General features: G+C 67.6%; 107 protein-coding genes, 1 tRNA gene and 1 pseudogene (2 of these 109 cut by a window edge). 57 read left to right on the top strand and 52 right to left on the bottom strand.

The window, feature by feature from the left end:
• The 4 genes from tmk to HEB94_RS15490 form a co-directional block, all read left to right on the top strand.
• Positions 1 to 1371, top strand: the 3' portion of a protein-coding gene (tmk, locus tag HEB94_RS15475; protein WP_337917704.1) for a dTMP kinase. It extends 1140 nt beyond the left edge of the window; the window shows 1371 of its 2511 coding nt (coding positions 1141–2511); its start codon lies beyond the left edge, outside the window; the stop codon is at positions 1369 to 1371.
• Positions 1368 to 2609: a DNA polymerase III subunit delta' gene (locus HEB94_RS15480; protein ID WP_192750544.1), complete on the top strand. Its 1242-nt coding sequence runs from the start codon at positions 1368 to 1370 to the stop codon at positions 2607 to 2609. The genes tmk and HEB94_RS15480 overlap by 4 nt, the downstream gene beginning before the upstream one ends.
• Positions 2610 to 2728: 119 nt before the next feature.
• A complete protein-coding gene (locus tag HEB94_RS15485) occupies positions 2729 to 4342 on the top strand; it encodes an alpha/beta hydrolase (RefSeq protein WP_337917706.1) in 1614 nt (537 codons plus the stop codon).
• 53 nt (positions 4343 to 4395) lie between these two features.
• Positions 4396 to 4472 (top strand) — tRNA-Thr (locus HEB94_RS15490).
• Between the two features lie 96 nt (positions 4473 to 4568).
• Here HEB94_RS15490 and HEB94_RS15495 read toward each other — a convergent pair.
• From HEB94_RS15495 to HEB94_RS15550, 12 genes are all read right to left on the bottom strand, one after another.
• Positions 4569 to 5873 carry a site-specific integrase gene (locus HEB94_RS15495; protein ID WP_192750546.1) on the bottom strand — a complete coding sequence of 435 codons (1305 nt, stop codon included), beginning with the start codon at positions 5871 to 5873 and terminating at the stop codon, positions 4569 to 4571.
• 10 nt (positions 5874 to 5883) lie between these two features.
• Positions 5884 to 6096, bottom strand: coding sequence for a helix-turn-helix domain-containing protein (locus HEB94_RS15500; protein ID WP_192750547.1), 213 nt, complete (start codon positions 6094 to 6096; stop codon positions 5884 to 5886).
• A gap of 39 nt (positions 6097 to 6135) precedes the next feature.
• Positions 6136 to 7779, bottom strand: coding sequence for a replication initiator (locus HEB94_RS15505; protein ID WP_202896362.1), 1644 nt, complete (start codon positions 7777 to 7779; stop codon positions 6136 to 6138).
• Entirely contained in the window at positions 7776 to 7997 is a 222-nt protein-coding gene (locus HEB94_RS15510) for a hypothetical protein (protein WP_192750548.1), read from the bottom strand. Before HEB94_RS15510 ends, HEB94_RS15505 begins: the two co-directional genes overlap by 4 nt.
• Positions 7994 to 8284 (bottom strand): hypothetical protein, encoded by a 291-nt coding sequence (locus tag HEB94_RS15515; RefSeq protein WP_192750549.1) that lies wholly within the window; start codon positions 8282 to 8284, stop codon positions 7994 to 7996. The genes HEB94_RS15510 and HEB94_RS15515 overlap by 4 nt, the downstream gene beginning before the upstream one ends.
• Positions 8281 to 8619 (bottom strand): hypothetical protein, encoded by a 339-nt coding sequence (locus HEB94_RS15520; protein ID WP_192750550.1) that lies wholly within the window; start codon positions 8617 to 8619, stop codon positions 8281 to 8283. The genes HEB94_RS15515 and HEB94_RS15520 overlap by 4 nt, the downstream gene beginning before the upstream one ends.
• Positions 8616 to 9086 carry an RRQRL motif-containing zinc-binding protein gene (locus HEB94_RS15525; RefSeq protein WP_202896363.1) on the bottom strand — a complete coding sequence of 157 codons (471 nt, stop codon included), beginning with the start codon at positions 9084 to 9086 and terminating at the stop codon, positions 8616 to 8618. Before HEB94_RS15525 ends, HEB94_RS15520 begins: the two co-directional genes overlap by 4 nt.
• Complete coding sequence (locus HEB94_RS15530; RefSeq protein WP_192750551.1) at positions 9083 to 9961, bottom strand: FtsK/SpoIIIE domain-containing protein; 879 nt, start codon at positions 9959 to 9961, stop codon at positions 9083 to 9085. The genes HEB94_RS15525 and HEB94_RS15530 overlap by 4 nt, the downstream gene beginning before the upstream one ends.
• The gene (locus HEB94_RS15535) at positions 9954 to 10841 is read right to left on the bottom strand and encodes a hypothetical protein (protein ID WP_192750552.1); all 888 of its coding nucleotides are present in this window, start codon (positions 10839 to 10841) and stop codon (positions 9954 to 9956) included. The genes HEB94_RS15530 and HEB94_RS15535 overlap by 8 nt, the downstream gene beginning before the upstream one ends.
• On the bottom strand, positions 10841 to 11299 hold the full coding sequence (locus tag HEB94_RS15540; protein WP_192750553.1) for a hypothetical protein: 459 nt from the start codon (positions 11297 to 11299) through the stop codon (positions 10841 to 10843). The genes HEB94_RS15535 and HEB94_RS15540 overlap by 1 nt, the downstream gene beginning before the upstream one ends.
• 194 nt (positions 11300 to 11493) lie before the next feature.
• A complete protein-coding gene (locus tag HEB94_RS15545; protein WP_192750554.1) occupies positions 11494 to 11703 on the bottom strand; it encodes a hypothetical protein in 210 nt (69 codons plus the stop codon).
• Between the two features lie 222 nt (positions 11704 to 11925).
• Positions 11926 to 12249, bottom strand: coding sequence for a hypothetical protein (locus tag HEB94_RS15550; RefSeq protein ID WP_192750555.1), 324 nt, complete (start codon positions 12247 to 12249; stop codon positions 11926 to 11928).
• Between the two features lie 199 nt (positions 12250 to 12448).
• Here HEB94_RS15550 and HEB94_RS15555 point away from each other — a divergent pair, with 199 nt between their 5' ends.
• The 4 genes from HEB94_RS15555 to HEB94_RS15570 all read left to right on the top strand — a co-directional run bounded on the left by HEB94_RS15555 (position 12449) and on the right by HEB94_RS15570 (position 17673).
• Positions 12449 to 13951: a helix-turn-helix domain-containing protein gene (locus tag HEB94_RS15555; RefSeq protein WP_192750556.1), complete on the top strand. Its 1503-nt coding sequence runs from the start codon at positions 12449 to 12451 to the stop codon at positions 13949 to 13951.
• 12 nt (positions 13952 to 13963) lie between these two features.
• Positions 13964 to 14905, top strand: a complete 942-nt coding sequence (locus HEB94_RS15560; protein WP_192750557.1) for an NAD-dependent epimerase/dehydratase family protein — start codon at positions 13964 to 13966, stop codon at positions 14903 to 14905.
• Positions 14906 to 14978: 73 nt separating this feature from the next.
• Positions 14979 to 16901 (top strand): hypothetical protein, encoded by a 1923-nt coding sequence (locus HEB94_RS15565; RefSeq protein WP_192750558.1) that lies wholly within the window; start codon positions 14979 to 14981, stop codon positions 16899 to 16901.
• Positions 16902 to 17382: 481 nt separating this feature from the next.
• Positions 17383 to 17673 carry a GNAT family N-acetyltransferase gene (locus HEB94_RS15570; RefSeq protein ID WP_238361536.1) on the top strand — a complete coding sequence of 97 codons (291 nt, stop codon included), beginning with the start codon at positions 17383 to 17385 and terminating at the stop codon, positions 17671 to 17673.
• A gap of 907 nt (positions 17674 to 18580) precedes the next feature.
• Here HEB94_RS15570 and HEB94_RS15575 read toward each other — a convergent pair.
• From HEB94_RS15575 to HEB94_RS15595, 5 genes are all read right to left on the bottom strand, one after another.
• Positions 18581 to 21418, bottom strand: a complete 2838-nt coding sequence (locus HEB94_RS15575; RefSeq protein ID WP_192750559.1) for a DNA methyltransferase — start codon at positions 21416 to 21418, stop codon at positions 18581 to 18583.
• 523 nt (positions 21419 to 21941) lie between these two features.
• Complete coding sequence (locus HEB94_RS15580) at positions 21942 to 22361, bottom strand: CHRD domain-containing protein (protein WP_192750479.1); 420 nt, start codon at positions 22359 to 22361, stop codon at positions 21942 to 21944.
• 1446 nt (positions 22362 to 23807) lie between these two features.
• On the bottom strand, positions 23808 to 25466 hold the full coding sequence (locus HEB94_RS15585) for an ISL3 family transposase (protein ID WP_202896364.1): 1659 nt from the start codon (positions 25464 to 25466) through the stop codon (positions 23808 to 23810).
• Between the two features lie 199 nt (positions 25467 to 25665).
• Positions 25666 to 26130, bottom strand: a complete 465-nt coding sequence (locus tag HEB94_RS15590) for a nitroreductase/quinone reductase family protein (protein WP_192750560.1) — start codon at positions 26128 to 26130, stop codon at positions 25666 to 25668.
• 117 nt (positions 26131 to 26247) lie between these two features.
• Positions 26248 to 27231 carry an RNA polymerase subunit sigma-70 gene (locus tag HEB94_RS15595; RefSeq protein WP_202896365.1) on the bottom strand — a complete coding sequence of 328 codons (984 nt, stop codon included), beginning with the start codon at positions 27229 to 27231 and terminating at the stop codon, positions 26248 to 26250.
• 989 nt (positions 27232 to 28220) lie between these two features.
• On the opposite strand from HEB94_RS15595, the gene HEB94_RS15600 reads away from it, so the two are divergent.
• The 4 genes from HEB94_RS15600 to HEB94_RS15615 all read left to right on the top strand — a co-directional run bounded on the left by HEB94_RS15600 (position 28221) and on the right by HEB94_RS15615 (position 32128).
• Positions 28221 to 28916, top strand: coding sequence for an ATP-grasp domain-containing protein (locus HEB94_RS15600; protein WP_192750561.1), 696 nt, complete (start codon positions 28221 to 28223; stop codon positions 28914 to 28916).
• Positions 28913 to 29479 (top strand): hypothetical protein, encoded by a 567-nt coding sequence (locus HEB94_RS15605; protein ID WP_192750562.1) that lies wholly within the window; start codon positions 28913 to 28915, stop codon positions 29477 to 29479. The genes HEB94_RS15600 and HEB94_RS15605 overlap by 4 nt, the downstream gene beginning before the upstream one ends.
• 70 nt (positions 29480 to 29549) lie before the next feature.
• Complete coding sequence (locus tag HEB94_RS15610; protein ID WP_192750563.1) at positions 29550 to 30797, top strand: ATP-grasp domain-containing protein; 1248 nt, start codon at positions 29550 to 29552, stop codon at positions 30795 to 30797.
• On the top strand, positions 30794 to 32128 hold the full coding sequence (locus HEB94_RS15615) for an MFS transporter (protein ID WP_192750564.1): 1335 nt from the start codon (positions 30794 to 30796) through the stop codon (positions 32126 to 32128). The genes HEB94_RS15610 and HEB94_RS15615 overlap by 4 nt, the downstream gene beginning before the upstream one ends.
• An 8-nt stretch (positions 32129 to 32136) precedes the next feature.
• Here the strand turns inward: HEB94_RS15615 and HEB94_RS50605 are convergent, their stop codons facing one another.
• Positions 32137 to 33402 (bottom strand): GNAT family N-acetyltransferase, encoded by a 1266-nt coding sequence (locus tag HEB94_RS50605; RefSeq protein WP_238361537.1) that lies wholly within the window; start codon positions 33400 to 33402, stop codon positions 32137 to 32139.
• 192 nt (positions 33403 to 33594) lie between these two features.
• Entirely contained in the window at positions 33595 to 34410 is an 816-nt protein-coding gene (locus HEB94_RS15630; protein ID WP_192750565.1) for a class I SAM-dependent methyltransferase, read from the bottom strand.
• Positions 34411 to 34499: 89 nt separating this feature from the next.
• Between HEB94_RS15630 and HEB94_RS15635 the strand changes: the two genes are divergently transcribed.
• Complete coding sequence (locus HEB94_RS15635; protein WP_192750566.1) at positions 34500 to 34982, top strand: MarR family transcriptional regulator; 483 nt, start codon at positions 34500 to 34502, stop codon at positions 34980 to 34982.
• A gap of 51 nt (positions 34983 to 35033) precedes the next feature.
• On the opposite strand, the gene HEB94_RS15640 is transcribed toward HEB94_RS15635, so the two are convergent.
• Positions 35034 to 35783, bottom strand: coding sequence for a GAF and ANTAR domain-containing protein (locus HEB94_RS15640; RefSeq protein ID WP_192750567.1), 750 nt, complete (start codon positions 35781 to 35783; stop codon positions 35034 to 35036).
• Positions 35784 to 35830: 47 nt separating this feature from the next.
• Positions 35831 to 36544: an alpha/beta hydrolase gene (locus tag HEB94_RS15645; RefSeq protein ID WP_192750568.1), complete on the bottom strand. Its 714-nt coding sequence runs from the start codon at positions 36542 to 36544 to the stop codon at positions 35831 to 35833.
• 332 nt (positions 36545 to 36876) lie between these two features.
• Between HEB94_RS15645 and HEB94_RS15650 the strand changes: the two genes are divergently transcribed.
• Together HEB94_RS15650 and HEB94_RS15655 are read left to right on the top strand one after the other, a co-directional pair.
• The gene (locus HEB94_RS15650; RefSeq protein ID WP_337917708.1) at positions 36877 to 37488 is read left to right on the top strand and encodes a cadmium resistance transporter; all 612 of its coding nucleotides are present in this window, start codon (positions 36877 to 36879) and stop codon (positions 37486 to 37488) included.
• A 126-nt stretch (positions 37489 to 37614) separates the two neighbouring features.
• Positions 37615 to 38169 (top strand): hypothetical protein, encoded by a 555-nt coding sequence (locus HEB94_RS15655; RefSeq protein WP_192750569.1) that lies wholly within the window; start codon positions 37615 to 37617, stop codon positions 38167 to 38169.
• 63 nt (positions 38170 to 38232) lie between these two features.
• On the opposite strand, the gene HEB94_RS15660 is transcribed toward HEB94_RS15655, so the two are convergent.
• From HEB94_RS15660 to HEB94_RS15680, 5 genes are all read right to left on the bottom strand, one after another.
• Positions 38233 to 39048 carry a nucleotidyltransferase domain-containing protein gene (locus HEB94_RS15660; RefSeq protein ID WP_192750570.1) on the bottom strand — a complete coding sequence of 272 codons (816 nt, stop codon included), beginning with the start codon at positions 39046 to 39048 and terminating at the stop codon, positions 38233 to 38235.
• Positions 39049 to 39166: 118 nt separating this feature from the next.
• The gene (locus HEB94_RS15665; RefSeq protein ID WP_192750571.1) at positions 39167 to 39673 is read right to left on the bottom strand and encodes a ribonuclease FAU-1 family protein; all 507 of its coding nucleotides are present in this window, start codon (positions 39671 to 39673) and stop codon (positions 39167 to 39169) included.
• Positions 39674 to 39869: 196 nt separating this feature from the next.
• Complete coding sequence (locus HEB94_RS15670; RefSeq protein ID WP_192750572.1) at positions 39870 to 40199, bottom strand: nucleoside triphosphate pyrophosphohydrolase family protein; 330 nt, start codon at positions 40197 to 40199, stop codon at positions 39870 to 39872.
• 144 nt (positions 40200 to 40343) lie between these two features.
• Positions 40344 to 41006: a DUF4097 family beta strand repeat-containing protein gene (locus tag HEB94_RS15675; RefSeq protein ID WP_192750573.1), complete on the bottom strand. Its 663-nt coding sequence runs from the start codon at positions 41004 to 41006 to the stop codon at positions 40344 to 40346.
• A gap of 223 nt (positions 41007 to 41229) precedes the next feature.
• On the bottom strand, positions 41230 to 42258 hold the full coding sequence (locus HEB94_RS15680) for a hypothetical protein (RefSeq protein ID WP_202896366.1): 1029 nt from the start codon (positions 42256 to 42258) through the stop codon (positions 41230 to 41232).
• A gap of 186 nt (positions 42259 to 42444) precedes the next feature.
• On the opposite strand from HEB94_RS15680, the gene HEB94_RS15685 reads away from it, so the two are divergent.
• Entirely contained in the window at positions 42445 to 43050 is a 606-nt protein-coding gene (locus HEB94_RS15685; protein ID WP_192750574.1) for a hypothetical protein, read from the top strand.
• 50 nt (positions 43051 to 43100) lie between these two features.
• Here HEB94_RS15685 and HEB94_RS15690 read toward each other — a convergent pair whose 3' ends face one another.
• The 4 genes from HEB94_RS15690 to HEB94_RS15705 form a co-directional block, all read right to left on the bottom strand.
• The gene (locus HEB94_RS15690; RefSeq protein ID WP_192750575.1) at positions 43101 to 43646 is read right to left on the bottom strand and encodes a GNAT family N-acetyltransferase; all 546 of its coding nucleotides are present in this window, start codon (positions 43644 to 43646) and stop codon (positions 43101 to 43103) included.
• 35 nt (positions 43647 to 43681) lie between these two features.
• Positions 43682 to 45052, bottom strand: a complete 1371-nt coding sequence (locus HEB94_RS15695) for a serine hydrolase (RefSeq protein WP_192750576.1) — start codon at positions 45050 to 45052, stop codon at positions 43682 to 43684.
• Positions 45053 to 45188: 136 nt separating this feature from the next.
• Entirely contained in the window at positions 45189 to 45992 is an 804-nt protein-coding gene (locus tag HEB94_RS15700; protein ID WP_192750577.1) for a phosphotransferase enzyme family protein, read from the bottom strand.
• A gap of 167 nt (positions 45993 to 46159) precedes the next feature.
• Complete coding sequence (locus HEB94_RS15705) at positions 46160 to 46795, bottom strand: HD domain-containing protein (RefSeq protein WP_192750578.1); 636 nt, start codon at positions 46793 to 46795, stop codon at positions 46160 to 46162.
• A gap of 190 nt (positions 46796 to 46985) precedes the next feature.
• On the opposite strand from HEB94_RS15705, the gene HEB94_RS15710 reads away from it, so the two are divergent.
• Positions 46986 to 49691, top strand: coding sequence for a purple acid phosphatase family protein (locus tag HEB94_RS15710; RefSeq protein ID WP_192750579.1), 2706 nt, complete (start codon positions 46986 to 46988; stop codon positions 49689 to 49691).
• Positions 49692 to 49824: 133 nt separating this feature from the next.
• Here HEB94_RS15710 and HEB94_RS15715 read toward each other — a convergent pair whose 3' ends face one another.
• Positions 49825 to 50991, bottom strand: coding sequence for a permease (locus tag HEB94_RS15715; protein WP_192750580.1), 1167 nt, complete (start codon positions 50989 to 50991; stop codon positions 49825 to 49827).
• Between the two features lie 94 nt (positions 50992 to 51085).
• Here HEB94_RS15715 and HEB94_RS15720 point away from each other — a divergent pair, with 94 nt between their 5' ends.
• From HEB94_RS15720 to HEB94_RS15740, 5 genes are all read left to right on the top strand, one after another.
• Entirely contained in the window at positions 51086 to 51589 is a 504-nt protein-coding gene (locus HEB94_RS15720; RefSeq protein WP_192750581.1) for a GNAT family N-acetyltransferase, read from the top strand.
• Positions 51590 to 52000: 411 nt separating this feature from the next.
• Complete coding sequence (locus HEB94_RS15725; protein WP_192750582.1) at positions 52001 to 52330, top strand: PadR family transcriptional regulator; 330 nt, start codon at positions 52001 to 52003, stop codon at positions 52328 to 52330.
• Positions 52331 to 52332: 2 nt separating this feature from the next.
• Positions 52333 to 52722 (top strand): DUF1048 domain-containing protein, encoded by a 390-nt coding sequence (locus HEB94_RS15730; RefSeq protein ID WP_192750583.1) that lies wholly within the window; start codon positions 52333 to 52335, stop codon positions 52720 to 52722.
• Positions 52719 to 53540, top strand: a complete 822-nt coding sequence (locus HEB94_RS15735) for an ABC transporter ATP-binding protein (protein WP_192750584.1) — start codon at positions 52719 to 52721, stop codon at positions 53538 to 53540. Before HEB94_RS15730 ends, HEB94_RS15735 begins: the two co-directional genes overlap by 4 nt.
• Positions 53537 to 54298: an ABC transporter permease gene (locus HEB94_RS15740; RefSeq protein ID WP_192750585.1), complete on the top strand. Its 762-nt coding sequence runs from the start codon at positions 53537 to 53539 to the stop codon at positions 54296 to 54298. The genes HEB94_RS15735 and HEB94_RS15740 overlap by 4 nt, the downstream gene beginning before the upstream one ends.
• 167 nt (positions 54299 to 54465) lie before the next feature.
• Here the strand turns inward: HEB94_RS15740 and HEB94_RS15745 are convergent, their stop codons facing one another.
• From HEB94_RS15745 to HEB94_RS15760, 4 genes are all read right to left on the bottom strand, one after another.
• Positions 54466 to 55482, bottom strand: a complete 1017-nt coding sequence (locus HEB94_RS15745) for a hypothetical protein (protein WP_192750586.1) — start codon at positions 55480 to 55482, stop codon at positions 54466 to 54468.
• The gene (locus HEB94_RS15750; RefSeq protein ID WP_238361538.1) at positions 55466 to 55855 is read right to left on the bottom strand and encodes a PadR family transcriptional regulator; all 390 of its coding nucleotides are present in this window, start codon (positions 55853 to 55855) and stop codon (positions 55466 to 55468) included. The genes HEB94_RS15745 and HEB94_RS15750 overlap by 17 nt, the downstream gene beginning before the upstream one ends.
• A gap of 175 nt (positions 55856 to 56030) precedes the next feature.
• Positions 56031 to 56786, bottom strand: coding sequence for a DinB family protein (locus HEB94_RS15755; protein ID WP_192750587.1), 756 nt, complete (start codon positions 56784 to 56786; stop codon positions 56031 to 56033).
• A 329-nt stretch (positions 56787 to 57115) separates the two neighbouring features.
• The gene (locus HEB94_RS15760) at positions 57116 to 57958 is read right to left on the bottom strand and encodes an SDR family NAD(P)-dependent oxidoreductase (protein ID WP_192750588.1); all 843 of its coding nucleotides are present in this window, start codon (positions 57956 to 57958) and stop codon (positions 57116 to 57118) included.
• A 334-nt stretch (positions 57959 to 58292) separates the two neighbouring features.
• On the opposite strand from HEB94_RS15760, the gene HEB94_RS15765 reads away from it, so the two are divergent.
• From HEB94_RS15765 to HEB94_RS15775, 3 genes are read left to right on the top strand one after another with little or no spacing between them, the layout of a single operon-like run.
• Positions 58293 to 59162 carry an alpha/beta fold hydrolase gene (locus HEB94_RS15765; protein ID WP_192750589.1) on the top strand — a complete coding sequence of 290 codons (870 nt, stop codon included), beginning with the start codon at positions 58293 to 58295 and terminating at the stop codon, positions 59160 to 59162.
• Entirely contained in the window at positions 59162 to 59578 is a 417-nt protein-coding gene (locus HEB94_RS15770) for a DUF6220 domain-containing protein (protein WP_192750590.1), read from the top strand. Before HEB94_RS15765 ends, HEB94_RS15770 begins: the two co-directional genes overlap by 1 nt.
• Positions 59575 to 61563, top strand: coding sequence for a multicopper oxidase family protein (locus HEB94_RS15775; RefSeq protein WP_192750591.1), 1989 nt, complete (start codon positions 59575 to 59577; stop codon positions 61561 to 61563). The genes HEB94_RS15770 and HEB94_RS15775 overlap by 4 nt, the downstream gene beginning before the upstream one ends.
• Positions 61564 to 61635: 72 nt before the next feature.
• Here the strand turns inward: HEB94_RS15775 and HEB94_RS49265 are convergent, their stop codons facing one another.
• The 3 genes from HEB94_RS49265 to dapA form a co-directional block, all read right to left on the bottom strand.
• Positions 61636 to 62037: an isochorismatase family protein gene (locus tag HEB94_RS49265; protein ID WP_202897203.1), complete on the bottom strand. Its 402-nt coding sequence runs from the start codon at positions 62035 to 62037 to the stop codon at positions 61636 to 61638.
• Positions 62038 to 62253, bottom strand: a complete 216-nt coding sequence (locus tag HEB94_RS49270; RefSeq protein WP_202896367.1) for a cysteine hydrolase family protein — start codon at positions 62251 to 62253, stop codon at positions 62038 to 62040.
• A 134-nt stretch (positions 62254 to 62387) separates the two neighbouring features.
• Positions 62388 to 63404, bottom strand: a complete 1017-nt coding sequence (gene dapA, locus HEB94_RS15785) for a 4-hydroxy-tetrahydrodipicolinate synthase (RefSeq protein WP_192750592.1) — start codon at positions 63402 to 63404, stop codon at positions 62388 to 62390.
• 73 nt (positions 63405 to 63477) lie between these two features.
• Between dapA and HEB94_RS15790 the strand changes: the two genes are divergently transcribed.
• The 9 genes from HEB94_RS15790 (at position 63478) to HEB94_RS15830 (ending at position 73497) form a co-directional block, all read left to right on the top strand.
• Positions 63478 to 64398 carry a LysR family transcriptional regulator gene (locus HEB94_RS15790; RefSeq protein WP_192750593.1) on the top strand — a complete coding sequence of 307 codons (921 nt, stop codon included), beginning with the start codon at positions 63478 to 63480 and terminating at the stop codon, positions 64396 to 64398.
• 141 nt (positions 64399 to 64539) lie between these two features.
• The gene (locus tag HEB94_RS15795) at positions 64540 to 64809 is read left to right on the top strand and encodes a sigma-70 family RNA polymerase sigma factor (protein WP_238361539.1); all 270 of its coding nucleotides are present in this window, start codon (positions 64540 to 64542) and stop codon (positions 64807 to 64809) included.
• 330 nt (positions 64810 to 65139) lie between these two features.
• Positions 65140 to 65229, top strand: a complete 90-nt coding sequence (locus HEB94_RS15800; protein ID WP_192750594.1) for a potassium-transporting ATPase subunit F — start codon at positions 65140 to 65142, stop codon at positions 65227 to 65229.
• Complete coding sequence (gene kdpA, locus HEB94_RS15805; protein ID WP_192750595.1) at positions 65229 to 66920, top strand: potassium-transporting ATPase subunit KdpA; 1692 nt, start codon at positions 65229 to 65231, stop codon at positions 66918 to 66920. Before HEB94_RS15800 ends, kdpA begins: the two co-directional genes overlap by 1 nt.
• A gap of 76 nt (positions 66921 to 66996) precedes the next feature.
• Entirely contained in the window at positions 66997 to 69090 is a 2094-nt protein-coding gene (gene kdpB / locus HEB94_RS15810; protein WP_192750596.1) for a potassium-transporting ATPase subunit KdpB, read from the top strand.
• Positions 69090 to 69620: a potassium-transporting ATPase subunit C gene (locus HEB94_RS15815; protein ID WP_192750597.1), complete on the top strand. Its 531-nt coding sequence runs from the start codon at positions 69090 to 69092 to the stop codon at positions 69618 to 69620. The genes kdpB and HEB94_RS15815 overlap by 1 nt, the downstream gene beginning before the upstream one ends.
• 10 nt (positions 69621 to 69630) lie before the next feature.
• On the top strand, positions 69631 to 71193 hold the full coding sequence (locus tag HEB94_RS15820) for a hypothetical protein (RefSeq protein WP_192750598.1): 1563 nt from the start codon (positions 69631 to 69633) through the stop codon (positions 71191 to 71193).
• 80 nt (positions 71194 to 71273) lie between these two features.
• Complete coding sequence (locus HEB94_RS15825; protein WP_192750599.1) at positions 71274 to 72809, top strand: sensor histidine kinase; 1536 nt, start codon at positions 71274 to 71276, stop codon at positions 72807 to 72809.
• A 1-nt stretch (position 72810) separates the two neighbouring features.
• A complete protein-coding gene (locus HEB94_RS15830) occupies positions 72811 to 73497 on the top strand; it encodes a response regulator transcription factor (RefSeq protein WP_192750600.1) in 687 nt (228 codons plus the stop codon).
• 32 nt (positions 73498 to 73529) lie between these two features.
• Here the strand turns inward: HEB94_RS15830 and HEB94_RS15835 are convergent, their stop codons facing one another.
• Positions 73530 to 74816: an erythromycin esterase family protein gene (locus tag HEB94_RS15835; RefSeq protein ID WP_202896368.1), complete on the bottom strand. Its 1287-nt coding sequence runs from the start codon at positions 74814 to 74816 to the stop codon at positions 73530 to 73532.
• 65 nt (positions 74817 to 74881) lie between these two features.
• Between HEB94_RS15835 and HEB94_RS15840 the strand changes: the two genes are divergently transcribed.
• A complete protein-coding gene (locus tag HEB94_RS15840) occupies positions 74882 to 75424 on the top strand; it encodes a helix-turn-helix domain-containing protein (RefSeq protein WP_192750602.1) in 543 nt (180 codons plus the stop codon).
• A 28-nt stretch (positions 75425 to 75452) separates the two neighbouring features.
• Here the strand turns inward: HEB94_RS15840 and HEB94_RS15845 are convergent, their stop codons facing one another.
• From HEB94_RS15845 to HEB94_RS52450, 11 genes are all read right to left on the bottom strand, one after another.
• A complete protein-coding gene (locus HEB94_RS15845) occupies positions 75453 to 76532 on the bottom strand; it encodes a hypothetical protein (protein WP_192750603.1) in 1080 nt (359 codons plus the stop codon).
• 113 nt (positions 76533 to 76645) lie between these two features.
• Positions 76646 to 77299 carry a hypothetical protein gene (locus HEB94_RS49275; RefSeq protein WP_202896369.1) on the bottom strand — a complete coding sequence of 218 codons (654 nt, stop codon included), beginning with the start codon at positions 77297 to 77299 and terminating at the stop codon, positions 76646 to 76648.
• A 514-nt stretch (positions 77300 to 77813) separates the two neighbouring features.
• Positions 77814 to 78629: an NAD-dependent epimerase/dehydratase family protein gene (locus tag HEB94_RS15855; protein ID WP_192750604.1), complete on the bottom strand. Its 816-nt coding sequence runs from the start codon at positions 78627 to 78629 to the stop codon at positions 77814 to 77816.
• A 14-nt stretch (positions 78630 to 78643) separates the two neighbouring features.
• Positions 78644 to 79048, bottom strand: a complete 405-nt coding sequence (locus tag HEB94_RS15860) for a cupin domain-containing protein (RefSeq protein WP_192750605.1) — start codon at positions 79046 to 79048, stop codon at positions 78644 to 78646.
• Between the two features lie 41 nt (positions 79049 to 79089).
• Complete coding sequence (gene pdxR / locus HEB94_RS15865; protein ID WP_192750606.1) at positions 79090 to 80487, bottom strand: MocR-like pyridoxine biosynthesis transcription factor PdxR; 1398 nt, start codon at positions 80485 to 80487, stop codon at positions 79090 to 79092.
• Positions 80488 to 80555: 68 nt separating this feature from the next.
• On the bottom strand, positions 80556 to 81476 hold the full coding sequence (locus HEB94_RS15870) for an aminoglycoside phosphotransferase family protein (RefSeq protein WP_192750607.1): 921 nt from the start codon (positions 81474 to 81476) through the stop codon (positions 80556 to 80558).
• A 192-nt stretch (positions 81477 to 81668) separates the two neighbouring features.
• Positions 81669 to 82076: a phenolic acid decarboxylase gene (locus HEB94_RS15875; RefSeq protein ID WP_192750608.1), complete on the bottom strand. Its 408-nt coding sequence runs from the start codon at positions 82074 to 82076 to the stop codon at positions 81669 to 81671.
• Positions 82077 to 82272: 196 nt separating this feature from the next.
• Positions 82273 to 82812, bottom strand: a complete 540-nt coding sequence (locus tag HEB94_RS15880; RefSeq protein WP_192750609.1) for a GNAT family N-acetyltransferase — start codon at positions 82810 to 82812, stop codon at positions 82273 to 82275.
• A gap of 82 nt (positions 82813 to 82894) precedes the next feature.
• Complete coding sequence (locus HEB94_RS15885) at positions 82895 to 83413, bottom strand: HAD domain-containing protein (RefSeq protein ID WP_192750610.1); 519 nt, start codon at positions 83411 to 83413, stop codon at positions 82895 to 82897.
• A gap of 83 nt (positions 83414 to 83496) precedes the next feature.
• A complete protein-coding gene (helR, locus tag HEB94_RS15890) occupies positions 83497 to 85674 on the bottom strand; it encodes an RNA polymerase recycling motor ATPase HelR (RefSeq protein WP_192750611.1) in 2178 nt (725 codons plus the stop codon).
• A gap of 4 nt (positions 85675 to 85678) precedes the next feature.
• Positions 85679 to 85801 carry a hypothetical protein gene (locus tag HEB94_RS52450; protein ID WP_273375667.1) on the bottom strand — a complete coding sequence of 41 codons (123 nt, stop codon included), beginning with the start codon at positions 85799 to 85801 and terminating at the stop codon, positions 85679 to 85681.
• A gap of 436 nt (positions 85802 to 86237) precedes the next feature.
• Here HEB94_RS52450 and HEB94_RS15895 point away from each other — a divergent pair, with 436 nt between their 5' ends.
• Positions 86238 to 87155 carry an NADP-dependent oxidoreductase gene (locus tag HEB94_RS15895; protein WP_192750612.1) on the top strand — a complete coding sequence of 306 codons (918 nt, stop codon included), beginning with the start codon at positions 86238 to 86240 and terminating at the stop codon, positions 87153 to 87155.
• A 53-nt stretch (positions 87156 to 87208) separates the two neighbouring features.
• Here the strand turns inward: HEB94_RS15895 and HEB94_RS15900 are convergent, their stop codons facing one another.
• A complete protein-coding gene (locus HEB94_RS15900; RefSeq protein WP_337917713.1) occupies positions 87209 to 87760 on the bottom strand; it encodes an AAA family ATPase in 552 nt (183 codons plus the stop codon).
• A gap of 679 nt (positions 87761 to 88439) precedes the next feature.
• On the opposite strand from HEB94_RS15900, the gene HEB94_RS52455 reads away from it, so the two are divergent.
• The 20 genes and pseudogenes from HEB94_RS52455 to HEB94_RS16000 form a co-directional block, all read left to right on the top strand.
• Positions 88440 to 89270, top strand: a complete 831-nt coding sequence (locus tag HEB94_RS52455) for a sugar transferase (RefSeq protein ID WP_202896370.1) — start codon at positions 88440 to 88442, stop codon at positions 89268 to 89270.
• Positions 89270 to 90229, top strand: a complete 960-nt coding sequence (locus HEB94_RS15910) for a glycosyltransferase family 2 protein (RefSeq protein WP_192750613.1) — start codon at positions 89270 to 89272, stop codon at positions 90227 to 90229. Before HEB94_RS52455 ends, HEB94_RS15910 begins: the two co-directional genes overlap by 1 nt.
• Positions 90230 to 90243: 14 nt before the next feature.
• The gene (locus HEB94_RS15915) at positions 90244 to 91734 is read left to right on the top strand and encodes a GumC family protein (protein WP_192750614.1); all 1491 of its coding nucleotides are present in this window, start codon (positions 90244 to 90246) and stop codon (positions 91732 to 91734) included.
• Positions 91731 to 93188: an oligosaccharide flippase family protein gene (locus tag HEB94_RS15920; protein WP_192750615.1), complete on the top strand. Its 1458-nt coding sequence runs from the start codon at positions 91731 to 91733 to the stop codon at positions 93186 to 93188. Before HEB94_RS15915 ends, HEB94_RS15920 begins: the two co-directional genes overlap by 4 nt.
• Complete coding sequence (locus tag HEB94_RS15925; RefSeq protein ID WP_192750616.1) at positions 93185 to 94228, top strand: glycosyltransferase family 2 protein; 1044 nt, start codon at positions 93185 to 93187, stop codon at positions 94226 to 94228. The genes HEB94_RS15920 and HEB94_RS15925 overlap by 4 nt, the downstream gene beginning before the upstream one ends.
• Positions 94225 to 98571, top strand: coding sequence for an O-antigen ligase family protein (locus tag HEB94_RS15930; protein ID WP_192750617.1), 4347 nt, complete (start codon positions 94225 to 94227; stop codon positions 98569 to 98571). Before HEB94_RS15925 ends, HEB94_RS15930 begins: the two co-directional genes overlap by 4 nt.
• A gap of 3 nt (positions 98572 to 98574) precedes the next feature.
• Positions 98575 to 99543: a glycosyltransferase gene (locus tag HEB94_RS15935; protein ID WP_192750618.1), complete on the top strand. Its 969-nt coding sequence runs from the start codon at positions 98575 to 98577 to the stop codon at positions 99541 to 99543.
• On the top strand, positions 99536 to 100420 hold the full coding sequence (locus tag HEB94_RS15940) for a class I SAM-dependent methyltransferase (protein ID WP_192750619.1): 885 nt from the start codon (positions 99536 to 99538) through the stop codon (positions 100418 to 100420). The genes HEB94_RS15935 and HEB94_RS15940 overlap by 8 nt, the downstream gene beginning before the upstream one ends.
• Positions 100417 to 101355, top strand: a complete 939-nt coding sequence (locus HEB94_RS15945) for an SDR family oxidoreductase (protein WP_192750620.1) — start codon at positions 100417 to 100419, stop codon at positions 101353 to 101355. The genes HEB94_RS15940 and HEB94_RS15945 overlap by 4 nt, the downstream gene beginning before the upstream one ends.
• 42 nt (positions 101356 to 101397) lie before the next feature.
• A complete protein-coding gene (locus HEB94_RS15950) occupies positions 101398 to 102507 on the top strand; it encodes a hypothetical protein (RefSeq protein ID WP_192750621.1) in 1110 nt (369 codons plus the stop codon).
• Entirely contained in the window at positions 102504 to 103682 is a 1179-nt protein-coding gene (locus tag HEB94_RS15955) for a 3-hydroxyacyl-CoA dehydrogenase NAD-binding domain-containing protein (protein WP_192750622.1), read from the top strand. Before HEB94_RS15950 ends, HEB94_RS15955 begins: the two co-directional genes overlap by 4 nt.
• Positions 103682 to 104749: a 3-oxoacyl-ACP synthase III family protein gene (locus tag HEB94_RS15960; RefSeq protein WP_192750623.1), complete on the top strand. Its 1068-nt coding sequence runs from the start codon at positions 103682 to 103684 to the stop codon at positions 104747 to 104749. Before HEB94_RS15955 ends, HEB94_RS15960 begins: the two co-directional genes overlap by 1 nt.
• Position 104750: 1 nt before the next feature.
• Positions 104751 to 105203, top strand: a complete 453-nt coding sequence (locus tag HEB94_RS15965; protein ID WP_192750624.1) for a MaoC family dehydratase — start codon at positions 104751 to 104753, stop codon at positions 105201 to 105203.
• Positions 105200 to 106480 (top strand): sulfotransferase family protein, encoded by a 1281-nt coding sequence (locus HEB94_RS15970; RefSeq protein WP_192750625.1) that lies wholly within the window; start codon positions 105200 to 105202, stop codon positions 106478 to 106480. Before HEB94_RS15965 ends, HEB94_RS15970 begins: the two co-directional genes overlap by 4 nt.
• 39 nt (positions 106481 to 106519) lie before the next feature.
• Positions 106520 to 107677, top strand: a complete 1158-nt coding sequence (locus tag HEB94_RS15975) for a glycosyltransferase family 4 protein (protein WP_192750626.1) — start codon at positions 106520 to 106522, stop codon at positions 107675 to 107677.
• A gap of 40 nt (positions 107678 to 107717) precedes the next feature.
• On the top strand, positions 107718 to 108374 hold the full coding sequence (locus HEB94_RS15980) for a serine O-acetyltransferase (protein WP_192750627.1): 657 nt from the start codon (positions 107718 to 107720) through the stop codon (positions 108372 to 108374).
• Complete coding sequence (locus HEB94_RS15985; protein WP_192750628.1) at positions 108371 to 109387, top strand: hypothetical protein; 1017 nt, start codon at positions 108371 to 108373, stop codon at positions 109385 to 109387. Before HEB94_RS15980 ends, HEB94_RS15985 begins: the two co-directional genes overlap by 4 nt.
• Before the next feature lie 56 nt (positions 109388 to 109443).
• Positions 109444 to 110415 carry a zinc-binding dehydrogenase gene (locus HEB94_RS15990; RefSeq protein ID WP_192750629.1) on the top strand — a complete coding sequence of 324 codons (972 nt, stop codon included), beginning with the start codon at positions 109444 to 109446 and terminating at the stop codon, positions 110413 to 110415.
• 262 nt (positions 110416 to 110677) lie between these two features.
• Positions 110678 to 111760, top strand: coding sequence for a sensor histidine kinase (locus HEB94_RS15995; RefSeq protein ID WP_192750630.1), 1083 nt, complete (start codon positions 110678 to 110680; stop codon positions 111758 to 111760).
• A gap of 21 nt (positions 111761 to 111781) precedes the next feature.
• Positions 111782 to 112525 (top strand): annotated as a pseudogene (locus HEB94_RS16000) (phosphotransferase); the annotation flags it as partial.
• Positions 112526 to 112567: 42 nt separating this feature from the next.
• Here the strand turns inward: HEB94_RS16000 and HEB94_RS50615 are convergent.
• Positions 112568 to 113530, bottom strand: a complete 963-nt coding sequence (locus HEB94_RS50615; protein WP_238361540.1) for a hypothetical protein — start codon at positions 113528 to 113530, stop codon at positions 112568 to 112570.
• 129 nt (positions 113531 to 113659) lie between these two features.
• Between HEB94_RS50615 and HEB94_RS16010 the strand changes: the two genes are divergently transcribed.
• On the top strand, positions 113660 to 113760 hold the beginning of the coding sequence (locus HEB94_RS16010) for a methyltransferase domain-containing protein (RefSeq protein WP_192750632.1). Its footprint extends 568 nt past the window's final position; only the first 101 of its 669 coding nucleotides appear in the window; it begins with the start codon at positions 113660 to 113662; its stop codon lies beyond the right edge, outside the window.

The following is a 113760-nucleotide window of genomic DNA, read 5'->3' on the forward strand; positions in this document are numbered from 1 at the left end:
TTCGTCCAGTCCCTCACCAAGGTCGCGCTGGCCGCCGTCCTTGCGGCCGCGCCCGCCGTGGCCGGATCGATCGGTGCGCACACGATCTCGCTGCCCGGCAGGGTCACCCTGACCTACAACGGTGCCGCGATCACCTTCCTGATCGCCGGACTCGCGGCGACGATCTTCGGCATCGTGTCGTACCGGCAGATGGACGACCGGCACGGCGTCTCCCTCATGCGCGACGTCCGTGGCGTCTTCACCGGCCACGAACGCGGCGTCTACTCCCGCACCGGCCTCTTCATCGCGCTCGAAGGCGGCGAGGGCGCCGGAAAGTCCACGCAGGCGACCCGGCTGGCCCGCTGGCTGGAGGAGCGCGGGCACGCGGTGACCGTGACCCACGAGCCAGGTGCGACCGCGGTGGGCCAGGAGCTGCGACGGATCCTGCTGCACGGCGGGGACGACCACCACATCTCCCCGCGGACCGAGGCCCTGCTCTACGCCGCGGACAAGGCCGAGCACGTCGAGTCGATGATCGGCCCGACCCTCGCCGAGGGCGGCATCGTGGTCACCGACCGGTACGTCGACTCCACCCTCGCCTACCAGGGTGGCGGACGTGACCTGCGCCAGCAGGACATGGTGCGGCTGTCCCGGTGGGCGACCGGCGGCCTGCGCCCGCATCTCACGCTGCTGCTCGACCTGCCGCCGGAGGTGGGCCTTGGTCGGGTGGGTGCCAAGCGTGACCGGCTCGAACGCGAGCCGCTCGACTTCCACCAGCGCGTTCGCCAACAGTTCCTCGACCTCGCCGAACTAGACCCGGAGCGCTACGCCATCCTCGACGCCACCCAACCCGTCGACGAGCTCGCCCGGCTGATCCGGGAGCGGGTCGAGCCGTTCCTCACCGAGCTCGAGGCACGCGCGCGGGAGGCGGCCGAGGAGCAGGCGGCCGAGGAGCAGGCGGCCGGCAAGAAGGCAGCCGGCACGACGGTCTCCGGCACGACGGTGTCCGGCAAGAAGGCGGCCGATCATAGGACGCCGGCGAGCGGGGCGGCGTCGGGCGATCCGGGGGAGCCAGGCGCCGCGGCGCCCTCGGAGGCCGGACCCGAACCCGATGCCGGGCCGACGACGGGGCGAACGCCACCTGCCGACGCTCCGGACGAGGGCCGGCCCGGTGACGGCAGGAACGGCACCGACCAGGACGCTCCCGACCAGGACGCTCCCGACCAGGACGCTCCCGGCCAGGACGCTCCCGATCAGGACGGCGCCGGCCAGGACGCTCTCGATCACAACGCCACCGTCGGCGGGGCCGGCCAGAGCGACTCCACGCACCACGGGCTGCTCGACCACCACCGCGCGCGCGAGCGTCGGTCCAGCGAGGAGGCGCAGGCATGACCGAGTCCACATCCGTCCACGCCACGACCGGCTCGGTCACCCCGGCCGACGCCGGCGTCTGGGCGGACCTCGTGGGTCAGGAACCCACGGTCGCCGTACTCCGCACCGCGGCCGCCGCGGCCGCGGTCCGACTCGGTGGCGACAAGTCCGCAGCGGCCGGGTCCGGCATGACGCACGCCTGGCTCCTGACCGGACCACCCGGGTCGGGCCGGTCCAACGCCGCCCGTGCGTTCGCGGCCGCCCTGCAGTGCGAGCGGGGCGGGTGCGGCGAGTGCACGGCCTGCCGTTCCGCTCTGGCCGGCACCCATCCCGACGTCACCCTGGTCCGGACCGAACAGCTCTCGCTCCGCGTCGACGAGATCCGCGAACTGGTACGCAAGTCGGCCATGTCGCCGGTCGGCCGGCGCTGGCAGATCCTCGTCGTCGAGGACGCCGACCGGCTCACCGAGCAGGCCGCCGACGCGCTCCTGAAGAGCCTGGAGGAGCCGGCCGAGCGGACCGTCTGGCTGCTCTGCGCGCCGACCGTCGAGGACGCCGTACCCACCATCCGGTCTCGGTGCCGGCTGCTGGTTCTGCGTACGCCACCGACGGCTGCCGTCGCGGAGGTACTCCAGCGCAGGTACGCCGTCGACCCGGCCGTCGCAACCTTCGCCGCACGGGCGTCACAGGGGCATATCGGACGCGCTCGGGCGCTCGCCACCCAGGAGGAAGTGCGGGTGCGGCGTCAGCAGGTGCTGGCCGTTCCCAGTCGCCTTCGTGACCTGGCCAGCTGCCTCGCCGCGGCCGCGAGCCTCGTCGAACTCGCCGCGGAGGAGGCCAAGGCCACCACCACCGAACTCGACGCGGCAGAGAAGGCGGAGCTGGAACGCGCGTTCGGGGTGTCCGGGAGCGGCGGTCGCGGTGGGCGGCCCCGGCAGCTCCAGACGGCGCAGAAGGACCTGGAGGACCAACAGAAGGTACGGGCCAAGCGCCTCCAACGCGATGCGCTCGACCGGGCTCTGCTCGACCTGATCGCCTACTATCGCGACGTTCTGGCGGTCGCGTTGGGCACCCGCGCCGAGCTTGTCAACGAAGAGTTGCGGGAGGACGTCCAACGCCGGGCGGCGAGCAGCCGGCCGGAGGAGATCCTCCGCAACATCGACGCGATCCTCGCCTGCCGTGAGGCGATCGCGGCCAACGTCGCGCCGCTCCTCGCCGCCGAGTCCATGACGATCTCGCTCTGGAACCAGCCGCACTGATCTTCGCGACGGACCCGCAACGGCCTCCCTCCACGTCCACAGCCCTGTGGAAGGCCGACGGCCCCCTCAGCCGTATCTCGTAAGGTGGCGTGGGGAACGACGCCGAAGGGTGGAGACGCGTGCGACAAACGAGCACGAAACGGGTCGTGGCGGCGCTGGTCGTGGTGGCGATCGCCGTCCTGTCCGGCTGTGCCCTCACGCCGAAGGCGGTGGACGTGGTCGAGCGGCCGCTCACCGGCTCGGACGCGCAGTCTCCCGGCGCGAAGGGCGGCGAGTCCGCCCAGTCCGGGTCAGATCCGGCACCCGCGCCCTCCGACGTCCCCGCGGGCCTGCGGCGCTTCTACGACCAGAAGCTGCGCTGGGAGTCGTGCGCGAGTGGCGTCTCGTTCCAGTGCGCGACCCTCGAGGTCCCGCTCGACTACCGCCACCCGGGCGGGCAGACCATCGAGCTCGCCGTCCTCCGGCTTCCCACCAAGGACCGCGACCGGCGGCTGGGGTCGCTCGTCGTCAACCCGGGTGGTCCGGGCGGCTCCGGCGTCGACTACGCCGCGAGCGCGCCCTGGGTGGTGAGCCCCCCGGTCCTCAACCGCTACGACATCGTGGGCTTCGACCCGCGCGGCGTCGCCCGGAGCAACCCGGTCGACTGCCTCACCGACAAGCAGATGGACAGCTACCTCGCGGCCGACGGTTCGCCCGACGACGCGAAGGAGCGGCAGACGCTGCTCAACGAAGCGCGGGAGTTCGCCGCCGGCTGCAGGACCCGCAGCGGCGCCATCCTCGGCCACGTCTCCACCGACGACGCGGCCCGCGACATGGATGTCCTGCGCGGCGCCCTCGGCGACAAGCAGCTGACGTATCTCGGCAAGTCCTACGGCACCTACCTCGGGGCGAAGTACGCCGAGCTGTTCCCCCAGCGGGCTGGGCGCCTGGTGCTCGACGGCGCGCTCGACCCGACCCTGAGTGCCCGCGACCTCGGGCTTGAGCAGGCCAAGGGCTTCGAGGTGGCGCTCCGGGCGTTCCTCACCGACTGCGTCCAACGCACCGACTGCCCGCTCGGCCGCTCGCTGCCGGAGGCCTACCAGAAGCTCGACGCCTTCCTGGCCCAGGTCGACCGGGCCCCGCTGCCCACCGGCCAGTCCCGCGAGCTCACCCAGTCCCTCGCCGTCACCGGCGTGATCATGCCGCTGTACGTCAAGGAGTACTGGCCGCGGCTGCGGGGCGCCCTCCGGTCCGGTCTGGCCGGCGACGGGAGCCGGTTGCTCGCCATGGCCGACGAGTACGTCGAGCGCGACTCCAACGGCACCTACCGCAACAACTCCGGTGAGGCGATCGTCGCCGTCAACTGCCTGGACCGGCCCGACCTCCGCTCGGTGAAGCAGGCCGAGGAGGAGCAGCCCGCCTTCGTGAAGGCATCGCCGCGGTTCGGCGCCTACATCCTCTGGGGCTCGCTGACCTGCGCCGAGTGGCCGTACAAGGCGGTCGACAAGCCGGCGGCCATCCACGCGGCAGGAGCCAAGCCGATCCTGGTCGTCGGCACCACCCGCGACCCGGCGACGCCCTACGACTGGGCGGTCCGCCTGGCCAAGCAGCTCGACTCCGGCGTCCTCCTGACCCGTGAAGGAGACGGACATACCGGCTACATGCAGGGCAACAAGTGCACCGACCGGGCCGTCGAGAACTTCCTGATCAACGGGAAACCACCCCGCGACGGGACCAGATGTGAGGCGGGGTGAGCGGGCCCGCACCGGTGCCCGGTATGCTCATCGCTCGTGTCTTCGAGACACTTGCCGCCTTAGCTCAGTCGGCCAGAGCGACGCACTCGTAATGCGTAGGTCGTGGGTTCGATTCCCACAGGCGGCTCCACTCGAATCCGGCTCTGACCTGCGGAAACGTGGTCGGCGCCGGTTTGCTGTTCGCGGGGGCATGCCCCCGTGGTCTCAGTTGTGGTCTCAATTGGGCTCACTCGCCACCTCCGAACAGAGCCCGGCCAATCCGTGCTGCGGCGTCCTGAGCGAGCACCGATCCGACGTGGGTGTAGCCCTGGGTGACCCTCAAATCGGAGTGCCCGAGGATCTCCTGGACCACCCGAATGTCGACGCCCTGCTCCAGGAGCAGCGTGCCCGCGGTGTGCCGGCCATCGTGGACCCTCGCATCACCGACCCCAGCGATCTTCAGCAGCGTCTTCCACTCCTCCCAGTCGTCCCGGTGGTCGATCGGCCGGCCATTGGCCTGGGCGAACACCAGGTCGTGGTCCTCCCACAGGTTCGCCGCGGTGACCTGCTCCCGCTCCTGCCACGCTCGGTGGGCCTGCAGGACAGGGACGAGCTCGGGCGGTAGCGGAACCATCCGCCGGCTCTTGCCCTTCGGCTCCCGGAACACCAGGCCACCGTTGCGGCGCTGCGGGCAACTCGAGGCATGCCGGACGCACCCCTTCGGGCATGGCGGCGGGCACCCGCGCTTCGCCTTCGCATGCTCGGTGCAGTCGGGCGGGCAGGGCCGGGTCTTGTGGAGCCGTGCACCACAGACGTGCGGGTCGTCGCATCCGTGGCGCCAGGCGGTGCGCTGGAGCTGCCAGAAGACCTTGACCGTTCTCCGCTCCAGATCCAGGTACGACCAGCGCAGACCGAGCACTTCGCCCTGGCGGAGCCCGAGAGCCAGCCCGACCGACCACCGAGCCGCGTTGCGACGCCCCAGCGAGGCACGCAGGATCCGGCGCGCTTCGTCCTCGGTGAACGCCTTCATCGCCGGCGGCCGAGCGGACGGGGCGTCGACGAGCCGCGCCACGTTGCGGCTGACCTTGCCGCGCCGGAGCGCGACCTCCAGGGCCCGCGACAGGATCCGGTGCACCTTCAGCGCATGGCTGGGAGCCTTTCCCGCGTCGATCATCCGTGTGTAGAGCCGATCGAGCTGCTCGGGCTGCAGACGGTCGAGCCGGACGCCGCCCAGGTGGGGGAGGATCCAGGTCCGCGTCTTCGACCAGTAGTCGTAATAGGTCTTGGGAGCCAGCTCCCGGGCCGCGATGTCGTCGAGATAGACCGTCATCCACTCCCGGACAGTCGGTGCGCGACCGGCTTTGCTGATCGTCCCGCGGTCGCGGTCTCGTTCGAGCCGGCGGACCTTCTTGCGTACTTCGGCCTCGGTGCGCGACCGAACATGACGCCGATCGGGTAGCCCGTTGTCGCGGTAGCCGACCCAGACCCGGCCGTGCCACCAGCCGTCGCTCCCGAAGTAGACGGAGGAGTGCAGGTTCGGAGCCCGTCCCATTCCGTCCTCCTCAGGCCGCGGTGGAGTCGGTCAGCCCTGCCACGTACCGCTCGATCGCCGCGACCGGGATCCGACGTCGACGGCCGATACGCACGCTCGCCAGCTGGCCAGTCCGGATCAACTCATAGACAGACGTCCGCGAGATCCGCAGAGCTTGCGCGGTCTCCTCAGCCGTGAGAAGGAACGTGACCGGCACCGTCACCCGGCGGTCCTTGTCTTCCATAAGGCTTATCCCTTTCTGATCGTGCTTGGCACCTTCGTGTCAACCGTTGGTTGCGATCTCCAGGCGGCCGGCCTGTCGTCGCTCCCGTGCCATGGCAGCGGCGGTGTTGGCGAGGAGAGCGTCACCGGTGGTGTGCCAGCCGGTGCCGGTGTAGACGAGTTCGCCCACGACCGCCAGGACCTCGTTTTCCTCGAGGTGATCGCCGGATTCGTGGTGTGCTCTCCGCCAGTCGATGCGGGCTTGGCGGAGTTGGCGGAAGGTGGCGGAGTAGCGGCGGGATTTGGTGAAGAAGTGGCCGCCGTAGCCGAGCATGTGCGCCCACCGCCGCAGCCGGTAGTACTTGCCGTCCTCCCATTCGCTGGTGGTCTGCAGACCTCGTTGGGACAGCCGCCAGCAGGCGGCGATGAGCCGTCCGGGGTGGGTGTCGTTGGCGTAGAAGTCCACCGTCGACGGTGTGATCTTTCGTGAGGTGTGGCCGGTGGCTTCGGTGGCCTTCGTGGCGTACTTGGCGAGGTAGCCGGCGACGGCGTTGCCGGAGAGCATGCGGGCGCGGCCGTGGTGGTCGAGTTCGGCGGCGACGCGTTCGTCGGTGAGCTTGTCGTCCCCGCGCATCCGGACCGGGCGTACGTCGACCTGCTCACCCCAGGCGAGTAGCCATCCGTCTGGCTCGTCGACGAGGAGCCGGCGGCGGTGGTCGGCGACGACCAGGGCGGGGGTGGTGTAGGTGGTGCGTGCCACGGCGTACTGCAGCAGGGAGGAGAGCAGGAAGCTGTTCGCCCACGCCGGCGGCGCCACCACCGTCTCGGGGTTGTCGAAGTCGATGCCGTCGAAGCGGGCGAGGATGTGGAAGTGGACCAGGCCGCGGCGCTGGAACTCCGCGACCTTCCCGAAGCTGATCCGGACCGGGGTCTTCCACCTGGCCTTGCCCGTCTCCGGGTCGACGATCCGTTCCGTGTAGCCGCGGTGGCGGGCCCACTTGTGCAGCATCCGGTTGGCCCTGATGGTGGTGCGTCGCCACAGTTCGCCGGCGAACGCGTTCCACACCGCGTGGTGCTCGTAGTCGTAACACTCGGCGCATAGGGGCTGGCCGAGCTGCTCGTCGCCGTCGCTGTGGCGGCGCATGCACCGCACGTCGACGCCGTGTGGGCACAGGTCCGGGGTGCGTCTGGCCCGGCACGGCGTGGGCTGCCCCTTCTTCGTGGTGCGGGTGGTGTGGACGATGCCGAAGCCGGGGGCGGTCGTGGTGGCGAACACCGCCGGATGCCCGGACACCGACTCTGGGATGCCTTTGCCGCCGCGTAGACCGGCGAGGACGAGCTGGTAGGCATCAGCCCGGTAGACCTCCGCACACGACGGACACACCGCCGCCCGCCGGTTCCCGCAAGCCTTGTAGAGCACCCCGTCCGGCATGTCCGCGGTCGAGACCTCCGGACTTTCCCGGGTGATCTCACCAGAAGTGGTGTCGACGGTGGCCATGCGGAACCTGCCCGCCAGGCGGACGGGTTGGGAGCAGCCGGCCGCGGAGTGCACGTGGCCCAGCCAGCGGCCGTAGTCGTCTCGACCCGCGCGTTGGATCGCGGAGGGGATGGCGAAGTGGGTCTGACCTGCGGGTGTTTCGGCGGCGGCCACCGCCCCCGGCACCGTGGTGGTGTCGGGGGTGATGGTCGACGTCGAGGGGGTCACGCAGGCCGCCTGCTGGTGATGGGTGTGATCTTGCGGTCTTCGGGTCGGGTGCCTTCCCGGGCCGCGCAGGAGGGGCAGAGGGCGTTGTCGCCGTCGATGGCCCAGCCGAAGTCGGTGAGGTCTTCCCGGTCGCAGGGGAGGTCGTTGTGGGTGGTTTCGAAGTCGGCGTCGCAGGAGTCGCAGGTGGCGCCCCACACGGTGTAGGAGCGGACGCTCACAGGGGCTCATCTCCCTTCAACTGGTCGGGGTTGTGGAGGGTGGTGTCGGTGTCGGTGTCGCAGAGCTGGTCGAAGGCGTCGACGATGGCCAGGCCGCGCAGGATCTGTGCGCGCATGTCGTCCAGGCAGGCGGCCTGGATGGCTTCTTCGAGGAGGAAGGCGAGGACGCCGACGGTGTATGCGTTGCGGGCGGCGATGTTGTGTTGGTAGCCGTGTTCGATGAGGCGGGCCTTGAACCGCTCCGCATACGAGGCGTCAGGAACGACGGCAGGAGTGGTGTCGCTCATGCCGCGCCGTCCTCGGCGATGTCGTCAACGGTGTAGATGTGCCAGCCCCGCGAATCGCTCGCGTAGAAGAGGGAGCCTTGGAAGATGTGCTCCTCCGGTGTCGGGTTGCCGCAGATCTGCGCGAGCCGGTCGACCAGGGCCCAGCGCTGTTCGCGGGCACCGGCCATCTTGGTGACCTGGACGTCGACGCGACGGTCATAGCCGGTGACGACGATGTAGAGCGCCTGGGGAGGGATCTCGTGACCGTGCTCTCGGAGGAGTAGCGCGGCTCGGTGCAGACCTTCCACCGTGGTCGCGTGTACCGCGGTCGGGTGATCGATGGTGGTGGCGGTCATGCCGCTAGTCCTTTCTCGATGGGTTGGTGGGTGGGGGCGGAGCAGTCGAGGCAGCAGCCGAGTGAGGTGGGGATGGTGTAGCCGGCGTCGACCTCGCACAGGGGGCAGGTCCGGCGGGCTGCGAGGGCCTTCTCGATGGCATGCAGCTGCGCCAGGGTGGGGATCCGCTTCGGCTTCGCCGCGTCGATGCGGTACAGGTAGGCGACGGCGGGTTGGCCATGGCGCATCCACATGATCTGGGCGGCGATGGGTTGCCCGCCTGGTCGCAGCTCGAGGGCTAGGAGCTGCCGTTTCGTGGCGAGCCCGTCCGGGGCCATGTGCCAGGGGTAGGTGGGCATGCCGCCGTGCCGGGCGCCGGTCGGGTCGTCGAACTCGGCCACCAGGCGCCGGCGGCGAGGACCAGGACGTGGACGTCGGCGAGCTCGTCGGCGGGGCGGCTGGTTGCGGGGGCCGTGGTAGGTGCTCATGCCGCACCCGCCAGCTGTGGCCCGCGGATGGAGAGGGAGCGGGCGACGAGGGTGTCGATCTCGTCGTCTTCCAAGTAGACGGAGCGGAAGCGGAAGGGGCGGCCTTCTTCGGCGAGGCAGTAGCCGACGCCGGGGCGGTTGGTGGGGATTTTGGAGGCGTCGTAGCCGAGGTCGGCCCAGCCGGTGCCGAGGATGATGTCGGAGGAGGCTTGGGTGGAGCATCTGAAGGCGACCCGGTAGGAGAACACGTCCCGCACCCGGGTCGGGACGATCTCTGCGGAGGGGCGCTGGGTTGCGGCGACGACGACGATCCCGGCCGCGGGGCCTCGCTGCACCAAATCCATGAGCAGGGAGAGGAAGCGTTCTTGGGTGTCGCGGGTGCCGTAGACGGTGGTGAACACCGACAGTTCGTCGATCCAGACGGTGATCAGGTCCATGCCGTCGCCCTTGACGACCTTGCGGCGTCGGCGGTGGGTGAGCCATTCGTAGCGGCGGTTCATCTCCTCCTGGAGGGTGAACAGCACGTGGTTGGCCAGGACGGGGTCGGGTCCGACGAAGAAGTCGGCGGTCTCTTTCCACAGGATCAGTTCGACGATCTTCCCGTCGATGAGGATGATGCGGGCATCGGTGCACTGGGACATGTGACCGACACCGTTGGAGATGAACCCGGACTTGCCGGAGCGGGACAGCCCGCCGGCGAGCAGGCTCCTGCTGGCGAGTTCGACCTGGAGGGGCCGGCCGTACTCGTCGATGCCGAAGTGCACCTTGTGGTAGGCCGACAGCCCCGAGACGGAAGTAGCGGGGATGGTGGTGGCGGGGGTGTCCCCGGCCCGCAGGCCGGGGAGCACCAGTCCGCCGAGTTGGCGGCTAGACATAATCGGAGACGTCCTCACCGGAGGCCGACAACACCGCCGCAGCGGTAGTGGGTGCCTCCTTACTCGGCTTCTTCTTCGGGGACTCCTTCTGGTTCTTGTTCTGGGGTGTTGGCGGCTCGATGGCCTTCATGCCGTCCACCAGGCCGTTGGGGTTCTCCTGGCCGTTGACCCGTTCGCTGGGTTCGTTGTTGTGGGTGTCGTGGTTGTTGTTGGTGTGGTTGAGGGGCAGTCCGATCCCGATGGCCCACTGCGATGCGCCGGCCCCGTTCGCAGGGGTGTCGGTGCTGGGTGGGAGGAGTTCGGGTGGGGTGTTTTTGGGGAGGAGCCGTGACCGGACGGGTTTGGTGGAGTCGAGTGGGTCGCGGCGGGTGATGTCGATGCGGATGAGGTGGCTCCACTTGCGGTGAGCGACGACCTGGCCGTCGCGGGCGTAACAGGTGGAGCCGAGGGATTTGAGTCGTTCTTCGACGTCGGTGCAGGAGATCCCTCCCACGAGCACCATCCAGGCGCGTTCACCGACAGCTGTCGGGTAGATCAGGGCCAGCCAGGGGAGGCGGCCGGAGCGGTTGCGGAGCCCGTTCTCCGACATGAAGGTGCGCAGCCGGTGTCGGGTCACATCGACCCAGAACCAGGCCACCAGAACTCGCCCCGTCGGCGGGATGACGAGGAGCAGGGTGACGGGTGCGACGAGTACGGAGCCGGCCGCCCACGGCGGCAGGTCCATCTGCTCGAGCTGGACGTAGGCGACGACCACCACCAGGGCGGCGAACGTTTCGGGGAGCCACCGCCAGCAGGCGAGCAGCAGCTGGGCGAGAAAGCGTTGATGGATGCGCGGCTTCACGTTCTCCACCGCGCGGACCCGGTTACTACGCCCAGGCATCAGGCCTCACCCCCCGAACGGGGGTTGCGAGTGTCGCGGGTGTTGTCGAGCAGGGTCTGGCTGACCTCGTAGAAGGTCTTGTGGACCTTCCCGGTCTTGAAGGCCTTCTCCCCGAAGATCGTGCACACGACCTCGGCGGCCTCATCACGTTCCGCGGTGATCGCGGCGGTCAGATCGATGGTCGCGGCGAGGATCCGCTCGTCGACCCAGGTGTCGGGGTGACACTCCAGCTGGTGGTGTTGGTCCTCGACCTCGGCGGCCATCCAGTCGACCGCTCGGCGTAGGTGCTCATAGACGGCCATCAGTCGGTAGCCGTGCACCATCGCGTCCCGCATCCACACACTCGCCCCAGTGAACGGGGCGCCCAGCGGGCTTTCTGACTGCTGACCAGCGCCTTCGCCGGCCGGGTTCTGCTCGATTGGCTCCTGTGAGTCGTGGTTGTGGGTAGCATCGGACATGAAGAGCCCTCCTCATGAGGGTTGTTGTGGGAGATGGCAGGGAGCCGGGAGGTTTTGGCGACCAAGTTCCGGCTCTCCGCCTGTCTTCTGGGAGCGGCCCCATTCGTGGGGCCGTTTCTGTTTCTGTGATCTCGCGCCGTCAGCGGCGCATCCCTGCTCAGCACGGCAGGGAGCTCATGATTTGTGGCTTGCGGTCAGTCTTCTTTTTCGAGGCTGTAGAAGAGAACTACCGGCGTGGTGGGGATAGCGTTGACCCGCACCACGTGCTGGAGAAGGTCTTGAAAGACCTTGAACCTGTCACCTCCCGGAGCCCGGTCCACGTGGCCACTGTTCGTAATGGACCGAAGCCCGTTTCCCTGCTGCCACTGCACGGACAGCACGTAGTGGTAAAGCGTCCCGGCCATAAGGACCCCTCCTCAATGGGGGTAGAAAAATAGAAGGCAGAGAGCCGGGAGGTCCTCAACCAGCACCGGCTCTCTGCCTGTCTTCTGGGAGCGGCCCCATTCGTGGGGCCGTTTCTCTGTGTCGCGCCGTCAGCGGCGCATCCCTGCCCAGCACGGCAGGGTGCTCATGAAAGTTGCACTCGACTCAGCGTCGTTGTCGCCGTCCACCCGTGACCTTGGGCGTTAGGCGGCTTTGACTGCCTGCTTCGGGGTGTCGAGAGACTTGGCGCGGTAGGCCACGCCGTTACGGCCGTTCGTCGCCCAGGGGATGGCTTCCAGCTCAACCGGGGTCACGATCTGCCCCACGCTCACTTTCGGCAGTTCCCCTGCCACAGTGACCGTGATGACGTCGGCCCCGTCCTCAGCGTTGAGTGCCATCATCTGGGTGACAGTCAGCTTCTCGCCGGTCCTCCGGTCCGTCCTTTGACGTCCCTCCTGATCAGTCTTCGCCTCCGGAGCCTTCGTCACCGTGAACGTGTAACGCGACCCATCCAGATACAGATTCATGAGTGCACTCCCCTTTGGGAACTTGGAGTTGCCCTTTTGCTCGCCCGATCGGGCAGCACCTCCAAGGCAACCAGGAACGACACGCCCACGGAACGACATCAGTTGGCCGCTCTGAAGGCGGCTCCTAGGCGTCTACTAGGCATCGGTTGTCACCCTCAGCGAGGACGCGTACGGTAAGACCCGGACTACGGGAGGTCAGATGCCGAGGCGACCGCGCGAGGCAGTTCCGAACGCGACGCTCTACAACCTGCGAGACGACCGAGGGATGACCCAGCTTGAGGTCGCCGAGGCCTTGAACGACCTCGCGGCGAAGCGGGGAAAGTCAGTCCACGTCGACAACGTGACTGTGAGCCGGTGGGAACGCGGCGTCATCGAGCGCCCCTCACCGCTGTACCGACGTCTGCTGGCCGAACTCTTCGACATCTCCCTCAACGAACTCGGCTTCACCCGTCCAGCAGCGGTCGCCGTACAGCAAGTATCAAGAAACCACGTCGACATCGAGGCGTTCGTGGTAAATCACTCTCCTGTGAGCGTCGAACCGCGTGTGCAGTCCGACCAGGACCGATGGCGAACAGCCAGGAGGTTCCTGAACCAGCACCGTCCCCAGCTTGCCCGCCTGGCTGCCCACCTCTACGAGCAGGACCAGCGTCTGGACGACACCGGCCTCCTCACCCGGCCCAAGTGGATCCCAGCCCAGCCGGTGGAGCTGTCCTCGATCGATCTGACCTACCTCAGCGAAGCCGACCCGCCGGCCATCACGGGTACGGAGCCTGAGGCCCGCGGGGTTCGGCCGCTGGCCACGGTCGCGGGCAGGTACGAGCGTTACAGCCACGCCATGCGGGACGTGGATCACCCCGGGCTGTTCGAGAACCGTTTGAGCTACCGACTCCTGGACGCGGACCTCGCAGCGGGCACGCCTCGTATGTCGTTCGGATACACGACCTACTTCGAAGGCGTCGACGTGAACGAAGGCCTCGGCCACGAGATGGCTGCGGCGGTCGAGCGTCACGACGGCCAGGAGCTCCCGGGCCGGCCACCATCGTGGCGAAGCCTTCCCCTTCGACGGTTCATCGGTGATCCGTTCGACCTGACCCGGCGTCCGGGGCTGGTCTCGATCAACACGCTGACCATCCGTGACGACGGAGATGAGCCGTCCTTCGTCATGCACGACCGTTCTGCAGGCCGGGTGGCGGTCGCCGGCGGCACCATCCACGTGATGCCGGCCGGTATCTTCCAGCCGTCCAGCATCCTCCCCGGCGCCCAGGTGGAGGACTTCGACCTATGGCGCAACGTCATGCGGGAGTACAGCGAGGAGTTCCTCGGCAACCGTGAACACGGCGGCGATGGGGCACCCGTGGACTACACGAGTGAGCCCTTCGCGAGCTTGAATGCCGCCGTTGAGCAGGGCAGGCTCCGCGTCTACTGCCTTGGCGTTGGTATGGATGCCCTCACCTTGTACGGGGAGATCCTGACGGTCGCTGTGCTCGACGCGGACGTATACGACCGGCTCTTCGCGGACATGGTGGCCGCCAACGACGAGGGCACTGTGGTCTCGGTGGGCAGTGCGGCAGGACGAACGACCGCGATCCCCTTCGACCGGTTCACCGTCCCGCGTCTCCTCGAGCACACCTCACTCGCTCCAGCCGCCCGCGGCTGCCTCCAACTCGCCTGGGACCACCGCAAGGCCCTCCTCGGCGGGTGACACACTGGCCAGATGCGCGTACTGGTTACCGGAGGCCTCGGCTTCGTCGGCAACGCCGTCACCCACGTCCTGCACGACGCCGGGCACCAGGTCAGCGTGCTCACCCACACGTCAAGACCCCAGGCGAGCCTGCCCGCCGCCGTGCAGCTGCTCCATGGCGACCTGCGCGACCTCCACGCCCTACGCCGCCAACTCGGCGGACGCGGCATCGAAGCCGTCTGCCACCTAGCCGGACTCGCACGCGTACGTGACTCCTTCGAACGCCCACTCGACTACTTCGAGGTCAACGTCAGCGGAACCGCCAACCTCCTCCGAGCCCTGAGCGAGACCAGCCCGGTAGCCCCCACGATCGTCTTCGCTTCCACCGGCGCCGTATACGGAAGTCATGCCGAAGGGAAGCTGACCGAGGACCTGCCCGCGGTACCCGACACCCCGTATGCAGCCTCCAAGCGGGCCACCGAGCAGCTCCTGGAGTACCACGCCCGTACCGGCGCGATAGGAGCGACCGTCCTCCGCTGTTTCGCCATCAGCGGCGCCTACAAGGGAGTCGGCGACCAGGACACCACGCGCATCATCCCCAAAGCCCTCCAGGTAGCAGCCGGACAGGCTCCCTCGATCGGGATCAACGGCGACGGCACCGCAGTCCGCGAGTTCACACACGTCCTCGACGTCGCCGACGCCTACAGGCGAGCAGTCGAAGCCGCGTCCCCGGGGAAGTTCAGCTGCTACAACGTCGGCACAGGCAGCGGCGTCACCATGAACGACATCGTGACCGCAGTAGCTGCGATTACGGGACGGCAGGTTCCGGTCGAGCGCAACCCGCCACGGCCCGAACCTTGCGTACTGGTCGCTGACAGCTCTCAGCTCAGGCGAGACCTCGGCTGGTCTGCACCACATTCTCACCTAGACAAGATTCTCAGGGACGCATGGGAAACAACTGGCGCAAGTCGCTAGATGGATTCTCCTACCGGGCGATCAAGTGAGTAAAGCCCGCCCAGCAAAACATCAATAATGAACTGGGGGGAGTATGTCGACGGGCCTCACGAGTCTCGCGATCCTTAAGGTCAACTTCGACAATTACGGCAAGGATCTGCTCGATGATTTCTTGCCCTTTGTTGCAGATCAGCTTTACCAATTGGACCAAGCAGTCGTGGCCCTACCGGAACTACAGGAAGCCATTCGTGAGAGCTATGGCCTTCTCATTCCAACAGGGGTCCTCAAAACGATAACCAAACGCTGCGCCAAGAAGGGCATGCTGAAGCGAGATGCAGGGGTTCTGAAACCGAATCGTAGCGAGCTTGCCACGCACAACCTGACGGCTACCCGCGGGGAGGTTCGCCGTCAACACGAGGCCCTTCTGGCAAAGGGTGTCCAGTATGCCACGCAGCACTTCAACGCCACTCTTACAAATGATGAATTTGACCTTGCTCTCTCCGATTTCATCAAGGAAAATGCGGCGCCATTGTTGAAGACGATTGTAGAAGGCCATCCGCTTCTGCACTCGGATGGCACTTCGCCGAGTAACATGCGATACCTTATCGCGTCGTTCGTGTCGACCGCCGTCAAAGAAGAACCTGACACATTCACCTACCTGGTTTCAATTGTCAAGGGTTCAATTTTAGCAAGTGCCCTCTACTTTCAAGATCTGACGGCTATGAACAGGAGACTCGAGAAGTTGGCCGTCTATCTTGACACAACGATTCTGCTAAGAGCTATCGGCGCGTGTGGCCCCGAGCTAGAACTGATAGCTCGTGAAGCAATCGCACTAGCCACCGGGCACGGCGCCACCGTTCGTTACTTCGCGCATACGCTGGTTGAAATGGAGGGGGTACTCGATGCGTGTGAGCGTGCGGTAAAGCGCCAAACAGGCCAATACCACGGCGAAGCCACCGAGTTCATGATCTCAGCGGGATGGCAGGCGAGTGATGTAATCCTCCTGCGTTCAACCATTCAGGAGAAGCTCGCTGTGTTAGGAGTCCACGTCTCTGAGCGGCCAGATCACATTCAATCGCTCACCCTAGACGAGGTGCAGCTCGAAAGAGAGCTGCAGACGCATGTGCACTATCAAAGCCGGTCAGCGCGCTTGAAGGACCTCGACTCTTTGACATCGATATATCGACTTCGCCGCGGTCAAGAGGCTACACATCTAGAAAGAGCGCGAGCCGTCTTCGTCACTCAAAATACCGCGCTAGTTCGCGCCGCAAAGTCATATGCCCGCCTTGAGGATTTCAATCGCTATATGGTTCCCTTGGCGATGCCCGACTATGAGTTCGTTACCCTGCTCTGGCTGAAGCAACCGCTGACGGCTCCTGAGCTCCCAGGTCGGCGGATTATCGCCGACTGTTACGCGGCTATGAGCCCCGAGGACAAAGTCTGGTCGCAGTACGTTGAAAAAATTGAGCGCCTCCGCGCGGACGAGACGGTATCGGAAGATCAGTACATCCTTCTGCGTCAATCGCTCTCAGCCCGCTCGCTTATGCTGTTCACGACCCATGAAGATCCAGCAGAGTTTACCGAGGGCACTGTCCGGACAGTGCTAGAGAAGGCTGAACAGAACATCGCCCGCGCGACTCGTAGTGATCTTGAGGACGAACGTCGAAGGTTAGAGGAAATAAGCGCAGAATTTACTGCACAACGAGCCCGCCTAGATCTGGTCGCACATAAGACCGCTCGTAAGGCAATTCAAATACTAAGTTTCGTCGTAGGGGCAACCGCGATCGTGGGCACGATTATCTCGGCACCTTGGCCGTGGTCGAATAGTCTGGGCGCGAAATGGCCAATCACTATTATCTTCATCTGCCTTATAGTCACGTCGGGACTAAGTATCTATGGAATGCTGTCTGGAGGAAGCATCGCATCACTTACACAGGCCGCCGAGGCCCGTCTGACTAATCACATTCGACGATGGTTGACTCACTCGGAGGGAAAAATCTACGGCGCATCCGACTAGAAGGATCAGAGCTAGACATCCCTCGGGCGACCACTCAATCTTCGTCAGCGTACTTCGGTGAGTCTAGCTCCTTGAGTAAAGGTCACCAATTTCAGACTCCTCAAGTGGTAGCTCACGATGCTCACACCGTTCGCGCGTTTGCCTGGCGCTCGCCATGCCTGCGAACGAGGGAGCCACCACCAGCAGTCCGGGTCGGGGAATGTTCGTGCGTGATCGCGTCATGACCACCTACCACGCCAGCTGGGCCGAGTCCCGCGAGCGGATGTCCAGCCACCAGACCGACGCCTACCGCGCCGAGCTGGTTGGCCAGGGGCGTGAGCCGGAGTACCGGAACCTCGAGATGCGCATTGGTCCGGCAACACCGGCCTGGCCGAGCGCTTGGAGGTGGAGAAGGAGAGTGCGCTGGTTGTGCGTTCCATTCCTCGGGCCGTGGATGGCCGACCCACAGCTGTAGACCACACGCGAACGGACCGGACCCTCGATGTACGTCCACCGCCTCATCGTGCGCCGCGGCTGGGCAGGACTCGGGACCCGCATCCTCAATTGGGCAGCAGCCAAGGCGGGCCAGCAGGGCAACGACTGGATCCACGTCGACGTATGGACATCCAACAAGCCGCTGCACGACTGCTACCTACGCGACGGCTTCGAACACGTCTGCACCCTCCACTCCAACTACCCCTCGTGTGCTCTGTTTCAGCGATGGACCAAGGTCGCTTCCGTTCCAGAAACTTCCACGCTTTCCGAACGGGCGGCTCAGGCCCTGCCGGACTGAGAACTGTCCGATTGTCAGAGCCCACGGCTGGAGACAAAGGTCCACAAGCAGCCGCGGCGATACGGCATGCTTCTACGCACGTTCGGGGCGAGCCACCCTCGTCGCCTGCCGGCCACGCCTAGGTGAAGGTGGGGCGGGCACGTCGGAAGGAACCCCGAGCGCTACACGCAGTGGTGTCAGCGCTCTTCGCCAACGTTCCCGCGTGGGAACGCCGGCCCCACCGATTCGAACGCGACGACCCCCGCTGGGCTCCTCAGCAGAGTGCTACCGGCGCGAGGCTGGCCCACTTTTACGAGCGGTCAGCTCCGGTCGGGGCATGTGGCAGAGTGATGCCATCACGTCTAGACCGCAGGCTTGATTGACTGAAGGTAGGCGGTGACTTCAGTATCGAAGGCACCGCAGGCCTCGTCGACGGCCGCGCGCACAGTCGCGGCGTCTCTGCTGCAGAGGCTGACTAAGGAGCGCCGTAGCCAAATTCCCCAGGTGTCTCCACTAGGAAACGAGTCAAGCATCGGGACAAGAAGCGAAAGCTCAACCCCAGATAAGTAAGGTGCAAGCAGTTGAATATCCAAGCTGCATCCCCTGGTAAAGGTGCGACTCCCTAACTCTATGGCAGGAAGAAGTGGTGTCACTTCGCTCGCTACCGTGGCTCGACCTATCAGCCGTGTCCGGTCCCGAGTCGGGTTATGGAAGCAGCCGCGGGTTGTGAGGAGGAATAGTTCGTCACCAACAGAGAGACGTTCCACCTCCCTCCTCCGCAGCCCTGTGAAGGCCATGCGGCGTTCACGAAGAACCCACGCAAGTGCCTCCCTCTCACCGAGGACGAGGAGAAAGCTGGACGCCATGTTCATAGCCGCGAGCGTAGTCCTAGCTCGCCAGTTATCCACACCGGCGCGAGGCAGAGGTGTCAACCTGTAATCTGTCCGCCTGTTACGGCGGCCTCGTATGCCGGGAATAGGATGCGCATCCGATCGGTGATCGTAGATGGCCGCCCACGGGGCGTGAACGCACGATCGACCGCGAGATCGAGGACACGATGCGCAGCAAGTACATCACTCGGCGTGGACAACGGGTCATAGAGTTCGGCCAGGGAAGCATCCGGATGCTGTGCGCGCGCGGCGATTAGCTTTTCTCCTGCGGCGATAATGCGACCCCGTACCGCATTGCTAACTTCAGGAAGTGGGAACGTGTTATAGACCATCGGCCCAGAGAATCGTAGCCGTGATTCAAGCGCCCCACCGACTGTGCGGAGCCAAGAGATAAACATAGCGGAGGACAAAACCGCGAAGACGAAGCCGTCGGGATCTACAACCGTGAATAATGCATCCCCTGCGATCACGTCCGGCGTGACGTGCGCGACCGTGAACCACTCGCGATTCTCCGATACATGCCTTGGGATCGCAATATACGGTACCGAGGGTTGGGGAATACGAAAGAACCTCCATGGCCGCGTTGCTAGTTTGCGGGTATCAGCCGCACTACTATCTTCACGGAACTGTCGCACTGCGGCGAGTCGCCTCTTGAGGAAGTCGGATGTCCTAACTGCAGCAGGATCCGGTTTCTCCATCCATATGCAATACCGCTCTCCACCATGGAGGAGGTTCTGGGCGCCTAGAAATGGCCGTATGTAGCTACTAGCCGGGTCGCTAGGATCGGGCAAATCCTCCGACGCGACGATGAGATGGCCACCATCGCTTGGCTTATTGCCGTACTGAACCATTGCGAGTTCAGAAGAGATTGGCGTGGTGGATGATTGCACTAACACGTTCGGAGCGGCAAGCAGATATGGATTGATCGTGCCAGCGCGCTCGATTACCGGCTCACCTTTCGGGTCCTGGTAATCGAAGATCATGCACGACGAGGGCCCGGAGCCAACCGAGAAGCCGATGATTACAACATGGACCTGGGCCTTTCCTCGGGCCTCAGAGGTCCAAGCAAATGTCCTGTGCGCGAAGTCGATTTGCATATGCTTCGCAAGCAAAGTGCGCCACACCCGTGCAACCTGCTCGCCTTGGGTGATTGAGTTTGTAGAAACGAAGGCTGCCTTTGTCTCTGACCTGGCGATGTAATCGGCGGCTAGTCGATACCATCCCGACACGTAGTCGAGCCACCTCGCAAAAGAGGTGCCCCATACGCGTCGTAGGTCGGCTGTCTGGTCGGCGGCCCTAGTCTTCTGGCCCGCGAAGGGAGGATTTCCGAATAGATAGTCGCAATCTTCCGCTGCTAGCACCCCGTTCCAATCATCCTGCAGGGCGTTGCCAATGTGGATGTGCGGAGCGGCAGGAATTGGGAAGCGTGCGTAGTGTTCTCCGAACTCGATTGATGCACGCCTGTTCTCGAGGTGGTCCATTAGGTATAGCGCCGTGCGCGCAATCCGGGCCGGGAATTCCTCGATCTCAATCCCGTAAAAGTGGTCGACCCGCACCTTGCACATGAGGTCCAAGCTCATCGCTCGCTGTCCTGGAGTTCTCTCTTTTACGGCTAGTCTGCGCAAGCATTCAGTCTCTAGCCGGCGAATCTCTCGATAAGCAATGACCAGGAAGTTCCCACATCCACAGGCAGGGTCGAAGAATGTAAGGCTCGCCAACCTGTCGTGAAAGGCTCGGAGCTTGGCTTGGCTTCCGGCGCTGTCAAGCTCGGCTTCGAGGTCGTCCAAGAATAGCGGTCTAATCGTCCGCAGGATGTTCTGTTCAGACGTATAGTGAGCGCCTAGCTGACGGCGTTCACGCTTGGTCATTACGTTTTGGAAGAGGGAGCCGAAGATGGCGGGAGAGATCACCGACCAGTCGAATTTGCACGCTGCCAGCAAAGTGTTGCGAACTGCGGAAGTACCGGACACTGGCCACAAATCTCTGGCGAACAAGTCGCCATTGATATAAGTGAACTGCTTGAGATCTTCGTCCAAGTTACGAGGTCGCTGCTCTGGAGACGTATTAAGCACTCGAAAGACCCGACCGATGACATCACCGAGATCATGTCCGTCACGGGCAGTATGGAGTGTTAGGTAGGAGTGGAAAGATCCCCGGTCCCAGACGCCAGCGTCATCAGCAAATAGGCAGAAGAGTACTCTGGTAACCCACTCACGCGCATCTGCAGCTGCAAAACCGGACTCAAGCAGGGCATCGTGTACGTCGGCGAGTAGCCCGGTCGCAGTAAGATTCGCCGCGATCTCATCGCCATAGTCTCGGTGTTCAATCCGATAACCAGCGAGCCACCAGAATAGTTCAAGGTAGTCCGGGAGATCTTCGAGTCTGAAGGAGCCGGCGTCTCCGGTCTCCAAATTCTTCCACTCAAAACGTTCGAAGTCGGAGACGATTAATAGCCACGGATGCTCCGCTGGGGCTAGCGATGGGAGATAGTCGATAAGTTGTGCCATCGCGTTATCCAGCGAGGCGCCTGCCGACTTATGCTCCACGCCCATCTGGCCCGGAAGAAGGAGGTCCAGCCAACCGCGACGTCCGGTCGATGCGCGCTTTGCGATGGCTTCGTAGATTGCGACCTGCCTACGCTGTACGCCGAATACATTGAAGAATGCGTCCCAGAACGACTGCTTGTCGGCCTGCTCGGACCGCGCAGACCCCCAAGCCTTGGCGAACCTCCGGGCCCGCTGGCGAATCTCAGCCTTCTCAATTGTAACGATGGCATCACGGCCAAGGGATCGGTTGCCAGCCAAGACTTCAGAGTCGTGCCCCTCTGACTGCCTCGACTGCTGACCACTGACTCGGTTGCTTCTCGCCTTGGCCATGCTCGTCCCCTCATCCGGATGGCTGCGTCCCGCCCTCACGATATCGGCCTCTGCACATTGTGAGGACTTTCCCTACGTCTTCAAGGGCGGCCCAAACGGGCCGCCGCGCCCGCCTCACAGCGCCGGCCTTCCCTCTGCGCCTTCGGCGCCCGGTCGGCCGACGCGGCTGGGCGCGACAAGAGGGCCGCCAGAAGACTGGCGACCCTCATCACGTCCCGCTCCGCGGGACCAGGTGCGTGGCCGGCGCCGGGCCGGAGGCTTTACCCACCTCGCTTGGCCCGGGACCCTACGAGCGGCGGCCCACGGCGGGCGGTTACGGGCGGGCAGCGAGCTACCCGCCTACGCCGGGACAGGCTACGGGCCACCGCTCTCCCGGACCAAGCCAGGCCACCGGGCAAACCCTCCGCCCCTCCGAGTGCCCCACGCGGGACGGCTATCGGCCGGTCGACAGACCGATCGTCCAGCATGCAACTCTGCCCGCCTCGGCCAGGACAGCTTGGGTCGGGCGAGCCGCTGGCAGTGTCTAGCCGAGTTGGGCCCGGAGGGCGCCGTCGGGGAACTCCTCGCTGTGCATGTCGATGTAGTAGTTCCCCCTGTCCTGCCTGATGTCCCTCGCCTGCTCACGCCCCAGGTCGAGGCAGCCACTGACGTCAGGGTCGGTGGATGGACCATACAGATCCACAACCACCTCACCCACCTGTCCCCGCACTCCGCGGTGCAGGTGCACCGCGGTCAGAGGCGTGGAGATATTGGCAGTGTCGATGAAGAAACAGAAGGTCCCGGTCTTCGTGCCAAGGGCCACGAAGACACCCCCTGCACCGTCGGGGTCCCCAGGACCGGGCACCACCTGGTCACCGGAAAACGGCACCGTGAACTGCTCCGCCGTGCCAGCCAGGGACGAAGGGGCCGACAACACCGTCGCGGCGACCGCCGTAAGGGCCACAGCAAGGACTCGGACGGATCTACTCGCTCTGCATGACATTCCAGTTCTCCTAAGTCAGAGGGCTCAGAGTGGAGTGCCTGTGTGTCTAGCACGGACCGATACCTCAGCTTGTTCACTTCGCGACCTGTCCGGCTTCGGACAAGGGTGCTGGCCGGCCTGTTGGAGGCGGAGGCGGACGCATGCAAGCACATGGCTGACCCGCGCGAGGCGGAGGCCGACGAACGCGAACGTCTGGCGGTCCTGCCGCAGGAGACGGCCGACGCAGCCACTCCCTCGAGGGCGTGCCACGTCACCTGACGAGGAGCCCCTGAACGGCGCCGCTTGGAGTGAGTCGCGGACCTACACTCCGGCCATGCGGAAGCCATCGGCTCTAAGAACGGCCGCGATCCTCGCGCCCATCGCGGGCTTGGCCGTCGCGGGCGTTCTTGTGATGACAGTGTTCGACCATATGTTGGTCGGAGCGCTGCTCTTGGTGCTCGCTGTTCTGGCCCTGTTCCTTGTCCTCGGGGCAGGCGTCCGTGACGAGCCTGAACGCCGCGCCGACCCGGCATGGGATCCAGAGCCGAGACGCGAACGTCCCAGGCCGTAACCCTCGGAGCTGGACCTCCAGAAGAGAGTCCACCGCGTCGGGTCGTGGTCTCAGTTGTGGTCTCAGTTCCCGCTCGTTCAGGCCTGTTCAGCACGGACCCGAACACGGCCACGCACGCCTGAACGAGGCCTGCCAACCACGCCCAGACAGTCTCCGTGCTGCCTCGTAATGCGTAGGTCGTGGGTTCGATTCCCACAGGCGGCTCTGCCAAAAGCCCAGGTCAGAGGCCCTTCCAGAGCCTCCAACCTGGGCTTTCGCTGCGCCTGCCAGCTGTGAGCAGCCAATCGAGCAGCCAAGCGCCGCATCAGGCAACTTCGCTCTGATGTGACGTGACGCACCGCCCAGGTCCTGTCCCGGGCGGCGTGCGGCGGTCAAGCTTCGCCACGGTGAACGTAGGAGCGGATGTCGTCGAACCCGTCGAGGGCTCGTTCGTCGACATCCGAGGGATCCAGCTCAGCCCGGCTCGCCAGAGCTTCGGCCAGTGCCACTGCTGCCTCACTGAGTTGCCCGAACCTGCGGGCCGTATGACCCAGGCACAGGCCAGCCAGTCCGAGCAACTGGCTGCCGGCGGACAGGATGTCGGGGTGGCAGGAGTTCGCCCTTGCGGCGCCCGGTGCGGAGGGCGAGGTGAAAGCAGCGGCTGGCGTAGTTCGGTCGGTCCAGCCACTGCTCGGGCTATCTCACCGTTGAAGGTCCGTGGTCGACAGCAGACGAGCCGTCCGCTGAAGTCGTATGGTGACGCCGCCGGACCGGAGGAGAAGGTTAGGCGGGAGCGGGAACGCCTTCGAGGACGATCACCGGAAATGGCTCTGGCCCAAATTCCGTGATTGGCTACGGTCGGTTATTGTGCTGGAGTGTCATGCGAGGAGTACTCGTTTTCTGAGTAGGTCGAAGTTCGCGCGGCCGAACATTTGCCGTTTGAGGTATTTGATCTTGTTGACGATGCCTTCAACTGGTCCGGAGTTGAAGCGTGTGGTGAGCCCGTTGATGACGGCTTGAACGTCGCGTCGAAGGCCGGTGGTGAAGGAGTGTAGGTGCGGGAGATCGTCGGCGTCGACGCTGCTCATCCAGGCCTCCAGCCGGTCTTTGTCACCGTTGAGATGGGCCATCATCTCGGCGAAAGTCGACACGTGCGTCGCGGTCATCTTCAGCTCGGGGCAGTGCGAGCGTGCTTCGTCGAGTTTGGTGTGGGCGTCGGTGTCGAGATGGTCGGGGTGGGTGAGGATCCAGCGGGTGATCTCGCGGGGTTTCGGTATTGCGGGTGTTGTTGGCGGCGCGACGGCGAGGTGGCGGAACGGCCGGAAGTAGCGGCGGACGGCCTGCACGCTGCCCGACCAGCCTTGGGCTTGCAATTCCGCGTGCAGGGTGGGGATGTCGGTGCAGCCTTGGTTCCACCGCTGGTGCAGGTAGGGCTTGAACGGATCGAGCTTGCTGGCACGGGCGGTCGCCTTCACCAGAAGCTCGTCGAGGCTGGTAGCACGAGCGAACCGTTGCACGGTTTTGCGGTCCAGGCCCAGGGTGCGGCCGATCCCTGCCAGGGACTCGCCTTTGGCCAGCAGGTCGCAGACAGCGGCGTAGCGTTCCCGTGTGCGGGTCACAAGGCGCCGCTCACGCCCACACACGTCAAGCGTTGCGTCGAATGCTCGGTCCGGAGTGTGGTCGAGTGGCTGTTCGACCGCCATCACCAGCACAGGCGCAGGTTGCCGAACATCCTCCTCGGCCTGTGAGTCGGAGTCGACGGCGGGGAGTGGGGTAAGACAACCGCGATGGGCGGCGACGGTCTTGTCGACGTGCTTGGCGAGGTTGTGCCACAAGTGCCAGCGGTCGGCCACCTGGATCGCCTCGGGCGCACCGGTGCGGCCGCCTTCAGCGTAGGCACCGGCCCGGTCCCGGCAGATCACCTTGGCGCCGGGATGGGCTCGCAGCCAGTCAGCGAAGGCGTCTGCTTCGCGGTCGGGCAGCAGATCGACTGGTCTGTGGCTGTCCATGTCCACCAGGACCGTGCCATACACGTGTCCGCGACGCAGCGCGAAGTCGTCGACGCCGAGCACGGCGACGTCGCCGATCTGTGGGTCGGGTATGGCTCGGATCAAGCGCAGCAGCGTGGACCGGCCGACCACAACACCAAGGCGGGTGGCCAGCCGGGCGCCGGCTCGACCAGCCAGGGCGATCGCGACCGCCTCCAAAAGCTTGCGAAGTAACGGGGTACGCCGCGCGTATCGGGTAGTCAGTCCGGGAATCTGCTCGGCGAACGTTTTTACCGGGCACGCATCCACGCCACAGAAGAAGCGCCGCACCTGCAGCTTGATCACCACCGGCCACCCCGCTACCGCGGTGTCGGCCAGCCGACGCGAGTAGGAGCTGTGCACCCGCACCGCCGCCGTCCCGCACCGCGGGCACTCGGCATGCCCGCTAGCCGATCGTCCATAGATCACCAACCTGGACTCGACCCGTTCGACACCAACATCGACGAGGCCGGCCAAATGCGGCAGCAGTCGGGACAACGAAAGATACACTCGAACTGCCCTTCTTGCGGAGTCCGATTTCTTGGTCGAAACCGAACCTCCACAAGAAGGGCCTTCCTTGTCCTGCCAACACGCTCACGACAAAGTCAAGACTTGGTTATTACAAGAATTCAGCAATACGCCGCAACCGTTCACGCACACCCCGGACACAAAAGTCGCTATATACGGCTGATCACAGCGAGCGGAAGCCTCACCAAAGACGAGCACCTCCCAAAACCATCACCGTCCGTGACCAATCACGGAATTTGGGCCAGAGCCCCGGAAATACCCTGTCGGTGCTCTGCTCATAGGCGGAGGTGCCGTCGGAGACCATGCGGTAGAGGCGGTCGCGTTCCTCGCCTGCAGTCACGGCGGCCCGGGCCCGATAGGAGCTGTCGCCGAGCTCGACCGTCACGGTTGGGTTGGCTCGCAGGTTGTGGAACCAGGCCGGATGCTTGGGGGCGCCTGCCTTGGAGCCGACCACAAACACGCGGCCCTTGTCGTCAACCCTGAAGCCGAGTGGAACGGTCGTCTGCCGTCCTGTGCGCGCCCCGGTCGTGGTCAGCAGCAGAATCGGGAACGGCGGGTGGCTGACCGTGCCGTGATTGGCACGGAATTCGCTGATGATGCCTTGGTTGTAGGTCCGGAACTCCTCGTCAGATGGCACGGTTGGCATTGCTCTCCTTGGCTTCTTGATGACATTCAGTACGCGGCCTGTGGATGTCGGTTCGTTGGGCCCGGGCCGTTAATTGGTCGGTGGTGGTGGAATCACAAGATTGCTCGTTGCCGTGGTCTATGACCGGCGACTCGGGTGGGAGGAGGGAAGGCCGAATCTCGTCACGAGCCCGGGACCGCCTGGAAAGACGGTGATGCGGGAGACCCCGGTGGAGGTGGCGCTGAGAACGGCGACCCCGAGGGCCTGATAGGTTCCGTCGTCGGTGTGGTAATAGGTGGCCGCGGCGGGCTGGCCGTTCGCATGTGTTGGGGTCATCAGCCAGTCGCCAGGAGATCCGATCACGTGCTCGAGGTAGCGCAGGCACGTCACCTTGCCGGAGAACCAGGTGTGGGTACCCACCAGTTCGATGGCGGCGTCGGTGCGCAGCGCCTTTTCCAGGGCTGTGATGTCGGCGTTCTCGAAGCCGGCGATGTACTGGCGCAGCAGGTCCCGGGCGTGCGGTTCGGTCGGCTCGGTGACGGTCTCCGGGGAGGGAGCGACCTCATCGAGCCGGGCGCGGGCTCGCTGCAGCGCGCTCTTGACCGCCGCGGTCGAGACACCGAGCATGCCCGCAACCTCGTTGGCACTGAAACCCAGCACCTCCCGGAGCAGGAGCACGGCTCGTTGCCGGCCGGGGAGGTACTGCAGGGCGGCGACGAGCGCCAGCCGCACGCTGTCACGCGCCGTGAAAATCGTGGCTGGGTCGTGGGTCTCGGGCGTCACCAAAGCGTCCGGAACCGGCTCCAACCAGGTCATCTCGGGCTCGGCTGGGCCCGGCGGCGCATCAGGATCGTCGGCGGGGGGACCGAGGCCAGAGGGCAGTACCCTCCTGGCGCGCTGTTCCAGCGCGGACAGGCACGCGTTGGTGGCGATGCGGTAGAGCCAGGTGCGCAGCGAGGAGCGGCCCTCGAAGGTGCCGTACGAACGCCATGCCCGCAAGTACGTCTCCTGCACCAAGTCCTCGGCCTCATCCACAGCGCCGACCATGCGATAGCAGTGCGCGAGCAACTCGCGCCGGAACGGCTCGGTCTGCTGCACGAATTCCTCTGACAGGTCCGTCATCACCATGTCCTCGCGATTACCTGACACTTCGATCATCGCTGACCCACGGGCTGAGCTTCGGCCCGATCCCGTCAGCCATCCCGTGGATCACGTCGTTGGCCTCCCAGCATCTCCTGATCCTCCGGACTGCTTACTCGACATCGCGGCTTCCCCCAGCTCAGACCACTTGCTCCAGACCCAGGGCAGCCCTCCCACACGCGCTAGATCTCTCGGTCCGGACAGGACCCAGATCCCCAGCGTCCAGAACGCCTTCGGTAATGCAGACCGCCCGCGACCGTGAAAGGAATCGGTCTGACTGCAGGTCTGCCGGCATGAGCGACAGAAGCAGAGACCGTGGCGCGGTGGATGCCATAGATCTTGGGGATCTCCCGGGCCGGTGAGCCCGGTGAGCCCCGTGAGCCCGGTCAGCTCGGCAGCCGTAGGTGAGCCCGAGGTGAGCTCGGGCGCCATCGTGCGACGGCCTCAGCGCCGGCGGTTGCCAGGTGCGGGAGCACCGTGGTGTGGATGTCCGAGGTGACCCCCATCGCGGAGTAACCCAGCTGGTCGGAGACGGTCCTCACCTCGACACCGGCCGCCAGGGCCAGCGTCGCCGCGCCGTGGCGCGGGTCGTGTAACCGCGCGCCGTCCGCTCGAACTGTTCGGACAGGACCCCTGGTCCAGGCGACGGCGCGGGTGCTGGCGTCCAGGCTCGTCTCGTCCCAGCGTCTACGCGGGTGGGTGTCCACACCAGCGCGCGACCCCGTCGACAGCGGTACGGCGCCTTCTGTTGTTAACCAGTGAGTAGCTTAACTTTATTCCGTCCGTCCGTTTGGCGGGTTTAGTATCTGACCCGGAAACGATCAAGCCTCCGAAGAGGGTATCTCGGCGGCCCGTTCGATGGTGGTTGAGGAGCGCTCGCACTGGCCAAGGCGCATTATCGCCTGATAGCCCTGATGCGCCGGCACTTCGCTGGACAATTATATTCGGTAGTTCATGTGTAGGAGAGCGCCATGGCAGTTCTCGTTCTTTCTTCCTTGAATTCGATCGTTGAAGAGGCGTTGGTTCTCAAAGGTGAGGACGTCGATGTCGTAGTTCCGAACAAGCTGATGGACAGTCGTCGACGGCGGAGTCCGGAAGTAAGATTTCACGGCATCGCCAGGTGGAACGACTATACCGAGCTCGAGGCGCTCGCCAATCGGATACCGAATATCGACCGGGTGTTCACCGTCGAAGAGCAGACCGTTCGCGCTGCGGGATTCTTGAGAGATCTTCTTGGGCTGTCCGGACAGTCTCACCGTGATGCGCTGGCCATGACGGACAAGCACCTGATGAAGGAGCGAGTCCGCAGCCACGGTATTCCTGCCGCGGGCCACGTGGTGGCACGATCCATCGAGGACGTTCGTGACGCAGGTGGTGAGCTGGGTTGGCCTCTTGTCGTGAAGCCACGCTCCGGAATGGGGACGATGAACACGTTCAAAGTCAACGATCAGGATGACCTCGAGCGTTTGTATCGCGAAGGAGCATTCACCGCCGGCATTCCCGATCCAACTGGGCGCTTGAGTGCTTCAGAGGGTCTGGTGGACGGACTCTTCTCGTATCAGTTCGGGTTCATGGTCGAACAGTTCATCGATGTCGTGGAGGAGTACTTCTGCGACATGGTATGGCATGACGGTGAGCTGCTCATGGCATACCCTGCAGATATTTGAACCCCCTCATCGGTAATATCGGAAAACTCTATGGGGTAACGGTTCTTCCTGAGGGTGCGGAAGAGTATCGCAGGGTGCGTGAGCTCGCGGTTGCGGTAGCCCGCGCGCTCAACGTGCAGAGCGGTTACGTGCACTGCGAGGTCATGCTGGATTCCTCCGGTGACATGTACTTCGGTGAAGCGGGATACCGCCCTGGCGGCCGAGAGATCCTTGCCCTGAGCTCCAAGGTGCACAACTGGGACCCGATGGAGGTCCTCGGGTGTCTCGCGATGGGAATCCGTCCCGATATCTCGTCCCGGCGTTCTTACGAGATCCTTGCCAGCACGGTGCCACAGGCTCCGGCGGGGCGGATCGTCGCGATGTCCGGCCGGGATGAGCTTTTTTCCATTCCCGGGGTCGTGGACGTTGTGCTGAAGACGGAAGTCGGTGTGGTCCACGGAGGAGCGCACAACTCTGCCGACGGCGTCGCGTACATCTTTTTCACTCCGCAGTCGCTGGAGACGTCGAACAAGGAGATCGAAGAGATAGGTGCAGCGTTTCGTGTCGATGTCGAACCCGCTTAAGACCTGATCGTTCAAATTCTGAGGTAGAGATCAAATGCACACTCGCGTCCTGAGCAGTGGGAACCCCGCGATGGAGGACGCTCTTCTGCAGGCTGGTCACGACGTTGTCGTCGTCATCCAATTTGCCGGCATCGACGAGCACAGAAGGCGGTTTCCCGGCCTGTCGATCCACGGGATCAGCAATTGGAACGACGATGAGGAGATAGCGAAGGTCGCGCAAGATCTGCCGGAGAATATCGAGGCGGTCGCGACCGTAGACGAGCAGGCGGTCCGGACCGCCGGTGTGCTACGCGAGCTCCTGGGTGGCCTTCCGGGCCTGTCCGCGGAGGATGCCACGGCCTACACTGACAAGGCGGTGATGAAGGACCGCTGTAACGCTGCCGGCGTTCCGGTGGCTCGGCACAGGGTGGTTCATCACGCGACGGAGATCAGCGCGGTAGCGCGCGAGATAGGCTGGCCTGTCGTTGTCAAACCGCGTATCAGTGCCGCCACGCTCAACACGTTCGTAGTCCGCGACGATGACGATCTGGAGCGCCACCTGGAGGAAGGCCTGTTCGACAGGCGCTTGGACGACCCGTTCGGCCGCTTCGCTGCCGGGGAAATGCTCAAGAGCCTACACGAAAGGGAGAACGGATTTCTGGTCGAGGAGTTTCTCGATGTGTCCCGCGAATATTTCTGCAACTTCTATCAGTATCGCGGAGAGACTCTCTGGGCGTCGCCGGGACATTACAGCAACCCGCTTATCGACGCTCTGACGGAAGATCTTTATTTCATGGTTCTTCCGCCGGACGGTGCGGAACTCCGTGAAGTGGTGGCACTCTGCGAGCGGGCGACATCAGCGCTGGGCGCACAGACCGGTGCGGTGCACTGCGAGGTGCTTCGTACCAGAGACGGCAAGCTCTGGTTCGGCGAGGCGGGTGCCCGTTTGCCAGGAGCCGGCCTCTGGAACATGGAGAACACCATGTACGGGCTGGACGGTCAGGACATCCTCGCGAAACTGGCCGTGGACGAGCGCCCGGAGATACCGCTCCGACCGCTGTATGAGTCCCTGGTGACAATCAATCTTGATCCGCCGAGCGGCATTGTGCGAAACGTCACCTCCATCGAAGAGATCGAAGCGATCGACGCCGTGGTGGAAGTTGATATGCATCTCGAGATCGGGAAGCCGGTTCCCGGCGCACTCGGCAGTTTGAAGGGCGCCGGGCGCATCGTCTATCAGCCCCGCGACCCCGGTGCGGTCGAATCCGAGGTCAAGGAACTGTACGCGAGACTGAACATCCAGATCGACCAGCCCGAGACTCTGGACGTAGGAGCATGACCGAGCTCGTCGTCTCCATTCCGCAGGACTCCGGTGGCGTTGCCGGGCAGAAGCGCCTGACGCCGGCGCGCGCGTACGTGGTGCGGTCTGCGGACGGCCTGGCCACGGCCGTCCTGCAGGCGGCGGTTCCGTTGATGGTGCTTCAGGGGACCGGTTCGGTGGCCTGGAGCGGCGTGGCGTTCGTCCTGGAGTGGATTCCACGTGTGGTGTCGCTCGGGAGCGTGGGGCCGCTGATCGACCGGGTAGGGGCGCGCGCCGTCATGGTCTGGGCCAGTGCCGGCAGGGTGGTCATGGTGGCGCTCGTCCTGCTCGCCCTACTCGCCGGCGGAGGGGGGCTCGAACTCGTGCTCTTGGGCGCCGTCGCCGGAATCGTGGCCGCGATGGGTTTCGTGTCCGCTGAGACCATCGGCGCGGAGGTCGCACGCAGGAGCGATGCTCCGCACCGGGTTCAGGCGGTTCTGACGAACATCGATCAGGGCGCGCTGCTCGTCGGCCCGCTACTCGCCGGCCTCTTGCTGCTGGTCGGACAGACACCACTGCTCGTCACGGTGTGCGCGATCTCCGCCGCGGGCGTCGCCGTCACGCTGCGGATTCCGCGCCCGGCCACGGTTCGCGGGGACTCGCCGAGCCCGGTGGCCGCCATGGGGCTCGGCGCGCGGGTCATGTGGCGGATTCCAGCCCTGCGCTGGGTGATTCTCGCCGTCGCCGCGCTGAACGCCCTGATGGCGGTCGTCCAGGCCGTCACGCCCGCTCTGGTCACCCGGGCGTTCGACGAGTCCACCGCCGCGGCGGGCATACTCTGGAGCGTCAGCGCAGCCGTCGCGATGCCCGCCGTGGCGTTCGCCGGCCGGGCCGTGGGGCGAATCGGGCTGTGGTTGGTGGGTGCGACCGCTGCCGGTATCGCGTGCCTGGCCGGGCTGGCCGTCGCGGTAGCCCCATCGTTCGTCCTCTACGCCATCGCGATCGCGGTCCTGGCCGCCGCGGAGGGCGGGGCGATCGTCTTCCTGCGCACCGTGCGCACCGCTCTCATCCCCGCGGAGGTCTTTGGCGCGGCGATGAGCGTGATGGCACTCGCCGCGCTCCTGCCTTACCCGGTTGCGGGTGCTCTTCTCGTGCTGGTATCCGAAACACATCTCTTCGCCCTGGTGGGTGTCGTCTCCGCCGTATGCGGCGTCCTGGTGGCACTCTGTTTCGCGGCGCTGCGTGGCCACCGTCTCGACGCCCCAGTCGCTGCCGCCCAGGCTGAGCTGCCGCCCAGGCTGATCCGGCCTGACGCCACCACTCGCCCCTGTCCGACGCGAGCATCTGACATCTGCGCCGAAGCCAGCTGAGAGCGGGATTAGTCCTTCCTCGCTTTGATCACGTAAATCGCGGGCACCCGGTTGGCTGCGTCGGCGAGCCCTTCGTACATCTCAGGTGCCGGGGCTTCGAAGAACTCCTCGACCTGTAGTCCGGCACGCATGAGGCTCATGACCACATCACTAACTGGCCATACGAAGGCGTCGAACTGAGTCTCGGGTGTTGACCCGGTTGGGCGCTTGGCCTGGTCATATGTCTGTTCGGTCGGCTGGCCGCGGCCGAAGTAGTCGACAGTCACCTCCACTCCGTCAGGCCGGACGCCGAGGACCTCCCACATGGGATGGTGTTCGCACAGGAGGAAGGTGCCGCCAGAGCGCAGACGGTCGACGATGATCTGCGCCCATCGGTCGAGATCGGGAAGCCAGCACACAACGCCCCAGCTCGCGTAGATCACATCGAAGTCGCGCAGCTCGGCGGGCATCTCGTACACGTCGGCGGCGACAAATCGCGCGTCCGCAGCAGTCTCACGCGCGAGGGTGCTCGCTGACTCGATCGCGACGTCACTGATGTCGACGCCTGTCACCGATGCGCCTCGAAGGGCCCACGAGATGGAGTCCCCGCCGTTGGCGCAGGCAAGGTGAAGCATCCGCTTGCCGCTCAGCTCGGGTAAGAGGTCAGCCTCGAAGTCGTCGAGCGTGGAGCCGCCTCGGCGGAAGAACTCGGGCGGCTGCGACGGTCGGGCTGGCGCGATCGTGTTCCAACTCCTCCGGTTCGACCGTGTGTAGGCGAGGGTTCGATCCATGGCCGGACGCAGTTGCTTGACGTAGTACACGAGTGTCCAGCGCCACTCTGGGCGGGTCTCGCGGCTCACCTCGATGTAGCCGAGGCCTTCGTAGAAGGACATGGCTACGGGCATGTTCGTGGCCGTGTCGAGCCAGGTTTCCTTGAACCCGCGGCTCGCCGCACCGGTCTCCACGGCCGCCATCAGCTCCCGGCCAATCCCGCGTCGTCGCAGTGCCGGGTGGACACGCACATGCAAGACCTCGACCCGGGCCGGGTGGCTGGTCGGGCGGAAACCTGCCATCCCGACCAGGTGGCCGTCGGCCTCGGCCACGAAGAAGTCTCCACCCACTCCGAGGATGGTGGAGAACGGGTCGGCGAGGTCGGGGAACTGCTCCGGTGCGGAGCAGGAGGTGGGCAGGGGGATCGGGGCTGATGGATCGGCCGTAGCGCCTATGTGAGGCAGCACGGCCATCGCCCACAGGACCGGCAGGTCTTCGGGTTCGACGACCCTGACTGTCACCATCACACCAGCCTCACATCTCTACATCAGGCGGCGCACGCCGATTAACTCCGTCACTCCAAGCGCGTCCCAAGCTGAACGCTCCCCGCGGCGCGAGCGATACAGCATCCCTCGTCCGACCGAGCGGGTCATAGGAGGCCGGGAACGACGCTGGTCGACAACGCGATGAGCGGCGGTAGTACTGACGTCGGCGCGTCAGAACCGGAACCGTACGATGCGGGTGGACCGCTTCATGCCCGGCAGCAGGTTCATGAGGCGGTACATGCGGCGTATGTTCGCGGGCGCCTTGGCCATCAGCACCGGTGAGTCGTACATCGGTGCCTCGTCGACGTACTCGAGCCGCGGGTGCCAATCGGCCAGCGCGGCCGGGTCGTTGAAGCCGCAGTGGAACTGGGCGTCGTACTTGCGGAGCGTGGGGTCCCATTTCGAGGTGTGCCACGCCCAGACCGGCACCGTGTCGAGCTGGATCTGGCCGGTGGGGACGGCGTCGACGACGCTGGTGAGCAGCCGCCGGACGTCGGTCTCGGTCAGGTAGGGCACCAGTCCCTCGGCGACCATCAGCACCGGCCGGCCGCGGGGGATGCGTTCCAGCCAGGTCAGGTCGGTAACGCTGGAGCCGATCAGGGTGTAGTGCTCGCGCGGCGGCAGGAACTGTTGCCGCAGTTCGATGACGGACGGGTAGTCCAGGTCGTACCAGTCGACGGTGGCGGGCGGGTCGATCCGGTACACCCGCGCATCGAGACCGCAGCCCAGGTGCATCACCACCGCGTCGGGGTGGCCAGCGAGGAAGCCTCGGGCCCAGTCATCGTGGGCCTTGGCGCGCACCACGGCGGCGAGGCCCATCTGGCTGGTGCCGAATCTGCGGTTGTCGTAGTCGGGGTCGAGGCGGCGCATCGCCTGCTCGGCGTATGCGTCGCCGAGGATCGGGTCCGGCAGTCGGGTGTCCAGTGCCTTGGCCCTGAGGACAGGGCTGAGGGTCTTCTGCACTCCGACGAGTTCAGTGTCCTTCACGACAGCGACGTTACTCTTACTTCACGAACTTCGTGAAGTCCATGGATAGTCTAAACTGTCGGGGCCACGACGAGGAGGGGAAGGGTTTCGTGACGCGAGCGGACGAGGGCGCCATCGCCGTCTACCGGGAACGATTCGCGCAGATCATGGTCGAGTACGGCATGCCTCGGATGGCCTCGCGCGTGTACGCCGCGCTGCTGGTGACCGACTCCGGCAAGCTGTCGGCGGCAGAGCTCGCCGAGCGACTGGAGGTCGGCGCGTCGGCGATCTCGGGGGCGGTCAAGTACCTGGTGCAGGTGCGGCTGGTCGAACGCGGCCGCGAAGCCGGTTCCCGGCACGACTTCTGGGGGATCCACGAGCACACCTGGAGCCACTTCGTCAGCCAGTCCGACCCGATGCTGGCCCGGGTGCAGGTCGGCGCCGACGAGGGCATCCCGCTGTTGGGTCTCGACTCCCCTGCCGGGCGCCGGCTGGACGAGACCAGCCGGTTCTTCGCGTTCATACGCGAGGAGACCAAGCTGTCGATGGCGAAGTGGCGGCGGCTCCAGGCGGCCGAACGCGAGGCCGGCTAGACGGGCCCGCGGCCAGCTGCAGAAGGCTCGCGCGAACTTCCGGTGGGGTCGTTACCATCTGCGATGTAGTCCGAACGGTGCCTGCAGGACCGGTGGACGTCGCGTTGCTTCCCTGATCACATCGCTTGCCACCTCGTGTAAGCGCCTCGCGTCGTTGCCGGACAGGTGGCGGAGCCAGCCGAACGCCCTGGGAGCGTCCCAGTGGTGCTGAGCCATCAAAATGCCCATGGCCTCCTCGACGAGCGTCCTCGTAATGACAGCTCCCTCCAGCCCTTTACGGACCTCGGCCTCGCCGGCCTTACGCAGCCAATGAGCGACCGTCCTGGTGGCATCGCGAGCGCACCACTCGGCACGCTGTATGTCTGCCCCTGTGAACGCATTCGGCCGCTCGCCGTAGAGATTGAGCGCTCCCACCGAGCGCCGGTCCACACCCTCCAAAGGGATGCTCAGCATCGAGTGGATGCCGGCCTCACGCGCATGGTCGTGGTAACGCCCCCACCACCTCGCCGCTTCGTCATCGTCCACATCGACGACCGCGCCGCTCCACATCGCTTCCAGACACGGTCCTTCACCGGCGTCGTACTGCACTTGGTCGGCCAACCTCGCACGCTCATCGCTGACGCAAACGGTCACCGGCCATCCGCCGTGCAGCGAGGTGATCCCGCACCAAGCCGGCGGATCCACGATCGTGGCCGCCACCCACGCCACTCGGCCGAGATAGGACTGCAGAGCGGGAAAGGTGATGAGTGAGACCTGAAGCGAAGCGACGAGTTCGTTCTCAACATCCATTTCGAACGTCAACCTAGATTGAGGTGCATTGCTTCGCGCAATTCACTTGATGCTCCGCGCTAGCCGGAGGTGCACGCCCCTGGTAGAGCGCGATGCGGGACTGCCGGACGTTGACATGCGATCTCGTCGATGAGGGCGGCCAGAACGCGGGGCTGCGACAGGAACGGGGAATGACCGCTGGGGAGCCGACGAATCTCGGCAGCCTGGGCTGCCATCTTCTGTTGCAGCGCGGGCGAGATGGCCTGGTCGTCTTCGGGGACGACGTAGGTGGAGGGGATGTCCCTCCAGGCGACCGCGCCGACCTTCTCGGCGAACGATCGGACGGTCTGGTCGACCAACGTGCTCATTGCCTGCTCGGCCTCGGCGTCGGGCAGATCGCTGTAGAACGAGGTACGCGCTCCGCTGCTGAGCGGGAGCACGCCGCTCACGTCGTCGGGAGTGGGCCGGCCTTCGATGTCGAACAGCGACTGGCCCTCGTCCGGCATGTACGCGGCAAGGTAGATCAGTCGCTCGACGTTCCGCGCGCCGGCGGCGGCCTCGGTGATCGGCATGCCCCCGTAGGAGTGGCCGAGCAGCACGACCGGGCCCTCGATCGAGGCCAGCTCCTGGGCCACCACAGCGGCGTCGTCGTGCATGCCCGCGGTGGGACGCTCTCCGGCGCTCGGCAATGCGGGTGCGTGGGTGCCATAGCCGAGTGCGTGTAGCTCGGCTTCGAGCTTCTCCCAGGTCTTCGACCGGTGCCACGCTCCGTGGACGAGCATCACGGTGGTCATGAACGGTACTCCAGAATTCTCAGGTGTCGGACTGTGTGGCGTGGCGGCAGGGGCATCTGCCCCCGCGACGCCTCGGCTGGCCGGGAGAAAGTGCTGGCCCGGAAAGCGGCCCGGCTGAGAAGACTGGCGCAGGCGTCGGTGACCCATAAACCGGGGAAAAGCGCGCGCAGGTCGTGTGACCGACTTCCATGCTGCCCACCGATCGGCTGGCGGCGCCCCCTTCGTCCGGCCAGGAACCACTGATATCCGGACAGGGCGAGATGGCCGGACCCTCCGCGGTCGGCTTGCCCCGTGTCCGCCGTTGCCCCGTCGCCTCCGTACCCTGCTGCCTCGTGGATCAGCTGCTCGCGACGATCGGTGCCGGGGTCGGAGTCTTCACCGGTACCAACGTCGACGACCTCATCGTGCTCACGGTGCTGTTCCTGTCCTCCAGAGCATCCAGCAAGCCCAAGCAATGGCAGATCTGGGCAGGCCAGTACTCCGGCATCGCAGTGTTGATCGCTGCCTCGGCGCTCGCAGCTGCAGGGCTGACGATCGTCCCTGACCAGTGGGTCGGGCTGCTGGGCCTGGTGCCGATCGGCCTCGGGCTGCGGGCCCTGGCCAAGACGATCCGCGCCCGCGACGTTGGAGAGGACCCGGCCACACAGGTGGCCGGGAGCGCACTGGCCGTTGCCGGCGTGACGATCGCCAACGGCGCCGACAACATCGCCGTCTACACCCCGCTGTTTCGCACCGTCGGCCCAGGCAGCAGTGCGCTGACCATAGCTGTGTTCGGCGCACTGGTGGCCGTATGGTGCCTCGCGGGCTCCTGGCTCGCGTCGCACAAGAAGGTCATCGCGGTAGTAGAGAGGTACGGGCACTGGATCGTACCTGCGGTCTTCATAGTCATCGGAGCGGCGATCGTTCTGGAGTCCGGGGTCATCGGCCACATCGCAGACCTGTAGTAGCCGAGGACGTCGCACGCCCACCGTGGTCTCACTTCGCAGTCCTTGTGCAGCCCTCCTGAGCTAGCAGTCCGCAACCAACCCACGTTCGTGCTGATGGGCACTCGCCGCCGATAGCCTCGTGCAATGGCCCCCGAGAGTGAGAACGAGCACGCCGAAGCCCGGATGGAGTCCGGCGTCCGGGGCAGGGCGTTGATCGTCGAGGGCTGGTTCGCCAGTCACGCCGACCACGGAACACCGGGTCCCCACATCCACCTCCGGACCAGCCCTGTGGGCGAAATGGTCATACGAACGGACCAGATCCCAGCGCTCATCGAGGCCTTGTCGCTGGTGGCTGAACGGATCGAACGGCTCTGGGAGGCGGACGGTGCGGAGTACACCGAGGAGGTCCTGTCCCACGAGCCCGATCCCTACGACCCCGACGTGATCCGCCAGCGCACGATCAGAGAACTGGACTTCATCGATCGGGTAGCAGCACATGGTCCCGAACTCATCCAACGCCTCACCGACGCCGACTGCACGGACGAGGCCCTCGACGCCGCCATCCTCCTGCTCGACGTGAACGAAGTAGATGCCTTTCGGCTGGCGAGGTTCGACCTGCTCACCCTGACCCGAGCGTCCTCGGAGGCACGCGCCAAGAAACTGGCCGAGCTTCGAGAGCCCAACGCTTCTTCACCGTGACTGCCCTTGTGCAGAAGCCCATGTGTGGACGTGCTGCCCGATCGATGGGAGAGGCGCGTTGGGTCAGACGAGTTCCACGCCGAGGTCGCGAGCCAGTCGGGAGCGTACGGCTTGGACGAGCGCGGTTGGCCACTCGACGTCGTACTGTTGACTGATCTTCGGACCGAACTGGGCGAAGATCTCCCAGCATGCACGGTTGAAGTCGAGGATCGAGGATTCCTCGGCGCAGAGTGCCGGGAGTCCGAGGACGGCCGACGTCGCAGCGGGAGACAGCGACTTTGTTTCGTTCAGCGCTCCACGCATGGTTTGCGCAGGCCCTTCGTACTTCAGCAGCGTGATCAGATGCTCGCGGAGCAGGCCGGACCCGGAGCCGGCGCCAACGAGGTCTCCTCGGTGCATGACGACGGGTAGCAGCCCGAGGACCCGGATGAACTCTGACACGACGAACGAAACCTGTTCGGGTGTCGCCTCGGACTTCGGGGGATCGCCCTCGCCTACGGGGAGGTTCAGGCCGTCCTTGTCGAAGAGTGTCCGCAAACCGCGGAGCTTCGACCGACCGATCGCCTCGGTGGAGAACAGGCTGAGGTCGAAGCGCTTCCAGTCTTCGGTGACGAAGTTCAGCAAGCGAAAGCCTTCATCACCACGGCTTCGTTGAAGGACGAGATCGAATTCGGAGGCCAAGCGTGCCTCGATGCTCGATGCCACCTCAGTCAGTGATGCCCCGGCGATGACTGCCACCAGGTCGATGTCACTGAAGCGATCGGCGTCGCCTCGAGCGAGGCTGCCCGTCAGCCAGAGCGCCCGGACCGAAGGTTCAGCCGAAAGGGTCGCGGAAAGCTGCTCACAGGTCGGGAACTGCCACAAGGCCTCGGTCGTCACGATGGTCCTTCCTTCCTTCCTGCCCTTCCGCCCGGCAAGTGCCCGTAGACGTGTGCGTGCAAGTGAATGCAATCACAAACTCGGTGAAGGGTGTGCCTCCTCGGCCGGACCTGGCCGTTCATGTCCGGCGTGTCTCAGCGCCTTCCTCGGCGAGGGACTGATCCAACCTGAACCACATGTCCATGTACGGTTGCGCCGATCCGTCGAACGGGAACGTGTGGCCCAGAAGGGCCTCTCGAACGTTCGACTCTGACTTGAGTGCGTCACGCACCACACGCACCGGATAGCCTCGCGCCAGCCTGTTGTGCTCGAACTCGTCCTCATCCAGGAGCGCAACTTCGCCATCCCAGGTCTTCACAACATCAAGGTCGAGATCGACGAGTTGGACGTCGGTCTCAGAGACTTCGGGTGGAGTTGTGATGTCGACGTAAGTGCAGTACTTGGATGCACGTCCAACGGTTGCCCGCTCTGAGTACCACCGAGCTGACCATCCGAGCTTGCGAGGAAACAGCGTGATCGAGTCCTGCGACGCTCCGGGCGACGTCGGACTACTGGGACTCTCGATCTGGTTGCCGCGACGTGTCCCCAGCCATATGCCTGCATCGTCTTCTCCAAGCAGGACCATTCGAGTGCGGTAGTGCAGAGCCCGCGGCCACTTCAGATAGGTGACGACCCTGACCGAACCACCGCTACACGTTGGCACCCGCATAGGGTGCCCACGGCAGGGCGACGAGCACAAGTGGCGAGGCGACCCGGGCCACCAGGAGAGGCACACCGCGCGGCATGGCTTAGAGGCTCATGGCGGTGCTGGTCTGGGAGTGCTAGCGGTTGTCGCCGCTGCCACCCAGTACGCCACGGTCCTGGCGGCTGGCCAGCTTGGCTAGGTTGGCCGTCGCGATGTCGTCCAGCGACAGGTCGAGGTAGTCGGCGAGCACCGCTACGTACCAGAGCACGTCACCGAGTTCCTTGGCGATGTGGGCCCGGTCGATCCGAGACTCGTCGCTGTCGAGGTCGCGCACCCACTTCTTGAACTTCTCGGCGACCTCGCCGGACTCGCCGACCAGCCCGAGCACCAGGTGGAGCAGCTCGTTCTTCTTGTCCCGCGGCGCGGCGGTGCGGAGGGCGCCGCGCTGGTACTCGTCCAGGTCCATGGCGGACCAGTATGGTCGACGCCCGGTCAGCAGCACCGGACCCGCCCGCCAGTCCTTCAGCTCGCGTGTCGACGGGAGAAGACTGCAAGGTGGACTTGCACTGAGGACTCGTCACCTGACCAGGCTCTCGTCGCAGGCGGTGGGCTAGAGGCTGTGGGCGGTGATGTCGCCGTGTGAGGTCGTGGCGTGGATGTCGAGTTGGGGGGTGCCGTTGTTTTTGAGGGTGTTGTTGATGCGTCCGTAGGTGGTGCCGGCGTCGAGGGTGGCGGAGACTCCGGTGGCGGTGGTGACGGTGATGTCGCCGTACTGGGTGCGGAGCGCAACCTTGCCGTGGGTGGCTTCGGCGATGGTGATGTCGCCCCTGGCGGTGGTGACTTCGGCGGGGCCGGTGAGGCGGCCGATTTCGATGTCGCCGTCGATGGCGGTGAGGTGGAGGTTGGCGGCTTCGTCGATCTTGGTGTGGCGGTAGGCGCCGGTGAAGGTGAGGTTGCCGAGGCGGCCGACGCCGCGCAGTTCACTGGCGGCGGTTTTGGCGTTGATCTGGGAACCGGTGGGCAGCTGGATGGTGACCTGGATGGAGCCGGAGGGGCCGAGGACCTGGTTCTTGACCGTGGTGTGGATCGTCAGCACGCCGTCGGTGTAGTCGATGCTGGTCTGTTCGGCTGTTTTGACGTCGCGGTTCTTGGCGGGGTTGGTGGGTGTGACCTCGACGGTGGTGTCGGTGCGGTCGGCGGCGATGAGCTGGATGCGTCCGGCGGGGATGTCCAGGACGGCGGTGATGGGGGCGGGGGTGTCGAAGGTGTGCATCGTGGTCTCCGGCGGGTTCGTGTTCCGTTTGTTTCTGACGTCGGAAACGCTACGTTGCATTCCAGATCGATGCAACATGACTGTTGCTCTGGATCGGCATATGTGCAGGTGAGCGTCTCGATATTGTTGCAACGGTCCCGTATCTAACGCAACGAGCATGACCTTCCGTTGCATTGAATTGAGAGTGAACGCTCCGCAGGAGACGCGCGGACCCGAGCTGAGGTCAGCGGTACTGCGCCTGTAGATCTCCGCTGAACAGCCGCCTGTAGAAGCTGCCCGTTCTCGCTGCGGTAGGTGCATGGCGAGTGAGGATCCCGGCGACCGCCGGCGGCAGGCCGTCAGGGATGTGGCCGTCCGCGCACCGACGTACGAACTCGGCGCGGGCGTCGGGGGCACCGGCGGCTGACACCGGTACGCCGCATGTGGCAGTTGCCAGCCAGTGGACCAGTCGCATGGCGACGCAGTCGGCATCGTGGGTGGCGTTGCGTTCTGCGAAGTCGCGCTCTGCTGCCGAGAGGTCGAAACGTGGCGAGGTGGCCAGCCCAAAGTCGGCGAGGTAGATCCGCTCACCGTCGGTGCGCATGTTGCCGAAGTGCCCGTCCAGGTGCAGCAGCTCACGGCCGCGCAGGAATGTCACGATCTCCGATAGCTGCCGTTCGACCAGCTCAGCCTTGCCGGCCGGATCTTCCTGCAGCCAGTCGGCCGCTGGGTACGGGATGTATTCGGAGAACAGCACGAGGCTGTGTGAAGCGATGAGCAGCGCTTCCAGGCGGGCACGCACGGCTGAGGACCCGTCCAGCGCGGCGACAGCCGCCTCGACGTCAGCGGGCCCGGCCGTGATGGGCGGGCCGCCGGGCAACACTCGCCAGTGGTAGAGCAACGGGAACGACTCCGTCTCGCCGGCCAGAACTCCGTCCGTGACGATCATGTTCGCGGCCAACTCGCGCCATCCGTTCAACCCCGGGCCGCCGAAGCCGTACTGGGGGAACGTCGGCAAGCCGAAGCCGTACTGGCAGAACATCGGCAACCCGAACAGATTCGCGGTGGAACGCGGATGAGCCAACTCCCGGTCGGTTAACAGGACGCGCTTCGCGAACACCTGCACGCCGTCGACATCGACAATCACCGAACCGCCGCCCACCCCCACCTCGTCGACCCCGCCGTCACCCACAAGCGCAGCAAGCGCGAGGTCGCTACGTGAGGCGAGGAAGTCCGAGACCCGTGTGTAGCGGGCACGTCTGGCAGTCAGCACCCACGCGATCATGCCAGTGCCCAAGGATCATCACGTTTCTCGGTGCCGGTGAGCGTTCGTTGGAGAACCTCGTTGACCGGCGCCGGCGCGGCGAAGGCCACCGGGCAAACCCGCCGCCCCTCCGACCTCGGCGAACCCGCTCCCGCGAGCACAGGCTGATGTCATGATCGTTCTGTGGGGACGTCGATGCGCCCAAGACGACAGGTGCGCTGGATACTCTGCGCCGTCGCGGTATGGATCGTTAGCTGGGGCAGTGCCTGGCGAGTCGTCGTCGACCTCAACGATCCCTACCCGGACGGCTGGTACCTGACTGACGCACCACCACCGCGGCCACTGATCGACGAGCGTCACGAGGTCCAAGACGAGCTCGACCCGGCCGAGGGGCCGCTGATGGCGCTGCCAATGGAGTTGCCGCCCGGATACGGCCTCCCAGAGGAGTACAGCGCCACGAGTGAGTACCACGCGCGCGGCTTCGCGGGTGAGTTCATCCTGGGCAAGGACGAGCGCGCGCTGGCCCGGCACGCCCACATCCCGCCAGCCACGAACGGCACGGGGATCAGGACGGGCATGGAGTCGTGGTGGTCAGATCCGGGCAGTGTCTCGCTCTGCGTGGAGTACGCAGACGGTGGCGAGAGTTGGTGCCCCGCTTTGCCAGGGCGGGATCTGGTCCGGACGGTCGGGTCGGTGCGTGTCGTCATCGAGATAGGGGCCGATGCGCCACCAGGCACCCGAGAAGCTTGGCAGCCCATCAAGTTCACCACCGACCTGGACGAGGTGAGTTGGCTGCACTGACTCGCATGGACGGGCGGGCGCCGTGGCCTTGGTTCCCGCTCGTTCAGGCCTCAGACCGTTTCGATCCAGTGGTCGGGAGGTAGCTCAGCTCGGCCGGGTATGTGGCGAAGATCTTCGTGCCAACGCCCGCGTCCGAACGCGGCGTCGGCGACGCGCCGCCAGAAGATGCCCGCGTTGTTGTTCTCGTGTTGGAAAGCGACCGCCCACGGTCCGGGGTGTCGAGCGAGGACGTCGAGCGCCAGTTGAAGGCCCACACCTTCGCGGCGGACGACCGGAGCTACCCACAACGCGACGAGTGTCCGTCGTTCGCTGGTCAATCCGTCGACCAGCGCGAAGCCGATCGGCGCATCTTGCCCGGTGTTCGGATGGGGCCGCCAGGCCAGGTACCCCGCTCCGTCAGGCGTCGGGAACGCCGCCAGTCCGCGTGTTTGGTACCGACCGTCGGCGTACGGAAGGCCGGAGACGACGGGGGCCAAGTCCTGGCGAAAGCATTGCCACAGCCACGCAACGATTTCCCATTGATCCTCGCCGACCGGCCGCACCGCGAACGGGCTTGCATCCTCAACGGGCCGCCGGGCGGTTGGGTCGTTGGTCACGTCGACAGGCTAGCGACCCTCGCGGCCGAGGGGGATCAGGAAGGGGGCTCGGTCCGCGGCACCAGCCGACCGACGTGCCGGGCCGCGACGACCACGCCGGCCTCGCGGACGAACTCGCCCTGCAGGCCCGTGAACGGACCGTCGACGACCAGGAATCGTTCGCCGGCCAGCAGGCTGACCGGGAACTCCAGCGTCTCTCCGGGAGCGTCGTCGTCGAACACGGTGCCGTGGATGACCAGTCCGCCACCGTCGACGACGACCCGGAGTTCGATGCCATCGGTGCGGTAGGTCCCCGCGTACGGAGCCAACTCGTCGGGACTGAGCAGAAGCGGCTCGGGCGACCGTTCGACCAACTCGAGCCGCGTCTCCAGGATCCGGCGCACGATCCGTTCCGCCAGCTCCCGGCCGGTCGGGGTGGAGTTCGTCAGGACGACAATCGCGCAATCGCGCTTGGGGACCACGGTGACCGACGAGTGCTGGCCGGAGACGTCGCCGTGGTGCTCGACCAGCCGCACGCCGTCGATCTCGCGGAGCAGCCACCCGATCCCGATCCGTACCCCCGGCAGCAACTCGTGGCTCGTCGTCGGCGCGTGCATCGCCCGCAGCCGATGCTCGGAGAGCAGCCGGGTGCCGTCGGGCGACCTACCGTCGCCCAGCTGGAACCGCGCCCAGGTCAGCTGGTCGCCGAGGCTGGAGGCGAGCCGAGCCCCGGCCGGCAGGTAGCCACGCGGGTCGCTCCACGGCCGGCACACCGACACCGTCCGGTCATCCGAGCCGTTCGACCGGTGGCCGACCGCGAAGGGCCGCGTCATGATCGCGTTCAGCGACGTCATCGTCTGGCGCAGCCCGAGCGGTGCGAAGACCAGCCGGGCCAGGGCCCGCTCGTAGGTCTCGCCGGTCACCTTCTCCACGACGCGGCCGGCGAGCACGAAGGCCGCGTTGTTGTACGACGCACCTGTCCCCGCGGCGAACTGCTGCGGCAGGTCGGCGAGCAGCGCGACGGAGCGTTCCAGCGCGTCGTCACCCTCGCCGGTGTCGGTCCAGGCATCGCCGCCGTCCCAGCCCGCCGTGTGGTTGAGCAGCTGACCGACGGTCAACGTCTCTGCCGTGCTGGCGTCCCGTAGCCGCAGTTCAGGGAGGTAGCGACGGACCGGCTGGTCGAGCTCGATCAGTCCCTGCTCGACCAGGACCATGATCGCCGTGGCGGTGAAGGTCTTGGCCGTCGAGCCGATCTGGAACAACGTCGCCTCGTCGACCGGCCGGCCATGTTCGACACTGGTGACGCCGTACGTGACGATCTCGCGCTCTCCGCCATGGTCGACGCCCACCGCGACGCCGGGAACGCCAAGCTCCTGGGCGGCCTGCGCCACCTCGCCTTCGAGGGCGGTCGCCAGATGATCTCGCATACCGAGGACCCTACGGCAGAATCCACCTCGGCCCGAGCAACCGCTCGATCACCCCGGCCGTCGGTGCAGGTCGCCGGCGAGAGTCGGCATAGGCGATGTGAACGCTCTCGTGTCGACGGTGCCGAGGACGCGCCCCTTAGGCGCAGAACGGACGGAACGACGCCAGGTCGCGGTCCAGCCTGGCGAGCTGCTGGAAGCCCCAGGTATCCACACCCGGCCGATCCGTCTCGGTCAGTACGCGCGCCGCCAGATCGCGCAACGCGCGGGCCAGGAGGGCGTACTCGAGGTGGTCGAGGTCGAGGTCCCGAGTGCCGTACTCAGCGAGGAACGACGCGCCGACCCCACCGTCTCGTGCCGTCCACAGGTCGTGCTCGCGAGGACCGAGGACCGCCTGTTCCCAGTCCAGAATGGCCGCGACCTGCCCCTCATCGATGAGAAGATTGGACCCCTTGAAGTCCTGGTGACACACGACGTGCGGCACCGTCTTTGCTCGGGCTCGCTCGATCGTGCGTTCCAGCCGCAGAATGCTGTCTGCGACCTCGCCGGCGCGACCTGTGATCCACGGGTGATCGAGCCGCTCGCGCAGTTTCCAGATCAGTGGTTCGTCCATCGTGGTTGGCGGCAGGTCGATTCCGTCGAGTTGGTGGACACGCTTCAGCATCCGCGCGGTCAGGCGCCAATCGTCGTCGTCTGCTGTCCGCCCATGGACCAAGGGGAAGACCACGTACGGCCTCCCACACCACGTCCCGTAAAGCTCACCGGCCACGGTCGGAACCGGCGCCGGTACGGGCAGACCGGCCGCGCTGAGTTCGGAGAGGAGATCCAGGTGGGCCGGCGGCTCGGTGCGACGCCACACCATGACGAACCACGCGCCGTCGGCGACCCCAGTCGCTCTCGAACCCACCCGAATGCGGGTGGAGTGCAGCAGAGCGGAGTCCATAGTCGCGTACGAGGTCGGGCGGATGCCCAGGCACGGTGTGCACCACGATTCTTCGTCCCAGAACGCAGGAGTGAGCTGGAGCGAGTGCAACACTCCCTTGCGCACCGAGGCGTGTCAACGCGTTTTGGCGTGCCCTTCACGGTTCCCCACGGCAGGACCGAGCACGGTTACTGGCGGTCATTTCCGGTCGGTGGCCGCAAGGAAGGGTCGTCCAGCGGATTGGCAGCCATCCGCGTGTCGAGGTCGGCCCGTATCCAACCTCCGGGCGAGCTGTCCGGTTTGCGCTGAGCCTGTTCGTGGGAGCAGGCCAGGAACTCCTCGATGAAACCGAGCCGGGGATAACGTTGCAGCACCTCGGCCCTGAAATCGGGAGGGAAGTCGTCCGCGTGTTTGCCGGTGATTTCCACGCCGGCCGATCGCGCCAGGAGGTGCCCCTCGGGGTCTATGGACACCTCCACCCGGTCTCCTAGTATGTGCCGGAAGATCAACTCCGACAGGCGTTCGCGGCGCTCCACCGGCCATCCCGCGCCGGTCGCGAACACCCGTGCCAGGTTGCCGCCTGCCTCCTCGAAGGAGAGGGTGTGGCTGTCGAACTCCGGCATCATGCCGAGGTCGTGGAACATCGACGCCACGTAGATCAGTTCCGGGTCGAAGCGGATGTTCTGCGACGTGCCGTGGGCCGCCGCCCACACGTAGACGCGTACAGAATGGTTGAGCAGCGCGGGGGAGAAGTGGGCGGACGCCACTTCCAACGCGGCGGCCGAGGCCGCGGTGTCCGGCACCACGAGCTCATCGAGGGTCATGCTGGCCATTGTCGTCCACCCCCGCAGGTCGCGCGCGACGTTCGTTCCTTGTGGGCCCGGGAGGCGTCGCGCTGGGGTGGTTGAAACCGGACGCATCTTCCGACGTTGGACAGGCCGTGCTTGCCTGCGGTTGCTTCGACGTTTACTCACGCTGAGGAGAGTCCCTCCGCACCTGAAGGAGGAATGTGGCATGCGTGTGCGTGGACGGCGACTCTTGGTAGCGATCTGGATGGCGGTGGTGCTGGCGGGAGTGGTTGCCCCGACCGCCTTCGCCGGACCCACTCTCGCTGAACCGGACGACGAACGGCCCGTGTTGGTCGACGGAGTCTACGAGATCAGCACGCCGGAGCAGCTTCTCTTCCTCAGCCACAACTACGGCTCGGACGACGCACCTCGGACGGGCTACTACAAGCTGACCGCCGACATCGACATGGCGGGGATCACCGATTATCAGCCCTTCGGGCGGTTCTACGGCACCTTCGACGGCGCCTACCACTCGATCTCGAACCTGCTGATCGACCGGCCCGGTGTCGGCACGGTCGGCTTCCTCACCCATCTCGGTGACTCCAACGTGCAAGCGGTCATCAAGAACACCGCCTTCCGCAACATCGACGTCCGGGGTGGCCAGACGACCGGAGCCGTCGCGGGCATGCTGTGGGGCACCATCGAGAACGTCTACACGACCGGGTCGGTGGTTGCGTCGGACCACAGCGTCGGTGGGCTCGCGGGTCGCATTCCGGAGGACACGTCGGGAACCATTCCCGAGCCGGATCCGGCCGAGGCGGCGGTTCCCACGATCCGCAACAGCTACTCGCTGGCCCACGTGCAGGAGGTCGGTGAGGCCGACAGTCAAGGGGGTCTTGTCGGCCGCGCGCTCAACCCGCGGACGGTCATCGAGAACTCCTTCGCGGCCGGGCCGATCGACGGCTACAACCGCGTCGGTGGTCTGGTCGGTGACCTGCGTGCCGGTGTGCTGCGCAACTCGGTCGCGGCGAACCCCATCGTCTCCGGCGAGTCGTCGGTGAACTCGGCGTACGGCCGGGTCCTGCCCGAGGGATCAGCCGAGAACGTGCTGGCCTGGGCCGGGATGGTTGCGCCCAGCTTCAACGGCGAGCCGGTCACCGAGGCCGAGCTGCAGTCGGAGACGACGTATGAGTCGCTCGGCTGGGACTTCGAGACCGACTGGGAGCTGCAGAGCGCGACGGTCGACGGGGCTGAAGTGTCCTACCCGGCGCTGCGTGGGCTCGGCCACCAGCCGTACCCGTTCGACTTCACCAGCTTCTCCTCGCCCGTCGAGTTCACGATCGCGGCCACGAAGACCACGGACAGCGCCCTTACGGTCGACGTCAGTGATGTGACCAACGAGGGAGCCCCGGCACGGGCCACCGAGGTGGCGATCGTGCAGTCGGAGGCGATGCCCGGTGACGCGGGGCTGAACTGGCAGCCCGTCGGGCCGCAGGTCTTCGACGGCCTGGAGCCCGCGACGAAGTACACGTTCTGGGCCAAGGTGCGGTTGGACACCGGCGAGGAAAGCGGGTGGCGCTTCGCCCCGCTCTACACCAAGTACGCGCTGTCCGACGACCCGGCGCCCGCACATGTCAGCGCCACCATCACCGAGGATCCGGCGCACACGGTCACGATCAACTGGGAGACGCTGGACATCGACCTGGACCACAGTGCGGTGCAGATCGCCCGCGCCGGCAAGAGCCAGGGCAACGGCAAGGGGAACGACAAGCTCACGTTCGACACGGTTCGTGGCACCAACCACGTCCAAGAGGTTCACATGAGCGCCAACGAGGGCGTCCTCGACGGCATCCGCAACTTCCACAACGTGCACGTCGACAAGCTCAAGCCCGACACCGAGTACGTCTACCGGGTTGGTGATCTCGAGGCCAACGCCTGGAGTCCCCTCGGCAGCTTCCGCACCGCGGTGGCGGGCAACCAGGACTTCTCGTTCCTCTACTACACCGACCCGCAGGTCCAGGACGACAACGCCGCGTTCACCAGAAACATGCGGACCGCGGAGGAGGAGCACGGACAGGAGTTGGCCTTCACGCTCGCCGCCGGCGACCTCACCGAGAAGGGATACGCCGAGGGGCAGATGGACACGTTCTACGGCGGCGCGCAGGCCGGACTCTTCGAGCGGACCTTCCTCACGGTTCAGGGCAACCACGACCGGGACGAGTTGCTCAACCCGCACTTCAACCTCCCCGACACCGTGTTCGAGAACGTCTGGTCCTTCGACTACGGCGACGCCCACTTCGCGGTGCTCAACAGCGACCACTACTCGCCGGAGGAACTCGCGGCTCAGGCCGAGTGGCTGCGCCGCGACATGGCGCGGACCAAGAAGACGTGGCGCATCGTGACCTTCCACAAGGCCATGTACGCCGCGACCGACCACGTTGACGACGCCGACATCGACGCGATGCGGCAGTACTGGGCGCCGGTCTTCGAGCAGTTGGGCATCGACCTGGTGATCAACGGCCATGACCACAGCTTTTCCCGCGGTTTCGTCAAGGGTGGTCAGGACGCGACGCCCGCCGCGACGATGAGCGACGGACGCGAGGTCTTCACCGACGCGATGGCCCCGCTGTACATCGTCAACGGAACGGCCGGCAGCTCGAAGTGGTACAAGCGGATCCAGTACGACGCCAGCTCGCTCCACAACGTCGCACCTGACTACTCGTTCATCGACAAGTCCGACACCACCTACGACACGGTGCTCCAGGAGCAGAGCTACTCCATCGTGCGGGTGACCAGCGATGGCGAGCTCACCATCGACACCTACTTCATGAAGTACGACCGCAACAACCCCGACGGCTTCGAGACCGAGCCCTACCTCTACGACTCGATCGAACTGGCCGACTCCCACGACCACGGGCGACGGCCCAGCTAGGACCGACGGAGACGGGCTCGCCGCGATCGGCGAGCCCGTTTCTGTTCGTGCGGGGTGGCGCTCAGCGACACCGACGCTTGCCGTGGGACGCCACGTGGAGCCGGAGCTCAGCCGATCTCCTACGCCGGAACGCTCAGGCGATGGCCCACAGGACCCCGCCGGAGAGGACGCCCAGCACCACCACCGACGCGAACGCGGCGAGGAGGAGGCGGGCCGGGAACGCTCGGCGGAGCAGGAGGAGCGAGGCGAGGCTGAGGGCGGGGAGGGTGACCAGCAGAGCGCCTACCGGTCCGGGGGCCACGCCCGCCTGCAGGAGGCCCAGGATGATGGGGATCTCGCCGGCAGTCGGAATGACGAACAAGGCTCCCGCCACGGCGAGGACCACCAGCAGGATGACACCACCGTCGCCGAACTCCCCACCGATCGGGAAGAGCCAGCCGCGAAGGACGCCCATACTGGCGACGACCACGATGTACTCCGGCACGAGAATGACCGCCATCTTCCCCAGCGCCACGGCGAAGCGTCGGAGTGCCGTGCGGACGTCGCCGAGGGACTGAGCCTCCACGGCGCTGGTGGTGCCGATGAGCGCGCCGACATCGCCCGCGTCGCCCAGCGTGCCGCCGGCCGGGCCGGCGTGGGTCGTGGCCGGAACTCTCGGAGTGCTCAGGCGCGCGAGCAACGGTGGAACGAGGAAGACGAGCAGCAGCCCTGCCGCGATCCGGACGCCCACCCACTGCGCCGGCAGCGCCACGGCCATGAAGACGAGGACGACGGGGTTGAGGGTGGGGTTCGCGAGCCAGTACGCCAGCGCCGAGCTGGTCGGCACTCCGCTCCTGCGCAGCGAGAGGGCAACCGGTGCCGTACAGCAGGTGCACATCATCGAGGGGAGTCCGAGCAGTCCGCCGGCCATCGAGCCGCCGAGCCAGCGCGGGCCGCCACTCAGGACCCGGACCATCCACTGCCGGGGGAGGAACGCTTCCGAAGCGGCGGCGATGAACAGCGCCGCGACCAGCGCCATCCACACGGATCTGAAGTAGCCGATCCCGAACGTCCAGGCCGTGAGCCACGAAGGTGCGGGTGGTGCGGCACCGCCGTCGGTGAGAGCGGAGGTGCCGCTGTAGGTACCTGTCGTGAGAACCCCGGCGACCTTGTGGGCGTAAGGCCACCACTTCGCCCAGGTCAACGCGGCGACCAGGACGACGACGAAGGCGGCCAGGCCGAGAAGCGTCGCTCGCCGGGACGTCGCGGAGGACGGTGTGGTGTCCACGGACACCGCGGCGGCTGTCGGGTTGTCGGCCACGTCGTCGTACCTCCGCGCGGAGCTGGCGGCCGTGATCAGGCGACCGGGCTCGTCGGGATCTCCACCTCGAACGGGGCGACGTTATCCTGGCGCCATGCCCGCGTATCAGCCGATGTCGTTGCATCTGGAGACCGAGCGACTGACGCTGCGGCCGTGGGCCCAGTCTGACGCCGACGATGTGCGTGCGCTCCACGCCGAACGAGGCGACGGGACGCCGACGATCGAGGACACCCGCGAGATCATCGCGAGGCAGCTCGCCACGACGGAGCAGACCGGGCTCGCTCTGCTGCCCATCCGCCACCGCGACGTCGGCGACTTCATTGGATACTGCGGACTCATCGTCGGCCGCTCTACCGTCGACGAACCCGAGATCGCGTTCGAGTTGTGCAAGGCCGCACACGGACGCGGCTACGCGACTGAAGCGGCCGGAGCTGTGATCGATGCCGCGAGCGCTACCGGGCGGACGCGGCTCTGGGCGACCGTGCGTTCCTGGAACACGCCGTCGTTTCGTGTCCTCGAGAAGCGCGGATTCGAGCGCAGCCACGTCTCGACCGATGACAGCGGCGAACTGGTGTGGCTCACGCGCGCGCTGCCGTGAGGCAGCAGGTTCGCTCCCGAGCAGCCTCCGTGCCGCCTCGTAACGCGTAGGTCCGGGGTTCGTTCGCCACCGGCGTCTCAGGCAAAAGACCAGGTCAGAGGAGCTTCCGTAGGGGCTTCAAACGGGGCTACCACTGCTCCGTCCGCTTGGCGCAGTCGATAGCTGCCTACGCCGGGGCCGCGCATCGAGCGGGCCGGACCCGGGGCCGGCGGAGGTCCCGGCGGCGATCAGTTCTGCTGCGGTGTCGTGTCAGCGGCCGTGTCAGCGCGGCGACCGCCCGGTGTCAGCGCGCCCGGCGAGGGTGGATGCCATGAACAGTTCGGTGATCCGAGATCGCGGGCCTTGCGCCGCCACTATTCAGTGTTACTATCTACCGGTAGTCAGCAACACTGAGTAGCTAAGGGGTGTTCCATGGGCAAGCAGGCGACGGAGATGCTCAAGGGAACGCTGGAGGGCATCGTCCTGGCGATCCTGTCCGGCCGGCCCGCGTACGGCTACGAGATCACGGCGTGGCTGCGGGATCAGGGCTTCTCCGACATTGCCGAGGGCACGGTTTACGCGCTGCTCATCAGGATCGAACAGCGTGGCCTGGTCGACGTGGAGAAGGTCCCGTCCGAGAAGGGGCCGCCGCGCAAGGTGTACTCGCTCAATTCTCAGGGGCGGGAGTATCTCGAAGAGTTCTGGAGGACCTGGAGCTTCCTCGCAGAACGGCTTGAGCAGCTCCGCGAAGGAGGCAACTAGACATGGCCGCAGGATGGATCGAGCAGCTCACAGGGTCGCTCGAGGACAAGAGGCGCTACCGGCAGTACAAGGCGCGCTCGGAACAGCTTCCCGCGAACTATCGCACGGCGATCGAGGCGCTGGACCGTTATCTGAACTACTTCGGGGCGATCTCGAAGGGGGACGTCCTGCTGGCGATGCTGGAGGACCTCATCGATCTCTTCGAACAGAGCGCGGCGGACGGAACTCCGATCCGCGAGATCGTCGGGGAGGACCCTGTGGCGTTCGCGGAGACGTTCCTCCAGAACTACTCGGACGGTCAGTGGATCAACAAGGAACGGGCGCGGCTGATCAGAGCCATCGAGCGCGCCGCAGGAGAAGACCCCGAAAAAGAAGAGAGGTCCGTCCGATGACGGCACAGCGCGTCCAGGCGATCCGTGTGCAGGGCCTGGAGAAGTCGTACAAGGAACTGCAGGTGCTACGCGGCGTGGACTTCGAGGTGGCGCGGGGCAGCATCTTCGCCCTCCTCGGATCCAACGGGGCGGGCAAGACCACGGTCGTGAGAATCCTGTCCACGCTGCTCAAGGCCGACGCGGGATCCGCCAACGTCGACGGCTTCGACGTCGCCACGCAACCGGCCAACGTGCGAGAGTCCATCAGCCTCACGGGGCAGTTCGCGGCCGTCGACGAAATCCTGAGCGGGCGGGAGAACCTCGTCCTGGTCGCCAGGCTGAGGCACCTCAAGGGCCCGGGCAAGATAGCGGATGACCTCCTCGAGCGTTTCTCGCTGACCGAGGCGGGCGCGCGGAAGGTGTCGACGTACTCCGGTGGCATGCGCCGGCGTCTCGACATCGCGATGAGCCTCATCGGGAATCCGCCGGTCATCTTCCTCGACGAGCCGACGACCGGGCTCGACCCCCAGGCGCGCATCGAGGTGTGGCAGGCCGTCAGGGAACTCGCCCACCGGGGTACGACGGTGCTGCTCACGACGCAGTACCTGGACGAGGCCGAACAACTCGCCGACCGGATCGCGATCCTCCACCAGGGTCGGATCATCGTCAACGGCACCCTCACAGAACTCAAGCAGTTGCTCCCGGCCGCCAAGGTCGAGTACGTCGAGAAGCAGCCGACCCTCGAGGACGTCTTCCTCGCGCTCGTCGGATCCGATGGCAAGGACGGCGACGCCAGCAGTGACGCGGCGTCGACACGGATGAGTAAGGAACATCGATGACCATGCACTTCTTCGGCGACACCGCCGTCCTGCTGGGACGATCCCTGCGTCACATCACGCGCAGCGTGGACACCATCATCACGACCACGATCATGCCAATCGCCTTCATGCTGTTGTTCGTCTACGTGTTCGGTGGAGCGATCAATACCGGGTCGGTCTCGTATGTGAACTACCTGCTGCCCGGAATTCTGCTCATCACGATTGCTTCGGGCATCGCCTACACCGCATTCCGGCTCTTCCTGGATATGAAGAGCGGCATCTTCGAGCGATTCCAGTCCATGCCGATCGGACGGTCGTCCGTGCTGTGGGCGCACGTGCTGACCTCGCTGGTCGCCAATCTGATCTCGCTCGTGGTCGTCGTGCTCGTCGCCCTCGTCATGGGCTTCCGCTCGGGGGCGGGCGTACTGGCGTGGCTCGCGGTCGGCGGCATACTGGTGCTCTTCACCCTGGCGTTGACGTGGATCGCCGTCATCCCCGGTCTCACCGCGAAGTCCCCGGACGGCGCGAGCGGGTTCTCCTACCCGCTCATCTTCCTGCCGTTCATCAGCTCGGCATTCGTGCCCACCGAGACCATGCCCGGCCCGGTGCGCGCCTTCGCTGAGCACCAGCCGGTGACGTCCATCGTCAACGCCATCCGCGACCTGTTCACCCAGCAGCCGGTCGGCACCGACATCTGGATCGCCCTCGCCTGGTGCGTCGGCATCCTCATCGTCGCGTACGTGTTCGCCATGGGCACGTATCGCCGCAAGATCTCCTAGGGGCTGCGAAAGGCAGGCAAACACAGATTGTTCTCGACCGCAGCGATCCGGAAACCGGCTCTGACCCACGGAAACGTGGTCGGAGCCGGTCTGCTTTCCAGGCTCGCTCTAAGGTGAGGTCGAAGTCCTTCACCAGGCGCCGACGCTGGCCCAAGCGCGCCGGATGTCTATTGCTGAAGGGTTTTGGCTGCACCGCGGCGCCGTCGGATCTGCTCCCACACCAATCCGGACAGGCTGCTGACGAACAGCAGGGTGATGATGGCCAGGATGGCGCTGCGGATGCTGACCACCCCGTGGTGCTGGATCGCATAACCGGTGAGGGTTCCTGTGATGAGCATTCCCAGGACCTGCAGCAGGAGACAGCCCAGCTGAGCTCGTCGCGGGCGCTGCAGTCCGGAGCGCTCGGCCAGTTCGGCCGCGTAGTCGTCGACTGGCCCGAACTCCTGCTCGGGATCGCCGCCGGACTCGGCGAGATGAGAGGCGGCCTCGGCGCGGAATTCCTGTGCGCGGCCTGCCGAGAGCCGATGGCGGCCCTCCAGGAGGCCAGCCAGCCGGTCGAGCCAGGCCGTGTGCGCGAACGTGGTCACCGGAGGATGGGCTTTGGTCCAGCGGTCGCCGAGCCACCATCCGGCGGCCCAGATCGCGGCGCCGGCCAGTAGCAGCCCAGGAAACGGCACGCGGAGGAGATCGGTTCTCGGCAGGTAGAGGGTGATCGTGGTACCCACGGCCAGTATGGCCAAACAGCCGAGCAGGAGCCGCCGCCCGGTCGACGGCCGGCCGGCGTCACGCGCATCGCCGCGTAGCAGGATGCAGAAGATCGTGAGGAAGTTCGTGATCCAGAAGGCCAGGTCGGAGGCGGTCAACGTGTGCCATGTGCCGCTCGCCAGCCAGCCGATCGCACCGAGTGTGGCAAGGGAGACGCCGATCCAGGACGCCACCCGGAAGGCGACTGGCTCGGTGGCCCCCGTGTGCCGCACCGCCACATGGTGGAAGCGCTCCTCGTCCGCGCTGGTGATGTGCTTCGCGTACGTGTCGGCGTCGCCAAAAGCGACCTGTGGCGACTCGGCGGCCGCGGTGCAGTGTGCCTTGGCTTCGGCGACGATGCCGTCGATCCGCGCGCTGTCGATCTGGCGGGATGCCAGTGCGGCAGCGAGGTTGTGGTACCAGTCAGGTTCGGTTGGCATCGGATCGGTTACCTCCGCTGTTGGTTCGAGCCTCACTCACGAGCGTGATCGTTGCGCTGGCGAACCGCTCCCAGTCCTCGCCGTCGGTGGCCAGTCTCTGGCGCCCGGACTTGGTGATCGCGTAGAACTTGCGACCTGGCCCGCCGTCGCCCTCGGTCCAGCGCGACGACACCGCGCCGCTGACCTCCAGGCGGGCCAGCACCGGGTAGAGCGTGTTGCCGCTGACCTTCCCAAGGCCGGCCCGGGACAGGCGCTGGGCAAGCGCGTAGCCGTAGCTCTCGCCGTCGACCAACGCGGCCAGCACGGCGACCTCGAGCACGCCGCGCAACCAGGACGCCGGCCACCGGTCCTCGGTCATGGAACGCTGTCCCATCTCGTCAGCTAGATGATGACATCGACTAGTGGACCACGCGGCTCAGTGAAGGGCAAGCCTCCACAGGGCGGGCGGAGCACGCGGGCCGTCCAGGCGAAAGGGGCAGAGCTCGCAATATGGGCGCGGCAAGACCGTTCGTCGTGTGGCTCAAGTGCCACTGCGCAGGCTCACTGGCTCAGGCGTCGTCCTTCGCCTCGATCGCGGCGAGGTCGCGGACGGCATAGCGGTGGTGCTCCCACTCCTCCTCGAGGATCACGTGCAGGCACGAGAGGGTGGTCTCCGTGTGCTCAGGGGCGTGCGGGTTCTTGCGCGTCACCGTCAGCTCGTCTGGTGTGACGGTGGCGAGCAGGTCGCGCACCATGGCGACGCGGCCCGCCCGCGCCTCGAGGACCTCGGGGTACGACGGAGCGACCGTCGTGAAGACCGACGTGTCGACGCCGTCGCCCTCGGTGTCGGCGTCCAGGAGACCAAGAGGGTGGAACGGCTGCTCGATCTCCAGGACCCCCCGGCGTAGCCACGTGTCCGTGGCCAGGACCAGGTGCCGCAGCGTCTGCGCGAAGGACCACTCGCCGGCTACCGAGACGTCGACCGTCCCGGCCGGCATCGTCGCGACGCGCTCGAGCGTGGCCGCCCAGGTGCGCTCGAGCGCGGCCCAGGCCGCGCGCAGACCATCCGGATCGGCGGCACGCCGATCCGCGCGACCGGGGAAGCGGCGGTTGAGCTCGGCCTCGACGAACGGGATCACGTCGACGCCGTTGACGTGCAAGAACTCGCCGTGGACGAGCCACGGTGCGTCGATGTCGGCCCGCTGGACCTCGACCCCGCGCATCACGACGCCGGACAGGTCGGCCCCGATGAACCGGGTGCCACTTAGGTCCGCGTCGACGAACTCCGCTCCCCGCAGGTCGTCAGACCGGGTGAAAGTTGCCATGACTTCTCCTTGTCGAGCGCCCTGTCGCGCTGGCGGAAGTTGCTCGTTGAGGCGAGTGAGGATGGCATTGTCCTCAACGAACCACGCAGGTGTCGAGGCCCCGGACGAGTCTCAGCGGATGCGGCGGGTGCCCCGGCCCCCCGGAGCGCTCCCCTGGTCAGCGGCTGCCGGACTGTGGCGAAAACAGAAGCGCCCCGGCGATCAGCCGGGGCGCTTCGATGCTGGGAGGTAGCGCAGCACTCGGCACGTCAGGTGGCGGCGGAGCGCCATCGGTGGGCGGGCGTCCGCTGGCCGTGCGGAGTCCCGCTGGCGTCGCTCCCCGACGGATCTCAGCTCGCCTTCGCGGTGGGGGAGACCAGGCCGGTCAGCCGGTCGCTGAGTCTGGCGAGACGTCGTACCGCGGCAGGCTTGTCGGCCAGGGCCGCGGGCTTGGCGGGCGTGAGTCGTTCGTAGTAGCCGCCGGCCGTGACCTCGATCTGTGGCGACGCGAGATGTGCCAGCATGATGCCGCCCTCGCTGACGCTGGCTCCGGGCGTGCTCGGACTGTAGATCCGTCGCAGCGGGGTCTCGACGATGCCTGGGTGCACCCTGATCATGACGAGTTGGTCCGACTCGTCGTGGGCCAGCTCCCTGCTGAACATGGTGAGAGCCAGCTTGGACTGCGCATACGCCGCCACCGGCCGGTAGGTGCGGACCCGTTGTGGGTCGGCCCAGTCCAGGTTGGCGGTGCGGTGCAGGGTGGAGGACACGTTGATCACCCTGCCCCATCCAGAGGCGTTGAGCTGTGCGGTGAGGCGTCGCGTGAGCAGGTAGGCGGCCAGATAGTTGATCTGGAAGGTCAGCTCGTTGCCGTCCACGGTGACGGTTCGACTCGGTGGCCCGGCGATGGCCGCGTTGTTGACCAGAACGTCCAGCTTGCTGTGGCTCGCGGCGAGTGTCTCGGCCATGTCCCGCACCTCGGACAGGCGTGCGAAGTCGGCGGCCACGACTCGAAGTCGTTCCGAGGGCACGTTGTCGTCGACCAGCCGACGCAGGGCATCCGCGCGGCGTTCGTGGGTCGGTGCGTGGAGGAGAACGTTCCAACCCACCGACGCGAGGCGGCGGGCGGTCTCGTAGCCGATGCCATCGGACGCACCGGTGATGAGGGCGGTGGGCTGCGCAGCATGACGCATGTTGTCGTCCAGGGGGGAGTACCGGTCGTCGCCGGTGGGGGGTCGAATGGGATCTGCGGTACGCCGAAGGCGTCGCCGACAGGGCGCCGCGGTTCCGTCGTCAGTTGACGGCAACCGGCGCGGTATGAGGCGGTCGATGCACGCGATCCACGGCCATAGTCAACACACGTGCGATCCGTCCCTCAAGATTCGCGGCAGTTCCATACGAGACTCTTACGCCAGTCGACGACGGTGCGGCTCGCATCGGAGAACCGGCGGCGGGCGTCCCGGCGAGTCACGTGAGGGGAACATTTGTCCAAGCCGCTGGTGCGCGCCGGCGGCGACAGTGGGCCTCATGACTATTCCTGCTGGGCAACCGCATGTGAAGGACGACGCCGAGGCGGCTGAGGAATCGGTTCTGCCTCTGGACGACGGTGACATCTACGTGTGCCAGGACGGGCCGCGCGACGCCCCGGTACTCCTGCTCATCCACGGATCCGCATCCTCGACCAGCTCCTGGGACCTGCTGGTTCCGCTCCTGACCCGGTCCCATCGCGTCATCTGCATCGACCTGCTCGGGCACGGCCGGTCAGCCAAACCTGCCGGTGTCAGCTACGAGACACCTGACCAGGCACGCCGCGTCGGTGCGGCACTGGACCGGCTCGGCGTCAAGCAGGCCACGGTTGTCGGCCACTCCAGCGGCGGCGCGGCCGCCACGGCCCTCGCCGAACAGCGACCCGACCTGGTGACCGCGCTCGTGCTCATCAACGCCGGACCCAGCCTGGACGCCTTCCTCGCACCGCAGGCCGGCGCCATCGAACCCTCGCGGTGGCCGCCGAGTGACGAGCAGCTCCGCCAGTTCGCGAGTACGGGTTTCACCGCGGACTACCAGATCCCACAAGAGCTCGTGGACGAACTGCGCGCTCTGGACTATCACGCGTTCACCGCGGCGATGCAGGGGACGAGCGCCTACCTGGCGCAGCGGTCGCTCCCGGATCGACTGAGGGGCCTCGGCAAGCCACTACTGGTGATCTTCGGTGCGGACGACCGCAGATGGCGACCATCCTCCGCCGCCGACTACCTCGCCGTTCCGGACGCGAGAATCGAGATGCTGCCCGGCCTTGGACACACACCGATACTCGAGGATCCGCCGCGGACCGCCGCGCCGCTCCTCGCCTTCACCGCGACCCACGCCGCGACCCACGCCGCGCAGGGAGGTGAGTGATGAAGAGAGTCTTCACTGGCCTGGCGGCCCTGCTGTTCCTTGCTGTGATCGCACAGTTCTTCCTGGCCGCCAGCGGTGCGTTCGACAGCGCGCCCACCGACGAAGCCTTCCAGCCACATCGTGTGCTCGGATACTCGATACTCATCCTCGCGGTCGTGGTCACAGTGGTCGGCGCCATCGCCCAGATGCCGCGCCGGATCGTCGGGATCGCCGGCCTGGCCGTCGTGCTGGTACTCGTTCAGGTGGTGATCGCGGAAGTCGCCAAGGCGTTCGGTGACGGCTCGACCGCCGGGCACCTCATCTTCGGTCTGCACGCGGTCAACGGGCTGCTCACCATGGGCGCGACCGAGACAGTTGTGCAGCGAGCGCGAAAGGTCACGGCGAAGCCGGCCGAACCCAGCCGAGTAGCGGCATGACGACAGCCACGTTGATCATCCTGGACCATTCGATCGCGTTGTCGAGCGTCGTCGCGTGGTTCGCGGCAGGCGTCACCATGTCACTGCGGCGCGCCAGGGCTGCCCTCACTCTGCTGGCGGTGGCGTTGCTGGTGACGTTGACCAGAGTGGCGTCGGTGGCGGTGCTGGCGGGTCGAGGCTGGTGGTTCGTGCAGGAGAAGGTCCTGCTCGGGTTGCCGATGCTCGTGCTCGCCGCGCTGGCCGCGACGGTGATCGCCGGACCCCGGCTACGCGGGCGGGCGCAGGGGGTCCGCCGCGCGGAGAGCATCGACACCGCGGCCGTCGTCGCGCTGTTCACCGCCGGCTACGCCGCACTGGCTGGTTTCGTGGTGACCTTCCTCGTTGGGTACCCCCTGGCTCTCGGTACCGCACTGATCACGATCGCGCTGGTGCTCGCGGGCGCGCTGTTGACCGCGCGCGTGCTCGCGGCACCGAGTGCGACGACGGTCGAGGAACCGGCCACCGACCAGGGCCGGTCCGAGGTTCCGCGCCGCCGCTTCCTCGGCGTTGCCGGTGGGGTGATCATGGTCGGTACGGCAGGTACGGGTGCCAGCCTGTCCGTGGGATCCGCCATGACCATGATCGACGACGGAGGCGGTCCGGACCCGGCCCCGCGTGCTCCTGTATCGGTGACAGACCTACGGGGCCCCGACACACCGGGACCGGGCGGATCCCGGCGCGAACACGTCCTGGTCGCCCGGAAAGCCACTGTGCGGGTGGAGTCCGGACGCGACTTCGACGCGTGGACCTACAACGGTACGGTGCCCGGTCCGGCGATCACCGCCACTGAGGGCGATCTCATCGAGGTCAAACTGATCAACCACGACATCGACGACGGAGTGACCCTGCACTGGCACGGCTATGACGTGCCGTGTGGGGAGGACGGTGCGGAGGGCGTCACCCAGGAGGCCGTGGCACCCGGCGGCGAGTTCGTCTACCGGTTCCGTGCCGAGCAGGTGGGAACGTACTGGTATCACACCCATCACGCGTCCTACGTCGGTGTGGCCCGAGGGCTCTACGGTGTGCTCGTCGTGAAACCTCGCGACGAACACGACAGCCGGCAACTGGATCTGACGCTGGCCGTGCACACCTTCGACGGCACCGCGACGATCGCGGGTGGCGCCGAACACATCGCGCCGGCGGGTACCACGGTGCGGTTGCGACTGGTCAACACCGACTCCAGTCCGCACCGGTTCGCACTGGCAGGCGCGTCGTTCCGGGTGGTTGCCGTCGACGGCCGCGACCTGCATGGGCCCGGCGAGATCAGCCGGACCAGGCTGCGGCTTCCCGCATCCGGGCGCCACGACCTCGCGTTCGTCATGCCGAGCACATCCGTGGCACTGCTGCTCGACGACCAGGCCGCCACCGTGTGGCTGCGGCCCCAAGCCGGCGCCTCCGACGGTGCGGCCGCAACGCCAGACACCACGGGATGGCCCGAACTCGACCTGCTGACATACGGAACCCGAGCCTCTGTCGCGCTGCGCGCCGACACTGCCGACCGGCGCTTCACCCTGGTACTCGACCGTGGGCTGGCCATGGTCGACGGATCACCGACGTACGCGCAGACTGTCAACGGAAGCGGACACCCATCGATCCCCGACCAACTCGTGACCGAAGGCGACGTCGTCCGGTTCAGCGTGGTCAACCGGAGCCTGGAGACCCACCCCTGGCACCTGCACGGCCATCCGGTGCTGATCCTCTCCAGGAATGGGAAGCCGTCGTCGGGCAGCCCCCTGTGGGTCGACACCTTCGAGGTACGTCCCGGAGAGGTGTGGGAGGTCGCGTTCCGGGCCTCGAATCCGGGCATCTGGATGAACCACTGCCACAACCTGCCGCACGTGGATCAGGGGATGATGCTGTGCCTACGCTACGACGGCGTCACCACCCCGTTCGGCGGCATGCACGGCACCCACGCTGTCGGTTCGAGCCACCGGATGGGTGGATGAGTGTCGTGCTGCCTTCCGCTGTCAACGGTGACTTGCGAGGGCCGTGCCTGGAACGAGGGCTCGCCTCGCCGGTCACTTCCCGTAGCCCGCCGCCACCTGTCCCATCAGGGTCGCGAAGGGCATGTCGAGGGCGGCATAGACATCGTTGGCGTGGGGGTCGGCGTTGTCGGCCATGATCTCGACCATGAGGGTGGCGTAGTCGGACACCTCTACCCCCAGGATCGCCAGGCGCGCCAGGCCGGCCTCACGCTTGTGAAGGCTGAACGTGCCGCAGGCGTCGACCGCGACCACCGACTGGTAGCCATCTGCCTGCGCCGAGATAGCCGCGAGCGACCCGCACACCTCGAACGAGAGCCCGGCCACGATGAGGTGGTCGCGTCCCGTTTCCGCGACCCTCTCGACGAAGGCCTTGTCGTCCCAGGCGTTGACCGTCGATCTGTCGTGGATGTCCAGGTCACCCAGTACTTCCCGCAGCTAGGGAATGGTGGGTCCCCACATGCTGTCGCGCGCTGTCGTGGCCGCGACGATGGGCACACCCAGAATCTGTGCGGCCTTGGCCAATCCCACGACGTTGTGCTTGAGCTCGGCAACGCCGATGTCCCGCACGCCGGTGAAAAGTCCGGTCTGGTGATCGATCAGCAGGACCGCGGAGTTGTCTCTGGTCACCCTCGTGCGTTGTTGCGTAGCCACGTTCCTCTCCCATCCCTCCATGGGCCGCTCACGCCCGCCGTACCGCTCGACGAGCGACACGAGTCGGCATGATCCCCGCAGTTGACGCTAGCGCGTCTCGAGCGCCGTCAACCGAGCCCTGCGCGACGTCCTCCTCAGCCGCTGGCGCAGCTGCTCCCACACCCGCACCTACTCGACAAGAGCCGTGCACGAGGCAAATGGGCCCGAAATCCTTCGCTGGGCGGGGACCCTACGAGTGGCCGACGGCCAACCACCCCCGAGCTGTGCAGGGCATCCTTGAGGCGCTGAAGGTGAGTGGGCGCCGCCTCGGTCAACGGAAGGCGTACCGTCGCGTGCGGGATGATTCCGAGCTCGGCCAGAGCGGCCTTGGCCATGATGGCTCCTTGGGATGTACGCATGATGGCCTCCACCAGGGGAATCAACGAGGCCTGGATCGCCTTCGCCGAGTCCAGATCGCCGTCGCGGACTGCTCGTAGGAGCTCGGCGTTGCGGTCGGCGACGATGTTGCCCACCACGCTGACCACGCCGGTTGCGCCGCATGCGAGGTAGGGCAGAGTGAGCTCGTCGACGCCGCAGTAGTAGGCCAGCGCCGTGCGGGCCATGACGGACATCGCTTCGAACAGGTCGCCCTTGGCGTCCTTGACCGCTCGGATCCTGGGGTGGCCGGCGAGTTCGATCAGCGTGGGCGCCTCGATGGCGATCCCGGTGCGCGCGGGGACGTCGTAGAGCATCACGGGTAGCTCGGTCGCGTCGGCCACGGCCACGCAGTGGGCCACCACCCCGGCCTGGGTCGGCCTGGAGTAGTACGGGCAGACGAGCAGCAGCGCATCCGCCCCGGCCGCCTCGGCTTCGCGTGCCCGATGAATGCTGGCGGCCGTGTCGTAGGTGCCGATGCCGGAGATCACCCGCGCCTGGTCCTTCGACTGGACCGCCACGGCGCGGACGAGCCGGGCCGCCTCGGCGTCGGTCAGGGTGGGTGACTCACCGGTGGTCCCGCCGACGGCGATGCCGTCGCATCCGGTGGCCAGAAGGTGGTCGACGAGGTTGGCGATCCCGGGTTCGCTGATGGTGCCGTCGGGATGCATCGGGGTCACCATGGCGACCAGGTTGGTGCCGAAGTGCAGGTCGGCAGGGTGCCGCGGGTCGGTCATGGTCCCGATCCTGCCTCCGCGTATCCGTATGGTCCAGCGATGCTTTCTTGCCGGTATTGATTAGCTTGTCTTCATGATTGAGGTGGGAGCCCTGCGGGCTCTGCGGTCGGTGGCCGCGCTCGGGACGCTGGCGCGGGCAGCCGAGGAGCTCGGATACACGGCATCGGCGGTGTCGCAGCAGATCAAGAGGCTGGAAGGCCAGGTGGGTGTGCCCGTCCTCGCGCCGGCGGGACGCGGAGTCGTGCTCACTCCTGCCGGGCAGGCCATCGTCGACTCGGCACCCGAGGTGTTCCAGGCACTGGAACGCTGCGCCGAAGCGGCTCGCTCCGTCGCGGAGGGCGCGCCGCGCGGCATACTCCGCGTTGCTGCCTTCTCGACGGCTGTCCGCGGGCTGCTCGCGCCCACCTTGTCGCGGCTGTCGACGCGCTGTCCGGACCTACGCGTACACATCACCGAACTGGACCCCGACGAAGCCCTCCACGGCGTCGATGCCGGAACAGCCGACCTGGCCCTCGTCCACGACGCCGACGGGTTACCAGCCCCGCTACCGTCGTCGCTGACCCAGCGCCATGTGCACACTGACGCCGGCGACGTCGTCATGAGTCGGGCGCATCCGCTCGCGCTGCTCGACCGACCACTCACAAGCATCGACCTGGCCAGCCACGCGTGGGTGACCAGCCCGCCGGGCACGGTGTGCCACCAGTGGTTCCGACGACTGGTCGCGGACGTACCCGAAGAACCAGACGTGCGCCATCTGATTGACGACTTCGCCACCCAACTGTCACTGGTCGCCTCGGGTGACGTCATCGCCCTGATCCCTCGCCTGGCTCGGCCGCGCCTGACGGAAGACCTCGTCTCCCGGCCCTTGCGGCGGCCGCCACAGCGCGAGATATTTGCCGCGTGGCGGCGTAGTGCCAATGCCAGCCCGGCGATCCAAGCGATGATCGCGGAACTCGGCGCCGCGATCGAGTCAGCAACAACCCAGACTGACTGAACTCCCTGAACTCGACGGACGTCTCGAGAGAACACCTAACGCCGAGAGCAGTGCGCATGGCGTGGATATTCACCGATTCTCTACCCTGGCAGGCCGAATCTTCACTGCGCGGTCACCGGCGAGTCGGGCAGGCTCTCATTCATGGCTGCCGTCCTCGTGCTGCTCACGCCCGCCGTGGTCGACTCGCTCGGTACGGAAGACGAGGCCCTCGAGGCTGTGGAGTACCGAGAAGCCTTGCGACTCTTGCTGAGTCGGCTTCCGGACCGTGAGAAACGCATTCTGCTGCTCCGTTTCTTTCGTGGCATGACCCAGTCCCAGATCGCCGCGGAGATGGGCATCTCGCAGTGTCATGTGTCGCGCCTGCTGACGGGTAGCCTCGCCCAACTCCGCGAACGCCTGCTCCAGGGCTGAACCCGAACCAGGCCCGAGTTCGCCTGGGTCCGGGGCGTGTCTCATGGATCCCGGCAGACCCCGTCCTGTTGCCCGTCCTGAGTGGCGTTGTCGTCTTGACGCATCCTTGACGGCGAGAGTGCTGTCCACTGTGCCGAGCATGCGCGGGCGAGCCGCTCAGCACTCGGTCGTGGCGCGTTCACCGATTTTCCACCGCGGCGGGCGGGGCCTTCACCGCGCGGTCACCGGCAACACCGGCACGCTCTCCTGCATGGCTGACGTCTTGGTCCTACTAGGAATCATAGGCTTCGCCCTCGCCATGCTGGGTCTGGTTTGGGGGCTCGAGCGCGTATGAGTGCTGTCGACGGAGTACTGCTGATCCTGTCGATCGCGGTGTTCCTCTATCTGGGTGTAGCTCTGTTCAAGGCGGAGTGGTTCTGATGACATTCACGTGGACGATCGTCGCACTCGTCGTCGTACTGGGATTGTGCTGGCGCTTTCTTGGCTCCTACATGGTCGCGGTGTACGAGGGACGAACCAAGTGGCTGGGTTTCGTGGAACGCCCGATCTACCGGCTGCTCGGGGTCGACCAGAAGGCTGAGCAGAGCTGGAAACGTTATGCGACTTCGGTCATCGCGTTCTCCGCGGTGGCGTTGGCGATCACGTACGCCATCTTCCGCATCCAGGGTCACCTGCCGTTCAACCCCGGGAAGTTCGGCGCGGTCCGGCCCGACACGGCGTGGAACACGGCTGTGTCGTTCGTGACCAACACGAACTGGCAGTCCTACTCCGGCGAGACGACGATGTCGTACCTGTCGCAGATGGGTGCGCTCGCGGTCCAGAACTTCCTGTCCGCCTCGGTTGGCATGGCCGTCGCGGTGGCGCTCATTCGTGGCTTCGCCCGCAAGGGCTCGGGAACGATCGGCAACTTCTGGGTCGACTTCGTCCGGGGCACCATCTACGTGCTGTTGCCGATCGCCTTTGTTGCCGCGATCGTGTTCATCACGCAGGGAGCGCTCCAGACGTTGGGCGGTTCGGCTGAGGTCCACAACGCGCTGAACGGCGTCAGCCAGACGTTGCCGCGTGGCCCGATCGCCTCGCAGGAAGTGATCAAGCAGCTGGGCACCAACGGCGGCGGGTTCTTCAACGGAAACGGTGCAGGACCGTTCGAGAACCCGACCGGGTTGACGAACTTCCTGTCCTGCGTACTGATCCTGTGCATCCCGGTGGCGTTGACCTACACCTTCGGCAAGATGGTGTTCAGCATCCGTCAAGGCCTCGCCATCCTCGCGGTGATGACGGTGCTGTTCGGCGGATGGCTGGCGATGGTCACGACCGCTGAGCACCAGGGCAGTCCGGCGATGGCGGCAGCCGGGGTCGTGCACCAACCCCTCGGCAACATGGAGGGCAAGGAGACTCGATTCGGAACGCCGTCCTCATCGCTCTACAACGTCACCTCGACGCAGACCTCGACCGGCAGTGTCGACTCGGCGGCCGACTCCTACACGCCCATGGGCGGGTTCGGGATGATCACCGGGATGATGCTCGGCGAGGTCAGCCCGGGCGGTGTCGGTACCGGCCTGTACTCCATGCTGCTCTTCGCCGTGATCACCGTGTTCATCGGCGGATTGATGGTCGGACGAACTCCGGAGTACCTGGGCAAGAAGATCCAGGCGAAGGAGGTGAAGCTCGCCGCCCTGGGTGTCCTGGTCATGCCGATCACGGTGTTGGTATTGACCGCGGTCGCGGTGTCGGTCAGCGCCGGCAAGGCCGGTCCGCTCAACGCCGGACCGCACGGGTTCTCCGAGATCCTGTACGCCTACACCTCGCAGACCAACAACAACGGCTCCGGGTTCGGCGGCCTGAGTGCCAACACCCCCTTCTACAACATCACCGGGACCATCGGCCTGCTGCTGGGCCGGTTCGCGATCATCGTGCCCGTCCTGGCCTTGGCGGGAAGCCTCGCGGCGCAGCGGCCAGTGGCCACGTCGCTGGGTACGTTCCGCACCGACAGGCCGATGTTCGTGGGCCTGTTGACCGCCGTGGTGCTGATCGTCGGCGCCCTGACGTTCTTCCCTGCCCTGGCGCTCGGACCGATCGTGGAGCACTTCAGCCACGGGAGCTTCTTCTGATGCCCCGCCTCGGTAGGCCCGCGTGGGCCGGATCGCTATGCGTCCCGTTCACTTCCGGCTGGGAAAGGATGTCGTGATGCCGGATCTTGAGGTCACTGATGTGGATCGTGCTGGTGCCTCGGGCAGCTCCGCCGAGCCCGGCGGTCCCAGGCGCGGGGTGGTGAGTCGCCGCGGATTGCTCGACCCGCAGATCATGCGTGTCGCTGCCGTCGAGGCTGTGCGCAAGCTCGATCCTCGCGTCCAGGTGAAGAACCCCGTCATGTTCGTCGTGCTCATCGGCTCGGTGATCACGCTGGTGGAGGCGATCGCGGATCCGAGTGCCTTCTCCTGGGCGGTGACGGTGTGGCTGGTGCTGACCGTGCTGTTCGCCAACTTCGCCGAAGCGGTGGCCGAGGGCCGCGGCAAGGCGCAGGCGGACACGCTGCGCCGGATGCGCACCGAGACCCACGCGCGGCGGCTGCGCTCCGAGGGCCGGGAGGAGCGCGTGGCGGCCTCCGAACTGTCGCTCGGCGACGTGGTGGTCTGTGAGGCGGGCGACGTCATCCCCTCCGACGGTGAGGTGATCGAGGGAGCGGCTTCGGTCGACGAGTCGGCGATCACCGGTGAGTCCGCTCCGGTGATCCGCGAGTCGGGCGGCGACCGGTCGGCTGTGACCGGCGGCACGAGGGTCCTCTCGGACCAGATCATCGTGCGGATCACCGCCGAGCCCGGAAAGACGTTCGTGGATCGGATGATCAACCTCGTCGAGGGCGCCAAGCGGCGGAAGACACCGAACGAGGTCGCACTGACGATCCTGCTCGCGGCGTTGACCATCATCTTCGTCCCCGCTGTCGTCACCCTGCAGCCGTTCAGCATGTTCGCCGGGGACCGGGTGTCGGTCATCGTCCTCATCGCGTTGCTGGTCTGCCTGATCCCGACCACCATCGGTGCGCTCCTGTCAGCGATCGGAATTGCCGGCATGGACAGGTTGGTGCAACGCAACGTTCTCGCGATGAGCGGGCGCGCCGTAGAAGCCGCCGGTGACGTACAAACTCTCCTGCTGGACAAGACCGGCACGATCACCATGGGCAACCGGATGGCCTCGGAGTTCCACCCGGTGAGCGGGTGCGACGAGCAGGAACTGGCCAACGCGGCGCAGCTTTCCTCCCTCGCCGACGAGACGCCGGAAGGACGTTCGATCGTCGTGCTCGCGAAGCAACGCTACGGCCTGCGCGGGGGCGATCTGGAACGAGAACACGAGTTCATCCCGTTCAGCGCCACGACCCGCATGTCGGGTGTGGACACCGACGGCCGGCAGATTCGCAAGGGTGCGGCGGACGCCGTCAAGCGCTGGGTGAGTGAGCTGGGGGGGTCGTCCCCAGCCGACCTGGATCCGATCGTCGAGCGGGTCGCCCGAGCCGGAGCCACGCCCCTGGTGGTGGCCGACGGTTCCCGGGTCCTGGGCGTGATCGAGCTCAAGGACGTCGTCAAGCCGGGCATCGTCGAACGCTTCGCCGAGTTGCGCGCCATCGGCATCCGCACGGTGATGGTCACCGGCGACAACCCCCTCACCGCCGCGGCGATCGCGCAGGAGGCGGGGGTGGACGACTACCTCGCCGAAGCCACTCCGGAGGCGAAGCTCGCCCTCATCAAGGCCGAGCAGGAAGGTGGCAAGCTGGTCGCGATGACGGGAGACGGCACCAACGACGCTCCCGCACTCGCGCAGGCTGACGTTGGCGTCGCCATGAACACCGGCACCACCGCCGCCAAAGAGGCCGGCAACATGGTCGACCTCGACTCCAGCCCGACCAAGCTGATCGACATCGTCGAGATCGGCAAGCAGCTCCTGATCACCAGAGGTGCGCTCACGACCTTCTCGGTGGCCAACGACGTCGCGAAGTACTTCGCGATCATCCCTGCGCTGTTCGCGGGTACGTACAGCCAGTTGGACGCGTTGGACATCATGCACCTGCACAGCCCGCAGAGCGCGGTGCTGTCCGCGGTGATCTTCAACGCGCTGGTGATCGTCGCGCTGATCCCTCTCGCCCTGCGGGGTGTGCGGTTCCGCCCCACAAGCGCGACCGCGGTCCTACGCCGCAACGTACTCATCTACGGCGTGGGCGGGCTCATCGTTCCGTTCGTGTTCATCAAACTGATCGACCTGATCCTCACCGCACTCGGAGCGTTCTGATGTTGCTGAACCTACGACGGGCGATCATCGTTTCGTTGATCTTCTTCGTTCTGCTCGGACTGGCCTACCCGTTGCTCGTGACGGGCATAGGACAGGCGTTCCTCGGCGACAAGGCCAACGGATCGCTCACCGAGCACGGCTCCACACTGATCGGCCAGGAATGGTCAGGACCGCAGTGGTTCCACGGCCGGGCCGACGGCTTCGATCCCACCGCGACCGGGGGCTCCAACCTCGGCCCCCGCTCCAAGGAGCTTCTCGGCACCTACAAGGAGCGGATCGCCGCCCTGGAGAAGCAGGGAACCACCCCGACCCAGGACCTGGTGTCCGCCTCGGGAAGCGGTGTCGACCCGGACATCAGTCCTGATGCCGCCTACGCCCAGGCGGCCACGGTCGCGAAGGCCCGCGGGTTGTCAGTGGGCCAGGTGCGTGCCCTCATCGCCAGCCATGTGAGCGGGCCGCAGTTCGGGTTCCTCGGCGCCCCGCACATCAACGTGCTGCAGCTCAACGAAGCGTTGGCCGAACTCACCTGAGAGCGCCGAGATGGCCGGATGGATCGACAACGCCGACGGTTCGCCCACCGGGTCAGCCGTCGCCACCACGATCGCGCAGACACGAGCAGGACTGGCGTTCGAGATCTCAGGCGTGATTGGTGCCACCCGCACGATCACGGTCGGGCGTAGCCAGACCTACTGCTGCACCCTTGTCGACGGCACAGGCAAGCTGGACTTGCTCTTCCTCGGCCGTGCCACCGTGCACGGCCTGCGCACCGACATCCGGTGCGCGGTCAGCGGTCGGGCCGCCATGCGGGCCGGGCGACTGGTTGCGTGGGACCCACGCTTCCGGCTCGACCCGGCCCCGCCTGGCGAGCGTCCGGACCTCGCCCGCGCCGAGGAGGAGCATGGCTCCGGTACGCCGCCGCCGGTACAGGCCGCGCTTCGTGCCGCTCGAAGAGCGATAGCGACCCAGCCGGCGGGCGAGTCCGGCGGAGCGGGGGGACGGTTGCGGATCTACCTGGGCGCCGCACCGGGTGTCGGCAAGACCTACGCGATGCTCGACGAGGGCCAGGTTCGCCGCGGGCATGGTGGCGACGTGGTGATCGCCGTGGTCGAGTCGCACGGGAGACCGGCCATCCAAGCCCAGGCGGCCGGTCTGGAAACCGTGCCACGCAAGTCGGTCGAATACCGTGGTAGCAGGTTCGAGGAGCTGGACCTCGAGGCAGTGCTCACTCGCCGACCCGGTGTCGCGCTGGTGGACGAGCTCGCCCACAGCAACGTTCCCGGGTCCGGGCGCAACGAGAAACGCTGGCAGGACGTCCTCGAACTGCTCGCCGCGGGCATCGACGTGATCACCACGGTCAACGTCCAACACATCCAGGGCCTGACCGACGCGGTCGAAGAGCTCACTGGTCTCCAGATCCGCGAGCACGTGCCTGACTCCGTCCTCCGAAGCGCCGACGAGATCGAGCTGGTGGACTCCTCGCCCGAACAGTTGCGCCGCCGGATGTCGCACGGCGACATCTATGCACCCGACGTGGCACGCCGGGCATTGGACGGGTTCTTCCAGACCGACACTCTGACCGCGCTACGCGACCTTGCCCTGCGCTTCCTGGCCGAGGAGGGCGAGGACGGCGAGGATGGCGAGGGCGAGGCCCCAAGGCGGTCCGGCCAGGCCGGCCTGCCCGTGGGCTGGGAGGCCATCGAGCGGGTGCTGGTCGGGGTCGCCCCAACCCCCGGAACCGACGTGGTGCTGCGTCGGGTGGCCCGGATCGCCAACCGGTGCAAGGCGGACCTGCATGTGGCCTACGTCATACCCACCGGTGCCGGAGCACGTCACACGCAGATCGAGAGACTGCGCGACCTCGCCCACGATCTCGGCGCCCAGTGGTCCGACCTCTACGGTGACGATCCCGCCACAGCGCTCCTGGACTTCGCGGCGAGCCAACGGATCACCCAGATCGTGGTCCTGCCCAGCCGGCGCACCCTCTGGCGGGAGATCCTCAGCGGAGGCTCCACCGTCGCACGGCTCAGCCGACTGGCCGACCGGGCCGGCATCGACGTACACATCCTCGCCACGACAGCGAGCCCGGCCGACGCCGGTAGGTAGCGATGGGGGAGCCGCGGCGTCGAGCACCAAGCGTGCGGATGCGATCCTGGCGAGAGTCATGGTCGAAGGACGGCGTCGCAATGCGGGCGTATCACATCAAAAACACAGCGATCCGGTACGGCATCTCCGGGTCGATCGCGGCGCTGGCGAGCACAGCCGTGCTCACCGTGGCCATGCTGCCGTTTCGCGGCGAGATGAGCATCGCCACCACGGCGCTGGTGCTCGTCGTACCAGTGGTCGTCGGTGCCGTGATCGGCGGCTTTCCGGTCGGCGTGTTCAGTGTCGTCGTCGGATTTCTCGTCTACGTCTTCGTCTTCATCCCGCCCTATCTGACCCTCGAGGTCGGCGAGACCCAGAACTGGGCCGCGCTCGGTGTGTACGTCGTGGTCATGCTGCCGGTCGCGCGGGTCGTGGCCGGGCTGAACGCCGCCCGGACACAGGCCCGGGAGCGCGGCATGCAGATCCGCGAACTGTTCGAGCTGTCCACCCTGCTGGTCGAGGACAAACCGCTCGACGACCTGTTGGTGATGATCGTCACCACCCTGCGCGATCTCTTCGACGCCCGCCAGGTCGCACTGCTCCTGCCGCGTGACGACAAGCTCGAGATCGTCGCCTCCGCGGGAGCTCCGATCACCGAGGAGGACCGGCGCAGGTTGCAGGCCGGTCCCGGTGTCCCCGGTCGGTTGGCCAGGGTGGAGACCGCTCGGGTGGGCTCGTACGGCGGCCCGGGACACACCGACCCGCTCCGGTTCGCGCTCGTCGCTGCCGGACGACCGGTCGGCATGCTGACCGTCTCCGGCACCACGATCACCGACAACCAACGCGAGCCCCTGCTGTTGTTCGTCAATCAGATCGCGCTGGCCATCGAACGGGCCCGACTGCGGGAACAGGCTCTCCGCACCGAACTGACCGAGGAGATGGAACGCCTGGCCCGCACCCTGGTCGCCGCCGTCTCCCACGACCTGCGGGCCCCGCTGGCGTCGATCAAGGCCGCGTCGTCCACCCTCGTCGACCCGCAGCTGCGGGGCGAGCTGGACGACCGAGCACAACGCGAGCTCGCGGGCGTGATCGACACCCAGGCCGACCAGCTCGCCACCCTCGTCACCGGTCTGCTCGACATGAGCCGTGTGCAGGCCGGAGTGCTGCGGCCGCGGGCGAGCATCGTCGATCTGCACCACGTCGTGGACACGGTCCTCGCCGACCTTCCGGTCGCCGCACGCGACCAGGAATTCAGTCTCGACCTACCCGCCGAGCTTCCACTCATCGACGTCGACGTCGTGCTGATCAGCCGCGTGCTGACAAACCTGGTGCAGAACGCGGCACGCTTCGCGTCGAAGAGCAGTCCGATCACCATCGAGGCCCGACACGCTCGTCCGGATCTGATCACCGTGTCGGTCACCGACTGCGGGCCCGGTGTCAGCCCGGACCGACGCAGCGAGATCTTCGGCCTCTTCATGCGCCGGCGCAGGGACACCGGCACCGGCCTGGGCCTGACCATCGCGAAAACCTTCGTCGACGCCCACAGGCAACGCATCTGGGTCGAGGACGCCCCCGGCGGCGGAGCCCGGTTCTCCTTCACCCTCCCCGTCGCCGCGGAACTACCGGAAAGGCACTGACATGGCCGGCATCCTGATCATCGACGACGACATCGCGCTGCTCAACGCGTGCAGGGTCGGGCTGCAGGCACTCGGCCACGACGTACGCTCCGCGGAGACCGGCAGCGAGGGACTGACCAACGTCGCGCTGGACTCCCCGGACGTCATCGTCCTCGACCTGGGCCTCCCCGACCTCGACGGTATGGAGGTCTGCACCCGGATCCGCGGATGGACCGACACCCCCATCGTCATCCTGTCCGCCGACGGCAGCGAGGACCGCAAGATCGAGGCCCTCGACGGTGGGGCCGACGACTACATGACCAAACCGTTCGGTATGCGCGAACTCGACGCTCGCATCCGCGTCGCGGTACGCCACCACGCCACGGACCCCGGAGGCAACACCAACAGCCTGCTACAGGTCGGCGACCTCACCCTCGACCTGCCGCACTACGAGGCGACCTTTCGAGGCGAGTCGTTGGACCTCACCCCCAAGGAGTTCGACTTCCTCGCCTACCTTGCCCGGCACGTCGGCAAGGTCTGCACGCGTCGCATGATCATGGAGAACGTGTGGGGACCCTCGTACGCCAACGACTCGCACTACCTCAAGGTCTACGCCTACCGCATTCGTAAGAAGCTCCACGACGAACGCGGTCACTTTCTGCAGAACGACCCCTCCGTCGGCTACCGCCTCAACGCCACCGACACCTGAGCCCGACCAGGCCCTGTCCTGCGGACGCAGGCCTAGAGGAATCGCTTCCGTACGTCAGGGTGGGAGTGGGCGATCACGTCCTGGTCGGGGTCGGCCCCGCGAACGTGCGGCAGGTGCACGACGGCGTCGTAGGCGCCCAGTGGGTTCAGCTGGAGGTACTGGGTGCCGAACCGCTGTTGGCGAACTGCGCCCACCTTTGCGGTGTCCTCAGGTGGCAGCCGCCGCAGGTCGACCCCGAACGGGCCGTCGTGGCTCGCCGCCATCAGGCCGTCGAGGCTGTCGGGCCTGGGTGGCTCGAGATCCATGAAGAGCTTGCCTTCGTAGAACTCCGGGCCTTCCATGAGCGTCTGGCCGGAGCCCATGGTGACGCCGATGACCACGTAGTCCTCGCCCAGCCGATCGGCCAACCGCAGGCCCATCGGCGTCGCGGGCGGTACGCCCTGCGGGGTGCCGGGCAGTGTGCCGGGCGAACGCTGCACATGTCCGTTGTGCGCGCCGAGGACGATCCGGTCGTGCCGGTGGAGTAGCCACTCGACCGTCTCCGTGGACGTGGCATCCCGGATGGTGAGCATGCCGAGCTGCTCGCCCCGAACCAGGTGGCGCAGACCCATGTCGATCGTGACCACCTCGCGCAGGGAGCGGAGTGTGCGCTCGTAGTCGTCGACGGAGGTCCTGCGGACATAGTCGAGGCGCCTGCTGGTCACCCGCGCCGACAGCTCGGCAAGCCCTGCGGTCAGTGCGTCCCGGTCTTCCGGCGCGAGTTCACCGTAGGCCGCGAGCCCTTGGGGGATGGAGAACGCGGACGGGATCGCGAAGGCGGTGGCCGTTTCGCGGAGCCTCGGGTTCAGCTCGAAGTCGGGATCGGCCTTGGCGAGATAGGCGGTCACGGCATCGAGGCTGGGGAGCAGGGACACGACCGAGCCGCCCAGGTCGGTGCCGTAGAACGCAACCGACGGGCTGTGCTCTCGCATCCACTGCAGATGCGCACGCAGCTGTGTCCACAGTCCCAGCAGCGATGTCACGCCGGCCGCCATGGCCTGGCCCAGGCTTCCCTCGCCGGTGCGGACCCAGTTGTGGACCAGCCATCCTTCGGTGAACCCGGTCTCCATCGCGTACGCGTCGAACCCGTGCCGCTCGACCAGGTAGCGCGTCAGACCGTGGCGCAGTTGGAGATTCTCGGCGATGTAGTGGGAGCTCTCGCCGAGCGCCACCACGCGGGCCTTTCCGACCACATCATCCAGCCATTCGAGATCGTCCAGCGGTCCGTCCGGGTCCAGCGTGCGCATCGGCCGCACCGCCTGCTTGCTCAGCTTGGTCATCATCCAACCCTCAAATCGCCTGTACCAATTTTGGGAACGGTACCAGATGTGGGATCGTATGGGTCGTGAAGACGCTCGACCTCCTTCTGCACCCGGTCCGCAGCCGCATCGTGAACGCGATGCAGGGTGATCGCGTCCGTACCGCCGCCCAGCTGTGCCAACGCTTGCCCGACGTGCCCAAGACCAGCGTGTACCGGCACGTCGGCCTGCTGGCCGAAGGGGGAGTCCTGGAGGTCGTGGACGAGAAGCGGGTGCACGGCGCCGTCGAGCGCTACTACCGGCTCCGTCGCGACAGCGCGACAATCGATCTGGACCTGGCCAAGACCATGTCGCTGGAGGATCATCGCCGCGCGTTCGCCGGAGCCATGGCCGCTCTGCTCGCCGAGTTCAACAACTATCTCGACCGCGAGGACGCCGACCCGGTCGCCGACCTCGTCGGTTACCGGCAGGGCAGCATGTGGCTCACCGACGACGAGCACGCCGAGATGGTCGAGGAGCTCGTCGCGCTGTTCCGGTCGCGGTGGGCCAACCCGCCAGCGCCGGGCCGCCGGCCGCGCATGGTGAGCGCGATCTTCTTCCCCGCCGAGAATCCCGATGAGGAAAGCTGATCCCGCGAACGTACGGCAGGCCGGCCTTTCAGCTGGCGTCGCCCATGCTGGTGAACGTGACGCGCCGGATACCGTCGTGCAGCGGGTGCGCTCCCGCACTCTCGGTCAGCGCCGGTGAGTCGAACACCTCCAGTTCGACGCCCTCACCGCGGAGCTTCAGGAAACGCGTGTGCAGGACCTCCCCGCGGCCGAGGTGCTCGATGTTCATCGGGTCGTATCCCGCTACCTCGAACGCGTTCGGGCTCAAGGCGGTAAGGACGATGCGCCCATGACGGGCAAGGAACGCCTCACGACGTAGGCGGCGTTGGGTCTCCATCGCCGCGACGGCCTCCCGCGCACTCCGGGCGACCTCGGCACGCTCGTCGGCGGAGAACTCCTTCGATGCTTGACCAGCCACCGCGGCCCGGAGCAGGCCGTCAAGCTCAAGAGTGTCGTTGGCTTCCAACGCATCCGCCCAGCCAGGTGCGAACTTGTCGAGGAGCACAGCCATGGCTTCACCGGTGTGGTAGGCAGCCCGGCGAATATCATCTGGCCGTGATGGTGTGGCGAGCGCTTCCACGCAGCGGATGGCGCCCGCCCACTTTCCCTCGACGTAGAAGGCCAAGCCTTCGTAGCGTTCCAGATCACGTTCGTAGCGGACCGCCGACTCTGGGAGGCGTTCGAAGCGATCTTGACGGAGGCTGGCCGCGACGACAGCCCAGCCCGCAGCACCTTCGAGCACGGCGCGCCGGAGAGCCTCGGCCTCGAGACGTCGCAGCGTAAGCACCTCGGGGTCCTCAACTGGGTAGGTGAGCGCGGACACTTCGTTCGCGGCCCAGGCGGGATGCCGTACACGGCAGAAGACGTGGAACGTCTCGTGGGCGATCTCTGCCTGCACGTCTGGTCGGTCGCCCTGCAGGACCGTGGCAGTCGTCACACCGCCCAGATCGACCAGCGAACTCCCGACCACGGCAGGGTGCCGGCCGTCGAAGACGAGGGCTCCCTCCGCATCTGAAGCCTGGCGGAACTCCTCCGGTGGGCTCGGGTGCCGAAACAACCAGGTGCGCTCGCCGTCGAACAGCGCGACGGGATGGTTCGTCGGAGAAAATCCGGGCCACAGCTCCGTCACGGGCACCTCCATCGACGGTCGGGGCATTGCGGCACGGAGACGAGGGTAAGCCCCTCCCCTTTACGGAGTCGCAAGTGCAGCGAGGGAAAGACCCACCAACAAGTTCGCGCAGGTCATGGACGTGACGGATCCGGCGAAGTGATGCGGGCGTGCCCGAAGTACATGAGCTCCCAGATCGCGTCCTCGGCGAACTCCTCGACCAGGCGTCCGTTCTTGTGGTGCTCGATCGTGAGCACACCCGCGAAGCGGAGGTAGGCGCCGTCGAAGCGCATCAGCCGGGCCGCCGTCCGCTTCAGCCAGGGCAGGTCCTTGGTGAGCGGGTTGCAGACCAGGTCGCGTTCGCGGTCGAAGGTCACCACGTACGTGTCATCGTCGTCCACGTACGTGTACTGGACGATGCTCGCCACCGGCTTGCCGGTCTTGGCGTCGGTGTAGACCCCGTGCCGTTCGAACGTCATCTTCTCCGGGTCGTCGCCGATGATCCGGCCGTCACGGGCCAGCATGAAGATGGGGATCTCGGCGAAGCCGTACTTCTCGGCGCTCGTGATGAACGACGCGATGGCGGTGTACGGCCCGGCCTGCCCGCGTCCCCAGTACCAGTCGTTGACGATCTTCGGCAGTCCGACGTTGCCCCAGTTGTGGTCGTGATAGCCGACGCCGGTCGTCTCGTGCCGCACCCCGTCGATCGTGTACGAGCCGCGCACGGATCCCTGCGGTACCGCGGGAAGCCAGTCGAACTCGAGGTCGCGGTTCGCGCCGAAGAGCATGTGCCCGGGGCCGGACGCCAGGCCGGGACCTCGGACGTCAACGTGAGGTTGACACTCACCGTACCGGCGCTCGCCTGGATCCGGTACTCGCGTAGGTTCTCGCCCTGGAAGCGGTTGTGCGGCCCCATCCGCACGTCCGTACGCCCGCTCGCCGCCGACCACTGCGCCGCCGGGACCGCGATCGTGTGGTTGGACGTCGTGCCGTCGGGCAGCTCCAGATTGAGCCGGAGCTGCGGGGACAGCGGGCTGGACGCCGCGCCGAGGTCCTTGTTCATGAACACCACGACGACCTTCGCGCCGTCATCGAGGTGGGCGTCGAAGTACCACCACTCGTACGACCCGGCGCGATCGTCGGTGCGGGCGCCGTCCTCCCATTCGCGGACGACGTCGCGCTCCAGCCCGAAGCGCGCGTAGTCGTCGCTCAGCGCGGCCGGCTTGCGTTGATCCGGCATGGCTCCTCCTCTCCGTCGCCCGCACAGACCAGGGCCTGTGCGGGCGTTCGCCGGCGATCGGCTCACAGGGCGGCGAAGCCCGCGTGCCAGGAGGGATACTTCGGGATCCAGTCGAGGTGCTTGCGGGCGTAGTGGTTGCTCGCGCCCCGTGCCCAGCCGTGCCGCTCGCCCTCGGTCTCCGCGGGCGCCGGGACCCCCGTCGCCGCGCAGAACGCGGGCACCCACTCCGAGGCCGCGGCGGGTTCGTCGTCGCAGACGTTGACCGCGCCGGTGGGCCAGTCCAGGGCCGCGACCGCGGCGGCGACGGCGTCCTCGATGTGCACCAGGCTGCTCACGTCCGCGTCAGCGGGGACCTTGCCGGCGCCGGCAAGCTGGGCCATCAGGCCGTCGCGGGCGTACCAGGTGTCCGGGCCGTAGAGAATGCCGTACCGCAGCACGACCCACTCGGGCGCCTCCCGGACGGCGGATTCGAGTGCGGCGACCCCGGCCACACTGGTCTGCCGCGGCTCGGGGGCGCCGAGGTCGAACGGGGTCTCCTCGGGCGCGGGGTCGGCGCCCGGCTCGTACGCCCAGGTGATGCCTTGTGCCACGATCCGGCGTACGCCGGCGGCGAGCGCCGCGTCGACCAGGTTGCGGGTCCCGACCCGGCGCAACCGCGAGTTGGCGGCGATGTCGCCCGTACTCAGGCTGGTCAGCTGGTGCATCACCACGTCAGGCCGGGCGTCGCGCACAGCGGCCGCCACCGCGTCGCGGTCGAACACGTCGACGGCGACCGGGCCGGTGCGGGCCAGTCCGATGACCTCATGGCCCTGGGCGGTCAGAAGCGGTTCGAGCCGGCGGCCGATGACGCCGGTCGAACCGGCGAGAAGGATGCGCATCACGATGCTCCCCGTCAGTTCGGCCGGGGCGCCCGGCGGCCCTTGCGCTGCTCGAGTTCCTCAGGGCTGACGAACACCAGCATCTCCTGGTCGGGTGCGCACACCATGACGACCACGAACTTGCTCTTCTGGTCGGGCAGGTTGTTGGCGGCCTGGTAGTGGATGACGTCGCCGCCCGGCTCCCAGAACGATTCGCCGGCCTTGACCGCCCGTTCCGGCTCGCCCTCCAGCTCGAAGATCATCTCGCCCGTGAGCATGTAGCCGAAGACGGGGCCGGAGTGCCGGTGCGGCGGCGAGCCGGGGTCGCCTGGCGGTAGTTCGATCGTCGCCGTCATCACGTGCGAGCCCTCCGGCAGCTCCGGAGGCATGACCGTGCCCAGCAGTACGAGCTCGTTGTTGCCCATCTTCATGGTCTCCATGGTCCGAACGTAACCCGATCCGGACCAGCGGAATGGACCACTTAGCGACGGCTTTGATGGACCAGTTGGCAGAGCCTGGTCAGTGCCGCCGCCCACGCGTGCGAGGGCGGCGCCGCGTATCCGAGGATCAGCGCCGCCGCCTGCCGCTCGTCCGCCGGATCGTGCCAGTAGTCGTTGCTGTGCAGACCGGTCAGGTGCAGACCCTGGCGCCGCCCGGCCTGGATCAGCCGGCGCTCCTCCGCCGCCGAGGCCATCGGCAGCAGTGCGTGCATGCCGGCCGCGATGCCCTCCAGCGGGGTGGCGGTCACCTCGGCCAGACGGTCGGCGAGTTCGGCTCGGCGGCGCCGGTAGCTCAGGCGCATGCGGCGGATGTGCCGGTCGTAGTCGCCGTGCGCGAGGAGGTCGGCCATCGCGAGCTGGCTGATCGCGGAGACCCCGGCGCCGGCCTCCCGGATCGCCGCCGTCAGGTCGCGGCGCAGCGGTTCGGGTACGACGAACCAGCCCAGCCGTACGCCCGGCGCCAGCGACTTGCTCGTGCTGCCGGCGTACACGATCCGCTCGGGCGCCAGCGCCTGCATCGCGCCGACCGGCCGTTGGTCGTAGCGGAACTCACCGTCGTAGTCGTCCTCGATCAGGAACGCGTCGTGCTCCCGCGCCCAGGCGATGAGCTGGTAGCGGTGCCGCGGGGCGAGCACCACCCCGGTCGGATGCTGGTGCGCGGGGGTGAGCAGCGCGGCCTGACCCGTCGCCTCGTCCGGGTCGGCTCCGCCCGCGCCGACGGTGAGCGGGGTGACCGCCAGTCCCGCGGCACGCAGCACCATCCGGTGGCGGGCCAGGCCGGGGTTCTCGGTGGCGATGGCGCGTACGCCGCGCCCGTGCAGCGCCCGCGCCAGCAGGGAGAGGCCTTGGGTGAAGCCCGCGGTGATCACCACGGCGTCCGGGTCGCAGCGCACCCCACGGGTACGCGCGAGATAGCCGGCCACCGCCGCCCGCAACCCGGGCAGCCCGGTCGGCTCGGTGTAGTCCAGCTCGTCGTGGGAGGCCGTCGCCAGCGCCCGGCGGACACTGCTGGCCCAGGCCGTACGTGGGAACGAACCGAGATCGGGAATCCCCGGCCGTAACTCGATCACTTGCGCGGACGCGGCCGACGGATGCGGTTTCACGCGTGAGCTGGGCGGGTCATGGGGCACCTCCGCGACTCGGGTTCCCGAGCCGGGCGCCGACACCAGCCACCCTTCCGCGACCAGTTGCGCGTAGGCCTGCACCACCGTGCCCCGGGCGAGGCCCAGGTCGGTGGCCAGGCTCCGGCTCCCGGGCAGACGCGACCCGGCCCGCAGCCGGCCGGCCCGAATGCTGTCTCGTAACGCGGCCTCCAGCGAACGACCCGGAAAACCCGCGTCCGGATCGAACTCCAGATGCAGGTCGAGTGACTCCGCCACCCGCCAACGATCTCATCCGTACGGCCGAAAGCGCCGGGCGGTCGAGCCAGCACCGGCTATCCCGCGCATTATCCCGATTCTTCGTATTCGGTGCAGATCTGCTCGAGTACGTATTTCGCATCCGCGAGCTCGGAGCCTCCGTCGCCGAGGGCCCCAGCGTAGGTGGCGAGGGTCTTCCACAGCGCCCAGCCTCGCCCGCGTGCCCAGGTCGCCTGGTCGACAGACAGCCGGTCACGAAACACCTTGCGGCTCGGTCCCGACAGCAAGGTCCAGGCGATCGCCAGGTCGCACGCCGGGTCTCCGACGCCGCACGTACCGAAGTCGATGACGGCGACAAGCGTGCCGTCCTTCACCAGAAGGTTTCCCTGGGCCACATCGCCGTGGAACCAGACCGGACGCTGGTCCCAGGACTCCCGCAACGCGGCCTGCCAGATCTCCGCGGCGACGTCGGTACGAACGTGGCCGTCCAGCGCCTCGAGTGCGCGCTGTGCCTCTTTGTCGTAGGTCTCCAACGTCCCGCCTCGGTACCAGTTGTGTAGTCCAGGAGCTGGGCCGTCGGTGGGGTCGATCTGTTGCAGGGCGGCAAGGAAGTCGGCGAGCGTGGCACCGAACGCGGTCAGGTCGGCGATGGTGGCCCGGCTCGCGGGCTCGCCACCGAGCCATCGGTAGACCGACCACGCGTGTGAATAGCCCTCGCCGGGCGCGCCTTTCGCCACCGGAACGGGGATGGGCAGGGGTAGCTGTGGGGCGAGTAGCGGGAGCCACCGGTGTTCCTTGTCGACCGCCAGCGCGTACGGCGAGGCGCTGGGCAGCCGCACCGACAGCTCGCCGCCGAGATGAAACGTCCGGTTGTCCCAGCCCTCGTTCGCGACCCGCCGGATCGGAAGATCGGCCCACTGCGGGAACTGCGTGGCGACGAGCCGCCGCACCAGCCCCACATCGGAAGGAATGCGCGTCGGCACGGGACCAAGGTCGGGGACCCCACTCATCTACCCACCCCTACTGGACTGAACGGCAACCCGGACGGCCTGCTGCCTGGCGAAGAGCGACGACTCCGGCATCGGACCATCCACCCACAACGGCCCCTCATCGGCAACAACATTTCCCGGCGGCTCACCTGTCGCGCCGTCGGCCCGGGCCGCCCGATCTGGAGCACCTCGGAACCTGGAGCACCTCGGAATCTAGAGGACCTCGAAGTAGCCGTCGTCGGAGAAGATGTGCCGGGGCCGGTCGGGGCCCTCCGCCGCGAGTCGGTGGATCCTCTCGAGGAACGCCGGGTCCTGGTTGTCCCCCCGGTACACGCTGAAGTCCCTTGCCAGCCAGGCGGGAATCGCGCCGAAGCGGTGCGAGGTCTGCGACTCCAGGTACCACGTCACGTGGACGACCGCCCCGCTCTCCTCGTACCAGGCCGTCGTCTCGATCCCAGGCGCGACGCGCTGGTAGTACGTCCTCTGGATGGCATGTCGTCCGGCATGTGGGCCCGCCGCGAGGGTGTACTCGATGTCGTCCGGCCCGACGATGACCGGATCGAAGACCCAGCCGTCGGCCTGGAGCCAGCCCAGTCGTGCGCCGAGAATGGCACGGAGCATGGGGATCCACCCCTGAGGTGAGAGAGAACAGTCTCTGGGCCCGAGAGGGCGGCGCTTCGCCAACAGTCATGGTCGGTCCTCTCCCGACCTGGCGTACATGCGTCGCGAACCCCGCATTCCACCCACACGAACGGCGCGCTTCCGTGGGGCGGCGCAACACGCTCCGGTTCTCGGGCGCCATGCTCTTCAGCCTGCCCTAGCTCCCGCCGGCGTCCAAGCCCTCGCCGCTGTCCAAGCCCTTGCCGCCCACGCGAACCATGCGTAGTTCATTGACTCCTGTCCCGGGGTGTTTCTTCGCCGCACCGTCCACCGCGAAGCGGTGCCGACGGTAGAACGCCAGCGCCCGTTCGTTCCCCTCCACGACCCACAGGTAGGCAGCGGCGTCGCCGAGGGCGGCTGTCAAGAGTTGGTTGGCGAGGCCGGTGCCATGGTGGGCAGCCAACACGTTGATGACCTGTAGTTCCGTGGATGTCGGTGCGTCATCGTCGCGGGCTGGCCCAACGGCGATGAAGCCGACGATCTCCTGCTCAGCCAGGCCGATCAGCCGTGTCACGCGCTCGTCTGGCTGCTCGAGCATCGTCAGCCACCGGATGGTTGACTGGCGCGGATCCAGCTTGTCCAGGAACTGTTGCGGCATGAGTCCCACATATGCCTCCCGCCAGATCCGGATGTGGACGTGGCCGAGCGACGTCGCGTCCGCGGGTCGAGGTGGCCGGATCGCGTACTCGACTGCCATGAAGACACCTCTCCTCGGGAGTCCCGTTCCTCCCGCGACGGCACAGCCCCGCGGCGAGGTCATGCGCGTCCAGCTCGGACAGCTAGCATCGCGCCAGCCAGTCTCCGACGATCGCGAAGTCTGCGTCAGTGAGGCCGTGGCTTGACTTGACGCGATGAAGAAGAGCCAGCCCCTGATGGTGTTCGGACACCCAGGAGCGATCAGTCTCGGTGATCTCGTCATCCACCCAGACGAACGCGCGCCCAGCGGCACAGTCGACCAGGGCACGAGTCTTCCAGTGCAGCCCCTCCCCCTCCTCGCCCTCGCACCCGTCGGGCCAGGCCACGACGGGCAGTTCCGGTAAGCCGATTCGCGGAGCGATCTCCTCGTTCGCATCGGACATCCAGGACGAAGCCCACACGAGGTCGCACGGCAACGCCAGAAGGCGCCTCCCGTGCTCGGGATCGAGCCTCGCCAGAAACGGATTGATGGGGGCATCCGAGGGGTCCTGCGTTTCGTGAAGCTCCGGGACATCCGGACGTGGCGCAGGTGGGACTCCGAAAGGGATGAGTGTTCCGTCCACATCGAGAAAGAGCAGAGGGCGGCCTACCGTATCGGTCACTGCCGCACGATAGCAACGGCCCACCGGGGGCCACCCACATCCGCTACGGCGCGGGCGGCCCCCGGGGAGGTCGTGGCGGAACGTCAGGAGCTGGTGAGAATGACGAGTCGCTGGGTCGCCCGGGTCATCGCGACGTAGCGGTCGACCGCCCCTTCGATACCCTCGCCGAACGCCTCCGGGTCGATGAGGACGACCAGGTCGAACTCGAGCCCCTTGGACAGCTCCGGCGTCAGCGACTGGACGCGGGACGTCGCCCGGAACGTGCCGTCCGCGACGCCATGGGCGCTGATGACGCAGGCGATCCCCTCGGTGTGCTCGGTGAGCCAGGTGTCGAGGATCGAGCCAAGCTCCGAGACGGATCCGTGGACGACGGGGACGTCGCTGCTGCGGATCGAGGTCGGCACGTTGGCGTCTGGGAGTACGGCCCGGATGACAGGCTCGGCTTCTGTCATGACCTCTTCCGGCGTCCGGTAGTTGATGCTCAGGGAAGCCAGGTTGATGTTGTCGAGCCCGATCCGCTCGAGCCGCTCCTGCCACGACTCCGTGAACCCGTGCCGGGCCTGGGCACGATCCCCGACGATGGTGAAGCTGCGGGACGGGCAGCGGAGCCGCAACATCTGCCACTCCGCGTCGGTCAGTTCCTGCGCCTCGTCCACGACGATGTGCGCGAACGGGCCGGCCAGCAGGTCCGGGTCGGTGCTCGACAGCGCTGCCTCGTCGACCAGGGTCTCCTGCAGGTCCTCCCCGCGGAGCATCGACATCACCAGCATCTCGGAGTCGTCCGTCTCGATGAGGTTGTCGACCACGTGGGACATCCGCTCGCGCTCGGCGGCGGCAGCGGCCTGCTGCCGGCGCCGACGTCGTGCTCCCTCCGGGTCGCCGAGCCGTTGCCGTGCCGCGTCCAGGAGAGGCAGGTCGGACACCGTCCAGGCGTGGGGATCCGCGCGCTGCAACTTCCGTACCTCATCCGGGTTGAGCCAGGGCGCGCACATGCGCAGGTAGGCGGGCACCGACCACAGATCTCCGACGAGGTCGTCCGGATCGATCAGCGGCCACGCCCTGTTGAAGGTGGTGACCAGATCCTGGTTCCGCAGCAGTGACCTGCGCAGCAGGTCGGCCGGGACTTCTTCGCCCTCGTACTCGTCGCCGTGCTTGTCGATCAGGATCGTGAGCAGTTCCTCCCAGACCTCCTCGCGCGCATCGTTGTGCGGAGTGCCGGAGTCTGTCGCTCCGAACGCCTCGGCCCAGTCAGCGGGACTGAGCCAGATGTCGGACCAGTGGGTCTGGACCGTCATCCCCTTGGTGGGCGGCTCCTCGTAGAGCCGGACGGCTGGCTCGATGGCCTTCACCATGTCCGCGGACGACTTCAGGCGGACCACGTCCGGGTCGGTCTCGACTCCCGCCGTGGCTCCCTCGAGGACGAGGTCCCGCAGGGTGCAGGTCTGCACGCCCTCCTCCCCGAGGCTGGGGAGGACGTCGGCGACGTAGGTCAGGTAGGGCTGGTGCGGACCGACGAACAGGACGCCGCCTCGACGGTGACCCAGGCGAGGGTCGGAGTAGAGGAGGTAGGCCGTGCGGTGCAGAGCCACCACGGTCTTCCCGGTACCAGGACCGCCGTCGACGACCAGAGTGCCGCGGGATCCCGCGCGGATGATGGCGTCCTGGTCGGCCTGGATGGTGCCGAGCACGTCCCGCATCCGGGGTGAGCGGCTGCTGCCGAGGCTGGCGATGAAGGCGGACTGGTCGTCGAGCGCGGCGCGCCCCTCCAGACCGTCCGGGGTGAACACCTCGTCCCAGTAGTCGCTGATCCGGCCGCGGGTCCAGCGATACCTGCGGCGGCTCGCCAGCCCCATCGGGTTGGCGTGGGTCGCTCCGAAGAACGGCTCAGCCGCCGGGGACCGCCAGTCGAGCAGCAGCCGACGACCCGCGCTGTCGGTGAGGCCGAGTCGTCCGACGTAGACGGGCTCGGGGTCCTCCGCGCTGACCATGTGTCCGAGGCACAGGTCCAAACCGAAGCGACGCAGGGTACGCAGGCGAGCGGTCAGCCGGTGGATCTCCATGTCCCGGTCCATGGCCTCCTGGCCGATGCCGCCGGGTGCCTTGCGGGCGGCGTCGAGGCGGTCGGACAGGTCGGTGATCGCCTGCTCGAGGCTCTCCGCGATGGCCGCGAAGTGCCGCTCGTCGCCGGCGATCAGTGTCGGGTCGGCCTTGGCGGCAAGGTTGTCGGGAAGGTCGAACACGCTGGTGGTCAGGGGGTTCACGTCATCAGCTCCGATCGAGCAGCAGCTTCGCGGCCACCGTCGCTCCGTTGGTGTGGATCGTGCAGGCCACGGCGGCCACGGGTTCGAGGTCCCCGTGCGACCCATACGTCGACAACGCCACACGCATTTCGTACTCCCCGTTTCCGTGGTTCCAGGTACGGCCAGCGATTCTGCGGCATGACTGGGGTCTTGCCGCAAGCCCCCGGGTGCGCTATAAGTTGAGAGTGGCAGGGAGTGCGCACTCCTCCTTGCCGTTGATCAGCCCCTTTGATCGTCCGATCGGACTGACAACCTCCTCGCCAACCGGCAGCGCCGCGTACGGCCTCACGTCGCCCCAGGAGCATCTCCCACCTGCCCCACGCCGTCCGCGGCGGCTCTGCCACGTCAACGTGTCCTTGCTTCGGGCGAGACTCTTGAACGCGGGTCACAGCGTGGAGCGGGGTCATAGCGTGGAGGGCGCGAGACGTGTCTCACTCGAGATGTCGCTGGCGCTGTCTCGGCCGTCAAGGACTGCCTTGCGGCCTCCACCTCCTGGTCGGTCGAACCGGGCGAAAGGGATACCGATGAAGGCGTGCGGAGTGTCCGGGCCGGGTGCGGACGTCATGCTGCTGGAACTGCCCGACCCACCGTCGCCCGGTCCCGGGCAGCTTCTGGTGGCAGTCGAGGCGGCCGGGGTCGGACCGTGGGATCAGTTGCTCAACGGCGCCGGCTGGGACGTCGGCTTGCGTCCGCCGGCGGCGCTGGGAGTGGAAGGCGCGGGCAGGGTCCTGGCGGTCGGCGCCGATGTCGATGTCGATGAGTTCGCCGTCGGTGACCGGGTCCTCGCGCACGAGGCTCCGCTGCCCGGCGGAAGCGGCTTCTGGGCCGAACGTGTCCTGCTCACCGCGGCTGACACGGCGCCCTGTCTGCCCGGGTTGACGCCTGCGGAAGCGGCAGCACTGCCGGTCAACGGCCTCACCGCGTGGCAGGCTCTGGCGACGCTGGGTCTCGGTTCGGGTCAGCGGCTCCTGATCACCAACGGAGCCGGCGCCACCGGCTCGCTGGCGATTCAACTCGCCGCGGCCATGGGGGTCGAGGTGACCGCGACCGCTTCCGCTTCTTCCACCGATCGCCTGCGTGGCCTTGGAGCGGCGCGGGTCGTCGACTACCACGACCCGGACTGGCCGGACCGGGTACGCGGACCCTTCGACGGTGCGCTCACCGCCGCCACCGGCACGGCGACGGCCGTGCTGCCCCTGGTACGCGACGGCGGGCGGCTGTGCTCCCTGACCTCGGACGCACCTGCGGCCGAGCGGTCCATCACCAGCACCGACCTCTACGTCCAGCCGGATGCCAGGCAGTTGGCCCGGCTGGCGGAGCAGGTCGGCGAAGGGGAGTTGCGCCTGGTACCGGAGCCTCTCCCGCTGCGCGAGGGGCCCGCCGCGTTCACCCGCGCGGCCGCCGGACGCACCGGCGGGAAGAAGCTCGTGCTCGTTCCCTGAGCCGGTGAGCGCGAGCCGGACGATCTTGGCCTCACGCTGTGTAGCTCAGCGCGTCACTTCAGCAGGGCGCGACGTGCCGCTTCCCTGACGATCTGTTCGGCGGTCGCCTCCGGCGTGAGTGCGGATGTGTCGAACCACCAGCCGACATCGCTGAAGTCCCGACGCAACTCGGCTTCGAGCCTGTGGTAACCGTCGAACTCCCACCGCTCGCTGAGCGTGCGCGTCGAGTTGCGTTGCCGGCAGACCTCCACACTGGGGGCGAGGGTGACCAGGTGCACCGGTCGCGGAGCTATCAGGCCGACCAGGAAGTCGAGCTCCGCAAGGTCCGTGACGAGCTGGTCGATCAGAACCGTGAAGCCGAAATCGATGTAGTTGTTGGCCAGGCCGGACAGGTTCCGGTCACAGAGCTCAGCCTGTCGCTTCGCCTCGTCGGCGGGCGTGCCCAGGCGCCACACGCGACCACTGAGGATCATCTCGTTCACGTCGTCGGCCTTGATCTGAGCAGCCCGAGGCAGCAGCCGAGCGGCCAACCCGGTCACCGTGGACTTCCCTGCCGCCGGCATCCCGGACACAATCACGCAGCCTGACAACTCGGGTGTGATCACGGCCCCGATCGTGCCGAGGAGCCTCGTCGGTGAGCAACCACTTTTCGGTCTGTGGCCGCGCGGCAACGTCGGTCCGACCGGTCAGACCTCGGCGGTGTATTCTCGCATCGGGTCCGACCGTTCCCCGCGGTCTGTGAGGTGTCTTCGTTCCCCTTCAGGCGCGGGTGCGAAATGCTGGCGAAACCCCGGGGAATTGATGGAGAAATCGAAATGCCGTCGAACGGCTAATCGAACCACTCCGCGCGTCTCACAAACCCCCGGTATGACCGCAGATATCGCCGCTTCGGACAGCTCAATCGGGCATGCCTAATCCGCCTCCAGCTCTGCCCGTACGGTCCAACCTCTTGGGGCAGCGGCATTCTTCACCTTCGGGCAGGGGAATTTGGAAGTTCTTGCGTCTCCTCTCTGATTCGACCTAGGCTCGCGGCGTTCCTCTCGGGTGGGGATCCATGAGGTGGTGGGCATGGGTGAGGAAACCATGCCCCATACCGGCGCGGTCACAGATGGCGCTGGTAACGGGGCCGGTTCAAGTTGGGTAAAGGGTTTTCACGGCACGGTCGGCGGATTGACTCTCAAGGAGAGTCCATTCGCGTCCGTACGCGAGATCGCACTGTCGCGACGGTCAACGGGATTCGGGCGCATTGATGCGCTCACCGAGTTGCCCAGGCGACCGGGATGGGTGACCCCGACAGGTGCCAACGGTGCGGTGCACGCCGGCATCGGTGTGGGCGATGCGGGGTCCGAGGCTGATTCCGTGCTCGGTGGGATATCGGGTTCGGAGTCGACCGGGCAGGCGCGGCAGGAGCTCCCGAATGTCGGCTCCGGTGAATCCCTGGCGGCCTTTCTGGATCGGCGGCTGGCCGACGCGCCCTACCTGTATCTGCCGAACCGCGGACGTGCGTACGCCATTACCAAGCGGCTCATCGACCTGATCGGCGCGACGGTCCTGCTGGTGGTCGGTGCACCGGTCATGATCGTGTTGGCGATCCTGATTCGACTGGATTCACCAGGGCCGGCGATCTTTCGGCAGACCCGGGTGACCAGAGGCGGACGGACCTTCACCTTCTTCAAGTTCCGCACGATGTACGTCGATGCCCGGGAGCGTTTTCCTGAGCTTTACCAGTACCACCTGAGTGCGGACCTTCGGGACACCACCTACTACAAGTTGGCAGACGATCCGCGCAACACCAAGGTCGGTCGCTGGCTGCGCCGGACGACTCTCGACGAGCTTCCCAACCTGTTCAACGTGTTGCTCGGAGATCTGAGCCTGGTGGGCCCACGTCCCGACCTGCCCGAACTCGTGGTCTTCTACCGTCCGGAGGAGTTGGCCTGCCTGTTCACCAAGGCCGGGCTGACCGGACTGGCACAGGTCGCCGGTCGCAGCTTCCTGACCATCCGGGAGCGGCTGACGCTGGACATGCGCTACGTGGCGCAGCAGACCCTGATGCTGGACCTGCGGATCCTCTGGCGCACCGTCATCGTCGTCGTACTCGGCCGTGGAGCCTTCTGATGGCCGCGCGCATCCCGGCCGACGAGCTCGAGCGGCGGCGAACCACCGGCATCGACGTGGTGATCTGTACCTACCGCAGCAGTGCGCACATCCGGGCCTGCCTGGACAGCGTGCGGGTGAGCGCATCCGTCAGCACGACGACGGTCGTCGACAACGCCTCGGACGACGGAACCGCGGACCTGGTGGCCGGCCACGACGCGTCGGTCCGGGTGGTCCAGATGGGCAGCAACACCGGCTTCGCCCGCGCGGTGAACCGAGGGATCGCCGGTGGCAGCGCGGGATACGTCTTCGTGCTCAACCCTGACACGGTGGTGGGGGAGGGCGCCCTGGAGACGCTGCTGGAGTTCGCGGCGCGGCAGCCGGAGGCCGGCGTGGTGGCGCCCAGGCTGCTGTACGGCGACGGGCGCGACCAGCTCACCGCGCGCGCCTTCCCGACCCCCGCGGCCGGACTGTTCGGGCGCAGGTCGCCGTTGACCCGCCTGATGCCGAACAACCGGTGGTCCGCACGGTACCTGGCCGGACGGCGGCGCACCGGCGACGAACCGTTCGCGGTCGACTGGGTGTCGGGCGCGGCCATGCTGGTGCCGCGGCGCGTCATCGACGAGGTAGGGGCACTGGACGAGGGCTTCTTCCTGTTCTGGGAGGACGCGGACTGGTGCCACCGGATCAAGGACGCCGGGTACGCCGTGTGGTGCGTTCCCACCGCCCGCGTTGTCCATCACGAGGGCGGATCACGGGGGTTCGGCTGGACGCCGGCGACCATCAGGCCCTTCCACCGGGGGGCCTACCGCTACTGGTGCAAGCACCATGCCCCGCAGCTGTGGAACCCCCTGCGCTGGACGGCGGGGATCTTGCTGGCAGCGCGCGCGGCACTGCTCCTGGTGCGCTCGAAGTTGGGCGGACCCCTGCTCGACCGTCGTCCCGAACCTGCTAGCGGAGGGTCGTTTCCCCCGTCATGATGACTCTGCAAGCGATGCGACGCTACTGGCGGATCCCGGTCCTGGCCCTGCTCAGCGCGATCCTGGCCTTCGGTGGTTCGTTCCTGGTCAGCAAGCAGTACACCTCGAAGACCCGGCTGCTCATCCACGGGCAGGACGCGACCTTCCTGAGCAGCACCGGAACGGATCCGGCGCAGCAACCGAAGGTCGCGGACGGGACGCTGTCGCAGGCGCTGGCGCAGACCTATGCGGGAGTGGCCACCAGCCGCAGCGTCGCGATCGCGGTGGTGGACGGGCTGGGCCTGGACGCACCGGACACCGGGCACGGGCCGATCCACGCCCTTCAGGGCGCGGCCGCCTGGACCTACAAGTGCACCCGCGCGTTCATCACCTTCGGCTACTGCGCTCCCGCGAACCGGCGGGAGAAGGCGATCGAGGAGGTCACCACCGGTGCCCGCGCGGAGCAGCTTGGCGTGACCTCCGGTGCGGCCGCCGGTCAGCCGGGGTCGTACGTGCTCGAGGTCTCCGGCTCCGGCACCTCCGGTGTGCAGGCGATGCGGGTGACCAACGCCCTGGCCGACGAGCTGGTCTCGGTGAGCGCGGCGCGCTTCCGGCAGCAGGCACAGACGTACGTGAAAGCCCTGCAGCAGCAGGTGAACCTGGCGTCGAAGAACGTCAGCGCGAAGAGCACCGCGGTCGCGGACTACGAGACGGAGCACGGTATCTCGGCCGCGGACGAGCAGCAGGTGCTGAACGCCAAGTCCTTCGACACCCTGCAGACCGACCTGCGCAACACCAAGGCCGACCTCGCGGACAACCAGGCCCAGCTGGCGTCTGTCAACGCCTCCATCGCCGCGACCGCGTCCACGTCCACCAGCGACCAGCGGATCAGCACGGGCCGTTCGGACACCTCGGTCACCACGAAGGAGGTCAATCCGGTCTACAGCTCCCTGCAGTCCCAGAAGGCGGGACTGCAGTCACGGATCGACGGACTGCAGGCGCGGCGGAGCCAACTCGAACAGCAGGTCGCGGGCACCTCGCCGACCGGGCTCAACGCGCAGCAGGCCCGGCTGGCCGAACTGCTCCAGGACGTCGAACTGGCCAAGGGGAACGAGACCGCGCTGACCCAGCAACTGCAGAACGCGCAGACCCAGGTCGCGGTCAGCGAGTCGGAGCTGACCCGGATCGACCAGGCCGGGGTCCCGGCCTATCCGGTGGCGCCCAAGCGGTACCTGTACCTCGCGATCGGCCTGCTGCTCGGCGGTCTCGCCGGTGGCGGCCTGACCTGGCGGGCGCGGCAGCGGCACGACCCGAACGAACCGGAGCCGGGCCAGCCCCACGCCCCGGACAGCGACGCGACCCGCGACCTGCTGGCGGATCTGTCCAGCCACCAGCAAAGCGACCCGATCGAGGTCCGGCAGCCGGCGCGGGCCGCCAACGGAAGCGTGCCCGTGGGGGCGCGCGAACTCCCGGCGGACGGCGACCCGCCGCACGCGGGCTCCGGGGACCACGGCGGTGGCGGATGACCTCTGCCGCGTCCTCGGTCGACTCGAGCGTCACCCGCAAGGTCGTCGTCAGCACGACGACGCAGGTGGCCGCGAAGGTGCTGCACCTGGTTCTCAACATCGTCTCCACGCTGGCGATCGTGCGCCACCTCGCGCCCGGCGCGTACGGCGTCTACGTCCTGGTGCTGACGGTGACCACGATCGTCGGGTTGGTCGCGGACTTCGGCCTGCCGAAGGTGGCGGTGCGCGAGGTCTCGGCCGCCGGGGCGAACGAGAACGACATCGTGGGCACGATCGTCGCGCTGCGCCTGCTGTTGGCGGTGGCCGGGATCGTGGTCACCCAGGTGGTGCTGCTCGCGATGCGGCAGCCGCCCAGCGCGCTGCTCGCCGCCGCCGTCGCGTCGCTGGTCTTCCTGTCCGAGGCTGTCCTCGCCGCGATCGTGGTGAGTTTCCAGGTCCGCCTCGTCCAGCAGGTGGAGGCGTTCATCCGCACCGGCGCCGAGCTTGTGGAGACCGCGGCGATCGTGGTCCTGGTGGCCGTGAGCGCCGACCTGGTGTGGCTGTTCGTGCCGCCCGTGGTGGGTTCCGCGTTGGGCGCCCTGGTGGCGTTCAGGCTCGCGCGCGGGCGGTTCGGGGTCCGGATCCGGTTCTCCCGGGGGCTGGTGCGGATGCTGATGAGGGAGTCGCTGCCCATCGCGCCGGCCCTGCTGCTGAGCGTGCTCTACCGCAAGCTGGACAGCCTCAGTCTCGCGGCGATGCGGCCCTCGCGGGAGGTCGGCCTGTACGGGTCGGCAGCCCAGCCGATCGAGTACTACTTCCTCACCACCGCGCTGTTCATCAACGTGATGTTTCCGCTGCTGTCCCGCGCCTACGGGGACCAGGAGCGGCAGCGGTTCCTGAACCTGTACCGAAGGGGTGCCGAGGCACTCATCGCCTTCACCGTGATCGTGCCCGTCCTGCTGCTGTTCGCGGCTCGGCCCCTGGTGCGACAGGTGTACGGGCCGGGGTACGCACAGGCGGCCGTCCCGTTGGTGCTGCTGTCGGTGGCCATGGTGTTCCTCGTGCTCGCCGTCTGGCAGTCGCTGGCGCTGCTGATCGGCGGGTACCAACGGGTCACCCTGCACTACAACGCGTTGACCCTGCTGGTGGCACCGGTGCTGTGCGTAGGGCTGATCGCCCGGTTCGGCATCGTCGGCGCCGGGTGCGCCGCGGTGGGGATCGCGGTGTTCGTGGTGGGCGCGTCCGCCTGGGCCGTACGCCGGCACCTGGGCATCCGCCTGGAAGTACGCGGAGTGGTCCGGGTACTCGCGGCGGCGGCGGTGAGTGTGGCGGTCACCGGCGCTGTGGCCCTCCTGCGGGAGAGCCAGGGGCTGTTCGCGCCCTGGCCGCTACTGGTGATCATCGCGCTGGTCGCCTACGTGGCCGCGCTGTTCGTGTTGCGGGTGCCGCGGGCGCTACGGGAGGTGTTGGCATGACGGAGCTCGGAACTGCCGGTGGGACAGGCGTTCCCGGTGGTCGGACTGTGTCGGTGATCCTGCCGACCTACAACCGCTGCGACGTGGTGGAGACCACCCTGCGGCACTTCATGGCGCAGGACTACCCGGCCGAGCTGATGGAGGTGCTGGTCGCCGACAACTCAAGTGACGGCACGCCGGAGATGGTGCGGCGGGTTGCCGCCGAGGCTCAGCTGTCCATCCAGCTGGTCAGCAGCGAGGAGCGGCTGCCCGCGGTCAAACGCAACCAGGCCTTGCGCCAGGCACGTGGCGATCTCGTGCTGTGGATGAACGACGACGTCTGGGTCCGCCCGGACATGGTCCGCCGGCACGTGGAGATGCACGCCCGCCACGACGCGCCGATCGCCGTCCTGGGCCACGTCGAGCAGTCGGAGAAGATGCCGGCGAATCCGTTCACCGACTGGTACCAGCCCTTCTCCTACTGGGAGATCGCGGGTCGGGCCGGCCAGACGGTGCCCTACCGCTACCACTGGTCGATGAACCTCAGCCTGCCCCGGCAGGTGATGCTCGACCGGAACCTGGTCTTCCACGAGGACTGGGCGAACATCGGCCACGAGGACATCGAACTGGGCTACCGCTGGACCCGGGCCGGCTACGAGATCGTCTACGAGCCTCGGGCCTGGGGCGAGCACTACCACCCGCACGACCTGCCCAGTGCCTGCCGGCTGCAGGAGAGCGTCGGCCGCGGGCTGCGGGATCTCGAGGTGCTCATCCCCGAACCGGATCTGCTGGAGCGCTACGGCGTGCTGTCCCGCAACGCCTCGCCCCGGGGACGGCTGCGGATGGCGGTGCGCAACGCGCTGTTCAACAGGTTCACGGTGCCGCCGCTGCAGACCCGGCTGGCCGGCCTGCGACAGCGCAACGCGCTGGCGGAGTGGCTGTACTGGAAGGTGCTGCTCTTCCACACCGAGCAGGGCTACCACACCTCGCCGCCGCGCAGGCTCGAGCCCACGCCGACCTGGCCGCCGGGTGGGCCGACACCCGCGGGGACGCCGGGATGAGCCTGATCTCCCCTCCACGGCCCCCCGGGCCGCCGGAGCTGTCCGCGTTGCCGTCCGGCCGACCACCGGTGCCACCGCACGGCGATCCGCGCCGGCGCGAGGCGCTGCTGGTGGTGGCCTGCGGAGTGACGGCAGGGCTCGGCGCGCTGGCCCTGGCGCCACTGGGAATGACCGCGTTGTACGGGCTGGTCGGGCTGGTCGTGTTGGGAGCCGTCCTGTACGGCCTGCGCGAGGACCTGGTTCCGCCGCTGCGGGAGGCGGTGGAGCGGGTCCGGCCCGGGCGCTGGCGGGCCAGGGTCGGGCGGGTGCCGCGTTGGCTGCGGGTGCCGGGCCTGGTCGCGGTGGCGGTGTTCTGCGCGGGGCTGGCCTACGTCGTGGCGTCCTTCGGGTCCGAAGGGCTGATCGCGGTGGCCGGCGGCTGCCTGCTGCTGGTGTCGGGTTGGCTGCTCTGGCCGCTGATCCGTGACCTGCTCACCACCGAACCGGTGGATGTCCCGCCACGACCGGTCCGGACCCGGCGGGTCACGGTGGTCGCGCCGCGGCGCCGGATGGTCTCGGCGGTCGGCATCGGCGCCGTCGTGGTCGGCATCGCGATGCTCTCGTTCGTGATCGGCACGCTCGGGAAGAAGGGCATCCTGGCCCTGGTCGGCGGTATCGCCGTGGTCGCGCTGCTGGTCTACGTGCGGGACAAGTCGGTGTTCTTCACCTTCGCCACCACCTGCTCGCTGGCCATCGTGCTGCACAAGTCGCTCAGCACCCAGGACCTGGAGCAGTCCGGTGGGGCCATCTCGATCTACGTGACCACCTTCGACGCGATGCTCCTTGTGCTGTACGGCCTGTGGGCCTGGGAGGGCACGCTCGTCGCCGACGTCAAGGAAGGGTTGCGGCGCCGGATCGTCTGGCTGCCACTGGCCTGCGCGCTGCTCCTGCTGCCGAGCCTGCTGATCGCACCCAGCGTGGAGCACAGTGCCGCGGAGCTGTTCCGGATGGCCTGGATGTACCTGCTCTTCTTCTACCTGGCGGTCCGGATCCGGACCCGGCGCCACGTGTGGGCGGTCCTCGGCGGCCTGGCCGTCTTCGTGGTGGTCGAACTGGTCGTCGTTCTGCTGCAGTGGCAGACCGGAGGCGTGCTCGGCCTGTCCTTCCTCGGCGTTCCGACCCAGCTCACCGAGCGCATCACAGACGAGGGCCAGCTCGGCAGACCGTTCGGCACGATCATCCATCCGGTCTTCATGGGTGCCGTGATGGGCTCCCTGGCCCTGGTCGCCCTGGGCCTGGCGATCGAGCTGAAGCGCTCGCTGACCAAGATCGCCGCCTGCGCCGCGATCCCGTGCTGCTTCCTTCCGCTGTACCTGGCACACACCCGGGCATCGCTGGTCGCCGCGGCCGCGGCCGCCCTGGTGGTGCTGGTCGCGGGCATCGCGCGCAGCCGGATCAGCTGGCGGGCCATCGGCAGGCTCTGCCTGGCCGCGCTGATCGGGGTGGCGGTCTTCTTCCCCGAGCTGGCCACGAAGTACTCGGAGAACTTCGGTACGTCGCACTTCTACCTGGAGTTGCAGTCCCGGTTCCAGCTGAACGACATCGCGCTCGCGGTGATCCACGACCACTGGGCGCTCGGCGTCGGCCTGAACAACTTCGAGCTGGTGATGCCGAAGTACGAGCCGTACCGGGTGATCTTCTTCAACAACCCGGTGCACAACCTGTACCTGCTCTACCTGTCCGAGAGCGGGATCCTCGGCCTGGCCGCGATCACGATCGTCGGCGTGGCGCTGATGGCGGCCGCGATCCGCCTCGGCCGCTCGACCGACCGGCTGGCCGCCGGCGTCGGCGTGGGTGTCGCCGGTGCGATGGGCTTCTTGGTGGTGGAGGAGTTGCTCGGCTTCTCCCTCCGCCAGGACACGCCCCTGGCGTTGTACTGGATGCTCGCCGGCCTGGTGGTCGCGTGCCTACGGATCAGCCCGCCACCCTCACGGGTGCCGGCCGGCAACGGGGCGGACAGCGGGCCGGGCAACGGCACCAGCGCGGGCAACGGCACCAGCGCGGGCAGGGCGTCGCTGGGCACCCCGCACATGAGCCGACGGACGGCGAGCCCGCCCGGTGCCGCGCCGCGACAGGCACTACGACAGGCCGCAGGGCAGGCCCTGCCAGGCTTCGCGCGAACGTGTCGGCAGGCCTGGTTGCGGTCCGCGTCCTGGTCAAGGGAATGGGCCACACGCATCCGGCGCCGCCGCTCGGGTGCACCCGAGGTCGCGCCCCGGGTGTCCTCGCGTCGACTGGTGGTGCTCGGGCTGGTCCCCGCGACCCTGCTCGGTGGCCTCGCCATGGCCGGCCCGATGATCTCCAGCAGCGACGCCAGCTCCCTGCCACGCCTGGTGTTCGGGGCACAGATCCGTGCCACCGGTGAGGAGGCGATCTTCACCGCGAACGCCGACGGGTCCGACGTCACCAGGATCACCCCGGCGGACGGACGCACCTACAGCTGGCCCCGCTGGGCCTTCGGTGGAACAAAGATCGTGTACACCGTGCGCCGCGGTGATCGGGGCGCGCCCGAAAGCATCGCGCTGATGAACCCGGACGGCTCCGGTCGCCGGCTGATCCAGACGTTCGACTACGCGGTGGGCCAGCCTGCCGTCGACGCCAGCGGCAGGTACCTCGTCTTCGTCGCGGTCACCCCGTGGTTCCCCAACTACGCGGTCTTCCGGATGGACCTGCGTACCGGCCTGAGCCGGAACCTCAGCGGAGTGACCCAACCGCTCGGGGCCGGTGACTCCGACCCGACCCTCGTCGCCGGTGGCGAGCAGGTCGCGCTGGTCGCCGCCGGGGACGGGCACGCGTCGATCGCGACGATGAACGTGGACGGCACCGACCGGGAGCGGGTCACCACCCATGTAAACTACTTCGACACCGACCCGGACGTCTCACCCGACGGCCGCCACGTCGTCCTCGCGTCCTACCGCGGACCGGACACACCACGGGACCAGCGCAACCTCAAGGGCAAGACGCAGGACTTCCACGTCGTGACCGTCGACACCCGGACGGGTGCCGAGCGGGTGCTCACCGCGGGACTGAACTGTGTGCTGCGGACGCCTGACCTGCCCTGCGCCATTCCGGAGATGTCCGGCTACACGCCGCGCTACTCTCCGGACGGCTCGCGGATCGCGTTCACCGGCGCCACGGACCGGACCACGACCTGCATCTGCTCGCTGCGCACCGACGGACGCGATCCGCGGGCCGTCGTGAGCTCGACGACGTTGGCGATCAACTGGTTCGACTGGCAGCGCCGGCTCCGCAACCCGCCCAGCAGCGCGGTCATCGGCAGCGACCGCTCGACCTCCCGGGTACTGCTGACCGTGCTGACGGCGAAGGGTCAGACCGAGTTGGTGGACGCCTCGGCCGACCTGATGCATCGCACCAGGATCAGCCTGCCGAAGGGGCTGCGCCCGATCCAGGCCCGCTGGGTCCCGGGCCGCAAGGAGATCGTCTTCGTCGCCGAGGTCCCGGTGCCGAAGGCCCAGGGCACGCCGCACCCCGCGACGCCGCCGGGACAGCGCCGCCGCGAGCACGTCACGCTGAACGACACGAACGGGCTCGCCGCCGCCCTCCGCGACAACGGCCCGACGCCCGTGAGCAGATCCGTCGCGCGGCGCCAGGTCTTCCTGCGGAAGGCCGATGGCACCGTGCGCCAGCTCACCGATCCGTGGATCGAGGACTGGCGGGACGGCGTCCGGCTCGGTGACGCGCGCGGCAACACCGATCCGGTGGTCACCCCGGACGGCCGCGCGGTGATCGTCACCAACACCTCGACGCTGACCGGCGAGTCCTTCCTGCTGCGGATCGACCTGGCCACCGGCGCGGTGCTGAACCTGACCAACGGCACCTCCGGCGCGGTGGCGGTGAACGACTCGGGGGCCGCGGTCTCGCCCGACGGTGGCCGGGTCGCGTTCTCCTCGGCGCAGGACGGTCGGCGCGACCTCTACCTGATGGACTCGACCACTGGGTACAAGGTCCGCGCCCTCACGGCCGACGGCACGCCGGGCGCCTCACCGGTGTGGCTGCCGGACCGGTCCGGGCTCGTCTACGTGGGCCGGCGCGACGGTCGCGACGTCCTCCTCGGATTCGACTTCGGCGCCTCGCGCGGCCAGGCGAGGTCCCACCCGTTGAGTTTCCGCGCGCAGTCCCCGGCGGCGAACCCGGTCGTCCAGCCGGGCGGCGGCAGTGTCCTGTTCGTCGGCCGCGCGCCGACGACCCGGAGCGTGTACGTCGCCGGTCCCGGCGGTGCAGCGCAGCCGTGGCTGTTGCAGCCCGATCCGCAGAACAACGTCCTCTTCCTCGATTGGCGGTGAGCCGTGCACGATCAGGCATCCAGCGTCCAGGCGGACCTGACGACAGTGGTCGTCAACTGGAACACCCGCGACCTGCTCGACGACTGCCTGCGCAGCGTGGACGACGCGACACCACCGGGACTTCGCAACCACGTCATCGTGGTCGACAACGCCTCCCGGGACGGCTCGGTCGAGTACCTGCGCGGCCACTGGCCGCAGGCCACCGTGATCGCCAACGACGAGAACGTCGGATTCTGCCGGGCGAACAACCAGGCGCTCCGGGCCAGCGCGTCCCCGAACGTCCTGCTGATCAACACCGACGCCCGGCTCGCACCCGGTGGGATCGCGGGCATGCTCGACTACCTGCGGCGCGACCCGCGCTGCGCCGTGGTCGGCCCACGCCTCGTCTACGGGGACGGCTCCTTCCAGCGGTGGACCGCGGGCCAGCCGTTCAGCCTGCGCACGCTGGCCAACTACCTGCTCGGCCTGGAGCGCCTGCTGCCCGGCTGGCCCGGCGCCGCCGGCATCTACCTGGGGCAGGACACCGACGAGTCGTTCCAGCCCGGGTGGGTGTCCAGCGCGGTGATGATGCTGCGGCGTTCGGCGATCGAGCAGATCGGTCTGCTGGACGAGCGGATCTTCGTCTACATGGACGACGTCGACCTGTGCCAGCGTGCCCGGGACGACGGCTGGAACGTCTGGTACGCGGCCGATGTCACCGCCACCCACTTCATGGGCGCGTCGTCCCGGCGGGTCACCGGGCGGGCCTCGCCGGAGGCGCTGCGGGCGTTGAACCGGTGGTTCGTGCGAAGGCACGGGCACCCGGCCGGCCTCGCGCTGCGCGGTCTCGAGGTCCTCGGTTTCGGCGCGCGCGCCGTCGCGTACGCGGGCCTGTCGGTGCTCCGACGTCCGCCGGAGCGGTCGTCGGCCCGGTCACAGATGCGCGCCCACGCAACCCATCTCCGTCTCGCTCTGGAGCCGATCCATGTCTAGAACCGAGCACGCCCACAACGGTCACAGCCACAGCCACGGCCACGGCGACGGCCTGCTGATCGAGGACCGGCACGACCACGAGGCGCAGACCTACGACCTGATGGCCCGGGAACTGCTGGCGACCTGGACCGACGAGGACTACCGGGTCGACCCGGCGCGGATCCCGTTCGTCAACCGCGAGCACGTGGACTACCTCACCGCCGCCGTCGACCAGCTCCGGCCGCTGGCCGGCAAACGGATCCTCGAGGTCGGCGCCGGGGGAGGTTCGCTGGCCGTCTGGCTGGCGCAGCAGGGCGCCAACGTGGTCGGCATCGACGTGTCGGCGGGCATTCTCGAGGTGGCCAGGAAGCGGGCCGCGGTGAACGGGGTGAGCGACTCGACCACCTTCGTGCACTGCCCGATCGAGCGCTTCGACCCCAGGGCGGCCGGGCTGGACCACGAGCACTACGACGCGATCATCGGCAACAACGTGGTGCACCACTTCGACCGCCAGGCGGCGATGGCCAGCCTGTGTCGCCTGCTGGCACCCGGCGCCGTCGCCGTCTTCTGCGAACCGGTGCTGTTCGCACCCGAATGGGTCCGCACCGTTCGCAACTCGCGCCTGGTGACGCGGCGGTTCCCGCCGCACACCCACACACCGGACGAGCGGTCCCTGGGGGAGGAGGACTTCGCGATCATGCGCCGCTGGTTCCGCCACGTGCACTGGCAGCCGTTCCAGCTACTGGCCAGGTTGCAGAACTTCGTGGAGCTGTCCGACCGCACCTGGAACGCCCTGGAATCCATGGACCGCACGATCCTGCGCACCGTTCCGTTCAGCCGCCGGGCCTGCCGGATGGTCGTCGTGACCCTGGCCCTTCCGCGAGAGGAAATCGTATGAAGATGCTGGCCACCGGGAGCGCGGGCATGCTCGGCAGTGCCCTCGTCCCCGCTCTCGTCCGTGCGGGCCACGACGTCGTGGCGACCGACATCGACCTGACCGACACGCACCCGTGGGGCAGCGCCGGGCCCCGGCTGCTCTGGCTGGATGTCCGGGACCGGCTGGCGGTGCGCAACGCCGTCCGCGAGCACCGTCCGGACCTGCTGCTGCACCTGGCGGCGGAGACGTCCCTGGAGCTGAGCGACGCGGACCCCGACCACGCCTTCATGACCAACACGGTGGCCACGAAGTACGTCGCGCTGGAGGCCCGCAGGGCCGGCATCCCGATGACGTACATCAGCACCGCCGGCGTGTTCGACGGAGAGAAGCCCACCCCGTACACCGAGTTCGACCAGCCGAACCCGCTGAACACCTACGGCAAAAGCAAGTACGAGGGTGAGCTCGTCGTACGCGAGCTGCTCGACCAGTACTACGTGATCCGGGCCGGCTGGATGGTCGGGGGAGGCCCGCGCAAGGACCACAAGTTCGTGGCGCGGATCATCAACCAGATCCGGGACGGCGCCACCCACGTCTACGCGGTGACCGACAAGTTCGGCACCCCCACCTACGCGCCGGACTTCGCCGAGTGCTTCCTCGGCCTGGTCAGGTCCGAGCTGTTCGGCCTGTACCACATGGCCTGCGGCGGTGAGGGCAGCCGCTACGACGTGGTCGAGCAGATCCTGAAGGTCCTCGGCCGCGACGACGTGGAACTGGTCCCGGTCACCTCCGAGCACTTCGCCGCGGAGTTCCCGTCGGTGCGCCCACGCTCGGAGATCATGCGCAACCTGGTCCTGGACCTGCAGGGCATGAACACGATGCGCCCGTGGCAGGAGGCGCTCGAGGAGTACCTCACCGTCAACTTCACCGACCTCGTGCGGGCCGTACGGATCGCCTGATCGACCCGTCCCTACTCGCGGTCCGAGCTTCCTGGAGTCCACATGAGCACCCTCGCCGTCCCCGACCCGGCCGACCAGCGTCGGCCCGGCGCCGACACCCGTTCGGTGGCCGTCGTCATCCCGATCCCGAGCGACCCTCCGTGGGAGCTGTTCGACGAGATCCCGCCCGAGATCCCGATCATCGTCAGCGACGACAGCGACGGCCGGCTGACCCCGCCGGCGCGGCCGAACGTCTTCTTCTACGACTACGCCGCCCAGCGCGCCTACGCGGGCGAGCACTACGAGGCGATGCCGCACAAGAGCGCGGCGAGCCGCAACATCGGGCACTACATCGCCTACCAGGAGGGCTTCGACGTCATCGTCGCCCTCGACTTCGACTGCCGGACGCGTCCGGGTTGGCTGGCCTCGCACCTGGCCGCGCTGAGCAAGGTGGTCGAGGCTCCGGCGCTCGCCCCGACGGTGCCGGGCGGCTGGGTCAACTCGGTCAACCAGACCTTCGCCGACGGGCAGCCGGTCTATGCACGGGGCTACCCGTACGAACTGCGCACCCCCGAGCTGGCCGCGGTGCGGGAGACCAGCGCCACCGGTGAGGTCAAGCTCAACATGGGCGTCTGGGACGGCGTGCTGGACCTGAACGGGATCGACAAGTTCTACGGCGGCGAGCCCGGCGATCCCGGCGTCGCCGAGGGGGCCAACCGGATCGCGCTGGGCAACGTCCCGGTCTGCGGCATGAACAACGCGTTCGCCGCCGAACTCACCCCCGCCTACTACTTCCTACCGGACGTCTCGGTGAACGGCTGGCAGCTGAGCCGGCACGACGACATCTGGGGCGGCTACGTCACCAAGAAGCTGATGGACCTCCGCGGTGACCTGTTCGCGTTCGGGGTGCCCGTGGTCGAGCACACCAAGCAGACCCGGCTGGAACGCGTGGTCGTCCTGGAGCAGTGGATGCATCTGATGTCCGTGCCGTTCTACGACCTGGTGGACGAGGCGGTCGCCGAGGTCCGGCCCGGGCCCTACGCGCAGATGTACGCGCACTTCGTCGAGGAGTTCCGCGGTCGCGTCGGCAGCAGCCGCGCCCCCGTCCACTACCGGGCCGTCTTCGCCGAATTCGGTGACTGGATGGCGCGCTGGGCAAGGGCGTTCGCGTGAACGCGGTCACGGGGCCGCCGGTACTCGGCGTGGTCGGTGCGGGCACGCTCGGGATCAGCCTGGTCCAGGCCGGGCTGGCCGCGGGGTCACCGGTCACGGTGCTGGTCCGCGGCGGCGAGGACCGCGCCGCGAGCAGGAGCGGGGCGATCGCCCGCGCGCTGCGGCGGGACGTGGATCGGGGCGGGTTGCCCTCCGAGCAGGCGCGACGCTGGCTGGAACGCGTGCGGGTGACCACCGACCCGGCCGACCTCGCCGGTGCCGACGTCGTGCTGGAGAGCGTTCCCGAGGACGTCGCCGCCAAGCGCGCGGTGATCGCCGCGGTCGAGTCGGTGGTGGACGAGGACTGCCTCATCGCCAGCACCACCTCGAGCATCCCGGCGGCCACCCTGGCCGTCGGTGCCCGTCGCCCGGAGCGGATCGTGGTGACCCACTACTGCTGGCCGGCACACCGGATGCCGCTGGTCGAGGTCGCCCTGCACGCCCGCTGCGGCGCACCGGCGCGGCAGCGGCTGGACTGGCTGCTGGCCAGTCAGGGCAAGCACGTCCTCCGGACGGCCGACCGGCCGGGGTTCCTGACCACCAGGGCTCTGTTCGCCTTCTGGGACGGAGCGGTCCGGCTGCTCGGCGAGGGGTACGACGTCGCCGCGGTGGACGCGGCGCTGGAGGGATACGGCTGGCCGCTCGGCCCGTTCCGGGTGATGGACGCCGCCGGTCTGCGCAGCGTGGCGCGGATCCACGACTGGCTGGCACCCTCGCTGGGCCATCGGTTCACGGCGCTCGCGCTCCTGTCCGGGATGCTCGGCGCGGGTCTGGACACCTTCTACGACCGTGACCCTGACGGCGGGCGACGGCCGCGCCCGGAGGTCGGCGACCACCTGCGCGCCCGGATGCCGGTCCGGCTGAGTGGCACCGGGCCGAGCCGGGCCGTCGACACAGTCGGCACCCAGCCGCTGGCACGGGTCATGGACGCACTCGCCGACGAGGTCGCGCTGGCCGTGGCCGAGGGCGTGCTGTCCTCGGCCGACGAGGCGGCCGCGGCCTACGACCTGGCCTTCGGCTTCACCGGTCCCAACGGTGGGCTGCGGGCATGGATGGCCGGTGCCGCGATCCCGGACCCCGGAAGCTCCTCGCCGGTGCCACCTTCGCCGGCCCTGGCTGGCGTCACACCGACCTGATGACGATCGGAGCAGCTATGTCCTTCGTGATCCTGGGGACCGGAAGCGACCTGCCCCCGAAGATCGTGACCAACGAAGACATCGAGCGGGCGAGCACGGACTACGACCCGGTCCGTGCCGGGCAGAGCCTGCACGAGTGGGTGATGCGGCGGGCGGGCGTGGCCTCCCGGCATCGGCTGGAGGGCGGCGAGGGCACGTCCGACATGGCCGTACGAGCGGCCCGGCGCGCCCTGGACAACGCCGGGGTGACCGTCGAGGAGATCGACCTGGTCGTGCTCGGTACGTTCACCTCCGACAGCCGGCAGCCCTCGACGGTGAGCCTGGTGCAACAGGCCCTCGGCGGCAGCGCGAAGTGCCTCCAGTTGGAGACCGCGTGTACCGGGTTCGTCGACTCGCTGCTGGTCGCGACCTCGGTCATGTCCGCCGCCGGGTACCGGACCGCGCTGGTGATCACGGCCGAGGCGATGTCGGCCGTGGTCGACCCGGAGCGGTTCATGTACCAGTCGCTCTTCGGTGACGGGGCTGCTGCCGTGGTCCTGCGCGACCTGCCCGGCTCCGGCTACGGGATCGAGGCCCTGCGTACGCACACCGACGCGACGCACTGCGACTGGACGTGGGTACCGGGCGGCGGGACCAAGCACCCGATCACGGCGCAGGTGCTGGCCGAGCGCAGCCAGTACGTGACCCTGGACGCCAAGGCCATCTACCGCTTCGCCGTGGACAAGATGGTGGAGGCCTCCCACGAGGTGCTCGGGATCGTGGGACTCACCATCGACGACGTCGACTGGCTGATCCCGCACCAGACCGGCGCGAACATCATCGCCGAGGTGGTCGAGGAGCTGAAGGTTCCGCCGGAACGGGTGATCACCTGCCTGGACCACACCGGCAACGTGTCCGGGGCCTCGGTCGCGATCGCGTTGGACGAGGCCCGCGCCGGTGGTCTGCTGAACGACGGCGACCGGGTGCTGATCCCGGTCGTCGGCGGCGGGATGGCCTGGGGCGCGGTCAGCCTGGTCTGGCGCCGACCGGCCGCCGACGCGCTGGCGCAGGAGAGGGCGGCGAGCTGAGATGTACGACAGGTACTACGACGAGGTCGAGGTGGGCGACACCGCCATCTACGGCGGCGTGCAGGTCAGCGAGGAGTACATCAACCGCTTCGCCGAGCTCACCGGCGACCACCACCCGCTGCACGTCGACCCCGAGTTCGCCGCCCGGTCCCGCTACGGGCAGCGGATCGCGCACGGCTTCCTGGTGCTGTCGCTGAGCGCGGGGATGTTCCCGATGGACCCGGCGGCGGTGGTGGCCTTCTACGGGATGGACGGGGTCCGCTTCGTCAAGCCCACCTTCATCGGCGACACCCTGCGGGTGCGCCTCACCGTCACCGACAAGACCGACAAGACCGTCGGCGGCGTGGTGCAGACGGCGCTGGAGATGGTCAACCAGCGGGACGAGGTGGTCGCGGTGGCCACCATGCGGATCCTGGTGGCACGCAGCCCGGCCCGGGCCGAGGTGGTGGCATGACCAGAGCGGGCATGGCCCGGACCCGGCGCCCCTACACCTGGCCGCCGCTACGGGCCTACAACGTGCTCGCGGACCGGGTGCCCCGGCTGGCTAGGTCGCTCGGCACCGTGCCGGAGCTGCACGCCGAGGCGCTGGCGGCGGCCGGTCCGGCTACCGGTCCGGCCCCGGACGGGTCGGAGGCGTTCGGGTCGGCGGCGTTCGGCGACCCGAGCTACCTGGCCGGTCTCGAGGCGTTCCGTGCGGCGCTGTCGGAGGAAGCCGACCTGTCACCGGCGGGCCGGTTCTTCGCCCGGGGCGCGATCGTCTCCGCCCTGACGAACCGGGTGCTGGTCCAGCGTGAGCTGGCCGAGGACCCGGGACTGCTCCGTCGCCCGGTCGGACCCGCGATGGTCGTGCTGGGCCTGCCCCGCAGCGGGACGACCCTGCTGCAGCACCTGCTGTCCCTGGACCCCGCCAACCGCTCGCTGCGGCAGTGGGAGGCGAACCGGCCCGCACCGGCGCCGGTGGTCGGCGCGGAGTCGTCCGACCCCCGGGTCCAGGCGGCGGAGCGGGCCACCCGGGTACTGGACCGGATCGCGCCGGCCGCCCGGACGCTGCACCCGACCGGGCCGCGGTTGCCCTGCGAGTGCGTCACGCTGTTCGCGAACAGCTTCGCCAGCCTGGAGTTCAGTGCCATCTACCAGGTGCCGTCGTACACCTCGTGGTGTCTCGGCACCGACATGCGTCCGCACTACGCCTACTACGTGACCCAGCTGCAGGTGCTGGGCCGGCACGATCGCCGGGACCGGTGGGCGCTGAAGTCGCCCGCCCACCTGTTCTGGGTGGACGAGCTCGCGCACGCTCTGCCCGAGGCGACGTTGATCCAGCTGCACCGGGATCCGACCGAGGTGCTGGGTTCCTACTGCAGCCTGGCCGCGGTCCTCGCGGCCACCAACGCCCGGCACGTGGACCGCGCGGCGATCGGCGGTTTCTGGGTGCGGACCTGGGTGGAGGGTGTCCGCCGCGCGCGACGGGCCCGGCTCACCCTGCCCGCGGACAGGGTTCACGACGTCCGGTACACGGATCTGGTCGCCGATCCGGTCGGCTGCGTCGCGCGGATCTACGACGCCTGCGGGATCCCGTTCAGCGGCCGGTTCGAAACCGCCATCCGGAGCTACCTGGACGGGGAGGGACGGCACGGCACCGGCCGGCACGGCTACTCCCTGGAGGACTTCGGACTTGACCCGCGCGACGTGCTGGCACAGTTCGAGGAGGCCGGTCATGTGCTGTGGCAGTGAAGGCGTGACGGTACGCCGGGCCCGGTCGGGACGGTCCCGATGAAGGTGGCCATCGACGCGTCGTTCCTGGGTGAGGCCCGTGGCGGCGACGAGACCTTCCTGCGCGGCCTGATGGCGGGGCTCGCACTGCGGGCCGACCCGGCCGACCGCTTCGAGGTGTTCACCGCCGACGGAGCGCTGCCGGCCGAGGTCGCGACGGCACCAGGTTTCACCGCCTCGCGGATGCGGCCCCGACCCGGGCCGTGGCACTTCGTCCAGACCCTGCCCGCGCAGCTGCGCCGGGCCCGGCCGGACCTGTTGGTCACGGTCACCCACGCGCCCATCGGCGGCCCGATCCCGGCGGCCCTGACCATCGGTGACCTGTCCTTCGAGCACCGTCCCCGGGACTACCCCCTGGTGACCGCGCTCCGGCTGCGCACGCTGGTCCGGCGCCATGCGCGCAGTGCGGCCGTGGTGCTGGTGCCGAGCGAGTACACCCGGGCGGACGTGGTGGCCAGCTACGGTGTGGCCCCCGAAGCGGTCCGGGTCGTGCCGAACCAGGTGGCGGCACCACCACGACTCGATGCCCGCGCGACGGCCGAGGCGGACTCGTGGTTGGCGTCCAGCGGGGTGCGCCCCCCCTTCCTGCTGTATCTGGGCAACCTGCACCCGCGCAAGAACGTGCCGCTGCTGATCCGTTCGTTCCTGCGGGCCCAGCGGGCGAACCCGGACCTGCGCGGGCACCGGCTCGTGATCGCTGGGCGGCGCTGGTTCCGCGGCGACGCCGAGCAGGAGGCCGCCGCGGGCAGCGACCAGGTGGTCTTCCTCGGCCGGGTCAGCGACGCGGTTCGCTCGCGGCTGCTCGGCAGCGCGGAGGCCGTCGCGTACGTCTCGCTGTTCGAGGGTTTCGGCCTGCCGCCGCTGGAGGCCATGGCGCACGGAACCCCGGTGCTGACCTCGCAGGTGACGTCGCTGCCCGAGGTCTGCGGGGACGCGGCTCTCCTGGTCGATCCGCTCGACGGGGAGGCCGTGACCGCCGGCCTGACGCGGATCCTGACCGATGCCGCGCTGCGGGAACAGCTGCGTGTGGCCGGGCCGCGCCGGGCCGCCGGGTTCGACATCGACCGGGTCGGAGCGGCGGCGGTCGACGCGCTGCGGTGGGGGTTGGCCCGCGGCCGCGGGTCCGCCGGTGCCGAACGACCGGTCCGGAGCACGTGACGGTGTGGGTCTCGACCGTTCAAGGAGAGGGGAGAACAGCATGAGGAACTCACGCGGCGACGCTTCGCCAGGGCTGCTGGGGACGATCCGGGCCGATCTGGCCGCCATGGCCAGGCTCAAGGGCAGGCCGAAGCTCACGGCGGGGGCCGCGGTCGACGTGCTGGCGTTGCCCGGGACCTGGGCGGTGCTGACGTTCCGGCTGGCGTCCTTCTGCCACCGCTCCCACCTGCGCCCGTTCTCCCGGATGCTCTACTTCCTCAACGTCGTGTTGTACGGCGCCGACCTCGCCCCCGGTGCGCGGGTCGGGCCGGGGCTGGCGATCCCGCACCCGGTCGGTTGTGGCTGGGGCAGTGGCCTGACCGTGGGCCGGAACGTGATCATGACCGGCGCGGCCCGGTTCGGTACGGCCGCGGCGCAGGACGAGGCCCGGATGGGGCAGCCGACGATCGGTGACGACGTGATCCTGCTGGACGGAGCCAAGGCGATGGGCCCGGTGCGGATCGGCGACCGGGCGGTGGTCGCCGCCAACGCCCTGGTGCTGCACGACGTCCCGCCGGACGCGATCGTGGTGGGCCAGCCGGCGCGCGTGGTCAAGATGCGCCACGAACGCAAGGCCTTCGCGGGCGAGAATGGTGTCGTGTCCGACGCCGAGCGGGCAGTCGCGGAGGCCGGGCAAACCGTTGGAGAGGGTGGATGAGCGAGCAGGCGAGGAGAGCCGGGCCGAGACGGTGGGGGTACGCGCTCGGCCTGATGGTGCTGGCGCCCTTCCTCGCCGAGACCGTCGCCTCGTCCAACACTCCTGCCGTGGTCTTCCCGCTCGTGCTGCCGATCTTCCTGGTGGTCTACGGCATGCCCGCGCTGCTGGTCCGCGAGCTCTGGGTCCGCCGCCGGATCGGCTGGCCGGGAGTCCTGGTGCTGGGGCTGGCCTACACGCTGCTGAACGAGGGGCTGGTCGCGGCGACCTGGTTCAAGCTCGCCCCGGAGTCGGGCAAGGTGCTCGTGTTCACCGCGTCGCAGGCGCTGAACGCCGCCGGGGTCAACTGGGCGGTGGCCGTGGGCCTGGTCGTCTTCCACACCGTGTACAGCGTCGTGCTGCCGTGGGTCCTGGCCGAGGTGTGGGCGAAGCCGGTACGCGGCGTGCCCTGGCTGCGCCGTACCGGGATCGTGGTCTGCTCGGCGCTGCTGCTCGTGGTGATGGTGGGCTCGCTGTCCCCCAAGGCGACCGCGCGGGTCTGCGCCGGTCCCGCCCTGGCCGAATGCACGGCTGGGCGCCGGTTCAGCTTTCTCGCCATTCTGGTGCTGGTCGGGCTGGCGCTGGTGCTGCCCAGGGCGCGTCCGGACGTACGCCCGGACCAGCGTCGCCCGCGGACCGTGGTGCTGATGGTGGCCGGCGTGGGCTTCGGGGTGGCCTTCCTGGTCAGCTTCTTCGTGTTCCCGCTGACCGGGCGGCCGCTCTGGAGCGTGGTCACGGCCGTGCTGCTGATCTCGGTCGCGGTCACGGCAGCCGTGCGCTGGTCGCGAGCCCCGGACTGGGACGGCCGAGCGACCGTCGCCCTGGCGGCCGGACTGCTGCTTCCCGGGATGCTCACCTCGCTGAGCAAAGTCGCCGTCGGGCAGCCGCTGGCCGCGGTCCTGGCTGCCGTGCTGTTGTGGTGGCTGGCCCGCAGGGCGGACCGGCCACCGGCCGAACTGGTACCGCCGCGCCGCTGACGGTGGCCACGGACGGACGCTTGCTTCCTTCACGGCCTGATCGCAACGATGAGGGCATGGCCGAAGCAGTCGTCATCACGCAGCCAGGCAGGGTCGAGTTGAGCGAGGTCGCGCTACCCGACCTCGGGCCTGGTCAGCTCCGGCTGCGCACGCGGGTCTCGCTCATCAGTACGGGCACCGAGGGCATCGTCTACACCGGCCGGTTCGCGCCCGGAACGCACTGGGACCAGTGGTTCAGTTACCCCCATCGGCCCGGGTACTCGCTCGTGGGCGAGGTCAGTGACGTCGGCCGGGATGTCACCGGCGCCTTCCGTCCAGGTGACCGAGTGGTGGCACTCCTCGGCCATGCGTCGCATCATGTCGCGGACGCCAACCTGTGCACGCTGGTGCCGGACGACGTTTCGGACGAGGACGCGGCGTGGTTCGCGCTGGCGAAGGTCGGCTTCGTCGGCATGGAAGCGGCACACGCACGCGTGGGTAGCTCCGCCCTGGTGATCGGGGTGGGCCCGGTCGGCCAGATGGCCGTGCGCTGGCTGGCGGCATCGGGCGCGGCCGAGGTGACGGTGGCCCACCGCAGTGGTGGGTTTCGGCTCGACCTCGCCCGGGCAGGCGGAGCCACGGCGGCCCTGCAGGACGACCTGGCCGACGGCCTGCCGGGACTTCCCGCACCGGCCGCCGTCATCGACTGCACCGGCAACCCGGACGTCCTCACCCGTGCGCTGGCCGCTGTGGCCGACCATGGCCGGGTGGTCATCCTCGGCGACGTGGGCGATCCCTCCCAGCAGCGGCTCAGCCACGATCTGATCGTTCGTGGCCTCACGGTGGTGGGCGCACACGGCCGCCACCTCCTGGGCGAGCGTGAACACGACATTCGCCGGTTGTTCTTCCGCCTCGTGGCGTCGGGACGTTTCGCGGGGATGAGCGGCCTCGTCACGCACAAGTTCACGCCCCACGAGTGCGCCGAAGCGTACGCACTCCTCGATGCCGGCCGCTCCGACACCATGGGCGTGATCTTCGACTGGCAGTGAGTTCGGAGCTTGTCCTCGGGCCACCCGCCGTCGCTTTCCGAAATCGCCGGAGACGTGCGGGTTGGGATGCTCGTCCCAGCCTGTCGGCATTCGGCGGCGAGGTGGAGAGGCAGTTGTGAGGCGAGCACTGGGTGCGCGCGCCTTTCCTCACCCGAGGCCCATGCCTTCAAGGTATCGAGCGGTGCGGTAATAGTTCTGGACACGTTCCAGTGTGGAGTGCAGGCTGATTGCGAGTGGAGAGAGGTAATTCCGAGGAGATCACATGGTCGGGACCGAACGCGAATCGCACCGTCGCGAGGAGCGCTGGCTGAAAACCACTGTGGAGATCACTCAGGTTCTGGCCCAGGAAGTTCACCTCCAGAAGGTTTTGGACCTCACCGCGCGGCGAATTCACGAAGCGTCCGGGGCCGACTGTGTCCACATTGGAATCACCACTCCTGGTCATGCGGAAGGCGTTGCTTATCTTCAGGCCGTCGAAGGCCCCTGGATCGAGCACCTCAACGGACGGATGACGACCGTCCAGGGGCTCGCCGAGAGAGTCACGGACTCCGGTGAGGGAATCGTCAGCCCACGAATAACCACAGAACCCGACTTCGACCCGCCGCCGGAGTTGGCCGCGGCGATGTCGGACGTCGGACTGGGTATGTACCTGCCACTTTCGGTGGCAGGAAACGTCTTCGGCGCGCTCGTGGCGGGCTGGCGCCGCGGTTCTCCTCATGCGGACCTCGCGGCGCGGGAAGTGCAGTTGATCGAGATGGTCACCGGTCAGGCCGCACTTGCCCTCGAACAGGCCCGGTCCCACAGTGTGATTTCGGAGGACCGCGCCAGGATCGCCGAGGAGTTGAGGGACGACGCACTCGCCCGGCTCCTCGCGGTCGGAACTCGGCTGCGGGACGTGTCCCGCCTTGCCGCCCAGCCAGAGATACACCGGCGACTGGCCGACGTCATTGCTCAACTGGACGAGGCGACCCGCCGGACGCATGCCTCGATCTCCTCGCTGGTGCACAGCGAGTCCCCGAGCGGCCCCTTGGTCATCGACGAGTTGTTGAAGGAGGTCGGCGCCGCTCGAAGCGCTGTCGGGACGACACCGAAAATCGCTGTCCACGGCGCGTTGGACTGCAAGCTGGCCCCTGACTCGCGACGTGAACTCGTCCTGGCGGTCCGGAGATGCCTTGCCGAAGCCGCCACCCGGGACGACCCGTCCGCGGTCGAGATCACTGTCGTCCTGGGAGCGGACCAACCTGCCCTGATCGTCGGGGACGGCAAGGATGTACGCCGACCCACACGAGGAAGCAGCGCGCTCACCCGACCCGACCGCTGTGTTAGCGTTCCTGGGCGGTTGTGATGACGCGTCGGGAGCATGCGCATGGCCTCAGTCCCGGACGGTGTGCGGTCGACCTCTCCGGCCGCGCTTGGCGAGCGTCTCGAACGCGCCCTCGGCCAGCCGGTGCGAGAGTGGGTCGAACCCGATACGGGATTGTCGGCGGCCGCCCGTTACTCGGTCACGCTGGGAGACCGCAGCCGCGTCTTCGTCAAGGCCGCCACCGACGAACAGACTGAGCGCTGGCTCCGCACCGAGTACCTCGCACTCCAACACGTTCCCGAACGGTTCGTCCCGGGTGTCCTCGCCTGGCTCGACGAACCCGGCTGCTTTCCCGTCCTCGTCGTCGAAGACCTGCGCAGGGCGCACTGGCCGGCCAGTCACCAGGGCGTGGACTGGCGGGCGGGCGACATCGACCGCGTGCTCACCACGGTGTCGGACCTGTCCCGCGTTCAGGCGCCACCGGGGTTCGTTCCCTCACGGCAGGGCCCTGCGCACTGGCCGGCGTTCGTGCGCGAAGGCCCGGACCGTGACGCGTTCCTCGACCTGGGGCTGTGTTCGGCGGCGTGGCTCACTGATGCCGCCCACCTGCTCGTGAAAGCCGAGGCGAGCCTCGACGACAGTGGCGACCGGCTGGTTCACGGAGACCTGCGCAGCGACAACATCTGCATCGACGCCGAACGAGTGGTCTTCGTGGACTGGAGCACCGCCTCGCGCGGCCACGCGGAGCATGATCTGGCCCACCTGCTCCCGACCCTGCACCTCGAGGGCGGTCCCGTCCCCTTCGACGTGCTGCCCGCCGGTCGCGGGTGGGCGGCCGCGGGCTGCGCCTCACTCGCCAGACGCGTTCTCGACGAACGTGCGTTGCCGCCGTGGCTCGCCAGGGTGTTCGTCCGGTTGATCGCGATCGACCTGTCGTGGGCCGCGTCGTGTCTGGGCCTCCCGCGTCCGGACGGCATCGACTGGCAGGCGATCTGAACGCGGTGAACGTGTGCAGTGCGCGACGGTGGCGTCGTCAGGGATCAGCGCGTCGGGGTCTTGGGCGGTGCGCGCTTCGGTCCGCCGGACGCGCCGGATGATCTCGGCCGGCCCGTTGGCGACCAGCAGGTCCACGACGCCGGGCCAGTCGGTGAGGCCGTACGGGCTGACGATACGGCTGGCGCCGTTGCTGAGCAGCGCGACGCTGTTCAGGTCATCGAGGGGTCGGCTGCCGGTCAGCGCTTCCTCCGCCGCGTGCGGATCGTCCTTGGCGATCCAGTAACCGCCCGGCTGGTTCCGGCGAGCCCGCAGCGCGTCCACGCAGGAGTCCCGGACACGGTCGTACTCCGGCGTTCCCCGGACGACGCCGTCCAGGGCCGCCGTGCAGGTCCGCCTGGTGGTGACCTCACGTTCGTCGGTGAGGACCCGCGGGCCATCGTCGAGTTGGTCGAGGAGGAGGAAGGAGTCCGCGAGCAGGAGATAGTCCAGGCGGCCCTGGTGGGCGCGGACCATCGCCACGGTCGCCTGTGGGCTGCTGGGGTTGGTGATGTCGCAGGTGTCGCGGTGGTCGGCGGCCAGCTCGCCGATCGCGGTGGCGAGGATCGTCGCGAGGTCCTGCCCGTCGTCCCGGGAGAGCCGACCCAGCAGTGCGCCGCCGAGACGGTGGGTGTACCAGGCGACGCCGTGGGAGCAGATCGACTCGGTGTCGGGGATGCCGGCGCCGTCCAGCAGCACGACGGCGCCGGGGACAGCGCCGGCGAAGTCCTCGTTCGGTTGGCCGGCCTTACCGGCGCTGGTCGCCATGCTGATGTGCATTCATGGGCTCCTGAGTCAGTTGCCCTTCTACCCCGTGGCGGGTCCGCTGTCCATTCGCACTGTGGGCCACCGCCGTATAACTTTCCTGGAGCGAAGGGCGGGTGCCCCGGCGCGGAAGGGGAGGCAACGGTGCTGGTGACGTCCAGGTCGGCGGCTGAGTACCACGCGATGTTCGACCTCGCCCCGGAGGAGCTCGCCGGTGCGCGGGTCCTCGACTGCTGTGCGGGCGG

Source organism: Actinopolymorpha pittospori, assembly GCF_014873875.1.
In the GTDB taxonomy this organism is placed as follows: domain Bacteria; phylum Actinomycetota; class Actinomycetes; order Propionibacteriales; family Actinopolymorphaceae; genus Actinopolymorpha; species Actinopolymorpha pittospori.

What these genes read in the sequence shown, in the direction of transcription:
- HEB94_RS15530 (WP_192750551.1), bottom strand. Translation starts at nt 9,961, where the DNA reads ATGTCTAGCCGCCAACTCGGCGGACTGGTGCTCCCCGGCCTGCGGGCC.
- HEB94_RS15655 (WP_192750569.1), top strand. Translation starts at nt 37,615, where the DNA reads ATGGCCCCCGAGAGTGAGAACGAGCACGCCGAAGCCCGGATGGAGTCC.
- HEB94_RS15645 (WP_192750568.1), bottom strand. Translation starts at nt 36,544, where the DNA reads ATGACCACCGTGATGCTCGTCCACGGAGCGTGGCACCGGTCGAAGACC.
- HEB94_RS15735 (WP_192750584.1), top strand. Translation starts at nt 52,719, where the DNA reads ATGACGGCACAGCGCGTCCAGGCGATCCGTGTGCAGGGCCTGGAGAAG.
- HEB94_RS15535 (WP_192750552.1), bottom strand. Translation starts at nt 10,841, where the DNA reads ATGCCTGGGCGTAGTAACCGGGTCCGCGCGGTGGAGAACGTGAAGCCG.
- HEB94_RS15875 (WP_192750608.1), bottom strand. Translation starts at nt 82,076, where the DNA reads ATGCTCCGTGCCATTCTCGGCGCACGACTGGGCTGGCTCCAGGCCGAC.
- HEB94_RS15765 (WP_192750589.1), top strand. Translation starts at nt 58,293, where the DNA reads ATGACTATTCCTGCTGGGCAACCGCATGTGAAGGACGACGCCGAGGCG.
- HEB94_RS15550 (WP_192750555.1), bottom strand. Translation starts at nt 12,249, where the DNA reads ATGAATCTGTATCTGGATGGGTCGCGTTACACGTTCACGGTGACGAAG.
- HEB94_RS15590 (WP_192750560.1), bottom strand. Translation starts at nt 26,130, where the DNA reads ATGCCAACCGTGCCATCTGACGAGGAGTTCCGGACCTACAACCAAGGC.
- HEB94_RS15790 (WP_192750593.1), top strand. Translation starts at nt 63,478, where the DNA reads ATGATTGAGGTGGGAGCCCTGCGGGCTCTGCGGTCGGTGGCCGCGCTC.
- HEB94_RS15665 (WP_192750571.1), bottom strand. Translation starts at nt 39,673, where the DNA reads ATGGTCCTGCTTGGAGAAGACGATGCAGGCATATGGCTGGGGACACGT.
- HEB94_RS15770 (WP_192750590.1), top strand. Translation starts at nt 59,162, where the DNA reads ATGAAGAGAGTCTTCACTGGCCTGGCGGCCCTGCTGTTCCTTGCTGTG.
- HEB94_RS15825 (WP_192750599.1), top strand. Translation starts at nt 71,274, where the DNA reads ATGCGGGCGTATCACATCAAAAACACAGCGATCCGGTACGGCATCTCC.
- HEB94_RS15910 (WP_192750613.1), top strand. Translation starts at nt 89,270, where the DNA reads ATGGCCGCGCGCATCCCGGCCGACGAGCTCGAGCGGCGGCGAACCACC.
- HEB94_RS15925 (WP_192750616.1), top strand. Translation starts at nt 93,185, where the DNA reads ATGACGGAGCTCGGAACTGCCGGTGGGACAGGCGTTCCCGGTGGTCGG.
- HEB94_RS15740 (WP_192750585.1), top strand. Translation starts at nt 53,537, where the DNA reads ATGACCATGCACTTCTTCGGCGACACCGCCGTCCTGCTGGGACGATCC.
- HEB94_RS15950 (WP_192750621.1), top strand. Translation starts at nt 101,398, where the DNA reads ATGAGCACCCTCGCCGTCCCCGACCCGGCCGACCAGCGTCGGCCCGGC.
- HEB94_RS15915 (WP_192750614.1), top strand. Translation starts at nt 90,244, where the DNA reads ATGCGACGCTACTGGCGGATCCCGGTCCTGGCCCTGCTCAGCGCGATC.
- HEB94_RS15705 (WP_192750578.1), bottom strand. Translation starts at nt 46,795, where the DNA reads ATGACCCTCGATGAGCTCGTGGTGCCGGACACCGCGGCCTCGGCCGCC.
- HEB94_RS15540 (WP_192750553.1), bottom strand. Translation starts at nt 11,299, where the DNA reads ATGTCCGATGCTACCCACAACCACGACTCACAGGAGCCAATCGAGCAG.
- HEB94_RS15750 (WP_238361538.1), bottom strand. Translation starts at nt 55,855, where the DNA reads ATGGGACAGCGTTCCATGACCGAGGACCGGTGGCCGGCGTCCTGGTTG.
- HEB94_RS15800 (WP_192750594.1), top strand. Translation starts at nt 65,140, where the DNA reads ATGAGTGCTGTCGACGGAGTACTGCTGATCCTGTCGATCGCGGTGTTC.
- HEB94_RS15720 (WP_192750581.1), top strand. Translation starts at nt 51,086, where the DNA reads ATGCCCGCGTATCAGCCGATGTCGTTGCATCTGGAGACCGAGCGACTG.
- HEB94_RS15860 (WP_192750605.1), bottom strand. Translation starts at nt 79,048, where the DNA reads ATGGAGACCATGAAGATGGGCAACAACGAGCTCGTACTGCTGGGCACG.
- HEB94_RS50605 (WP_238361537.1), bottom strand. Translation starts at nt 33,402, where the DNA reads ATGGTGACAGTCAGGGTCGTCGAACCCGAAGACCTGCCGGTCCTGTGG.
- HEB94_RS15980 (WP_192750627.1), top strand. Translation starts at nt 107,718, where the DNA reads ATGAGGAACTCACGCGGCGACGCTTCGCCAGGGCTGCTGGGGACGATC.
- HEB94_RS15855 (WP_192750604.1), bottom strand. Translation starts at nt 78,629, where the DNA reads ATGCGCATCCTTCTCGCCGGTTCGACCGGCGTCATCGGCCGCCGGCTC.
- HEB94_RS15975 (WP_192750626.1), top strand. Translation starts at nt 106,520, where the DNA reads ATGAAGGTGGCCATCGACGCGTCGTTCCTGGGTGAGGCCCGTGGCGGC.
- HEB94_RS15795 (WP_238361539.1), top strand. Translation starts at nt 64,540, where the DNA reads ATGGCTGCCGTCCTCGTGCTGCTCACGCCCGCCGTGGTCGACTCGCTC.
- HEB94_RS15515 (WP_192750549.1), bottom strand. Translation starts at nt 8,284, where the DNA reads ATGAGCGACACCACTCCTGCCGTCGTTCCTGACGCCTCGTATGCGGAG.
- HEB94_RS15525 (WP_202896363.1), bottom strand. Translation starts at nt 9,086, where the DNA reads ATGAGCACCTACCACGGCCCCCGCAACCAGCCGCCCCGCCGACGAGCT.
- kdpB (WP_192750596.1), top strand. Translation starts at nt 66,997, where the DNA reads ATGCCGGATCTTGAGGTCACTGATGTGGATCGTGCTGGTGCCTCGGGC.
- HEB94_RS15695 (WP_192750576.1), bottom strand. Translation starts at nt 45,052, where the DNA reads ATGCGAGATCATCTGGCGACCGCCCTCGAAGGCGAGGTGGCGCAGGCC.
- HEB94_RS15480 (WP_192750544.1), top strand. Translation starts at nt 1,368, where the DNA reads ATGACCGAGTCCACATCCGTCCACGCCACGACCGGCTCGGTCACCCCG.
- HEB94_RS15990 (WP_192750629.1), top strand. Translation starts at nt 109,444, where the DNA reads ATGGCCGAAGCAGTCGTCATCACGCAGCCAGGCAGGGTCGAGTTGAGC.
- HEB94_RS15965 (WP_192750624.1), top strand. Translation starts at nt 104,751, where the DNA reads ATGTACGACAGGTACTACGACGAGGTCGAGGTGGGCGACACCGCCATC.
- HEB94_RS15595 (WP_202896365.1), bottom strand. Translation starts at nt 27,231, where the DNA reads ATGACGGACCTGTCAGAGGAATTCGTGCAGCAGACCGAGCCGTTCCGG.
- HEB94_RS15565 (WP_192750558.1), top strand. Translation starts at nt 14,979, where the DNA reads ATGTCGACGGGCCTCACGAGTCTCGCGATCCTTAAGGTCAACTTCGAC.
- HEB94_RS15700 (WP_192750577.1), bottom strand. Translation starts at nt 45,992, where the DNA reads ATGGACTCCGCTCTGCTGCACTCCACCCGCATTCGGGTGGGTTCGAGA.
- dapA (WP_192750592.1), bottom strand. Translation starts at nt 63,404, where the DNA reads ATGACCGACCCGCGGCACCCTGCCGACCTGCACTTCGGCACCAACCTG.
- HEB94_RS15930 (WP_192750617.1), top strand. Translation starts at nt 94,225, where the DNA reads ATGAGCCTGATCTCCCCTCCACGGCCCCCCGGGCCGCCGGAGCTGTCC.
- HEB94_RS15570 (WP_238361536.1), top strand. Translation starts at nt 17,383, where the DNA reads ATGTACGTCCACCGCCTCATCGTGCGCCGCGGCTGGGCAGGACTCGGG.
- HEB94_RS15560 (WP_192750557.1), top strand. Translation starts at nt 13,964, where the DNA reads ATGCGCGTACTGGTTACCGGAGGCCTCGGCTTCGTCGGCAACGCCGTC.
- HEB94_RS15880 (WP_192750609.1), bottom strand. Translation starts at nt 82,812, where the DNA reads ATGGCAGTCGAGTACGCGATCCGGCCACCTCGACCCGCGGACGCGACG.
- HEB94_RS15500 (WP_192750547.1), bottom strand. Translation starts at nt 6,096, where the DNA reads ATGGAAGACAAGGACCGCCGGGTGACGGTGCCGGTCACGTTCCTTCTC.
- HEB94_RS15870 (WP_192750607.1), bottom strand. Translation starts at nt 81,476, where the DNA reads ATGAGTGGGGTCCCCGACCTTGGTCCCGTGCCGACGCGCATTCCTTCC.
- HEB94_RS15495 (WP_192750546.1), bottom strand. Translation starts at nt 5,873, where the DNA reads ATGGGACGGGCTCCGAACCTGCACTCCTCCGTCTACTTCGGGAGCGAC.
- HEB94_RS15760 (WP_192750588.1), bottom strand. Translation starts at nt 57,958, where the DNA reads ATGCGTCATGCTGCGCAGCCCACCGCCCTCATCACCGGTGCGTCCGAT.
- HEB94_RS15835 (WP_202896368.1), bottom strand. Translation starts at nt 74,816, where the DNA reads ATGACCAAGCTGAGCAAGCAGGCGGTGCGGCCGATGCGCACGCTGGAC.
- HEB94_RS15945 (WP_192750620.1), top strand. Translation starts at nt 100,417, where the DNA reads ATGAAGATGCTGGCCACCGGGAGCGCGGGCATGCTCGGCAGTGCCCTC.
- HEB94_RS15815 (WP_192750597.1), top strand. Translation starts at nt 69,090, where the DNA reads ATGTTGCTGAACCTACGACGGGCGATCATCGTTTCGTTGATCTTCTTC.
- HEB94_RS15730 (WP_192750583.1), top strand. Translation starts at nt 52,333, where the DNA reads ATGGCCGCAGGATGGATCGAGCAGCTCACAGGGTCGCTCGAGGACAAG.
- HEB94_RS15960 (WP_192750623.1), top strand. Translation starts at nt 103,682, where the DNA reads ATGACGATCGGAGCAGCTATGTCCTTCGTGATCCTGGGGACCGGAAGC.
- HEB94_RS15745 (WP_192750586.1), bottom strand. Translation starts at nt 55,482, where the DNA reads ATGCCAACCGAACCTGACTGGTACCACAACCTCGCTGCCGCACTGGCA.
- kdpA (WP_192750595.1), top strand. Translation starts at nt 65,229, where the DNA reads ATGACATTCACGTGGACGATCGTCGCACTCGTCGTCGTACTGGGATTG.
- HEB94_RS15675 (WP_192750573.1), bottom strand. Translation starts at nt 41,006, where the DNA reads ATGCACACCTTCGACACCCCCGCCCCCATCACCGCCGTCCTGGACATC.
- HEB94_RS15610 (WP_192750563.1), top strand. Translation starts at nt 29,550, where the DNA reads ATGGAGGACGCTCTTCTGCAGGCTGGTCACGACGTTGTCGTCGTCATC.
- HEB94_RS15545 (WP_192750554.1), bottom strand. Translation starts at nt 11,703, where the DNA reads ATGGCCGGGACGCTTTACCACTACGTGCTGTCCGTGCAGTGGCAGCAG.
- HEB94_RS15775 (WP_192750591.1), top strand. Translation starts at nt 59,575, where the DNA reads ATGACGACAGCCACGTTGATCATCCTGGACCATTCGATCGCGTTGTCG.
- HEB94_RS15995 (WP_192750630.1), top strand. Translation starts at nt 110,678, where the DNA reads ATGGTCGGGACCGAACGCGAATCGCACCGTCGCGAGGAGCGCTGGCTG.
- HEB94_RS15830 (WP_192750600.1), top strand. Translation starts at nt 72,811, where the DNA reads ATGGCCGGCATCCTGATCATCGACGACGACATCGCGCTGCTCAACGCG.
- HEB94_RS15755 (WP_192750587.1), bottom strand. Translation starts at nt 56,786, where the DNA reads ATGGCAACTTTCACCCGGTCTGACGACCTGCGGGGAGCGGAGTTCGTC.
- HEB94_RS15820 (WP_192750598.1), top strand. Translation starts at nt 69,631, where the DNA reads ATGGCCGGATGGATCGACAACGCCGACGGTTCGCCCACCGGGTCAGCC.
- HEB94_RS15575 (WP_192750559.1), bottom strand. Translation starts at nt 21,418, where the DNA reads ATGGCCAAGGCGAGAAGCAACCGAGTCAGTGGTCAGCAGTCGAGGCAG.
- HEB94_RS15970 (WP_192750625.1), top strand. Translation starts at nt 105,200, where the DNA reads ATGACCAGAGCGGGCATGGCCCGGACCCGGCGCCCCTACACCTGGCCG.
- HEB94_RS15670 (WP_192750572.1), bottom strand. Translation starts at nt 40,199, where the DNA reads ATGGACCTGGACGAGTACCAGCGCGGCGCCCTCCGCACCGCCGCGCCG.
- HEB94_RS15520 (WP_192750550.1), bottom strand. Translation starts at nt 8,619, where the DNA reads ATGACCGCCACCACCATCGATCACCCGACCGCGGTACACGCGACCACG.
- HEB94_RS15920 (WP_192750615.1), top strand. Translation starts at nt 91,731, where the DNA reads ATGACCTCTGCCGCGTCCTCGGTCGACTCGAGCGTCACCCGCAAGGTC.
- HEB94_RS15685 (WP_192750574.1), top strand. Translation starts at nt 42,445, where the DNA reads ATGCGCCCAAGACGACAGGTGCGCTGGATACTCTGCGCCGTCGCGGTA.
- HEB94_RS15615 (WP_192750564.1), top strand. Translation starts at nt 30,794, where the DNA reads ATGACCGAGCTCGTCGTCTCCATTCCGCAGGACTCCGGTGGCGTTGCC.
- HEB94_RS15725 (WP_192750582.1), top strand. Translation starts at nt 52,001, where the DNA reads ATGGGCAAGCAGGCGACGGAGATGCTCAAGGGAACGCTGGAGGGCATC.
- HEB94_RS52450 (WP_273375667.1), bottom strand. Translation starts at nt 85,801, where the DNA reads ATGCGTGTGGCGTTGTCGACGTATGGGTCGCACGGGGACCTCGAACCC.
- HEB94_RS50615 (WP_238361540.1), bottom strand. Translation starts at nt 113,530, where the DNA reads ATGCACATCAGCATGGCGACCAGCGCCGGTAAGGCCGGCCAACCGAAC.
- HEB94_RS49275 (WP_202896369.1), bottom strand. Translation starts at nt 77,299, where the DNA reads ATGCTCTTCGGCGCGAACCGCGACCTCGAGTTCGACTGGCTTCCCGCG.
- HEB94_RS15985 (WP_192750628.1), top strand. Translation starts at nt 108,371, where the DNA reads ATGAGCGAGCAGGCGAGGAGAGCCGGGCCGAGACGGTGGGGGTACGCG.
- HEB94_RS15895 (WP_192750612.1), top strand. Translation starts at nt 86,238, where the DNA reads ATGAAGGCGTGCGGAGTGTCCGGGCCGGGTGCGGACGTCATGCTGCTG.
- HEB94_RS15555 (WP_192750556.1), top strand. Translation starts at nt 12,449, where the DNA reads ATGCCGAGGCGACCGCGCGAGGCAGTTCCGAACGCGACGCTCTACAAC.
- HEB94_RS15600 (WP_192750561.1), top strand. Translation starts at nt 28,221, where the DNA reads ATGGCAGTTCTCGTTCTTTCTTCCTTGAATTCGATCGTTGAAGAGGCG.
- HEB94_RS15710 (WP_192750579.1), top strand. Translation starts at nt 46,986, where the DNA reads ATGCGTGTGCGTGGACGGCGACTCTTGGTAGCGATCTGGATGGCGGTG.
- HEB94_RS15940 (WP_192750619.1), top strand. Translation starts at nt 99,536, where the DNA reads ATGTCTAGAACCGAGCACGCCCACAACGGTCACAGCCACAGCCACGGC.